Annotated in this window: 94 protein-coding genes, 1 tRNA gene and 1 riboswitch (2 of these 96 running past the window's edge); of the genes, 42 read left to right on the top strand and 53 right to left on the bottom strand. The window is 59.0% G+C overall.

All coding sequences use genetic code 11. The annotated features are described in order from the left end of the window. Nucleotides 1-898: the start of a TonB-dependent receptor gene (locus M017_RS0113155; protein ID WP_031498481.1), read on the bottom strand. Its footprint begins 2,681 nt before the window's first position; 898 of the gene's 3,579 nt are visible here — the first part of the coding sequence; its start codon is at nucleotides 896-898; the stop codon falls past the left edge of the window. 395 nt (nucleotides 899-1,293) lie between these two features. On the opposite strand from M017_RS0113155, the gene M017_RS0113150 reads away from it, so the two are divergent. From M017_RS0113150 to carB, 3 genes are all read left to right on the top strand, one after another. After that, nucleotides 1,294-2,142 carry a hypothetical protein gene (locus tag M017_RS0113150; protein WP_031498480.1) on the top strand — a complete coding sequence of 283 codons (849 nt, stop codon included), beginning with the start codon at nucleotides 1,294-1,296 and terminating at the stop codon, nucleotides 2,140-2,142. Nucleotides 2,143-2,283: 141 nt separating this feature from the next. After that, nucleotides 2,284-3,420: a glutamine-hydrolyzing carbamoyl-phosphate synthase small subunit gene (gene carA / locus M017_RS0113145; protein ID WP_031498479.1), complete on the top strand. Its 1,137-nt coding sequence runs from the start codon at nucleotides 2,284-2,286 to the stop codon at nucleotides 3,418-3,420. 3 nt (nucleotides 3,421-3,423) lie between these two features. Beyond that, nucleotides 3,424-6,648: a carbamoyl-phosphate synthase large subunit gene (carB, locus tag M017_RS0113140; RefSeq protein ID WP_031498478.1), complete on the top strand. Its 3,225-nt coding sequence runs from the start codon at nucleotides 3,424-3,426 to the stop codon at nucleotides 6,646-6,648. A gap of 50 nt (nucleotides 6,649-6,698) precedes the next feature. Here carB and M017_RS0113135 read toward each other — a convergent pair whose 3' ends face one another. Together M017_RS0113135 and M017_RS0113130 are read right to left on the bottom strand one after the other, a co-directional pair. Then, on the bottom strand, nucleotides 6,699-8,555 hold the full coding sequence (locus M017_RS0113135) for a metallophosphoesterase (RefSeq protein ID WP_031498476.1): 1,857 nt from the start codon (nucleotides 8,553-8,555) through the stop codon (nucleotides 6,699-6,701). 9 nt (nucleotides 8,556-8,564) lie between these two features. After that, nucleotides 8,565-10,523: a CotH kinase family protein gene (locus M017_RS0113130; protein ID WP_155121392.1), complete on the bottom strand. Its 1,959-nt coding sequence runs from the start codon at nucleotides 10,521-10,523 to the stop codon at nucleotides 8,565-8,567. Nucleotides 10,524-10,821: 298 nt separating this feature from the next. Here M017_RS0113130 and M017_RS0113125 point away from each other — a divergent pair, with 298 nt between their 5' ends. Continuing rightward, nucleotides 10,822-11,334, top strand: a complete 513-nt coding sequence (locus tag M017_RS0113125) for a hypothetical protein (protein ID WP_031498474.1) — start codon at nucleotides 10,822-10,824, stop codon at nucleotides 11,332-11,334. A 221-nt stretch (nucleotides 11,335-11,555) separates the two neighbouring features. Here the strand turns inward: M017_RS0113125 and M017_RS0113120 are convergent, their stop codons facing one another. Then, entirely contained in the window at nucleotides 11,556-12,377 is an 822-nt protein-coding gene (locus M017_RS0113120; RefSeq protein ID WP_031498473.1) for a hypothetical protein, read from the bottom strand. Nucleotides 12,378-12,422: 45 nt separating this feature from the next. Continuing rightward, a complete protein-coding gene (lpxA, locus tag M017_RS0113115; RefSeq protein ID WP_031498472.1) occupies nucleotides 12,423-13,214 on the bottom strand; it encodes an acyl-ACP--UDP-N-acetylglucosamine O-acyltransferase in 792 nt (263 codons plus the stop codon). Nucleotides 13,215-13,223: 9 nt separating this feature from the next. On the opposite strand from lpxA, the gene lpxD reads away from it, so the two are divergent. Both lpxD and M017_RS0113100 read left to right on the top strand, forming a co-directional pair. Next, entirely contained in the window at nucleotides 13,224-14,225 is a 1,002-nt protein-coding gene (lpxD, locus tag M017_RS0113110; protein ID WP_051670021.1) for a UDP-3-O-(3-hydroxymyristoyl)glucosamine N-acyltransferase, read from the top strand. 602 nt (nucleotides 14,226-14,827) lie between these two features. Then, nucleotides 14,828-16,084: a Gfo/Idh/MocA family protein gene (locus M017_RS0113100; protein WP_031498469.1), complete on the top strand. Its 1,257-nt coding sequence runs from the start codon at nucleotides 14,828-14,830 to the stop codon at nucleotides 16,082-16,084. Nucleotides 16,085-16,428: 344 nt separating this feature from the next. Here M017_RS0113100 and M017_RS26630 read toward each other — a convergent pair whose 3' ends face one another. The 4 genes from M017_RS26630 to M017_RS0113080 are packed head-to-tail and all read right to left on the bottom strand — an operon-like array spanning nucleotide 16,429 to nucleotide 19,533. Beyond that, complete coding sequence (locus tag M017_RS26630) at nucleotides 16,429-16,962, bottom strand: thiamine phosphate synthase (RefSeq protein ID WP_051670019.1); 534 nt, start codon at nucleotides 16,960-16,962, stop codon at nucleotides 16,429-16,431. Then, nucleotides 16,959-18,029 carry an ABC transporter ATP-binding protein gene (locus tag M017_RS0113090; RefSeq protein ID WP_051670017.1) on the bottom strand — a complete coding sequence of 357 codons (1,071 nt, stop codon included), beginning with the start codon at nucleotides 18,027-18,029 and terminating at the stop codon, nucleotides 16,959-16,961. Before M017_RS0113090 ends, M017_RS26630 begins: the two co-directional genes overlap by 4 nt. A gap of 4 nt (nucleotides 18,030-18,033) precedes the next feature. After that, nucleotides 18,034-18,699: a molybdate ABC transporter permease subunit gene (modB, locus tag M017_RS0113085; RefSeq protein WP_031498464.1), complete on the bottom strand. Its 666-nt coding sequence runs from the start codon at nucleotides 18,697-18,699 to the stop codon at nucleotides 18,034-18,036. A 9-nt stretch (nucleotides 18,700-18,708) separates the two neighbouring features. Continuing rightward, nucleotides 18,709-19,533, bottom strand: a complete 825-nt coding sequence (locus M017_RS0113080) for a ThuA domain-containing protein (protein WP_031498463.1) — start codon at nucleotides 19,531-19,533, stop codon at nucleotides 18,709-18,711. A gap of 48 nt (nucleotides 19,534-19,581) precedes the next feature. Here M017_RS0113080 and M017_RS0113075 point away from each other — a divergent pair, with 48 nt between their 5' ends. Both M017_RS0113075 and tolA read left to right on the top strand, forming a co-directional pair. Next, on the top strand, nucleotides 19,582-20,562 hold the full coding sequence (locus M017_RS0113075) for a Gfo/Idh/MocA family protein (RefSeq protein ID WP_238325880.1): 981 nt from the start codon (nucleotides 19,582-19,584) through the stop codon (nucleotides 20,560-20,562). Beyond that, a complete protein-coding gene (gene tolA, locus M017_RS0113070; RefSeq protein WP_031498461.1) occupies nucleotides 20,540-21,574 on the top strand; it encodes a cell envelope integrity protein TolA in 1,035 nt (344 codons plus the stop codon). The genes M017_RS0113075 and tolA overlap by 23 nt, the downstream gene beginning before the upstream one ends. Nucleotides 21,575-21,690: 116 nt before the next feature. Here tolA and M017_RS0113065 read toward each other — a convergent pair whose 3' ends face one another. After that, on the bottom strand, nucleotides 21,691-22,350 hold the full coding sequence (locus tag M017_RS0113065) for a zinc ribbon domain-containing protein (protein ID WP_031498460.1): 660 nt from the start codon (nucleotides 22,348-22,350) through the stop codon (nucleotides 21,691-21,693). 63 nt (nucleotides 22,351-22,413) lie between these two features. Between M017_RS0113065 and M017_RS0113060 the strand changes: the two genes are divergently transcribed. Together M017_RS0113060 and M017_RS0113055 are read left to right on the top strand one after the other, a co-directional pair. Continuing rightward, on the top strand, nucleotides 22,414-23,385 hold the full coding sequence (locus tag M017_RS0113060) for a D-2-hydroxyacid dehydrogenase (protein ID WP_031498459.1): 972 nt from the start codon (nucleotides 22,414-22,416) through the stop codon (nucleotides 23,383-23,385). Next, nucleotides 23,385-24,344, top strand: coding sequence for a threonine ammonia-lyase (locus tag M017_RS0113055; RefSeq protein ID WP_420313852.1), 960 nt, complete (start codon nucleotides 23,385-23,387; stop codon nucleotides 24,342-24,344). The genes M017_RS0113060 and M017_RS0113055 overlap by 1 nt, the downstream gene beginning before the upstream one ends. Here M017_RS0113055 and M017_RS0113050 read toward each other — a convergent pair. Together M017_RS0113050 and M017_RS0113045 are read right to left on the bottom strand one after the other, a co-directional pair. After that, nucleotides 24,341-25,588 (bottom strand): acetyl-CoA hydrolase/transferase family protein, encoded by a 1,248-nt coding sequence (locus tag M017_RS0113050; protein ID WP_031498457.1) that lies wholly within the window; start codon nucleotides 25,586-25,588, stop codon nucleotides 24,341-24,343. The two genes, M017_RS0113055 and M017_RS0113050, sit on opposite strands and share 4 nt — an antisense overlap. Then, nucleotides 25,585-26,505, bottom strand: a complete 921-nt coding sequence (locus tag M017_RS0113045) for an aldose epimerase family protein (protein ID WP_155121391.1) — start codon at nucleotides 26,503-26,505, stop codon at nucleotides 25,585-25,587. The genes M017_RS0113050 and M017_RS0113045 overlap by 4 nt, the downstream gene beginning before the upstream one ends. Nucleotides 26,506-26,523: 18 nt before the next feature. Here M017_RS0113045 and M017_RS0113040 point away from each other — a divergent pair, with 18 nt between their 5' ends. Then, nucleotides 26,524-27,126 (top strand): hypothetical protein, encoded by a 603-nt coding sequence (locus M017_RS0113040; RefSeq protein WP_031498455.1) that lies wholly within the window; start codon nucleotides 26,524-26,526, stop codon nucleotides 27,124-27,126. On the opposite strand, the gene M017_RS0113035 is transcribed toward M017_RS0113040, so the two are convergent. From M017_RS0113035 to M017_RS0113015, 5 genes are all read right to left on the bottom strand, one after another. Continuing rightward, nucleotides 27,102-28,274 carry a pyridoxal phosphate-dependent aminotransferase gene (locus tag M017_RS0113035; protein WP_031498454.1) on the bottom strand — a complete coding sequence of 391 codons (1,173 nt, stop codon included), beginning with the start codon at nucleotides 28,272-28,274 and terminating at the stop codon, nucleotides 27,102-27,104. The genes M017_RS0113040 and M017_RS0113035 overlap by 25 nt on opposite strands. Nucleotide 28,275: 1 nt before the next feature. Further along, entirely contained in the window at nucleotides 28,276-29,694 is a 1,419-nt protein-coding gene (gene purF / locus M017_RS0113030) for an amidophosphoribosyltransferase (RefSeq protein WP_031498451.1), read from the bottom strand. Beyond that, the gene (gene purL, locus M017_RS0113025) at nucleotides 29,687-31,909 is read right to left on the bottom strand and encodes a phosphoribosylformylglycinamidine synthase subunit PurL (RefSeq protein WP_031498450.1); all 2,223 of its coding nucleotides are present in this window, start codon (nucleotides 31,907-31,909) and stop codon (nucleotides 29,687-29,689) included. The genes purF and purL overlap by 8 nt, the downstream gene beginning before the upstream one ends. Next, entirely contained in the window at nucleotides 31,910-32,578 is a 669-nt protein-coding gene (gene purQ / locus M017_RS0113020) for a phosphoribosylformylglycinamidine synthase subunit PurQ (protein ID WP_031498449.1), read from the bottom strand. 81 nt (nucleotides 32,579-32,659) lie between these two features. After that, nucleotides 32,660-32,884, bottom strand: a complete 225-nt coding sequence (locus tag M017_RS0113015) for a hypothetical protein (RefSeq protein ID WP_031498448.1) — start codon at nucleotides 32,882-32,884, stop codon at nucleotides 32,660-32,662. Between the two features lie 54 nt (nucleotides 32,885-32,938). Here M017_RS0113015 and M017_RS27710 point away from each other — a divergent pair, with 54 nt between their 5' ends. Both M017_RS27710 and M017_RS0113005 read left to right on the top strand, forming a co-directional pair. Further along, nucleotides 32,939-33,289: an MmcQ/YjbR family DNA-binding protein gene (locus M017_RS27710; RefSeq protein WP_051670015.1), complete on the top strand. Its 351-nt coding sequence runs from the start codon at nucleotides 32,939-32,941 to the stop codon at nucleotides 33,287-33,289. A 55-nt stretch (nucleotides 33,290-33,344) separates the two neighbouring features. Beyond that, nucleotides 33,345-34,220 carry a DUF72 domain-containing protein gene (locus tag M017_RS0113005; RefSeq protein ID WP_051670013.1) on the top strand — a complete coding sequence of 292 codons (876 nt, stop codon included), beginning with the start codon at nucleotides 33,345-33,347 and terminating at the stop codon, nucleotides 34,218-34,220. Here M017_RS0113005 and M017_RS28730 read toward each other — a convergent pair. From M017_RS28730 to M017_RS0112985, 4 genes are all read right to left on the bottom strand, one after another. Continuing rightward, entirely contained in the window at nucleotides 34,206-34,490 is a 285-nt protein-coding gene (locus M017_RS28730; protein ID WP_031498445.1) for a hypothetical protein, read from the bottom strand. The genes M017_RS0113005 and M017_RS28730 overlap by 15 nt on opposite strands. A gap of 16 nt (nucleotides 34,491-34,506) precedes the next feature. Next, nucleotides 34,507-34,581: transfer RNA gene (locus tag M017_RS0112995), tRNA-Glu, on the bottom strand. Nucleotides 34,582-34,622: 41 nt separating this feature from the next. Then, nucleotides 34,623-35,672: an FRG domain-containing protein gene (locus M017_RS0112990; RefSeq protein ID WP_080507717.1), complete on the bottom strand. Its 1,050-nt coding sequence runs from the start codon at nucleotides 35,670-35,672 to the stop codon at nucleotides 34,623-34,625. Between the two features lie 9 nt (nucleotides 35,673-35,681). Beyond that, nucleotides 35,682-37,019 (bottom strand): arylsulfatase, encoded by a 1,338-nt coding sequence (locus M017_RS0112985; protein ID WP_031498442.1) that lies wholly within the window; start codon nucleotides 37,017-37,019, stop codon nucleotides 35,682-35,684. 82 nt (nucleotides 37,020-37,101) lie between these two features. On the opposite strand from M017_RS0112985, the gene dgoD reads away from it, so the two are divergent. The 5 genes from dgoD to pruA all read left to right on the top strand — a co-directional run bounded on the left by dgoD (nucleotide 37,102) and on the right by pruA (nucleotide 43,490). Next, nucleotides 37,102-38,343, top strand: a complete 1,242-nt coding sequence (gene dgoD, locus M017_RS0112980; protein ID WP_080507715.1) for a galactonate dehydratase — start codon at nucleotides 37,102-37,104, stop codon at nucleotides 38,341-38,343. Nucleotides 38,344-38,409: 66 nt separating this feature from the next. Beyond that, nucleotides 38,410-39,075, top strand: coding sequence for a bifunctional 4-hydroxy-2-oxoglutarate aldolase/2-dehydro-3-deoxy-phosphogluconate aldolase (locus tag M017_RS0112975; RefSeq protein WP_031498438.1), 666 nt, complete (start codon nucleotides 38,410-38,412; stop codon nucleotides 39,073-39,075). Between the two features lie 38 nt (nucleotides 39,076-39,113). Continuing rightward, the gene (locus M017_RS0112970; RefSeq protein ID WP_031498437.1) at nucleotides 39,114-41,657 is read left to right on the top strand and encodes a ComEC/Rec2 family competence protein; all 2,544 of its coding nucleotides are present in this window, start codon (nucleotides 39,114-39,116) and stop codon (nucleotides 41,655-41,657) included. Nucleotides 41,658-41,664: 7 nt separating this feature from the next. Continuing rightward, nucleotides 41,665-41,928, top strand: a complete 264-nt coding sequence (locus M017_RS0112965) for a YtxH domain-containing protein (RefSeq protein ID WP_051670011.1) — start codon at nucleotides 41,665-41,667, stop codon at nucleotides 41,926-41,928. Nucleotides 41,929-41,951: 23 nt separating this feature from the next. Continuing rightward, nucleotides 41,952-43,490, top strand: a complete 1,539-nt coding sequence (pruA, locus tag M017_RS0112960; protein ID WP_031498433.1) for an L-glutamate gamma-semialdehyde dehydrogenase — start codon at nucleotides 41,952-41,954, stop codon at nucleotides 43,488-43,490. 25 nt (nucleotides 43,491-43,515) lie between these two features. Here pruA and M017_RS0112955 read toward each other — a convergent pair whose 3' ends face one another. The 4 genes from M017_RS0112955 to M017_RS0112935 all read right to left on the bottom strand — a co-directional run bounded on the left by M017_RS0112955 (nucleotide 43,516) and on the right by M017_RS0112935 (nucleotide 46,239). Beyond that, nucleotides 43,516-43,827: a DUF5615 family PIN-like protein gene (locus M017_RS0112955; RefSeq protein WP_031498431.1), complete on the bottom strand. Its 312-nt coding sequence runs from the start codon at nucleotides 43,825-43,827 to the stop codon at nucleotides 43,516-43,518. 309 nt (nucleotides 43,828-44,136) lie between these two features. Then, nucleotides 44,137-45,333, bottom strand: a complete 1,197-nt coding sequence (locus M017_RS0112945) for a hypothetical protein (protein ID WP_031498429.1) — start codon at nucleotides 45,331-45,333, stop codon at nucleotides 44,137-44,139. Between the two features lie 442 nt (nucleotides 45,334-45,775). Beyond that, nucleotides 45,776-46,033, bottom strand: coding sequence for a Txe/YoeB family addiction module toxin (locus M017_RS0112940; RefSeq protein ID WP_031498427.1), 258 nt, complete (start codon nucleotides 46,031-46,033; stop codon nucleotides 45,776-45,778). Further along, nucleotides 46,030-46,239, bottom strand: coding sequence for a hypothetical protein (locus tag M017_RS0112935; protein WP_031498426.1), 210 nt, complete (start codon nucleotides 46,237-46,239; stop codon nucleotides 46,030-46,032). Before M017_RS0112935 ends, M017_RS0112940 begins: the two co-directional genes overlap by 4 nt. Before the next feature lie 71 nt (nucleotides 46,240-46,310). On the opposite strand from M017_RS0112935, the gene M017_RS0112930 reads away from it, so the two are divergent. Next, a complete protein-coding gene (locus tag M017_RS0112930) occupies nucleotides 46,311-47,558 on the top strand; it encodes a mandelate racemase/muconate lactonizing enzyme family protein (protein ID WP_238325878.1) in 1,248 nt (415 codons plus the stop codon). Here M017_RS0112930 and M017_RS0112925 read toward each other — a convergent pair. Together M017_RS0112925 and M017_RS0112920 are read right to left on the bottom strand one after the other, a co-directional pair. Further along, nucleotides 47,555-48,943 (bottom strand): DUF1501 domain-containing protein, encoded by a 1,389-nt coding sequence (locus M017_RS0112925; protein ID WP_051670009.1) that lies wholly within the window; start codon nucleotides 48,941-48,943, stop codon nucleotides 47,555-47,557. The two genes, M017_RS0112930 and M017_RS0112925, sit on opposite strands and share 4 nt — an antisense overlap. Beyond that, entirely contained in the window at nucleotides 48,933-51,464 is a 2,532-nt protein-coding gene (locus M017_RS0112920; RefSeq protein WP_031498423.1) for a PSD1 and planctomycete cytochrome C domain-containing protein, read from the bottom strand. The genes M017_RS0112925 and M017_RS0112920 overlap by 11 nt, the downstream gene beginning before the upstream one ends. 30 nt (nucleotides 51,465-51,494) lie before the next feature. Between M017_RS0112920 and M017_RS0112915 the strand changes: the two genes are divergently transcribed. Both M017_RS0112915 and M017_RS0112910 read left to right on the top strand, forming a co-directional pair. Next, the gene (locus tag M017_RS0112915; RefSeq protein WP_031498422.1) at nucleotides 51,495-52,400 is read left to right on the top strand and encodes an amidohydrolase family protein; all 906 of its coding nucleotides are present in this window, start codon (nucleotides 51,495-51,497) and stop codon (nucleotides 52,398-52,400) included. A 42-nt stretch (nucleotides 52,401-52,442) separates the two neighbouring features. Next, the gene (locus tag M017_RS0112910; protein ID WP_031498421.1) at nucleotides 52,443-53,303 is read left to right on the top strand and encodes a dienelactone hydrolase family protein; all 861 of its coding nucleotides are present in this window, start codon (nucleotides 52,443-52,445) and stop codon (nucleotides 53,301-53,303) included. Here the strand turns inward: M017_RS0112910 and M017_RS0112905 are convergent. Further along, nucleotides 53,300-53,719 (bottom strand): OsmC family protein, encoded by a 420-nt coding sequence (locus M017_RS0112905; protein WP_031498419.1) that lies wholly within the window; start codon nucleotides 53,717-53,719, stop codon nucleotides 53,300-53,302. The two genes, M017_RS0112910 and M017_RS0112905, sit on opposite strands and share 4 nt — an antisense overlap. Before the next feature lie 48 nt (nucleotides 53,720-53,767). Here M017_RS0112905 and M017_RS0112900 point away from each other — a divergent pair, with 48 nt between their 5' ends. Genes M017_RS0112900 through M017_RS27705 form a run of 3 tightly spaced genes read left to right on the top strand, consistent with a single transcriptional unit; the run spans nucleotide 53,768 to nucleotide 59,423 of the window. Beyond that, on the top strand, nucleotides 53,768-57,274 hold the full coding sequence (locus tag M017_RS0112900; protein WP_238325877.1) for a TonB-dependent receptor: 3,507 nt from the start codon (nucleotides 53,768-53,770) through the stop codon (nucleotides 57,272-57,274). Nucleotides 57,275-57,282: 8 nt separating this feature from the next. Beyond that, entirely contained in the window at nucleotides 57,283-58,590 is a 1,308-nt protein-coding gene (locus M017_RS0112895) for an amidohydrolase family protein (RefSeq protein WP_080507713.1), read from the top strand. After that, the gene (locus M017_RS27705) at nucleotides 58,587-59,423 is read left to right on the top strand and encodes a TlpA disulfide reductase family protein (RefSeq protein WP_051670004.1); all 837 of its coding nucleotides are present in this window, start codon (nucleotides 58,587-58,589) and stop codon (nucleotides 59,421-59,423) included. Before M017_RS0112895 ends, M017_RS27705 begins: the two co-directional genes overlap by 4 nt. Before the next feature lie 2 nt (nucleotides 59,424-59,425). Here the strand turns inward: M017_RS27705 and M017_RS0112885 are convergent, their stop codons facing one another. Continuing rightward, the gene (locus M017_RS0112885; protein WP_031498414.1) at nucleotides 59,426-60,685 is read right to left on the bottom strand and encodes a helix-turn-helix domain-containing protein; all 1,260 of its coding nucleotides are present in this window, start codon (nucleotides 60,683-60,685) and stop codon (nucleotides 59,426-59,428) included. 106 nt (nucleotides 60,686-60,791) lie between these two features. On the opposite strand from M017_RS0112885, the gene M017_RS0112880 reads away from it, so the two are divergent. Then, nucleotides 60,792-64,286, top strand: coding sequence for a TonB-dependent receptor (locus M017_RS0112880; RefSeq protein WP_035957792.1), 3,495 nt, complete (start codon nucleotides 60,792-60,794; stop codon nucleotides 64,284-64,286). A 28-nt stretch (nucleotides 64,287-64,314) separates the two neighbouring features. Here the strand turns inward: M017_RS0112880 and M017_RS27700 are convergent, their stop codons facing one another. Continuing rightward, a complete protein-coding gene (locus M017_RS27700) occupies nucleotides 64,315-65,118 on the bottom strand; it encodes an alpha/beta hydrolase (RefSeq protein WP_051670002.1) in 804 nt (267 codons plus the stop codon). A 405-nt stretch (nucleotides 65,119-65,523) separates the two neighbouring features. Between M017_RS27700 and M017_RS0112870 the strand changes: the two genes are divergently transcribed. Continuing rightward, a complete protein-coding gene (locus tag M017_RS0112870; protein ID WP_238325876.1) occupies nucleotides 65,524-65,808 on the top strand; it encodes a hypothetical protein in 285 nt (94 codons plus the stop codon). Between the two features lie 42 nt (nucleotides 65,809-65,850). Here M017_RS0112870 and M017_RS0112865 read toward each other — a convergent pair whose 3' ends face one another. Continuing rightward, nucleotides 65,851-67,644, bottom strand: coding sequence for a M2 family metallopeptidase (locus M017_RS0112865; protein WP_031498410.1), 1,794 nt, complete (start codon nucleotides 67,642-67,644; stop codon nucleotides 65,851-65,853). A gap of 112 nt (nucleotides 67,645-67,756) precedes the next feature. Here M017_RS0112865 and M017_RS27695 point away from each other — a divergent pair, with 112 nt between their 5' ends. Next, nucleotides 67,757-72,439, top strand: a complete 4,683-nt coding sequence (locus M017_RS27695) for a putative Ig domain-containing protein (RefSeq protein ID WP_051670000.1) — start codon at nucleotides 67,757-67,759, stop codon at nucleotides 72,437-72,439. Between the two features lie 42 nt (nucleotides 72,440-72,481). Here M017_RS27695 and M017_RS0112855 read toward each other — a convergent pair whose 3' ends face one another. After that, complete coding sequence (locus M017_RS0112855) at nucleotides 72,482-74,050, bottom strand: N-acyl-D-amino-acid deacylase family protein (protein ID WP_031498407.1); 1,569 nt, start codon at nucleotides 74,048-74,050, stop codon at nucleotides 72,482-72,484. A 751-nt stretch (nucleotides 74,051-74,801) separates the two neighbouring features. Here M017_RS0112855 and M017_RS0112845 point away from each other — a divergent pair. Beyond that, complete coding sequence (locus M017_RS0112845) at nucleotides 74,802-75,308, top strand: hypothetical protein (protein ID WP_031498403.1); 507 nt, start codon at nucleotides 74,802-74,804, stop codon at nucleotides 75,306-75,308. Here M017_RS0112845 and M017_RS30430 read toward each other — a convergent pair. The 9 genes from M017_RS30430 to M017_RS0112800 all read right to left on the bottom strand — a co-directional run bounded on the left by M017_RS30430 (nucleotide 75,305) and on the right by M017_RS0112800 (nucleotide 88,640). Further along, nucleotides 75,305-75,433, bottom strand: a complete 129-nt coding sequence (locus tag M017_RS30430; RefSeq protein WP_272945391.1) for a hypothetical protein — start codon at nucleotides 75,431-75,433, stop codon at nucleotides 75,305-75,307. The two genes, M017_RS0112845 and M017_RS30430, sit on opposite strands and share 4 nt — an antisense overlap. A 100-nt stretch (nucleotides 75,434-75,533) precedes the next feature. Then, on the bottom strand, nucleotides 75,534-78,269 hold the full coding sequence (gene ppdK, locus M017_RS0112835; protein ID WP_031498402.1) for a pyruvate, phosphate dikinase: 2,736 nt from the start codon (nucleotides 78,267-78,269) through the stop codon (nucleotides 75,534-75,536). 15 nt (nucleotides 78,270-78,284) lie between these two features. Continuing rightward, the gene (gene glyS / locus M017_RS0112830; RefSeq protein WP_031498401.1) at nucleotides 78,285-80,246 is read right to left on the bottom strand and encodes a glycine--tRNA ligase subunit beta; all 1,962 of its coding nucleotides are present in this window, start codon (nucleotides 80,244-80,246) and stop codon (nucleotides 78,285-78,287) included. Beyond that, nucleotides 80,246-81,133, bottom strand: coding sequence for a glycine--tRNA ligase subunit alpha (locus M017_RS0112825; RefSeq protein ID WP_031498400.1), 888 nt, complete (start codon nucleotides 81,131-81,133; stop codon nucleotides 80,246-80,248). Before M017_RS0112825 ends, glyS begins: the two co-directional genes overlap by 1 nt. Further along, entirely contained in the window at nucleotides 81,130-81,768 is a 639-nt protein-coding gene (gene recO / locus M017_RS0112820; protein ID WP_031498399.1) for a DNA repair protein RecO, read from the bottom strand. The genes M017_RS0112825 and recO overlap by 4 nt, the downstream gene beginning before the upstream one ends. A gap of 76 nt (nucleotides 81,769-81,844) precedes the next feature. Continuing rightward, nucleotides 81,845-84,949, bottom strand: coding sequence for a TonB-dependent receptor (locus tag M017_RS0112815; RefSeq protein WP_080507709.1), 3,105 nt, complete (start codon nucleotides 84,947-84,949; stop codon nucleotides 81,845-81,847). Between the two features lie 265 nt (nucleotides 84,950-85,214). After that, nucleotides 85,215-86,495: a serine--tRNA ligase gene (gene serS / locus M017_RS0112810; protein WP_031498397.1), complete on the bottom strand. Its 1,281-nt coding sequence runs from the start codon at nucleotides 86,493-86,495 to the stop codon at nucleotides 85,215-85,217. Between the two features lie 18 nt (nucleotides 86,496-86,513). Beyond that, entirely contained in the window at nucleotides 86,514-87,455 is a 942-nt protein-coding gene (locus tag M017_RS0112805; protein WP_031498395.1) for a sugar phosphate isomerase/epimerase family protein, read from the bottom strand. Between the two features lie 3 nt (nucleotides 87,456-87,458). Next, nucleotides 87,459-88,640, bottom strand: coding sequence for an AI-2E family transporter (locus tag M017_RS0112800; RefSeq protein ID WP_031498393.1), 1,182 nt, complete (start codon nucleotides 88,638-88,640; stop codon nucleotides 87,459-87,461). A 38-nt stretch (nucleotides 88,641-88,678) separates the two neighbouring features. Between M017_RS0112800 and ruvX the strand changes: the two genes are divergently transcribed. The 3 genes from ruvX to M017_RS0112785 are packed head-to-tail and all read left to right on the top strand — an operon-like array spanning nucleotide 88,679 to nucleotide 90,490. Further along, complete coding sequence (gene ruvX, locus M017_RS0112795; protein WP_031498391.1) at nucleotides 88,679-89,110, top strand: Holliday junction resolvase RuvX; 432 nt, start codon at nucleotides 88,679-88,681, stop codon at nucleotides 89,108-89,110. Further along, the gene (gene mltG, locus M017_RS0112790; RefSeq protein ID WP_031498389.1) at nucleotides 89,107-90,090 is read left to right on the top strand and encodes an endolytic transglycosylase MltG; all 984 of its coding nucleotides are present in this window, start codon (nucleotides 89,107-89,109) and stop codon (nucleotides 90,088-90,090) included. The genes ruvX and mltG overlap by 4 nt, the downstream gene beginning before the upstream one ends. Next, nucleotides 90,074-90,490 (top strand): hypothetical protein, encoded by a 417-nt coding sequence (locus tag M017_RS0112785; protein ID WP_155121388.1) that lies wholly within the window; start codon nucleotides 90,074-90,076, stop codon nucleotides 90,488-90,490. The genes mltG and M017_RS0112785 overlap by 17 nt, the downstream gene beginning before the upstream one ends. Before the next feature lie 52 nt (nucleotides 90,491-90,542). On the opposite strand, the gene M017_RS0112780 is transcribed toward M017_RS0112785, so the two are convergent. Continuing rightward, nucleotides 90,543-90,857 (bottom strand): hypothetical protein, encoded by a 315-nt coding sequence (locus M017_RS0112780; protein WP_031498385.1) that lies wholly within the window; start codon nucleotides 90,855-90,857, stop codon nucleotides 90,543-90,545. 66 nt (nucleotides 90,858-90,923) lie between these two features. Between M017_RS0112780 and aqpZ the strand changes: the two genes are divergently transcribed. The 4 genes from aqpZ (at nucleotide 90,924) to M017_RS0112760 (ending at nucleotide 93,291) form a co-directional block, all read left to right on the top strand. After that, a complete protein-coding gene (gene aqpZ, locus M017_RS0112775) occupies nucleotides 90,924-91,622 on the top strand; it encodes an aquaporin Z (protein ID WP_031498383.1) in 699 nt (232 codons plus the stop codon). Between the two features lie 8 nt (nucleotides 91,623-91,630). Beyond that, nucleotides 91,631-92,095, top strand: a complete 465-nt coding sequence (locus M017_RS0112770; RefSeq protein ID WP_031498380.1) for a hypothetical protein — start codon at nucleotides 91,631-91,633, stop codon at nucleotides 92,093-92,095. 101 nt (nucleotides 92,096-92,196) lie between these two features. Then, the gene (locus tag M017_RS0112765; RefSeq protein WP_031498378.1) at nucleotides 92,197-92,463 is read left to right on the top strand and encodes a hypothetical protein; all 267 of its coding nucleotides are present in this window, start codon (nucleotides 92,197-92,199) and stop codon (nucleotides 92,461-92,463) included. 36 nt (nucleotides 92,464-92,499) lie between these two features. Continuing rightward, nucleotides 92,500-93,291: a PhzF family phenazine biosynthesis protein gene (locus tag M017_RS0112760; protein WP_031498376.1), complete on the top strand. Its 792-nt coding sequence runs from the start codon at nucleotides 92,500-92,502 to the stop codon at nucleotides 93,289-93,291. Here M017_RS0112760 and M017_RS0112755 read toward each other — a convergent pair. After that, nucleotides 93,276-93,770, bottom strand: coding sequence for a DinB family protein (locus M017_RS0112755; protein ID WP_080507708.1), 495 nt, complete (start codon nucleotides 93,768-93,770; stop codon nucleotides 93,276-93,278). The two genes, M017_RS0112760 and M017_RS0112755, sit on opposite strands and share 16 nt — an antisense overlap. Nucleotides 93,771-93,838: 68 nt before the next feature. Here M017_RS0112755 and M017_RS0112750 point away from each other — a divergent pair, with 68 nt between their 5' ends. Next, nucleotides 93,839-94,843, top strand: coding sequence for an alpha/beta hydrolase (locus M017_RS0112750; RefSeq protein ID WP_035957790.1), 1,005 nt, complete (start codon nucleotides 93,839-93,841; stop codon nucleotides 94,841-94,843). Here the strand turns inward: M017_RS0112750 and acs are convergent. Further along, nucleotides 94,840-96,774, bottom strand: coding sequence for an acetate--CoA ligase (acs, locus tag M017_RS0112745; RefSeq protein WP_031498370.1), 1,935 nt, complete (start codon nucleotides 96,772-96,774; stop codon nucleotides 94,840-94,842). The genes M017_RS0112750 and acs overlap by 4 nt on opposite strands. A gap of 52 nt (nucleotides 96,775-96,826) precedes the next feature. Between acs and M017_RS0112740 the strand changes: the two genes are divergently transcribed. Together M017_RS0112740 and thiC are read left to right on the top strand one after the other, a co-directional pair. Beyond that, a complete protein-coding gene (locus tag M017_RS0112740; RefSeq protein ID WP_031498368.1) occupies nucleotides 96,827-98,062 on the top strand; it encodes a sugar phosphate isomerase/epimerase family protein in 1,236 nt (411 codons plus the stop codon). Nucleotides 98,063-98,077: 15 nt separating this feature from the next. Beyond that, a riboswitch (TPP riboswitch) is annotated at nucleotides 98,078-98,206 on the top strand. A 51-nt stretch (nucleotides 98,207-98,257) separates the two neighbouring features. Then, nucleotides 98,258-99,841, top strand: a complete 1,584-nt coding sequence (gene thiC / locus M017_RS0112735; RefSeq protein ID WP_051669998.1) for a phosphomethylpyrimidine synthase ThiC — start codon at nucleotides 98,258-98,260, stop codon at nucleotides 99,839-99,841. Here thiC and M017_RS0112730 read toward each other — a convergent pair. Both M017_RS0112730 and M017_RS0112725 read right to left on the bottom strand, forming a co-directional pair. After that, on the bottom strand, nucleotides 99,838-100,488 hold the full coding sequence (locus M017_RS0112730) for a hypothetical protein (RefSeq protein WP_031498366.1): 651 nt from the start codon (nucleotides 100,486-100,488) through the stop codon (nucleotides 99,838-99,840). The two genes, thiC and M017_RS0112730, sit on opposite strands and share 4 nt — an antisense overlap. A gap of 2 nt (nucleotides 100,489-100,490) precedes the next feature. Next, entirely contained in the window at nucleotides 100,491-100,883 is a 393-nt protein-coding gene (locus tag M017_RS0112725; protein WP_031498365.1) for a (R)-mandelonitrile lyase, read from the bottom strand. 225 nt (nucleotides 100,884-101,108) lie between these two features. Here M017_RS0112725 and M017_RS0112715 point away from each other — a divergent pair, with 225 nt between their 5' ends. Together M017_RS0112715 and M017_RS0112710 are read left to right on the top strand one after the other, a co-directional pair. Then, entirely contained in the window at nucleotides 101,109-101,684 is a 576-nt protein-coding gene (locus tag M017_RS0112715) for an ANTAR domain-containing protein (RefSeq protein WP_031498364.1), read from the top strand. A 20-nt stretch (nucleotides 101,685-101,704) separates the two neighbouring features. Further along, entirely contained in the window at nucleotides 101,705-102,523 is an 819-nt protein-coding gene (locus M017_RS0112710; protein WP_162179913.1) for a PIG-L family deacetylase, read from the top strand. On the opposite strand, the gene M017_RS0112705 is transcribed toward M017_RS0112710, so the two are convergent. Continuing rightward, complete coding sequence (locus M017_RS0112705) at nucleotides 102,501-103,631, bottom strand: glycosyltransferase (protein ID WP_031498362.1); 1,131 nt, start codon at nucleotides 103,629-103,631, stop codon at nucleotides 102,501-102,503. The genes M017_RS0112710 and M017_RS0112705 overlap by 23 nt on opposite strands. A 3-nt stretch (nucleotides 103,632-103,634) precedes the next feature. Further along, nucleotides 103,635-105,575 carry a threonine--tRNA ligase gene (gene thrS, locus M017_RS0112700; RefSeq protein WP_031498360.1) on the bottom strand — a complete coding sequence of 647 codons (1,941 nt, stop codon included), beginning with the start codon at nucleotides 105,573-105,575 and terminating at the stop codon, nucleotides 103,635-103,637. 70 nt (nucleotides 105,576-105,645) lie between these two features. On the opposite strand from thrS, the gene M017_RS0112695 reads away from it, so the two are divergent. Together M017_RS0112695 and M017_RS0112690 are read left to right on the top strand one after the other, a co-directional pair. Next, complete coding sequence (locus M017_RS0112695) at nucleotides 105,646-106,260, top strand: RNA polymerase sigma factor (RefSeq protein WP_031498358.1); 615 nt, start codon at nucleotides 105,646-105,648, stop codon at nucleotides 106,258-106,260. Continuing rightward, nucleotides 106,247-106,498 carry an anti-sigma factor family protein gene (locus tag M017_RS0112690; RefSeq protein ID WP_031498356.1) on the top strand — a complete coding sequence of 84 codons (252 nt, stop codon included), beginning with the start codon at nucleotides 106,247-106,249 and terminating at the stop codon, nucleotides 106,496-106,498. The genes M017_RS0112695 and M017_RS0112690 overlap by 14 nt, the downstream gene beginning before the upstream one ends. Here the strand turns inward: M017_RS0112690 and M017_RS0112685 are convergent. The 5 genes in view from M017_RS0112685 to M017_RS0112665 are tightly spaced (at most 51 nt apart) and all read right to left on the bottom strand, a layout consistent with a single transcriptional unit that may run on beyond the window. Then, on the bottom strand, nucleotides 106,495-107,610 hold the full coding sequence (locus M017_RS0112685) for a mandelate racemase/muconate lactonizing enzyme family protein (RefSeq protein ID WP_031498354.1): 1,116 nt from the start codon (nucleotides 107,608-107,610) through the stop codon (nucleotides 106,495-106,497). The two genes, M017_RS0112690 and M017_RS0112685, sit on opposite strands and share 4 nt — an antisense overlap. Nucleotides 107,611-107,622: 12 nt before the next feature. After that, complete coding sequence (locus M017_RS0112680) at nucleotides 107,623-108,840, bottom strand: efflux RND transporter periplasmic adaptor subunit (RefSeq protein ID WP_051669995.1); 1,218 nt, start codon at nucleotides 108,838-108,840, stop codon at nucleotides 107,623-107,625. A 1-nt stretch (nucleotide 108,841) separates the two neighbouring features. Beyond that, nucleotides 108,842-111,982, bottom strand: coding sequence for an efflux RND transporter permease subunit (locus M017_RS0112675; RefSeq protein ID WP_031498350.1), 3,141 nt, complete (start codon nucleotides 111,980-111,982; stop codon nucleotides 108,842-108,844). 48 nt (nucleotides 111,983-112,030) lie between these two features. Next, the gene (locus M017_RS0112670; RefSeq protein WP_031498349.1) at nucleotides 112,031-114,556 is read right to left on the bottom strand and encodes an ABC transporter permease; all 2,526 of its coding nucleotides are present in this window, start codon (nucleotides 114,554-114,556) and stop codon (nucleotides 112,031-112,033) included. Nucleotides 114,557-114,607: 51 nt separating this feature from the next. After that, nucleotides 114,608-115,343 carry the 3' portion of an amidohydrolase family protein gene (locus M017_RS0112665; protein ID WP_031498347.1) on the bottom strand. 557 nt of this gene lie beyond the right edge of the window, so the window shows 736 of its 1,293 coding nt (coding positions 558-1,293); its start codon lies beyond the right edge, outside the window; the stop codon is at nucleotides 114,608-114,610.

The raw sequence follows: 115,343 nt of genomic DNA, 5'->3' as shown, positions 1-115,343 counted from the left end.
GCCCTTCGTAGTTCGTATAGAAAAACAGCTTGTCTTTCTTGATCGCTCCACCGAGCGAACCGCCAAACTGATTCTGATTGAGAAAAGGCCGGGCCACCCTGCTGGCATTGTTGAACCAGGTATTGGAGGCGAGCGCATTGTTCCGATTGAGCCAGACCAATGCACCGTGATACTGATTGGTGCCGGAAGGCGTCGAGAGATTCACCTGCGCCGCACCGTTCCCCAAAGCTGGACTCGCGTTTGAGGTAATGACCGTCGCCTCGGCCACCTGATCGAGCAACAGCAGGTTCGGCTGAAAATCAAGCGAATTGGTCCGGATATAGTTGTCGTTGATATTGACACCATCGAGAGTGACATTCGCAAAAGAAGGCCGCAAGCCATTGACCACTGTGGGAGTTTTTGCGTTCGACGATACGCCGGCCTGCGTCCTCAGAAGCCCGACCGGGCTCCGGTTCAGAGAAGGCAGCAGCCGCAACTGTGCATTGGTCACCGTCGTCGAAACTTCCGCCGAAGCGGTCTGCACCACCGCCGACTCAGCGGACACTTCGATCGATTCATTGGTCGCTGACAACTCCAGCCTGAAAGGCTTGAGAGGCAGTTCCGTACTGGTATCCACCTTGATGCCGCGCTGCACTTCCTTGCGGAATCCGGTAGCGGAAACAGCAATATCGTAGATCTCAGGACGGATTCCTGCCAACGCGAAATTCCCATCGGCGCCAGAACTTGTCTTTGCCACCGGCGACAATCCTCCGGCCACAAAGAGTTCTACCGCCGCGCCAGGAATCGCAGCCCCGGACGCATCTGTAACCGTGCCCGAAATTCTGCCTGAGGTTTGGGAAAAAATCGAAGTGGCGCAAAGAAATGCGGAAAGGAAAAAGACACCGAAACGAATACTCATGAAATCGTGACCCCCTTGAATTGGCCGTTACCTCAGACTAGCATTGCTAGTCCACTAGACGGTAGTACTAGAGGCCTCGCGTCCTAGTACCAAAACCGCCGCAGCCAAGAGACAACAGGATCAAAATGTGAGGCACGAAGCAAAGTCGATAGGAAGTGCAGACCAGCGATGGTTCAGAACCAGCAACACTATCCTTGGCCGTATCTGTCTGGTCAGATCGACACGCCGACGAGCGGGGCTCCCGGGATCTAAGTACATTTGCATTAGATTCTACGTCTCAGTACTGTGCCTACTAGAGCTTAATTATTGAGCCATCGTCTCTATTCCTAGATCTCAGCGCTGGAACGCCTTCTCACAAACGGCGAGCTCGGACCAGTTCAGCACTGCAATTAACGATGTCCCAGAACCGGCACCTCTCTGCACTCAAAATCCGCACCACCTTCTTTGACTTTGGCACCGAACATGCTCAGCGCCTCTGCATGGGAACGATTTCCTACTCCTCCGCTATGTTTCGAGCCAATCGGACAGAGCTCACCAACCGCGTCACCGCCTCACGAACGTCGAACAACAGCGCTACAGGTCGCCGCACCAGTAGCGTTGAAGAGACTCTGGACGCCAACCCTCCCCAGCGCGCCGATGCAATCGCCGCCACCAACAACAGCGCACGCCGCTATGCAGCTGCTGCCCTGGCGGACGCCACGGCAGTAGCAAGCACCAAAACCGTCGCACAGACCGCAGCCCCCCAGCCGCTGGCCGCGACGGACCCCATGAAGCAGGCCTGGCTCGACGCCAATACCGGCTCCTATGCCAATGTCCTAACTAATAACCTCAACCGCTCTACGCCCTTCAATATCGCTCCGGTGGGAATCCAGTGGACCAATCTCTCCAACGGCAGAAGCGACGGAGCCACACGTGCCGTTGGCAATGTGGATAAACAAGGAGGGCAGGAACTCGCCACCTTGCTCGGCGGAACGCTCGTCGATTCCCCCTTCAGCACCTTCGGAACCCAACAAAAAGACCAATATATCCGGATGCCGAACGGGCAGATGATTGACGCCTCCGTCCTGGCCAACAGCCTGAACGCAGCCCGCACGGCAAAAGATCCTTTCTCCGCCACCCAAAACGTCCTCGACACCTACCGCGCGGAGGCCGCCAGCTATAACCTCAACAATTCCACAAACGCGATTGACAGCGTCACCAAGGGCAACCTCAAAGTGGTGAACGCGAACACGCTGCCCACCTAACAAAAACTTGCCAGGTGGCATTTTCCGGACGTCCCAATCTGAAACGGACGTTTCCAATTCGGGACCGAAAGCTCCGATTCGGTGGATTCCCCCTCGCCATGATAAAATGGTGAAAATCCCCCCAATAAGGAGAACACAAGGTTGAACACTGCCTTGCTCGCCCTGGAAGACGGTTCGGTCTTCGAGGGCAATGCCTTTGGTGCGCCCGTAGACAAAGCGGGTGAAGTGGTTTTCAATACCTCGCTCACCGGATACCAAGAGATCTTCACAGACCCTTCCTACGCGGGGCAGATCGTCGTACTGACGAACCCGCAGATCGGAAATTACGGAACCAACGACGCTGACAATGAAGCGATTCGGCCGTTTTTCGAAGGATTGGTCGTCCGTGAATATTCCCCGCTCGCTAGCAACTGGCGAAGCGACGACGAAGCTGGCGATTTCCTCTCGAAACACGGAATTCCTGGAATCACCGGAATCGATACCCGCGCCCTCGTCCGGAAACTCCGCATGGGCGGGGTAATGCGGGGGGTTCTCTCCTCCACGACACTCGACCCTCGCGTACTGGTCGAGCGTGCCCGCAATGTCCGATCGATGGCCGGCCTCGATCTGGCCACCGTCGTCTCCACTCCCAAGTCCTACCAATGGAATGAGACTGTCACCGGCGTCTCAGAATCAGAAGTCCTGCGCCAGCCCGCCCCTGCCAGCTTCAAAGTTGTCGCCTATGACTTCGGGATGAAGCGCAACATCTTGCGCCGCCTCGCCCATGTCGGCTGCGACCTCACCGTTGTTCCCGCCGGCACCAGCGCCGAAGACGTCCTCGCGCTGAAACCAGACGGCATCTTTCTGTCGAACGGCCCCGGCGACCCTGAACCGCTCGAATTCCAAACCAAGCAAGTCCAGAAGCTGATCGGGAAAGCTCCAATCTTCGGCATCTGTCTTGGCCACCAGGTCATCGGCCTCGCGCTTGGCGGCAAAACCTACAAGCTGAAATTCGGCCACCGTGGCGGCAATCATCCGGTGCTCAACCGCACCACGAACAAAGTCGAGATCACTGCGCAAAACCACGGCTTCTGTGTCGACCCGGACTCGCTCAATCAGAACGAAGTCGACCTCACCCACATCAATCTGAATGACCAGACCCTCGAGGGTCTGCGTCACCGCAACCACCCCCTCTTCTGCGTGCAATACCATCCCGAGGCCGCACCCGGCCCTCACGATTCCCAATACCTCTTCGACGACTTCATCAAGCTGATGAGCGACTGGAAAGGCTCCAAGTAGCAGATGCCCCGTAGAACAGACCTCAAGAAGATCCTCATCGTGGGCTCCGGCCCCATCGTCATCGGCCAGGCCTGCGAGTTTGATTACTCCGGCACCCAGGCCTGTAAGGCTCTTCGCGACGACGGCTTTGAAGTCGTCCTCATCAATTCCAATCCGGCAACAATCATGACCGACCCCGACTTGGCCGACGCCACCTACGTCGAGCCGCTCACCGTCGAGTTCGCCACCGAAGTCATCAAGAAGGAACGCCCCGACGCCCTGCTCTCCACCGTCGGTGGCCAAACCGGCCTCAACCTCGCCATCGCCCTCGCCGAAGCGGGCGTTCTCGAACAATACGGCGTCGAGTTGATCGGCGCCAAGGTCGAAAGCATCAAGAAGGCCGAAGACCGCCTGCTCTTCAAAGACGCAATGCGCAAGATCGGCCTCGATCTGCCCGAATCCCGTCTCATCACCCGCGTCGAAGACGGTCTCGCCTTCGCTCAGGAAATCGGCTATCCGCTCATCCTCCGCCCCAGCTTCACCCTCGGCGGCACCGGCGGCGGCATTGCCTACAACACCGAAGAGCTGATCGAAATTCTCGAGCGCGGCCTCGACCTCTCCCCCGTTCACGAAGTGCTCGCTGAAGAGAGCATGCTCGGCTGGAAAGAGTACGAGATGGAGGTCATCCGCGACCTCGCCGACAACGCCATCATCGTCTGCTCCATCGAAAACTTCGACCCGATGGGCGTCCACACCGGCGACTCGATCACCGTCGCGCCGGCCCAGACCCTCACCGACCGCGAATACCAGATGATGCGCGACGCCTCGCTCGCCTGTCTGCGCGAGATTGGCGTCGACACCGGCGGCTCTAACGTCCAGTTCGCCATCAACCCCGCCAACGGGCGCATGATCATCATCGAGATGAACCCCCGCGTCAGCCGCAGTTCGGCCTTGGCCTCGAAGGCCACCGGCTTCCCGATTGCGAAGATCGCCGCCAAGCTCGCCGTCGGCTACCGTCTCGACGAGCTCAAAAACGACATCACCCGCGTCACCCCAGCCTGCTTTGAGCCCACCATCGACTACGTCGTGGTGAAAATCCCCCGCTGGCAGTTTGAAAAATTCCCTGGCTCCTCCCCTGCCCTCGGTACGCAGATGAAGAGCGTCGGTGAAGTCATGTCGATCGGCCGTACCTTCCGGCAGAGTCTCGGCAAGGCCCTGCGCTCGCTCGAAACGGGCAAGAGCGAGAAGGCAGAAGTCTACGACGAGACGTTGATCCGCCAACGCCTGATCACCCCCAATCCCGACCGGCTCAATTACATCCGCTTCGCCTTCTCCCTCGGATGGACGATCGAGCAAGTCCAGGAACTCACGGCCATCGATCCCTGGTTCCTCCGCCAGGTCAAGGACGTCGTCGACGAAGAACAATCGCTCAAGGGCAAGACCCTGGCGAGCCTCGACGCCCGTACCCTGCGGCAGGTCAAGCGCGACGGCATCTCTGATGCCTACATCGCCAAGGCCACCGGCAGCACCCCGGACGAAGTGCGCGCATACCGTAAAGAAGCCGGAGTCGCCGCCGTCTTCAATCGCGTCGACACCTGCGCCGCCGAATTCGAGAGCTTCACGCCTTATCTCTATTCGAGCTACGAGAGCGAATGCGAAGCCCAGCCCAGCTCGCGCAAGAAGGTCATGATTCTCGGCTCCGGCCCCAACCGTATCGGACAAGGCATCGAGTTCGACTACTGCTGCTGTCACGCCGCTTACGCGCTTGGCGACTTTGACCACGAGAGCATCATGGTCAACTGCAACCCGGAGACCGTCTCAACGGACTACGACACCTCCGACCGCCTCTACTTCGAGCCGCTCACGCTTGAAGAAGTGCTGAACATTTACGATACCGAGAAGCCCGATGGCGCCATCGTCCAGTTCGGCGGCCAAACTCCGCTGAACCTCGCTCTCAGCCTCAAGCGCCACGGTGTCCCGATCATCGGCACCCAGCCTGAGAACATCGACCTCGCCGAAGACCGCAAGCTCTTCGCCAAGCTGCTCGACGATCTCAAAATCCCCTCGCCTGAAAACGGCACGGCCACCAGCGTTGAGGAAGCCTGTGAAGTGGCCCGCCGCATCGGCTACCCGGTGCTCGTGCGCCCCAGCTTCGTGCTCGGCGGCCGCGCCATGGTCATCGCCTACGACGAAGACATGGTCCGCCGCTACATGCAGGAAGCCGTCCACTTCTCGCAGGACCGTCCTGTCCTCATCGATCGCTTCCTTGAAGATGCGCTCGAGGTCGACGTCGATTGCCTCAGCGATAGCAACGACGTGCTGATCGCAGGCATCATGGAGCACATCGAAGAAGCCGGCATCCACTCCGGCGATTCCAGTTGCGTCCTGCCGCCCACCAGTATTGCGCCCGCCGAGCTCAAGACCATCGAAGACTATACCGTCAATCTCGCCCGCGCCTTGCAGGTGGTGGGTCTGATGAACGTCCAGTACGCGATTAAGGATGGCAAGGTCTACGTTATCGAAGTGAATCCGCGTGCCTCGCGCACCGTGCCCTACGTCAGCAAAGCCACCGGCATCGCCCTCCCCAAGGTTGCCGTCGGCCTGATGCTTGGCAAGACTCTCAAGGAACTCTCTAGCCTCACCGGCGGCCGCACCAGCGGCGTCCTAACGGTCTCGAAGTTCTTCGTCAAGAGCCCGGTTCTCCCCTTCCATAAGTTCCCGGGAGTCGATCCGGTGCTTGGTCCAGAGATGCGCTCTACTGGCGAAGTCATGGGCGTCGGCGAAACCTTTGGCGAAGCCTTCGGCAAGGCCCAGCTCAGCGCCGGAATCCCCCTGCCCGCCAGCGGCACCATCTTCATCAGCGTCAACGACCGGCACAAGCCCGACGCCGTTGCCATCGCCAGCAAGCTGAAGGAATTCGGCTTCCAGTTCGTCGCCACACGCGGCACCGCCAACGCCCTCAAGGCCGCCGGCATCCCCTCCAAGGTCATCTATAAGGTGAATGAAGGCCGTCCCAATGCGGTCGATCTCATGAAGACCGGCAGCGTCCAACTGGCAATCTACACCACCATGGGCAGCGTCAGCTTTGGCGATGAGAAGGCCATCCGCCGTGCCGCCATCCAGTACCGTGTCCCTTGCATCACCACCATGTCGGCAGCAAAGGCCGCAGCAGAAGCGATGGTGTCCAAGCAGGACACGCCCGCTCGCGTCTGGAGCCTGCAGGAGATCCACCGGAAAGCATCCGCGTAGATCGTCCGCCCAACCAGAAAGTAGACCCCGGCCCCAACGCCGGGGTCTTTTCAGTTTCCCGCCACAATGGAGATCAGTACCGGATTGCTCTTGGCGCCATCCACTTCCAGTTGCAGCAGCGTCTGCCCCAAGGAGATCGTCTTCGGCAACGGCACAATCACTTCATACAACCCGACAATGCCAGGAAACAGGCCGGCAAAAGTCGGCGTGAGCACCTGGCCATCCACATGAACCAGCACGGGATACAACACCGCCACGGCCGGACTGGGCGCAGGGGCACCCGGAGCCAGTTCTCCCGCCACAGCACCCAATCCTGTCCCCAGCACCAGGATGGTCTCACCGGCCGTCGCAGGCTGATTTGCCGTAACCAGTTGAGCCCCCTGCAACACGGCGAAGATCGCCGGAGCTACAGCCACCACGTCCAGCTCTTTCGTCGAACTTCCGTTTGCCGTATGCACCGTGAGCAATTCCGGCCCCAGCGCATCAAAGGGGAGATGTGCATTAATCTGCTGCGGGGAGACATAACTCAATGGCAAGGAACGCCCTCCGAGCCGGACGCTGGTCCCGTTCAAGGTCGTCTCAGGCAATCCAGCAGCGATTCCTGCGCTCTGCGCCAGATTCTGTCCAAAGATCGCAATCCAGGATCCTCCTGCCACCTTCGTGCTGAAATCACCTCCGTTCGCCACGCTTTGGATGACCGGCACTGGCGCGAGCACTACCTTGTCCAGCTCCGTCCCTGTGATCCCCAGCGCTCTCACCGTCAACCCAACACCGTCCAGATCCACGCGCAAGTAGTTGTGGAGATGCAGCGACACTGCCGTCTCGGACACCTCTCCAATCGGCTGCAGCCATGCCCCGCCCCCACTGCTGTTGATATAGACAGTTCCACCGCCATTCGAAACAGGCTGGCTATTCACCAGAGAGACGGTGCGCTGGTAGCTATGCTCATGCCCATTCAGCACCAGTTGCACTCCGTAGCGGTCTAGAATCGGCACCACCTTCTCCTTGGCGGCGGCACAGATCGGATCATCGAGGTGATACCCGCTCGGATAGGGGGTGTGATGGAAGAAGACAATCTTCCAGAACTTTCCAGTTCCCTTCAGATCCTCTTCCAGCCATTGGAGCATCCTTTCGGAAGCATCCATACGAAGCAGGTTCGAATCGAGCGACACAAAATGGGCGTCGCCCCAATCAAAGGAGTAATAACGGCCCCGATCCTCGGCCGGTCCCCCGTTATCGGGGAATGCATTCACGGCCAGATAAGGAGCCGCACGCTGCGTGTAGTATTCGTGATTTCCGGGCGTCGGAAAGAAAGGCAGGCGGCCCATCAGGGCCCGGTAGGGAGCAAAGTATCGATCGTCAAACTGCGCAAAGGTCCCATTCTCATAGGCAAGATCGCCTGTATGAATCACAAGCGAAATCCCTTGCTCCGCATTCAGGCGGCCCGCTAGTTGCAATTGCTCCGGCGAGCCAGATCCGCTATCTCCCAGCACAAGAAAAGAGAAGCGCCCCGGCCCGGCAGTCATGAAATGGAGCGCTTGGTTATTCGACAAAGACGGACTCAACGGCACATCATTCACCAGCACCATGTACTGATAGTTCACCCCGGGTTGCAGCGCCGTCAGGTCTGCTTCATGTTGATAGAAGACATCCGGCATCCCTGTTTCTTCCGGCGAAAACTCCCGGCTTTTCGCCCTCACCGTCTGGACGCTCCGTCCATCGGTAAAACTCACCGTGGCTACCCCCGGCTCACGGGTCGTCCAAAGGATTGAAGCATGGTCTTGCTGGACATTCTGCAAGTAGGGGCTGCGAACGAGTGTCACCCCAAAAGCAAGCGGGGAGATGCCCAGCGAAGCAAGCAGCGTCACCTGCAGCGCAAAGCAACGAATTCGGTTTTGGATCAGCATTGGGCCTCTCTAACGCGCCCCGGTCAGTTGCACTCCGTGCAGTTTTGAGGATACGCTGGCCCCCACCGATCCGACAGTCCACGACGCCGACTGTCCGCCTTGCGTCAATAGAACCACACGGGGAGCCAGTGGTGCACTCAAACTCGTAGGCGCCATCGCATTCACTTGATACAAGCCGACAAAGCCAGGAGCCAACCCTGAGAACTGAATCGAAAGCGGCGTCGCATCGGCCATCACCTGCGGAGTCAACAACGTGGTCGCCAAAACATCCGTGGGACCCGCCGCGCCAATCGCGACATTCTGATTCAGAATCCCCAACCCCGCCGCATAGATCGACAAGGTCTCCCCAGGCAGCATCGGACGAGCCGAAGAAAGGGTCGTTCCATCCGCATGAATCACTCCCAGAATATCCGGCGTCGCCGCCAGTACAGAGACATCTACGCTATTGCTCAGGTCGTTTCCATTCCACACCACAACATTCGCCGTTCCAAGCGGAACATCAGCAGGAACTTGAAACTGCACCTGAGTCGGGGTCGTTGAGAACAGCGGCGCACGCACGCCATTCACGGCAACAAAAGTGTTCCCCAGCAAACGCACGGGGCCATTCGTGGGCTGCAGGTTGCTTCCCAAATCAAGACCGTTTACCGTGGTCAGTCCGCCGGGCGACACCGCCGCTGTGCCTCCCCAGGCGGCTATCCCTCCTGCGGCAATCTGCGGATCGGCGGGAGTGGCCACATAGCCAGCAGACGCCAGTGAAGACATGACCATCGGATAGCGCCCCGCCACATAGGTATGCAGCCACTGTGCGCCTGTTTCAAAGTCCGTCACACCACAAGGGATCAGGCCATTGGACGTGGCACATTGCTTGTTCGGGTCGTTCACCGCCGCATCATGGATCAGCGCATACTCACGGGTCAGTTCAACATCAGCCCACCCGCCAGTGCCGCCAAACAGCGTTTGAGCCTTGGCCAGCGAATTCAGATACATCGTGCGGTAGCGGGGAATCCCCACCAGGCGCTGCGCCAGCAGATTGATGTTCGATCCGTTCGTGATGCCGAAGAAAATATCGCGATTCGGATCAGAGAAAGTCAGATCCTTATCCCAGGCCAGAAACTGATAGAGAGTTGAATTCTGGAACTGGTAGAGGAAGAAATTGTTCATCCCGACAATGCCGCCACAGATCCCATCCTCCTCAGCGAGAACCGACTCCACGGCAATGTGAGCCAGAAACAATGCGGGATTCATGAATTGCGACAAAGCGCTCGCAAACTGATCATCAGTCAGGCTCGTCGCTGGCTGATTGATCAGTTGCACCAGATTGATCAGATTCGCCAGATCCGGAGCCGCCTGGCTCGTCTTCAGATCGACAAGCGGCGCATAGAGAGTAGGGTCGGTCCCGAGGTTATTAAACTCGTAAACTCCATTCTGCTGCCACTCATAAAGATAGCCACCACTCTCCCCGAAGTTCCGCTGCAGATAGCTCTCATCTTCGTGCTCCACGATGAAGTAGAAACCCAGCAACTGGTTATTGAGATAAACCTGCGCCGGCGCTTCTCGTGGGGCGGGCAAACCCATCTTGCGGAACAGCTTCATCGAGAGCCATTCATGCAGATTGGAAGGGTCCTCATTATTCGCCTTCAGCAGGAAAAAGGTCAACCCCAGAAAGTCCTGTTTTTTCACATACTTCGTGAAGTTCACATCCAGATTCGGCTTCACCGGACTGCGGCTGCCTCCTCCGTGCGACCGGACCCCCACCTGGAGCGACTGCCCGTTCCAGGCAAAGGTCGCAGGGTAGTAAGTATTCAGGGTGTAATTCTGCTGCAGCGTTGCCAAGTCTGCAGGATCCATCGTCAAATGGATCACCTGAATCGTAGAATCATCGAGAAACACATTCGCCTGACTTTGCGTGAGGCCAGAGACAGCGGAGAGAACCATCAGCATCAAAATGGACAACCGGTTGGAATGCACAGGAATTACCCTCTTTCTTTCCTTTGAGCACAGCTACAAGACCTGAGGCGCAACCCCTCTCCAAACGGCTACTCGCCTCGCAATGGGATAGAAGCGGACCTGTACAGGGGGGATGGAAAACAACCCGCTGGCTGGGAGGCAAAAGCGACAGTCACAAGTTTTTCAAAACTAGATCTCCCGTCTTCTCAATCACTTCCCTCCGAAGCAGGCACAAAAGCACCCAGCGATCCCGTATCGTGGAACCGGTGGTGAAGCGCTCGCTTTAACTGCCTGTTAGTTTTATGTGATTGAGGCTTCTATGAGCGAAACCGGAACCGGAATGTTTCCGATCAACGACCTCTACCTCTTCCCGTACTTCCAAACACGGGATGAGTATCTGAAAGCAACTGGCGAGGAGGCTCCTCTCTGGGATTCCTCCAAGCCGGTCAAATGCTGGTTTGATCCTGCCGCCCGCACCACCACCAAGCGCACCATGCTCTACGATGCAGCACTGCTCTACGACAAAAATGGAATGGTGATCGCAGACACAAAGGGCGTTCCCCAACTGGACCAACTCGCACTCCTTAAGGAGGATGCGGCGACGGTCAATATTCTGCCGCGGGAGCGGATGGTCGATTATGGCCCTGGCTCACGGCTCGCACCGATCCCTGTCCCGCTGCGTCCCCTCAAGGACAATGAGGAACTCACCTTTACCTTTGGCAACGTGGTGACCGTAAGAATCAAGGATGCGTACAAGGATACGGTCAACGCTTTCACGGTCGCAGACCGGCAGTTGCTGTCCAAGATCGCGGCCAAACTCGGAGTGGTCTGAGGAACCAGGGGCCGCTCGCCACGGCCCCTAAAATAGATCGCCAGCAGCGCGCAGGCCACGGAGGAAACGCAATCCCGGAACTGCAAATTCATGTATGTCGTGAGTTCCTGAGGATCGAGCACCGCCCGGTAGCGAACTCTCGATGGCACGCAACCGCAACGAACCCAAAACCGAAAAGCGTCTCTCCCCCATCGGGAACACCATGAAAGAGACGGCAGCAGCTATTTCTTCGGGTTGATGTGGACCTTGATGTCGAACGACTTGCCGGTCTGCGCCACACCCAGATGGAACACTTGCAGCACAGCCTCGGCGTCCTTGGCGGGCTTGCCCTTTGGCTGATAGCGAATGGTCAGTATTGCCGATCCACCCCGCGGCACAATCCGCGGATCCAGATCAAACTCTAATTCCTGGCTTCCAGGCGCATCGTGGGTCAGGTTGACACTCCCCGGCAGCCCGTTCTTGACGGTGATCGTCTCTGTTTTGGCTTCGCCCATCACAAAAACAACTTCTGTCCGGTCCGGCAGCACCATCTTCCATAAGGTCTCAATATCAGGACCGCGCATAAACTGGCCGGTCGGCACCAGAGGAGCCTCGCCGCCGCTTTCGTTCGTGTTCATTGTGCCGAAAGGCGTCTGACGGGTTTCATTCTTCGGCTTGAACCAGAACCATTGGCCGTTCTCCAGACGCCACCAGGATTCGAGAGGCTGCTTCACATCCATTGACCCGACGTTCAGGATTGCCGCCTGCGACTCAATCGTGGTTACGACCTTAGCGGCCTTGCCCCCATCGGCATAGAAAATATGATCGACATGAAAACTCTTGATCCGCTTCTTCGGCCAGGCAAAGAATTCGTCCTTCGAATCTTCCGACACGACTTGATCCGCCTGCCGAAACTTTCCGGCAACAAACTGCTCCCAAAAAAAATTCAGCCGCTCCCGCAACTGCGCTTCCTGCGCTGGCGCGATCTTGATGACATCATCGGCAAGCATCGATCCTGCCATCGCGATTCCAAGCACGAACAAACGAACCCAATTTTGCTGCATTCCTCTCCGATCCTAACATTCATGGACGCTTCGGAGCAGTTTCCGTCACGCCGCCGGACGGGCAATTCCGCGCTGGCTCGATCGCACAAACGAAGCCAATTCCGCCCCAATCGGATGCGCAAGCGCCTCCAGACCCGCACAAGCCTCGTCCTTCTTCAGCCCGCTCCGGAACAGCAGCCGGTAGCAGTCCTTCACCACCTGCCGCTCGGCGGCATCAAAACCAGCCCGCCGCAGCCCCACCGTGTTTACGCCCTCAACAGCAACATCGAAATTCGAATACAAGAAAAACGGAGCCAAATCAGAATTCACTCGCGTATTGCCCCCCACCATCACCAGCCGTCCAATCCGCGAATACTGGTGCACCACGACGCCTCCCGACAGAAAAGCCCGATCCCCTACCTCGACATAACCGGCCAGCAGGGTACAGCTCGCCACCACGATGTGGCTTCCCAACTGGCAATCATGCGCGATGTGCCCCGAGGTCATGATGAAGTTGTGATCGCCAATCACCGTACTCGCCTCGGGCTTAGTCGCCCGCGAAATCGTAAAATGCTCGCGAATCTTGTTGTGATTGCCAATCCGCAAATAGCTGCGCTCGCCGCGAAAGTTCTTATCGAGCGGATCAGTCCCCAGCACGGTCGAAGCACTGATTTCATTGCCTTCCCCAAGGCTCGTCCAGCGCTTCAAATACACGTAAGGTTCGAGAATGCAGCGCGGGCCAAGCGTCACATCCTGTTCAATGATGCAGTACTCTCCCACCACGCAACCGGGGCCAATCGTCGCATCGGGATGAATTCTTGCCGTGGGTGCAACCAAAGCACCCGGGTCTATGGGCATAAATAGATTATGCGTGTTCGTGAGTTGGCGGAGAATCTGAAGCTGAGCTTTGAGGGCGATGGAGAAATAGAAATCCTGGGGGCCGCCGAGCTCGAGCGGGCCACGAGCGGCGAACTCTCCTTCGTCGCCGCCCGCAAGTTCTGGCCAATGGCGCAGAGTTCCGCCGCCGGCTGCCTCATCGTCACGATGGATTATCCCAGCGGCGATCGCACGTTGATCCGCGCAAACGAGCCGCGCAGCGCCTTCGCCCACTCGCTCCAGTTGCTCTTCCCGCCCCAAGGCCCCACCGGCATCCATCCGAGCGCTGTTCTTGAAGCCGATGTCGAACTCGGCGCCAACGTCTCAATCGGCGCCCACTGCACCATCGGCAAAGGCGTCAAAATCGGGGACAACAGCATCATCCACCCCCACGTCACCATCTATGCCGGTGTCGAGATCGGAGCCCGCGCGGTGATCCACTCTGGCTGTGTGCTCGGCGCCGATGGCTTCGGCTTCGTGCTGGTGGAGGGCCGCTACCGCAAGTTCCCGCAAGTGGGCCGGGTCCGCATCGGCGACGATGTCGAGATCGGCGCCAACTCCTGCATTGACCGAGCCGCGCTCGGGGTCACCCTCATCGGCAGCGGAGTCAAGATCGACAACCTCGTGCACATCGCCCACAACTGTCAAATTGGCGAAAACGTGGTCATTGCCGCCCAGACCGGTCTCTCAGGTGGCGTCACCGTAGGAGCCGGCGCAATCATCGGCGGGCAGGTGGGCATTGGCGATAAGGCGCGCATCGAAGCAGGCGCTGTATTGGGCTCGGGCTGCGGCGTACTCACCTCAAAGATTGTGCGCGCCGGGCAGCCTGTCTGGGGCACCCCGGCACGGCCGCTTAAAGAATACCTGGAGCAGTTGGCTCTCGTTGCTCGTCTGCCAGAAATGCGGAAAACTCTGCAGTCAATTGCGGAGCGGCAGGAAGAGCAAGCGTCAACTCCAGACAACTCGGATCCGACAGACGCACAATCAAGCTAGCCCCGTTGGCGGCGGCCATGCGCTCCAGACAATCGAGGATCAAGCCAGACCCGGCAGCCGGGCTGCAATCCTCGCCCATCAGGCCAACAGCGGTCACGCGCAACTGCACATCACCGCTAGCAAGCACATCCGTGACAATCGCAACCGGAGCGCCTGGCCTTGCCGCGCCACCCAGCAGGCGGCACACCGCGCTCACCATCTGCGTCGCATGGCGGAAGTCCATCCACACAGGCCCTCCGTCCAGATGGAGGTTGAAGCGATTGCCGAGCGAATCCTGCTGCGTCTGCTCAGAAACATAAGCCCTCAGAATCTGGTCCAGATCCACCGCCTCGGGTGCCGCCGCGCCTGCTTGCGACAACGTCAGCGCATCGCTCAAAATCCACCCGCTCTGTGCCACCAGTTGACGCAAGCGCGTCAGATGTTCAGCCACACGCGGCTCGGCGTTGGGCAGCGCCAACTCGAGGTAATACGCAATCGACTCGATCGTACTCAGTGGTTGGCGCATCTCGTGCGCCAGAGTGTTCAGGAGAATAGTGTTGGAGTGCGGCATCTAGGAAGAATTCAGCTTGTGCCGGGGGAGCTTCCACAGTATACATAACTCAATGACGAGAAGAACCGCGATCTATTTGTCCACTCCGCTATGGGCGCAATCGAGCACCCGCTACCGCACCGCAATCATTGGTGCAGGCTGGTGGGGCAACAACATTCTGCGTTGTGCCATGGAGGCCGGACAGTCTCAAGTTGTGGGCATCTGCGACGTCGATGAAGCCGCTCTCGATGCCACGGAAGCCGAGATGCGCAAGCTCAGTAGCGACACGCCCAGGCGCTACCGCGACTACCGCGAGATGCTCGCCAAAGAGAAGCCGGAGATCTGCATCGTCGCCACCCCAGACCACTGGCACGCCCTCGCCGCCATTGCCGCGATGAAGGCCGGCGCGCATGTCTATGTCGAGAAGCCCATCAGCCACACCCTCAAGGAAGGCAGCGCGATGGTGCGCACCGCCCGTGCCACCCAGCGCATGGTGCAAGTGGGCACCCACCGCCGCATGTCGCCCCATTGCATCTCGGGCATGGAATTCCTCAAGAGCGGCAAGGTCGGCAAGATTGGCATGGTGCGCGCCTTCGTCGGCAGCCCTGGCGGCGCGGGCGTCAAAACACCAGACTCCCCAACGCCGAAGGGTCTCGATTGGGACAGCTGGTGCGGCCCCGCGCCGCTGCGCCCCTTCAACAAAGCGATCCATCCGAAAGGCTTCCGCCAGTTCATGGATTTCGCCAACGGCACCATCGGCGACTGGGGCATCCACTGGTTCGACCAGATGCTCTGGTGGACCGAGGAGAAATACCCGAAGAAGGTCTACGCGACAGGCGGCCGCCTCATCCGTCAGGACTCCACCGACGCCCCCGACACCCTCATCGCCGCCTTTGAATTTGAAGGCTTCCGTGCCGATTGGGAACATCGTCTCTACGCAAACAACAATGCCGAAAAGGCTGCCATCGGCTGCTACTTCTACGGCACCGAAGGCACCTTCCACATGGGCTGGCGTGACGGCTGGACCTTCTACCCCTCAGACCCGAAAAAGCAGAGCATCCACGTCGACCCGAAACTGAACGATCCCGACGGGCAGAACATCAAGGAGCTCTGGCGCGACTTCCTCGATGCGATTCGCGACAAACGGCTGCCCGCCTGCGACATCGAAAAAGGCCATCGTGCAACGGCCATGAGCCTGCTCGCCGTCGCTTCCTGGCGCCACGGACGCAGCCTTGAATGGGATGGGGAGAAAGAAGTGATCCTGCACGACCCGGCGGCAAACAAGTTCCTCGCCCGCGACTACCGCAAAGGCTACGAATACCCGAAGTAAGGGCAACTCCATACAGAACCCAACCGAAGTGGCAAGAGCAGCAAAAGGTGAAGCAATCAACCATTTGAGTGCTCTTGCTGTGACGGACCCGGAACGGCCCATCGATGGAATGGCATCACTGTCACCGAATGATCGCCTAGGCGTAAGGAGCTCGCCTCGACGACAATTCAATTCCCGGCTACCCAGCAACGCTACAGCTCATTCTCGCTTGTACCGTCGGCGTGCGACCGTACATTGCGCTTGTAGTGGAGCAGCGAGACAGCATCACAATGGCGAGGGTAAAGGCGATAGCAGAGCAGATCCACCACAACGCAAGACTTAGACCCGCCTGGCTTGGAGCAAGTCTAAGCCTTGGTGGAGCCAGGCATATCGTTACCAAAATAAGAGATGCCCGCGATGCCGGCGGCTCCTGACTGCCGGCAGGCCGCCTCATTCTGCGCGTTTACGCCGCCCAAGGCGATCACGGGAATCCGCACCGCCCGCACCGCCTCAGCCAGCACTTCGAGACCCAAGGCAGGCCCATAGCCGGGTTTTGACAGGCTCTCGAAAATCGGGCTTAGATACACATAATCCGCGCCCTCCCCCTCGGCCCGCTTCACATCCTCAATCGAATGGCAGGAGACGCCCACCAGCAAGCCATAGCGCTTTGTCAGCCGGTAAGGCGCAATCCGATTTGAAGGCAGATGCACCCCATCAGCGCCCGCAACCAGGCACAGGTCAAAGCGTTCATTGATCAGCAAGGTCCCGGCAAAACTCGCGCGCAGCAACAGGGCCCGCCGCAACACTTCCCTATCGCTCAAACCCTTGGCCCGCAGTTGCACCACGCTCGCGCCTGAAGGCACAGGCCCCAAACCTTCGGTGATGCAATGCCGCGTCAAAGAATCCTCAGCGTCGCGGTGGGAAAGCGCAGCACCCACTCGCGATGATGGCTATTCTCGGCAAATTCCTCGAGCGGCAACTCGACAATCAGCCCGCCGCTAAAGTGCAGCAACGCCGACCGCGCGGTCTCAGAACTGCCTTCGAGCGTCAACACCAGCACGCCCTTCTCTGCCTTGCCCATCTTCGGCGTCACCGCAATCTCATCGCGGCGCACGCACACCGTCACCTGATCGCCCAGCAGGCGGGCCGGATAGTAGGGGCCTTCGAGCTCAATCCCATTCCAGCGCAGCTTGCTCTTGTTGTTGCCGGGGTCCAGCATCTTGATCTCGGCCGGCAGCAGATTGAACATGCCCAGCAGATTCGCAACTCCCGCCGAAGCAGGCTGCGACAGAATGTCACGCGGCAAGCCCACCTGCGCCACGCGCCCGCCCAGCAGCACCACCATCTGGTCGGCCAGCGCAAAGGCCTCATCGAGGTCATGCGTCACCAAGAGCACCGGCACCTTGAACTCATCGCGCACCCGTCCCAGCACCTCATACAATTCAAAGCGCAGCGCCACATCGAGGCCCACCGACGGCTCATCGAGCAACAGGATCTCAGGGTCCACCACAAGCGCTCGAGCGATGGCACAGCGCTGGCGCTGGCCGCCTGAAACCTGGCTCGGCCGGCGGCCCGCAATCTCCACCAGGCGGAAGTCTTCAAGCAACTCACTCACCCGGCGATGCCGCTCGAGCTTCGGCACCGAAGTTGCCGCATACTCGAGGTTCTCGCGCAGACTCATGTGCGGAAACAAGGCAAGGCGCTGGAACAGATAGCCACAGCGCCGCTGTTGCGGCGGCAGAAAGACGCCGGTTGCGACATCGAGCAGCAGACGATCGCGCAGCAGCACGCGCCCGGCATCGGGCTTCCCAAAGCCCGCGATCAAGTCGAGGGTCAGCGACTTTCCTGACCCGCTCGGGCCGAACAAAACCGTGATTCCCGCAGCAGCCGCAAACTGCGCATCCAGTTGGAAACTCGCCGATTCTTGGGCTTCGGGGAATCGTTTCTGCAGTCGGACTTCGAGCATTGTTCTAGGATCGCAGGGCGGGCGGCGCGCTCAAACGATTCGCGATCCAAACCCCGCTAAAACCAATCACCGATACAATCAACACCAGCCACAAAGCGACCGAGTTGCGGCCCGATTCGACGGCTTCATAGATCGCCACAGACAGGGTCTGCGTCTTGCCAGGGATGTTGCCCGCGATCATGATCGTCACGCCAAAATCGCCAAGCGAACGCGCAAATGCAAGCACCGCCGCGGCCGCAATGGCCCGCTGGCACAGCGGCAGAATGACACGCAGGTAGATGTTCCACTCTGCAATCCCCAGACTGCGGGCGGCCTTGATGTAGATCGGATCGACGCTCTCAACAGCGGCGCGCAGGTACTTGGTCAACAGCGGGGCAGAATGAAAGATTGCCGCAATCACAGCGGCCTTCGGCGTAAAGACAATCGGGCTTCCGGTCACCCGTTCCCAAAGCATGCCGAGCCAGCTCTCGCGGCCCAATACGATCAGCAGGTAATAGCCAAGAACGGTGGGCGGCAACACCAGTGGCAGCGTCATCGCAGCGTCCAGCAGCTCTTTGCCGCGAAACTGCAATTCACTCAGCGCCCAGGCACAGGCCAGCGCGATGAGAAGAGAAATGAAGGTCGCGGCAAAAGCAACTTTGAGACTGAGGACTAGGGGCGTGTAGTCCACGGCGCGGCGTTACTTTGCCGGACGGGGACGCGGTGTTGCGTCGCCCTCGGTCAGTTTCAGCGCCCACTTGATCGCCTCGGTATACATCGTCTGGATGTCCGGGCGGTTCAGCGCCTGCTCGTGATGGCCGAAGGTGGAATAGAAGACCCGGCCATTGCCGTAGTTCTTCACCCAGGCCACCGCAAAGTCGCCATCGGTGCGCTTCACATTCTTCGCCTTCAGATCGATCTTCGTCTCATCGAGACGCGCCAGCACACGCACCTTATCGCGGGAGAAGAGCTTGGCCTGGTAGATCTCGTCATAGATCACAAAGGCCTTCGGAAAGTGCGCCATGGCCGGATGGCTGCGGTCTTCGACAATGACCGGCGCGTCAAAGGTATTCCAGGGATGGCTGTCAAAATAGCCGCCGATCATCTCGCCGTACTCAGGCCATTCATAGAAAGTATCGAGCGCGCTGTGCATGCCGATAAAACCCTTGCCCTCGTCCTTGATGAAGCTCATCAAGGAAGCCTTCTGCTCGGCGTCCATCTGCAGTTCGCCGGTGGTGTAAAAGAACACCGCATCGTAATAGTCGAGGTTCTTCTTATTGCCGGTCAACTTCTTCTTGGTGATGAACTCGCAACTGGTCTGGATGTAGGTATCCCAGAGGCCGGTCTTCTTACCAAGATCGTGTACAAGCGCCAGGCCGTCGGAAGTCGCGTCGTGATGAAAGCCACGCGTCTCACCGATCGCGAGGATCTTCTTTTTCTTGGGTTGTGGCTGTGCTGGCATCGACGTCATGTACAGACCGAGGCCAACTAAAAGTGCGGCGGTGCCGCGTAGTAGGAATTTCATTCACCTGACTCCGAAGTGGAATCATAACGCAGATGAAATACTGGTAGTTTGGACATCCACGCAAAAGTCGTTCGAATCGCGGTCGCTGGGGCTGGTGCATTTGGACGCAACCACATCCGGGTTCTCAAGGAACTCCCCGGCGCCGAGCTCACCGGCATCTACGATCTCAATCCGGAACACGCCGCAGCCGTTGCGGCTGAGTTCGGCGTCCGCACCTTCTCGTCGCTCACCGAGCTGGCCCAGAACGCCGAAGCCTGTGTCGTCGCCGTCCCCACCATCGCCCACGCCGAAGTCGGCTGCGCGCTGATGGAAGCCGGGCTCGACATCCTGGTCGAAAAGCCGATTGCGCTCGATATCGCCAGTGGCGCCCGCCTCGTCGAGACCGCACAAAAACAGCAGCGCATCCTCCAGGTGGGCCATCTCGAACGCTTCAACCCCGCCGTCACCGCGCTGGCAAAGGCCGTCACGCTGCCGCTGTTTTTTGAGATCCATCGCCTCAGCATCTTCACCCCGCGCAGCCTCGATGTCGATGTTGTCCTCGACCTGATGATCCACGACATTGAGATCCTGCTCGGCCTCATCGGCAAGCTGCCGGTCTCGATCGAGGCGGCGGGCATCCAGATCCTCAGCGGCAAGGTGGATATCGCCAATGTCCGCATGGCCTTCCCTGGTGGCGTCATCGCGAATCTCACGGCCAGCCGGGCCTCCACCGAGAAGGTGCGAAAAATGCGTGTCTTCCAGCCCGGCGCCTATCTGAGTCTCGACTACTCGAAGCAGGAGCTCTTCGGCATCGAGGTCGGAACACAACAGCAAGTGCGAATCAAGCCCTTTGCCGTGGTCAAAAACGAGCCTTTGCGGCTGGAACTCGAAGCCTTTCTCCACAGTGTCCGCAGCCGCGAGAAACCTAAGGTAGACGGCGAGACGTCGTTACAAGCATTGAAGGTTGCGATGGAAGTGGTTGATAAAATCGAATTACACGCTCGAGTCGTGAGAGAGACCTTGCAGGATGCCGGCTATTCTGCCATCTGATCCCACCAACTCGCCTGTAGAAGAACTCAATCTCATCCGGGATTGGGACGAGGCTTCTCTGCGCCCCAAGCGCAGCATCGCGGCCATCCTGTCGGTGGTCTTCCATCTGGTCTTCTTCGGCCTGATCCTGATGGCGCCCCGCAGCCTCTTTGACAGCCACTACGTCCCGCCGCAGGACGCCCCGCGTGTCGAGCGCAAAGTGATCCCGCTGGTGGCCCCGCGCTTTGAGCTGACGCAGAAGGAAAAGAACAAGGGCCCCATCAAGCAGGAGTTGAATGTCGACGACCTCAACGCGAGCCTGCAGAATCGCCGCGCGCCCAAGACCTACATCCCGCCGCCAACGCCCACGCCGCGCTCAGAACCGCAACAGCAGCCCGTTGAGGCCCCACCGCAGCTACAACCCATTGCGCCCGACACCAGGCAATTGGCACAACTCGGAACCCCACAGTTGCCGCCTCCCGAGATCAGGCCGCAGGAACAGTTGAAGAAAAGTCCGTTTGAGAATGTGGGCCAGGCCGCAGGAGCAAAGAAAGGCCTCGCCGACGGCCGCATTCCCCAGATGCAGCGCCAGAGCATGGAAGACATGGCCCGCCAGTCTGCCGGAGCCTCGCAGGGCACCAGCGGCCAGGTCGTGACCGATCTCCCCTCGCCCGCCAATCCGATGCGGCCGCAGAACCAGATCGGCTCCAGCCTCGAATTGCTCAGCGATCCGCAAGGTGTCGACTTCCGGCCCTACCTCAAACGCATCCTCGCCATTGTCCGCAAGAACTGGTTTGCTGTCATTCCAGAAAGTGCAAACTACGGACGCCGTGGTAAGACGATGATTCAGTTTTCGATCAGCAGAGACGGCCGGGTGCCGAAGCTTGTGATTTCCGGACCCTCTGGCACGGAGGCGCTGGACCGCGCCGCCGTTGCTGGCATCAGCGCGTCCAACCCATTTCCGCCATTGCCTGCGGAGTTCAAGGGCGATGTAGTGCGCTTGCAGTTCGCCTTCTCGTACAACATGCCATGAAAAGCTCGAAACTAATCTTTGCCCTGGGCGGCTATCTGCTCTTCGCCCTCCTGGCCTACTTCACTCTCGATGGAGACATGCGGCTGGCCGTGTGGGTGCTCATGGGCGGCCTGAGCTTAAAGACTCTGGTCGCGTCGGAGAAGCTTCGCGCCCAACATGCCGCCGATGCTGGTGAGCGTCGTGGCCCCGACGAAGTGAACAACCATCGCGAGAATCACTAGGATCGACACCATCACCGGGCTCTCAAACACTTCTCTTACCTTCATCATGTCGGCATCGGAAAGATTCTGTTTGAGCGCCGCTTCCTGCAGCTTTTGAATCTCCCCAGACTCAAGAGCAGGAATGAACGAGATGGTGAAGAGCACCAGGAACAGCGCAAAAATAAAAACGCCGGTGATCCAGCCGAGCCGCGCGCCAGCCACCACCGTCAGCGGTTCGCCGGTACGGCGTTGGTAGAACCAGACGGATAAAGATCCGGCGAAGATCGTCAGCAGCACAATTCCGATAAATGAGGCGCCGCCGCCCCCAAGATTTGCCAGCGGGCCAAAGATTGCCATCGAGATAGCCGCAACGATCAGACCCACTCGAACCGCAGTGCCATTGCTGAAATTGATCTCAGCAGGCGCTGTTTTCAGCTCCACTGCTTCGAGAAGTTGCTCGACCTCTTCCGGAACCGCTTCTTCCTCAGGAATGAGGACCGATGTGGGCGCGCCGCATCGATGACAAAAACGAGCATTCTCAACGAGCTGTGTACCGCAACTGCAAACTTCCGCCACGTCTTCAGTTTAGCAACCAGCGGAGAAGAGCCCGGGCCAAGTTATCCTAGCGATTTAACCCCTATGTCCTCGCTAAAACTCCTCGTGATCGCCGAGCCCGGCGGACGCTACCTCAGTCTGCTCCCCAAATTGGGAGACAAGGTGCAGTATGAAGTCACCAAAGACCCTGCCCGGGTGGAAGAACTCGCTGCCGATGCCGACGTCATCCTCACTGGCATGGGTGCGCCCACGCCGACTGTCAATGCCGCCATCGGCAAGGCGCAAAAACTGCGCTGGCTCCACTCCCTGTCTGCCGGTGTCGATCATCTGATGGCCACCAGCCTCCGGGAATCCCATATCCCGGTTACCAATGCAAAGGGCGCCTATAGCCAGTCACTCGGCGAATATTGCATTGCCGCCATGCTGTTTTTTGCAAAAGATCTGCGCCGCATGTTGAACAGCCAGAAAGCCGGCAAATGGGATGTCTTCGACATCGACATGCTGCAGGGCAAGACACTCGGCATTCTCGGCTACGGTGACATCGGCAAAGCGTCCGCCCGCCGCGCCAAGGCTTTCGGCATGAAGGTGATCGCATTGCGCCGCCGTCCTGAAAAATCCGCGGGCGACGAGTGCGCCGATGAAATCTGGGGCATGGATCGCAAGCAGGAACTCATGGCCGTCAGCGACTATCTCCTCCTTGCGATGCCTGCCACACCCGACACCAAGGGCATTGTCTCCACTGAAGAGCTGAAGGCGATGAAGTCCGATGCGGTCATCATCAATCTCGGACGCGGCAACGCAATCGATGAGCGGGCGCTCATCACAGCCCTGCAGGAGAAGTCGATTCGCGGTGCAGCGCTCGACGTCTTTGAAGTGGAACCGCTCCCCGAAGGCCACGTCTTCTACAGCCTGGACAACATCCTCGTCAGCTTCCACACCGCCGACCACTCGCGCACCTGGCTTGAGGATTCGATGGAGATCTTCCTCGCCAACTTCGATCGCTTTGTGAAGGGCGAAGCACTCCAGAACCTCGTTGACAAGAGCGTAGGCTACTAGTGCAATTGCCATCGCCCACGGCTGCGGACGTCCGGTCCGCAGCCACACGGATTGCGGGTCTGGTCCATCGCACCCCGGTGCTGACTTCCCGCGGACTCAAAGAGCGCAGTGGCCTCGACTGCTTTCTCAAAGCGGAGAATTTCCAACGCACCGGCAGCTTTAAACTGCGTGGGGCTACCAACTTCATCCAGCGCATTCCTGAGGCCGACCGGGCCCGTGGCATCATCGCCTATTCGAGCGGCAACCACGCGCAAGCAGCCGCCTACGCGAGCCGCGCCGCAGGCCTTGCCGCCACCATCGTGATGCCCTCGGATGCCCCGCGCATCAAGATCGCCAATACGCGCGACATGGGTGCGCGTGTCATCACCTACGACCGCCTCACCGAAAACCGCGAAGCCCTGTCCCGGCAGATCGCAGCAGAAACAGGCGCAACCGTGATTCCGCCTTACGATCACCCATGGACGATCGAGGGCCAAGGAACGCTGGCACTGGAGTTGCTGGAAGAAATTCCGAATCTGGATGCGCTACTGGTCTGCGTCGGCGGCGGGGGTATGCTGAGCGGCTGCGCTTTGATCGCCAAGGACATCAACCCTGCCATTCGGGTCTTCGGCGTCGAGCCTGCATTAGCCAACGATCATGCGTTGAGCCTGAAGGCCGGTAAGCCGGTTGAAGTAGCAGGCAGCCAGACCATTGCCGATGGGCTCCGTACTCCGAAACCAGGCGACATCACCTTCCCGATCGTCCAGCGACTGGTTGAAGACATCCTGCTCGTTACCGAGGACGAAATCTATGAGGCGATGCGCTTTGCGCTCACCCGGCTCAAGATTGTCGTTGAACCCAGTGGTGCGGTCTGTATCGCCGCCGCCCTGGCAGGCAAGATTCCGGGCGGGATCAGCCGTGTGGGCCTGGTGGTGAGTGGCGGCAACGTCGATCTCGAACTGCTCGGCAAGCTCGCCTAAGCAATCGAGAGAGACAACTCTTTCTGAAACTTTGGATGTGCAATCGAAACCAGCGCCTCTGCGCGCTGGCGTAGGTTCTTCCCTCGCAAATTCACGGCACCGAACTCCGTCACCACCCACTGCACATCACCGCGTGTGGTCAGCACCGCAGCGCCCGGCTTGAGCTGGGGAACAATCCGCGAGAGGGTCCCACCCTTTGCCGTCGAGGGCAGACAAAGAAACGGCATCCCACCTTCACTCCGCGCCGCACCGCGAATAAAATCCAGTTGCCCGCCAATCCCCGAATGCTGCAAGGGGCCAATCGTATCGGCGCAAACTTGTCCCATCAGATCGATCTCGAGCGCCGCGTTCACCGCGCAAACACGTGGGTTCTGTGCAATCAGCAGCGGATCATTGATCAGCCGCGTCGGATGAAAGGCAAAGAGCGGATTGTCATCGAGAAAGTCCATCAGGCGGCGCGAGCCAATCGCAAAGCCCGCAGACACCTTATTGCGATAAATCTTCTTATCGCGATGGTCCACGGCACCCGATTCGAGAAGCGGCAGGATCGCATCGCTCACCATCTCCGTGTGTACGCTGAGGTGCCGATGATTCGTGAGCAGCACCGCGATGGCATCCGGAATCGCCCCAATCCCAAGCTGCAGCGTTGCCCCGTCGGGAATCAAATTCGCGACATGCTGCGCAATCGCCCGCTGCTCCGGCGTACTCTCCTTTGCATGGCTCTCCGGCAATTCAAACTCACCTTCGACCAAAACGTCGATCTCGCTCCTGTGCAGGAAGCTATCGCCATGCGTACGCGGCAGCCGTGGATTCAGAATCGCGATCACATGCCGCGCCACGCGTGCAGCGCTCAAGGCGACGTCCACGCTGGGCCCCAGGCTCACATAGCCATGCCGGTCAGGAGGCGTGCATTGCAACAGCGCGACATCGATCGGCAAGGTCCCATCAAGAAAGAGTCCTTCGATTTCGCTCAGGAAGACCGGCAGATAATCCGCCCGCCCGCTCTGTACGGCGGGCCGGGCATTCGCACCCACAAACAGCGCATTGTGACGGAAGCTGTCGCCGTGCTTGGGATCGGCATAGGCAAGCGGCCCCAGGGTGAGCAGGTGGATCATCTCCACCCCGCGCAACTCGGCCGCACGCGCCGTCAGCGCATCCAACAAAGGGAACGGAACCGCGCAAGCCTGATGGACAAAGACGCGCTGCTGAGACTGAACAACTGCGACTGCCTGCGCTGCCGTCACGCGCCCGTCTCCTGCAGCGTCAAGCCATAGCGAATCTCCCGGACTCCATGCGCAGGCAGCCACACTGCTGTCGGCGCGCCCCAGAACAGGCCGCGGGTCGCACGGCGGAAGCGATACTCGGGAAACGGACTCGCGCCAAACTCGATGCCCCAGGTGAGCGTCTCACCATTCCAAGGCGCAAACTGCCGGTCACAATTCTCTTCCCAAATCCCCAGCCACGGGAAATCCTGCAGATTCCAGTCATAGCGAAGCTCCAGGCCCAAGCGCGGATTCTCAATCGCCACTGCGCCAGCCGTGAGCAGATGCGCATGGAAGTCTGCACTGCGCATCGCCGTTGGATACACACGATCCTGCCATTCGAACTCTTCCCCATTCGGCTTTGCGCTGCGCAGAATGGGCGCATGCAGGCGGGTGACTCCGCGCTCGACAAAGGGCGGCCCAAGCGTCACATGCTCCTGCCAGGCAATCGAACGGTCAAAGGGCAGCAGATTGCGGACCGTCTCGACGATCGCAACCCGGTTGCCCTCGAGCGCGATCTGGCGTTGCACGTCGAGTTGCGATAACGGGAGATGCGCCTTGAAGTCCTTGTCATAGGCAACAACAGAGGCTTCGCCATGTACCGTATAGCCCGCAGCAGCCTCTTCCTTCGACGGGGGGCCAAACAAATCGACGCACCAATTGTGTCCCATGATGCCCGATAGCAATTTCGACTCCGCATCGCTGCCGTACTCGGGATGCTGTTCCGGCGAATAGGCCGAAGGCTCGATCGTCGGCCAGGGCGGCGTCCACAACGGATTCACCCCACTCGATCGATGTAGCAGTTCGGCAATGTGGCCGCCCTCGGCCAACACCGTCAAACGAAGTTGATCATTCTCCAGTCGATACGCCTTCCGTCCTCGATACGCACAAAGCTCCATTCCCGCTAGGATAACGGTATGACGAAGTTGATCGCGTTGCTGGTTCTATTGGTCGCTGCACCGTTCTGGGAAACGGCTCCAGTGACTGATTGGGACGAACAACAGCTGCTCGATTTCTTCGCGAATTCACCTTGGGCGCAGCCCGCGGAATCCACCGGCGCGGCGGGCGTTCGCGATGGAGTGACCACCTTTCTCGCCACTGCGCTCCCGGTCCAACTAGCGGAAAAAGAGATGAGGCGGCGGCGCATCAAGAAAGTCGCCGGTGTCGAAACAATCGTCGATCCGGCCTGGGACGAATACCAGGAATTCCTTGAGCGTGACGCGGGCAAGTACATCGTGCTCGCCGTTGCGGTCCCCACCTCTTCCACGCAAGCGGCCAATGACATGGCGCTCATGGAAAACCAGAGTTTCCTCCGCGTTGGCAAGCAGAAGATCAAGATGTCCGGCTACTTTCCACCCTCGCCAACGGACCCCTATACGCGCTTCATCTTCCCCAAAGGCGCGGCGGCAGAGGCGAAGGAACTCACCTTCGAACTCTTTATTCCAGGCACCGGAACCCCCTACCGGATGGCGGTCTATCCACGCAAGGGGATGACCTACCGCGGCCGCTTGGAGATGTAGGAAGCCAGCCGCTCCATCGCGGGCTCCAGGACGCTGCGATCGGCTGCATAGCAAATGCGAATGGACCCTTCCCCGCCCTGTCCAAACGCGACGCCCGGCGCAATGCCGACATGCGTTTCGAGCAGACACTGCTTGGCAAACTCGAAGGAATCCGTCAGACCGGCCAGCTTCGGGAACAGATAGAAAGCGCCTTCGGCCTCCGGAATCGACACCCCCGGCAAGTCTTGCAACATCCCCAGGCAATAGTCGCGATTCGCCTTCAATTGCATGCGGATCTGCGATACGAAATCTTCGCCCCATTCGAGCGCCGCCTGCGCCGCTCTTTGCGTAAAACCTGCGGGACAGGACACATGGAATTCATTCAGCTCCGTTGCCCGCTTTACCAGATCGCGACGGCCCGCAATCCACCCCAAGCGCCAACCGGTCATGCAATAGGCCTTCGAAAAGCTCTGCACCACCAGCACCGCATCCTCACGCGTGGCCAGCTTCAAGATGCTCGGCGCAATCGGCACCGTGTAGGTCAGCCGCTCATACACCTCATCGGCCAGCAGCCAAAGGGAATATTTCCGGGCAAAATCGAGCAGCCGCTGCTGCTCCGCGACCGTCGCCACCCAACCAAGAGGATTCGACGGGGAGGTATAAATCAGCAGCTTCGTCTTGGGAGTGAGCGCCGCTTCGAGAGCTTCAAAATCGATCGTGAAACGGCTACCAGCCAGGGGCTGTGCGATCTCTACGGCCTTTGCGCCAATCAAGGAAACAATCGAGGCGCCATTCGGCCAGGCTGGAGTCAACACAAGCGCTTCGTCGCCAGGGTCCACCAGGCAACGGATGCCCACGCTGAGCGCTTGTACGCCAGAGGCGGTCACCAGCAGCTCCGTAGCTGGATCCAGGCTCACACCATGCTTATCTACGTAGTAACGCGCCAGCGCCTCACGCAAGCTCAACAAACCGGCATTGGAGGTGTAGTAAGTGAAGCCATCGCGCACGGCCCGATCAAGCGCCCGCTTGATGAACTCCGGCGTCGGCAGATTCGATTCGCCAAAGTACAACGGATATACGTGCTCCATCGTCATCGCGAGTTCCGCGATGGCACGCACGCGCGAGTAAGGTACGGACGCCGCGATTGGAGCAATCTGCGGCGCGCCCATCCTAGACTCCGATCATCGCCTTGTTGTTGACCAACTCCTCGATGTTAATTAAGTGTGTGGGATAGTTGCCTGTGTAGCAGGCGTAGCAATACTCTTGCTTCGTATCCTCAACAGCCTCACTCAACGCAGACAGGGGAAGATAAGCAACAGAGTCCGCTTCTGTAAAGCGACGAATGCCTTCGAGGGTATTGTTGGCGGCGATCAGTTCGCCTTTGGTGGGAGTGTCGACGCCGTAGAAGCAGGGGGAAATCGTAGGCGGGCAGGAGATACGCAAATGAACTTCTTTTGCACCCGCACTGCGCACCATGCGGACAATTTTGCGTGAGGTGGTTCCACGCACCAGAGAGTCATCCACCAGCACCACACGTTTGCCTTCGAGCAAATGCCGAACCGGGTTCAGTTTCAACTTCACCCCAAAATCGCGAATGGTTTGCGAGGGTTCGATAAAGGTTCGTCCAACGTAGTGGTTCCGGATGAGAGCCTGCCGGTAGGGGATCCCCGACTCGGCAGAAAAACCCAGTGCGGCGGCAACTCCAGAGTCCGGCACCGGAACGACAATGTCGGCGTCGGCCGGACACTGCTGGGCCAACAGACGGCCCATGCGCTCTCGCGAATGCGCGATCGATTTGCCAAAGACCAGCGAATCGGGACGCGCAAAGTAGACATGCTCAAAGACGCAATGCGCCTTCTCCGCAATCGGGGCATAGCGTTGCCGCGTAATGCCTTCCGGCCCGACAATCACCATCTCGCCCGGTTCGACATCAGAAATATAAACCGCGTTGATCAGGTCAAAGGCGCAGGTCTCACTGGCAAATACATAAGCCACCTTGCCCCCGCTCAACTCCAACTGTCCAAAAGCGAGCGGCCGGAAGCCATGCGGATCGCGCGCCACAATGACATGCTTTTCCGCCAGAAACACGAGCGAAAACGCACCTTCCAACTGCAGCAGCGCATCGCGCAATGCGCCCGCCATCGTCTTCTCGCGCGAACGGGCCACCAGGTGCAGAATCACTTCGGTGTCGCTCGTGGCCTGGAAGATCGATCCATCCTGCTCCAGCTCATTGCGCAGATTGATGGCGTTCGTGATGTTGCCATTGTGGGCAACGGCAATCGCGCCCTTGTTGCACATCACGTTGAAGGGTTGGGCGTTCAACTCCACGGTGTCACCGGCCGTCGAATAGCGCGTGTGCCCAATGGCAGACTCACCCTTCAACTCCGCCAGAATCGGGTTTGTAAACACATCGGCGACATGCCCCATCGCCTTGCGGCAGATGATCGTGTCGTTGTGCAAAGAGGCGATCCCAGCGCTCTCCTGGCCCCGATGCTGCAGCGCATAGAGCCCCAGATTCGCTAACTTTGATGCTTCCGGATGCCCATAGATGGCAAACACACCACACTCGTCGTGGAACTTGTCAAACATGCAACGCCTCCTCGAGAGCCTGATCCCAGGTCTTGTATAACCGGTCAATCGCAATTTCAATCGCCGGCTGGCCGGAGATTGAAATTTTCAGTGTGTCCGAAGCCGTCTTGCCAAGGATCACCGCAGGCACATCGTGCCGGGCAGCCACAGCAAGCACTTCCTCTAACTTAGACGTCGCAACCAGCACGCGGGATGGAGCTTCATGGAACAAAGTGAATTCCGGACGCAGTTCCGAAGCAATTTCGACTGCCGCACCCACGCCACCAAAGCTGCATTCCGCAAGAGCCACAGCCAACCCGCCCTCGCCCAGATCATGCGCCGCAGCCGCCAAACCACCCAGCGCAATCTCACGCGCCGCCGACTGCACACGCTTCTCAAACTCCATATCGAGCTTGGGAGGCAGGCCCCAGAGCTGATCAAGAACCTGCTTGGCATACTGCGTCCCACCGAAGTGCGTGAGATCACAGTCGCCCAGGCCCCCGAGCAGCAGCACGTCAAGCCCCGCCGCCGGGAAGGCAGAAGGCACCGGCTTTGCCGTCGGCAGCAAACCGACGATTCCGATCACTGGGGTTGGGAAGATTGATTCGCCCAGCGTCTCGTTGTACAGGCTGACATTGCCGCCCGTAATCGGCGTCTCAAAGAAGCGGCAGGCATCAGACATGCCTTCGATTGCTTCCACCAGTTGCGCCATGATCTCGGGACGTTCCGGGTTGCCGAAGTTCAGGTTGTTCGTCGCAGAAACCGGCTGCGCGCCTACCACCGAAAGGTTGCGGCAGCACTCGGCGACAATCAGCTTGACGCCCTCGCGCGGGTCCAGATAGCAGTAGCGGCCATTGCCGTCGAGCGACATTGCAACCGAGATGCCAGCTTCCTTGATCCGCACAATCGCCGCATCGCCACCGGGGCCTGCGAGCGTATTGGTACGCACCATGTAGTCGTACTGTTCCCAGATCCACTTCTTCGAGCAAAGATCGTTGCTCGCCAGCATTTTGAGCAGGTCGCCTTCGAGGCTCTTCGACTGGAATGCCGGCCCTTCCATCGGCGCGGAACGGAACGGCTTCGTGTAAGGACGATTGTAGAGAGGAGCTTCATCGGCCAGATCGCGATTGCGAATCTCGGCCACGACGACGCCATTGTTGCGCACACGCAACATGCCGTCGTCAGTCACCGTTCCGATCGTTGCGCTCTCAAGCCCCCACTTGTTGAAGACATCGAAGATTTCCTGCTCGCGGCCCTTCTCGGCGACCAGCAGCATACGCTCCTGCGATTCCGAAAGCATGATCTCGTAAGGTGTCATGCCGGTCTCGCGCTGCGGCACATGCTTCAAGTCGAAGTCGATACCGGTTTCGGCGCGTGAACCCATTTCGCTCGTTGAACAGGTCAAGCCCGCCGCGCCCATGTCCTGAATACCGACCACCGCGCCGGTCTTCATCGCCTCGATACAAGCCTCAAGCAGCAACTTCTCCATGAAGGGGTCGCCCACCTGGACGGTGGGACGCTGTTGCTGGCTCGCTTCGGTGAAGACGTCAGAAGCCATGGATGCGCCGGCGATGCCATCGCGGCCAGTACGGCCCCCCACATAGATCACGGGATTGCCAACGCCGGTCGCGCGGCCATAGAAAATCTCATCGTGACGAAAGACACCAAGCGCAAACACGTTCACCAGCGGATTGCCGTCATAGCAAGCCTCAAACGCCGTCTCGCCGCCAATCGTCGGCACGCCAAAGCAGTTACCGTAATGCGAAATGCCCTGCACGACGCCATCGAGAATGCGGCGGTTGCGCGCGCCATTCTCTTTGCTGTCGAGCGGACCAAAGCGAATCGCATCGAGAACGGCAATCGGACGCGCGCCCATCGTGAAGATGTCGCGCAGAATGCCACCGACGCCGGTCGCCGCGCCCTGGAAGGGTTCGATAAAGCTCGGATGGTTGTGCGACTCAATCTTGAAGGCGATCGCATAGCCGCCGCCAATGTCGATGATGCCGGCATTCTCGCCGGGCCCCTGCAGCACGCGCGCACTCTCGGTGGGCAGCTTCTTCAGGTGTACTTTCGAACTCTTGTAGGAGCAGTGCTCGCTCCACATGACGCTGAAGATTCCAAGCTCTGTCAGGTTCGGCTCGCGACCGAGCAATTGAATAATCTTCTCGTATTCACCCTGCGTCAGCTTGTGCTTCTTCAGCAGGGCGTCGAGTGTCGTGGAAGTGGTGTCGGTCATCTAGGTTCGAGCGAATGCAGTCAGGATCGATTGAAAGACTTGGAGCCCGTCGGTGCCGGGCATGAGAGGGTCAGAAACGCGCTCCGGATGCGGCATCATGCCCATCACGTTGCGGCCAGGATTTAAGATGCCGGCGATGTCGCGCATCGAACCGTTCGGGTTGTCCGTATAACGGAACACGACGCGGTCTTCAGCTTCCAGTTCATCGAGCGTCTTGGCATCCGCGGTGTAACAGCCTTCGCCATGCGCGATGGGGATCTGCAACACTTGGCCCTTCTCGAGTGCGTTGGTAAAGGGGGAATTGGTGGTGGCCGTTTCGAGGCCGACAGTCTTGCAGATATACCGCAGACCGGCGTTCCGAACCAGTGCGCCAGGAAGGATATGCGCTTCTGTGAGGATCTGAAACCCATTGCAGAAACCTGCAACGAGCCCGCCATCATCAGCGAACTTCTTGATGGCTCGCATCACAGGAGAAAAGCGGGCGATTGCGCCACACCGCAAATGGTCTCCGTAAGAGAAACCACCTGGGAGAATGACGGCATCGAAGCCACTCAGGTTCTCGCTGTCATGCCAGATAAAATCGGCTTGCTGCCCGAGATTGGAAGTCACGGCGTAAAATGCGTCGTGATCACAATTCGAGCCGGGAAACACTACGACTCCGAATTTCATGTGGGGAAATTCGAGTGTAACAGAAAGGGCCGCTTTTCGAGCGGCCCTGACGGATTGAAACTGTGGATTGGCTTCGAAAAGCTAGGCTGTGGCAGCCTTCTTACGCGCAGCGCGCTTCTTCTCGGCTGGAGGCTGACGATCAGACTTCTTCAGACTCGGCTGAACGATCGACAGTACGAATTTCTTCTCCCCATGTTCGTCAAACTTAATGCGGACGGAATCTTCTGTGCATTCAAGCACTGACCCAAGACCAAACTTGGGATGTTCCACCTGTGCGCTGGTGGCGAACGCTGGTTTTGCTGCCATTGAAAGATCTCCTTTGCAGGATAAACTTCTCTTATTCTAGCAAAAGGTGCGTCTATGTCCAAACGATTGACTCCCCAGGCCCGAATCCGGAGCTATTGCCTCTCCTTCCCGGAGGCAATCGAAGTCGAACAGTTTGGTCATCCCTTCTTCAAATGGCGTGGGAAACCCTTCACTATCCTCAGCGGCACGCAATCCGAGCAGCTCTCAATCAAAGTCGAAAAAGAATTACAGCCGATCTTCCTCGAAGACCCTCGCTTCACCAAAACCGCCTATGTCGGACAACATGGCTGGGTCACTTTGCAGCTGACAGGTCATCTCGATTGGGAAGAAGTCGAGAGCCTGATCGAGGGCAGTTTTCGGTTGGTTTCGTCGAAGAAGCAGAAGGCGAAAATCAAGCGAAAATAACGGTTGACTTCGCTACCTGTTCGCCTTATTCTGAATAAGCGAAGAGGTGGCGAATATGAATCTACCCACAACCGGACCCATCCACTGTGGACCCTCAGGTTGGGCTCACGCCCAATGGCAGGGCGTCTTTTACCCCAACCTGAAGTCAAAGGCCTTTCATCAACTGGAGTTCACTTCCCGCTTCTTCAACAGCGTCGAGCTCAGTTCCAGCTTCTACGGCCCGCTCCGTCCGGAATTGAGCCAATTGTGGTGCCGTCAGGTGCGCGAGAACGCTGAGTTCCAGTTCACCGCGCGGCTTTGGAAAAAACTCACCCATGAGGCTCAAGTGGACGCGAAGGACATCGCCGCATTTCGTGAGGGGATTCGCCCGATTGAAGAAGCTGGAAAGCTCGGCGCGCTCTTGATGCAGTTTCCAAGTTCCTTCCGCTTCACGGCGGAGAATCGCACTCGCTTCATTGAATTGCGCCGCCAGTTGAAGGGCCTGCCACTGGTTGCCGAATTCCGGCACTCCAGCTGGGCCGAGGAAGATGCGCTCGGCACGCTCATCGATTACCACGTCGGCTTCTGCAACATCGACCAGCCCGATCACGCCCGCGCTATGCCGCCCACTTCCTTCCAAACCAGCCCCATCGCCTATGTGCGGCTCACCGGCCGCGCGCTCAGCGGGCCCTACCAATACGACCTGGACGAACTCTCGGAGTGGACCCATCGCATCCGCAAGGCCAGCCGCTATGCCAAGCGTACTTTTGTCGTGATGGCGAATGACCCCGGCGCCCGTAGTCTGGTCAATGCCTTCCAGATGAAGCAGCTTCTCGGGATGAGCGAAGTGCGCGCCCCTTACGAACTCGTGCGCCGCTTTGCCGCGGAGCTCGGCAACATCCGGCTTGACCGTCCGGTCCAGACCGACCTGTTCGGCTCAGTCGCCGCCTAAGATCCCTCGGGCTCTCAACTCGGCTACTAGTTGCGCCACTGCAGGCGTGTGCTCGGTCGCCGCCGGCAACACGATCGCCCATGCAATGTCTTCCCGGAATTCTTTGGTTGTGATCTTCCACTCCGAAGGAATCGGCGGCGACAGCCCCAGCAGATCTTCGGGAGTTAGAAACGTCCAGCGCCGCACCAGCGTGCGCGCCATCTCGACAGAGCATGCGGGACCACGGACCAGAAAATGATCCTCACCGCTGACAATGAGACCGAGTGACAAGTTGGAAGGGGGGATTTGGTAGCGCCAAGGGGAATCGAACCCCTGCTTAAGCCTTGAGAGGGCTCCGTCCTAACCGCTAGACGATGGCGCCACACATTGCGACTTTTCAAGCTTAGCAAAACTGCGGGCGGTTTAGTCAGGAATGAAGTCAAATCGTATCGGCCGTGGCAAAACCTCAATCGGAAGCTGGCTGCTCTCGTCCCACCACTGGCTCCCGGCGCGTGAGGTCAGATGCACTTCGCGTACCGGCTGCTCGCCGCGAAACAACTGCACTGTCATCCGCAGGTCCCGCACATCCTGGATCCGCGCCAGATAGCGATCCTCCTCGCGCGGGCTGTAGCGAATCTCGATCAGATGATTTGGCGAGTAGTAGCGCCGCATCCACGCCGCCAACCCATCCAGCCCCGGAAACATCACCCGCTCGGTGGTATTCGCGATATCCAGCTTGTCGCGCACCTCCCACTTCAACACCGCCGGTACAATGATCTTGCGAAAGATCCCCGGCTGCTCCGCTTCATGCACCTGCAGCCAATCCTCCAACTGCTGCGTCGGGCTCGACATCATCGAAAACAGCGCGGCCTGATTCACCATCCGGTCATCGAGCGAGGGCGGCTCAAAGAAGATCACGCAAGCCTCGCCAGAGGGCAACTCGGACTTCACCCGTTCGTCGTAATCCTCGAGACTCCGCGCATATTGGTCGAGCATATCGGCCGAGAAAAAGACCGCGCCATCGCGCTTCAGAATCAACTTCAGTCCAGGCGGCAAAAAGCGCCGCAGTTTGATGAAGTCGATGCACCAGATCACGCCATCGATCGGAAACAGCTCGGCCTTCGCCGTCATGAAGTGCAGTGCGACATAGGGCGAGAAGGTCCAGTCGAGCAAGCGCGTCGGCAACCCGTGGTGCTGGCCCATGGCCAGCCAGTTCCAATAGGAATCAGACAGCGCCGTTTCCCGTGGATTCGCCAGCCGCGAGGCGTACTTACGGAAGTTCCGTTGCAGATCGTCTTCCACCTGCGCATAGCGTCCGCCCAAGCGGTTCAGCGAAGTCCGCCGGTCATAGCGATAGTCTGGCAAGCCGCGAAACGCATATGGCGAACGGAAGCGCCCATGCGGCTGATACCAGCTCTCCTCGTAGAGACGCTCGTTCAGTTCGCCCCAACTCGAGACGCGGATCTCATTCATGAGTCCATCCTAGCCGTGCGTCGGCCAGTCGGCACTCTCCGTCCGCATCGTCTTCATGAGTTCCCGCAACGAGGCCAACACCGCCGGATGCACCGCAGCGACGTTCTTGGTCTCGCCCAAGTCCGTACTCAGGTCATATAATTCCAAGTCGCCCTGCATCGTCCGCACCGCCTTCCATTGCCCCTGCCGCACGGCCTGCGCAAAGCCCTTCTCATGAAACTCCCAATAGAACGGATCGTGAGTCGCACCGCCCTTACCTTGCCACTGCAACAACATGCTCTTGCCATCGAGACCCTCGGGTGCCGGCACACGGGCCGCCTCGCAAAAGGTCGGCATCACATCCCAGAATGCCCAAGGCTCCGTGCTCCGCCTTCCCGCTGGAATCTGATTCGCCCAAACCGCCATCGCCGGCACCCGAATTCCACCCTCATACAGATCGCGCTTGATCCCCCACAGCGGCCCACGCGAAGCAAAAAATTCCGGATCATGGCCACCCTCTTTGTGCGGCCCATTGTCTGAAGCAAACACGAGCAATGTATTGTCGAGTAACTTCATTTCTTCGAGCTTAGCCACCAGACTGCCAACATACTGATCGAGCTTCGTCACCATCGCCGCAAAGTTCTTCTCGACTTGTGGCCAAGGCTTCGCGCCATACGGCGCATCATTCGGAATCTGCATACCATTGCCTGTGTCGCGCCCCATCTCGTTGTTCGCATGCGGCAGCGTCGAGTTGTAATAGAGAAAAAACGGCTTCGCCGCATTCTGCGCGTCAAGCCAGCGCAGCGCATGCCCATGAATGACATCGGGCGCATAATCCTTACGCTGCGATCCCGTATTGCCCGCTAACTCGAGAATCCCGTCATTGTGTTCGAGGATCTCTGGATAATAGTTATGCGCCTGGAGCTGCGTGAAGTAACCCAGCCACTCCTCCCAACCCTTCTTGGTCGGGTAACCCGGCGTCCCCGGCTGGCCCAGCCCCCACTTGCCAAACATTGCGGTCCGGTAGCCGTTCGATTGCAACACTTCCGGCAACACCAGATCGCCGGCGCGTAACACAGTCTCGTTCTTGCCATTGCCCCGCACCCGCGTATGCCCGGTATGCAGGCCGGTCATCAAACAGCAGCGGCTGGGCGCGCAAACCGTCGACCCCGCATAGGCGGCATCAAACTGCACGCCGCGCTTGGCCAGCGCATCGAGATGCGGCGTCAAAATCTTCTGCTGCCCATAGCAACCAAGATCGCCATAGCCCAGATCGTCGGCCAGTATAAAAACCAGATTCGGCCTGCTGCGCCGCTGTCCGAATGCCGCCCCAGCCCCTGCAGCCAATAGCCATTCCCGTCGAGTCATAGGATTTAGGCTACTCCCTTTTTGCATTGCGACAGAAAAGTGAAATGATGTTCACCAGATCTATTCCGTCTAGGAGAAATTCATGTCGCCTCAATCGCGCCGTCACGCCATTCGCACGGCTTTCGCCTCCATGGTCACAGCCGGTGCCGCCCTGTCGCAGAAGAAGGACGTGCCGGTACCCGCCAAGGACAACCTCAAAATTACCCGCCTCGAAACGATCCTGGTGAAGCCACGCTGGCTCTTCCTCAAGATCCACACCAATGCGGGCATCGTCGGCCTTGGGGAACCGGTAGTGGAGGGCCGCGCGCTCACCGTCGCCGCTGCGGTCAAAGAGATCGAGCCCTACCTCATCGGCAAAGATCCCCGCCCTGTGGCCCACCACTGGCAGGCCATCTACCGCCACGCCTTCTATCGTGGCGGCCCCGTGCTCACCAGCGCGCTCAGCGGCATCGATCAGGCGCTCTGGGACATCAAGGGTAAGGCGCTCGGCGTCCCCGTCTATGAGTTGCTCGGCGGCCCCACCCGCAACAAGGTGCGCGTCTATGCGCATGCCGGTACCCCCGAGGTGATGCGCGCCCAGATGGCCAAGGGCTTCACTGCCTTTAAAACCGGCCCCTCCGGCAGCTACTCCAAGAAATTCCCCGGCGGCAATAACTTCCATCGCTACGTGGAACCGCCCGCCGAAGTCGACTACATCGTCGAGCGTTTCGCGGAACTCCGCAAGGCCGTCGGCGACGGCGCCGACATCGCCATCGACTTCCACGGGCGCGTCAGCCCGGCGCTCGCCCGCGTGCTCATCAAGAAGCTCGAACCCTACAACCCGATGTTCATCGAAGAGCCGATCAACTGCCAGGATCACGACATCATGGCCGACATCGCCCGCGGCACGCACATCCCCATCGCCACCGGCGAACGCGTCTTCACCAAGTGGGGCTTCCGCGAAGTGCTCGAGAAGAAGGCCGCCAGCATCCTGCAGCCCGACATGTGCCACGCCGGCGGCATCACCGAGGTGCGCCTCATTGCCGGTATGGCCGAGGCTTACTATGCCTCGGTTGCGCCGCACAATCCGCTCGGTCCCATCTCGCTTGCTGCCGGAGTGCAACTCTCGGCCGCCATCCCGAACTTCCTCATCCAGGAGCAGGTCTCGCTCGGCGAAGGCTACATCAAGCAGCCGCTCACCGTCAGCAACGGTTATCTGAATCTGCCCACCACGCCCGGTCTCGGCGTCGAGCTCGACGAGAACGCCATGGCCGACAAGATTGGCCACGACTGGCGCAGCCCCGAAACCTACGACGGCTTCGACGGTTCTGTCGTCGATTGGTAGAATCCGCTCCATCCAACAGGCTTCCGGCAACGGGAGCCTGTTTTCCTCGATAAACTATGCCTTGGAATGACCAAGCAACAAATCCTGTCGAACCTCCTCTCCGTCGGCGTCGTCCCTGTCGTGCGCACCGCCACCGCCGAAGCCGCCATCCGCTCCATTGAAGCGCTCTATGAAGGCGGCATCACCACCGCAGAGATCACGATGACCGTTCCCGGTGCGATCAAGGCCCTGGAACAGATCGCAGCGAAGTTTGGCGACAAGATTACCCTCGGCGCAGGCACCGTTCTCGATCCCGAAACCTGCCGCATCTGCATGCTCTCCGGAGCCGAATTTTTCGTCACCCCCAACCTGAACCCGAAGACCATTGAGATGGCCAAGCGCTACTCGAAGGTCATCCTCCCCGGTGCGCTCACGCCCACTGAAGTCTCCCAGGCCTGGGACGCCGGCGCCGACATCGTCAAAGTTTTCCCCTGCGGCAACGTCGGCGGGCCCAAGTACATCAAGGCGCTCAAAGGGCCCTTCCCCCAGATCGAAATGGCCCCCACCGGCGGCGTCAATCTCGACACCACCGCGGACTTTCTCCGCGCCGGCGCCTGCTCGGTGGCCGTCGGTGGCGAACTGATCGATGCCGCCACCATCAAGAGCGGTAAGTACGAAGTCTTCACCGAACGCGCCCGCCAGTACATCGCACTCATCCAGCAGACCCGCGCTGAACTCGCCGCCGCAAAATAGTCTGAGACAACAGTAGGGCAACACGCACTACCCCACTGTTGGATGACTCCCTTTCCAAGCGCTTGCACGAGCCGCTGGTGCCACCGCTTTGCGCGGTCATCAGCGGCATCGTGTTTGCCCGCCTGCTCGGATTCGAAGTCTGGCTCGGCCCGCTCTTAGCCCTAGCCTCGCTCGCCCTCTGGTTCCTCTCCCGCCACGTCCATGCAAAGCTGGCCGCCTTCCTCAGCGGCAACGCGGTGCTGTTCTGGATCGCTGTCTCCAGCACCGCAGCCGCCCAATCAAAACCCACTCCGATTCTTGAAACCGAACCCCGCGAAGTGGTCCTCCTCGCAGGCTGCATCGATTCCCTGCCGCAACGTGAAGCCGACCGTCTCTTCTTCCACTTCGCCGCCACGCCTGAGGCCCGGCTCCGCGTCAGTTACTATCTCAAAGCCAACGAGACACCCCCCGATTGGCAATACGGACAGCGCTTCAAGCTACCGCTGCGCCTCCGTAAAATTCACAACTCCGGCAACCCGGGCAACTTCGACGCCGAACGCTACTTCGCCCACCGGAACATCTACTGGAGCGCAAACGTCGCCCGTGGTTACGAAATCGAAAGCGAAGGCCGCTCCTGTGGCAACGCCTTCCAGGAGTCCATCTACAAAACTCGCTCCTGGCTACTCGCTCGCATCGAAAAGATTGCCGGAGGCGACCGCTACCTCGACGCCATGCTCGCCGCTCTGCTGCTCGGCGACAACGCAAAGCTCGAAGACGCCTGGATCGATCACTACCGCAAAACCGGCACCTACCACGCCATCGTCATCTCGGGCACCCACATCACGGTGCTCGCCGCCGCGCTGTTCTGGGCTCTCCGCCTGCTCAAGCTGCGCAACATGCAAGCCCACGCCGCCTGCGCCATCCTTGCCGTTCTTTATGCGCTCCTCTGCGACCTCAGCGCCCCCGTCGTGCGCGCCGCCGGCGGCTACCTGCTCTATCTGGGCGCCCGGCACTTCTACCGTCGCGGCCGCGTGTTGAATCTCCTGGCCGCCGTCGCCATTCTCTATCTGCTGCTCGACCCGGGCCAGCTCTTTGAGGCCAGCTTCCAACTCTCCTTCCTGGCCGTGCTCACTCTGGCCACACTGGCCGCCCCCTTGATCGAAAACACCACGGCACTCTGGAAACAAGCTCTCTACCATCTCGAAGAGCGCAACTTCGATCGCGCTGAACCTCGTATCGCCGAGCGCCGTTTGGAAATCCGTCTCGCCGTCCACACGCTCAGCCGTCTCCTCCACCTCCCCCAGCGCCGGCTTGAACCACTCGTATCGACACTCGGCACGCTGTTCTTCTCGGGCATCGATCTTGTCATCACCTCCGCCGTCGTGCTGATCGGACTCTGCCTGCCCACGGTACTCTTCTTCCACCGTCTCAGCTTCTCGAGCCTCACGGCCAACCTGCCCGTCGTGCTGCTCCTCACAGCCGCCGTGCCACTGGGCTTCCTCGCCATCCTCACCGGCCCCATCCTCACGCCGCTGCTCCGGTGGCTGCTCTACACCTCGCGCGACGTCGTCGATTGGCACATCTCCTGGGACCACAGTGCGCGCATTCCAGACCCGCCCTTCTGGATCCTGCTCGCCCTCCCCATCACACTCTTTTTCACCACATGGGCAGCACGCCGCTTTCCGAAGTGGGTCGCGGTGCCCGTGTTCGCGTCGTTGTCGCTCTTCGGCTACATCGTGGCCCATCCCTATGCACGCACGCCCGATCTGCGCGCAGGGCTGCTTGAGATCACTGCCATCGATGTCGGCCAGGGCGATTCGATCTTCCTCGCCACACCCGACGGCACAACAGCCTTGCTCGACGCCGGTGGCTCCCGGCTGGCCAAGTTCGACCCCGGCGAATCCACGGTCTCGCCCTATCTGTGGTCACGGCGCATTGCGCAGATCGATACGCTCATTGCCTCGCACGGCGACGCCGACCACATGGGCGGTTTACTCTCCACGCTCGAGAACTTCGCGCCGAAGCAGCTCTGGGTCAGCACCAGCGTCAGCGGCGCACTCTGGCAGAAGCTCAAGGCGCGTGCGGAGGCCAAGCAAGTCCAGATCATCTATCTCGGCACCGGCGACCAGGTCCAGCTCGGCAACCTCGATGTCAAAGTACTCTGGCCTCCACGGGATACGCCGATGGACAGCGCAAACGCCACCTCCCTCGTGCTCCAGCTCGCACACGGAAAGAAGCACTTCCTCCTCACCGGAGATATCGACCAGCGCGTCGAAGCCAACATTCTCGAGAACCCTCAGCTTCGCCGTCTCGACTATCTGAAGGTGGCCCACCACGGCAGTAAAAGCTCCAGTTCAGAAGCGTTTCTCGCCCACACACAACCCGCCATCGCGGTAGTGAGCGCAGGCTATGAAAACCTGTTCCACCACCCGCATCCGAAAGTCGTGGAACGCCTCACCCAGGCGCACAGCTTGCTATTGCGCACCGATCGGCTCGGCCAGATCACGGTCTGGTCCGACGGACAGAAGCTCATGACCGATTCTTATGCGCTCCGTGATCCCTCGACCCTCAACTGGATTCCTTTCTCGCAAGCCGTAGAATGAAAGTGTTATGGCACATGAAACTTCAGACGACGCAATCTGGTTCCTGTCCGGCATCGCTATTGGCGTAACCCTCGGACTCCTCTTCGCTCCCCAATCGGGTGAAGAAACTCGACACAAGATCAAGAAGGCTGCGCGCAAAGGTTCGGATCATCTTCGCGAACGTGGCCAGGGCGTTTACGAAAAGGGCCGCGAGTTGTTTGACCGTGGCCGCGATCTTGCCGACGAAGCCTCCGGGATCTTCGAGCGCGGTCGCGATCTGGTCGACGGCTAGTTGGTTGAAGGAAAGGAAAAGTCATGAACTACGAATCGTTGCCTCCGTTTGCCAACGAGGCGTATCGGGACTTCTCCGAGCCCATCCACCGGGCAGCCATGGAAGCAGCCCTAGCTCAGGCTCGCACTGAGTTAGGGCGCGAATACGATCTCTGGATCGACGGCCGGCCCGAGAAGGGCGGCCCCTACAAGCTGAAGAGTTACAATCCCTCCCGCCCCGCTGAGCTGATCGGCGTCCACCAAAAAGCCAGCGCCGAGCAGGCCAATCGCGCCATCGAAGCCGCCCACACCTACTTTCCCACCTGGAACGCTGTTCCGCCCATCGAGCGCGTAAAACTCCTCTTCCAGGCAGTCGCCATCTTGAAGCGCCGCAAGAGCGAATTCAATGCCTGGATGGTGCTGGAGGCGGGCAAGAGTTGGGCCGAAGCCGAAGCGGACACGGCGGAAGCGATCGACTTCTGCGACTACTACGCCCGCCAGATGCTCCGCCTCGCAACGCCCGGCCCGCTCGTACAGATGCCCGGCGAGGCAGGTCATCTGGTCTATCTCGGACTCGGCGTCGGCGTGATCATTCCGCCCTGGAATTTCCCGCTCGCGATCCTCGTCGGCATGACGGTAGCCGCGCTGGTCACGGGGAACACGGTCGTCATCAAGCCGTCGAGCGAAACACCCACCATCGCCGCCAAGTTCATCGAAGTCCTGCAAGAAGCAGGCTTCCCGCCAAGGTCTTATACCTTCCTCCCCGGCGCGGGTTCGGAAATCGGCGACCTCATCGTCACTCATCCCAAGACTCGCTTCATCTCATTTACCGGCTCGAAAGAAGTCGGGCTCCGCATCAATGAGCTCGCGGCCAAAACGCAACCCGGACAGCGCTGGATCAAGCGTGTCATCGCGGAAATGGGCGGCAAAGACGCGATCATTGTCGATCGCGAAGTCCCCGATATCGACGCCGCAGCAGCGGGAGTCATCTCCTCCGCCTTCGGCTTCCAGGGACAGAAGTGTTCGGCCTGTTCGCGAGTCATCGTCGACGAGTCAATCTACGACCGCTTCGTCGCCAAGCTGAAGCCGCTCGCCGAAGCTTTTCCTCAAGGCCCAGTGATCAGCGCCTCGGCAGAGAAGACGATTCTGAACTACATCGAGATTGGAAAGCAGGAGGGGCGTCTCATCACTGGCGGCGCGAAAAGCACGGAAGAAGGCCACGTCATCCCGCCCACGATCATCGCCGACATCGAGGCGACAGATCGCATCTTCCAGGAAGAGATCTTCGGCCCGGTGCTAGCCGTCACCAAGGCCCGGGACTTCGACCACGCCCTCCAACTCGCGAACGACAGCGAGTACGGACTCACCGGAGCCGTCTACACAAGCAATGAGGAGAAGTTAGAACAGGCTCGCCGCGACTTCTTCGTCGGCAACCTGTATCTGAACCGCAAGTGTACCGGAGCAATGGTCGGAGCCCACCCCTTCGGCGGCTTCAACATGTCCGGCACGGACTCCAAAGCCGGCGGCCCGGACTATCTGCTGCAGTTCCTGCAGGCTAAGTCGATTGCGGAGAAGCAGCTTTAGCCACGGCCAACACCGCATCTACTCGCTACGCGAAGTTGATATTGCCGTTGATGCCGCTCTCTCCAGTTCGCTCGAGCAAACTAAATAACGCCACCTTTTCGTCCGCCCGTGTCCGTCGGCGGATCACGATAATAATGCCGTGATGAGGCAACGATTCTGCAAGCCGTAAAAAGTCGTCCCGGTTGCAGGTCAGTAGAACGCGCCCCGTCTCGTGAGCAAAGTGAAGAACCGGAGAGTCCCAGGGAAGAGTATCTCGAAGCAGGGTGACTTCATGACCGAGTTGCTTGATCAAATAGCTCAGGTCGTCTGGAACGTCGTGATCGAGCAGGACTTTCACTTGAGAATTAGCGAGGTCTGACGAGCAACCAGCAAGTCAATCTGGCCACGGTGGTCCTCATAATAGGCGAGGCACTCGTAGATCTGAGACTTGCTGAGATTTACGATGTAGCGATAGGACTCTGAAGTCAGACCCATATCCGGACAGCAGGGCCCACTGGATCGGGTGTCAACTCACGACGGAGCGATCCATCTGGAAACCGAGTACGGCAAACGCAAACTAAAGGTCCCATTCGATTCCGTCCGGATCGTCTGTGATCCGGATGCTGGCCGTCAGTTCCGGCGGGCGCGTAGACACGGGAACGTTGTACTATTGCATGCTCAATGGGCACGGCCCTGCCGAGAACCACTTAATGCCCAGAGCACCGGAGCGGAAGGCAAGGCAGATGGCGTCGCCGGGTTTGAGCATGTCGTAGAAGTATTGGGTGACTTCGGCGGAACCCACTTCCGGCGCATCCATGTGCGCTTTGTTCAACCGCACCTGGTATCTGATTACCTTGCCTTTTGAGACATACTTCTCACGGAGCAGATAGCGGGTTTGCTGGATATCCGAGGAGTCGGCGAGCGCGTTGATATGAAGGGCAGCACCATAGCCATAAGCAAGAAAGGCGAAGAAAAACGATATGACGGCGGTAAAGCGATGGGCTCGAAGATCCGCATGCGCAGCTTTTTGTGCGGCGAACAGTACGGCTCCGATCAAAAATGCGGCCACGGTTTGTGTGATCCAACCAACCGTTTCGTAGTCCAATATGGCCCGAAGAACAAGAGCAAGCATTGGAAATGCAGCAAGAAGCCAGATGCTTGGTTTCACATCGTTCGGACGCTCGTCAAACTGGATCAACCCACTGGAACGCCACGCCACCAACACAGCCAGCCATGGCGCCAGCAGCAGGAGGACGATCACCAATCTGTACGGCGTTGGACGAAACGTCCCCCAAACAAACAGCACGCCACCCAGAACGTTCAAAACACGTGTTAGCCATTTCACCTGAGCCAAGTGCTGAAAGCGCTCCTGCTCATCACTGCCGAGACTGTCATTGTTGGCAATCTCATTGAGAGCGGATTCCTCGTCTCTCAAGTCCAAGTTATCCAGTTCAGCAAACCACAGGTCAAAATCAGCATCCGTATTGTAGAGCAAGGCAGTGGAGACGATCTTGCCGACGGGCTGCTTCCGCTCCAAGATCAGCGCCCCGTTTGCGGCAACACGCCAACCCGCAATTTCATCGCGCCGCAGGGTGCGAGTAACGGTCAGTTCGTGGATTTCGATGCGGTCGGCAAATAGGACAATCTTCGAGCGCAGCGTAGTCAGGATGAGATACGCGCACAAGGCAATAAAGATCAAACAGATCCCGACCATAAGGTGGATCTGGCTCTTTGTCTCACCCTGATGACCCGCACCAAAATAAAACATCCCCAATACGCTGGGGATCCCGAGCAACAGAGACAGTCCGATGAGGAATACTTTCCATCCTCGCGAAACAAGATAGGTTCTGGGATAGGCGGCCATAATGCAGATTCTCAAGCTTATCTGAGTCTCGTGCGATGGATTCCGTGCATCTGGCGATGCCTCTCCAGAAGTCACCGTCCAGGTAGCGCGCACGGCCCCGTGGCAGACCACTCGATGCCGAGGGCTCCCCGACGAATCGTCCGGCAGACCGCATCCCCGCTTCTGAGTGCGTCATAGAACGAGAAAGAGGAAAGAACCCAAGGCTTGCGATCAAACAGATCCGTACCACAAAGTAGAGATCCTCCCAAGCCCCAGCATCGAAATCGCCAACAGAATAGAAGATCGCCCCTAAGCTTGCGATCCCAACCAACAGGGAAATCCCCATCATGGAGACTTTTCATCTCCGCTGAAGCGGATAGGCCCTGAGATAGCCTTCTATGGTCACAAGCTAATCAGCTTCTCGAAAATTGGGCGAGAGTCTAGCAATTCATCCAAGCGAACCCTAGTAGTGATAGCGACAGGAGAGAATCCGAATCTTGTCTGACAACACCTGATAAATCAGTCGATGCTCCTGATCGATACGTCGCGACCAGCAACCCGCGAGCTCATTCTTCAGCGACTCTGGCTTTCCAATGCCGTTAAATGGATCTCGTTGGGTGTCCCGAACCAGCCGAACAATACGGATCGCTTGAGCCCGATTCTGTTCTGCCCACCATGCCAAGTCGTCGAAGGCATCGGCGTCGAACTCCACACCCCTCACAGGGCCAATTTCGAAACGACGTCGTCAAGCGACACGCCGTTTCCACGTTCCTTTGCGGCCAGCAACCGCTTTCGCATCGTCTCGGACCGCAACAGATACGCAGTCTCCCGCTCCGACTCAATCTCTTTCCAAAGAGCAATCGGGACGATGACCGCCGTGGTTTCACCCGCTTCGTTGGACACGACTTGGATTTCAACTTCAGTCACACCCTCATTCTAGCGCCCGAAGTAAGGGTGAAAAGCAGCGTGACAACGGCCCCTGCGATAGAATCCCCACCATGATCTCGCGTCGTAATTTCCTCGCGGCCTCCGCAGCCGCAGCCGTCCTCCCCCTCCACACCCTCGCCGCCCCGCACAAAGGCAAAGTCAAAATCACCGACATCAAGGTCATGATCGTCCGCGGCACCTGGGACTGGAACCTTGTCAAAATCGAAACCGACGCAGGCATCTCGGGCATTGGTGAAGCCTACTGGGGCCCCGGCGTCAAAGACCTCATCCTCACCCAACTGAAACCTCTCCTCATCGGCGAAGACCCGCTCAACGTCGACCGCCTCTATACCAAGATGCTCATGCGCAGCGCGGGCGCGGGCGCGATCGGCGGCGTCACCGTCACAGCCGCCAGCGGCGTCGAAATCGCACTCTGGGATCTCGCCGGTCGTCTCCTCGACACCCCCGCCGTCAACCTCCTTGGCGGCAAGTTCCGCGACCGCGTGCGCTTCTACCGCACCCACCAAGTCATCAAACCTTACGACGACAAGAGCGCCTACCGCGACTACATCGCCCAAGCCAAAGCCGACAAATTCGGCTTCACCGCTTACAAATTCCAAGGCGACGGCGTCCCCATCGCCGCCGACCCCGACTTCAAGGAAACCGGCCACGACCCCTACCTCCGCAACCTCACCCGCAGGGATCTGCGCCGCATCGCGCAAAGCATGGAGTGGGTTCGCGAATTCCTCGGCCCCGAGCCCGACTTCGCCATCGAAGCCCACTGGCGCTACGACGTCCAGGACGCGATCAACATGGCCAAGGCGATCGAGCCGGTAAACCCGATGTGGATCGAAGACCCGGTTCCTCCCGACAACCCCGAAGCGATGGCCCGCGTCACCCATGCCGTCAACATCCCGGTCTGCACGGGGGAGAATCTCTACGGCCGTCACGGCTTCCGCAAGCTCGTCGAGTTGCAGGCCACCAGCGGTGTCCACATCGACATCCCCAAGTCCGGCGGCCTCCTCGAATCGAAGCGCATCCACGACCACGCCGACCTCTATTACATCTGGACCGCCGCGCACAACCCAGCCAGCCCGCTCGGCACCATCGCCTCGGCGCACGCTGCCGCCTCCATGCGTTCCTTCCGCGTCCATGAACTGGCGAAGTACATCGATTGGTGGCAGGACCTGGTCATCAGCGACGCGCCCATCCTCAAGGACGGCTATCACACCATCACCAACAAGCCCGGCTACGGCGTCGACATCAATCCCGATGTCGCCAAGGCGCACTTAGCGCCCGGCGAAGTCTGGTGGGGCTAAGCAATCACCTCGCGAACCACCTCGCCTGCGACATCCGTCAGCCGGAAGTTCCGGCCACTGTAGCTGTAAGTCAGCGCCGTGTGGTCAATGCCCATCAGGTGTAGGATCGTCGCGTTCAGGTCGTGGTTGTAGCAGCGCTTCTCCACGGCGCGATAGCCGAACTCGTCTGTCGCGCCGTAAGTGATTCCGCCCTTCACGCCCCCGCCTGCCAGCACCACGCTAAAGCCGAGCGAATTGTGATCGCGGCCATTGTGGACCTTCGTAATCGACCCCGTCTCGACGGCCGGCGTCCGGCCAAACTCCGTGCCCAACACAACAAGCGTGTCCTGCAACAAGCCTCGCTGCTTCAAGTCTTCGAGCAGGGAAGCAACGCCCGGGTCCGTCGTCGCCGCCAGTCTCTTGTGCGACTGGATATCTTCATGACTATCCCAAGGCTGGCTGTTGCCAAAGTAAATCTGCACCATCCGTACGCCGCGCTCCACCAAGCGGCGCGCCATCAGACAACTCCGTCCAAAATCACTGTCGCCATAGCGAGCCCGCGTCGCCTCAGACTCCTTACGCACATCAAAGGCATCGGGCGCCTCCGTCTGCATCCGGAACGCAGTCTCCATCGCGGAGATCGACGCCTCCAACTGCGAATCCCCTGCCCGCTTCGCCAGATGTTCCTCATTCAATCGCTTCAATAAATCCAGTTGCCGCCGCTGCGCTTTTGGCTCGGCCTGCGGCTTGATATCGCGAATCAACTCGAAGGGATCGGTCTTATTGTTCTTGAGAAATGTCCCCTGAAACACCGCTGGCAAAAAAGCACTCGACCACAGCGGTGGGCCCACCACAGGCACTCCCGGACACAGCACCACAAAGCCCGGCAGATTCTGATTTTCCGTCCCCAGCCCATACATCAGCCAACTCCCCAGACTCGGTCTACCCGGCTGGATCGCGCCGCAATTGATCATGAACAGCGACGGCTCATGGTTCGGCACATCGGTGTGCATCGAGCGAATCACGCAGCACTCATCCATCAGCGTCCCCAGCCGCGGAAAGATCTCCGACACCTCAGTGCCGCAGGACGACTTGCGCTGGAATGCAAATGGCGACCCCATTAGAGTCCCTGTCGCACGCTCGGTCTTCGGAGCGCCACCCGGCATCGGCTTGCCATCGTACTTCGTCAACATCGGCTTCGGGTCAAAGGTATCCACCTGCGACATGCCACCGTTCAGCACGATGTAGATGATGCGCTTCGCCTTCGCCGGAAAATGCGGAGCCGCCTGCAACGTTCCCGCAAGTCCAAGTGCGCCAAAGCCACCCGCCATGCGCGTCAGCGCTTCCCGCCGCGTCCAGCGACTGCTCACCTCGGCCTGATGAAAATCGAATCCCTTAGTCGACATAGGCAAACTCATTCGTACTCAGCAATACCTGCGCAAACTGCTTCCAGCTTCCGCCACTCTTTCGAAACTCTTTCGCCGCACGCATCTCCGATGCACTCGGCGCACGCTGAAACACGCGCTGATACCCACGATCCAGCCCTCTCTTCTCCAGCAACAAACCTAATCCCTCGGACTCACGCGCCACAATCTCCGAATTCAAGAAGAACAGCTTCTGCAACGGCACATTTGTCACCACACGTTGCTCGCAAGTGACGGACGCACTCGGCAGATCAAACAACGACAAGGTCTCTTCCGCCTGGAAGCGCCCCACCTTTGCATAGAGCGTACGCCGTGCAAATGCGGGACTCAACTCCGCGCTTTCCCCGCCCACCTGACGATCGAGATGCCCGGACGCTGCCAGCAGCGCATCGCGCAAAGGCTCCGCCGCCAGACGCTTCCGGTTCTGCCGCCACCACAAACGATTCTCGCCATCGAGCTTCTCCGCGGCAGCATTCCGATCAGAATTCCGCTGATAGACCTCACTCAGCACAATCTCGCGAATCATCGCCTTCTGATCCATGCGCAGGGCCACAAAGCGTCCCGCCAGATATTCAAGCAATTCCGGATTCCCCGGCCTGTCGCCCACCAGTCCGAAGTTTGAAGGCGTGCGAACAATTCCCTCGCCGAACAAATGCATCCAGATCCGGTTCACCGCAACGCGCGCGGCCAGCGGATGCTTCACAACAGCCTCTGCCAACTCCAACCGGCCACTGCCCTTACGCAGAGGCAACTCCTTGCCGCCACTCAACACCAACGGAAAACGGCGCGGCACCAGATCCCCCGGATCTGTCGGATTCCCACGTACATCGAGAGGCAGATCGATCGGCTCAAACTCCGCGGTCCCATCGACATATCCATACTGCGCCGGCAACGCCGCCTTCCGCTCATCCCGAAGCCGCTTCAATCGCTCATGCTCGGCCCGCGCACTCGCAGGCAGCAGTCGCGCCGTCATCTCCGGCGCAAAGCGCAACGGCGCAGCAGTCTCGAGAAACACCCGGTTGAAGGCCACATAGCGATCCCGATCCAGCGACTTCGACGGCACATCGGCGCCCGGATTGAAGTCCTCGTCACTGCGATATCCAAAGGGCAGGACAATCGTACGCTTCGGCTTCGGAGCCACCTTCATTGCCTCCTCCACCAGCACCCGATTCTCCTCGTCCAGCTTCCGCTTCTCAAATAGGATCGCCAACATGCGCGACTCAAACTCTTGTGCGCTCGCAGCATTGGGCGCAGCAAACCACGCCTTCAAAAACGGATGAAACTCATCCGGCTTCTTCAGATAAGCGGTCCACCGCTTGACCAACTCCTCATCCAGCCCCGCAATCGATCCCCCCAGCGTCGCCAGCAGATAGCGCGACATCACGCGACCATACACTTCACGCAACCCGTCGGCCTGGCGATCGAGAAAGTCCTTCAGTTCCTTCTCTGCCCCATCCAGTTGCTTCTTCTGAGCCTTCCAGGCCTCCGCCACAGCCGCAGACACCAGCGGATACTCCTGATACTTACTGCTCGCAAAGACGCCCGACAGCGCATAGTAGTCTTTCTGGCTCAGTGGATCATACTTGTGGTCATGACACCGCGCGCAAGCCAGCGTCACGCCCAACATCCCGCGACTCACCACGTCCACCCGATCATGCCGCTCATCGGCCCTGGCTTGCGGAGGCTGCGAGATACCGTAATACCAGGGCCCCAACCCCATTAAGCCCGTGCCACCTGGATCGCCCAATAAATCTCCTGCAATCTGAGCCTTTAGAAACCGGTCATAAGGCAGATTGCGATTCACCGCCTGCACCACCCAGTCGCGATAACGCCAGGCATTCGGATAGGGCTTCTTCTCCGTACCGCTAAAATCGTCCTCGCCATAGCGAGCGATATCGAGCCAATGCCGCCCCCACTGCTCGCCATAGTGCGGAGAAGCGAGCAACTCATCCACCAGCCGCGCCGCCCAGTCCGGCCTACGATCTCCAAAGGCCCGGGCAAACTGCTGCTCGGTCGGAGGCAAACCCACCAGATCGAAGTACAGCCGTCGAATCAAAGTCCGTCGATCGGCCGCGGCATTCCCAACCAAGCCCTTCGCAGCCAGGCTCTTCGCCACAATCGAATCGACACTCACGCCATTTGCGACCGGCTTCAACTCCTGCCACGACCAATGCTCGCTGCCAGCGTCCGGCAGCACAGCCCCAGCCGCAACCCAAGCCGCTAAAGCCGCAAGCTCATCTGCTTGCAAAGCCCCACCCGGAGGCATCGCCTTCACCCCATCCCCGCCGCCGCGCACCGCGCGCAGCAGCATCTCGGTAGCAGGCTTCCCAGACTTGCCACCCTTCCGCAATCCTGCTGCCGAATCGAGGCGCAAACCGCCCATCGCGGCCTGCCCATGACAAGCCAGACACTTCGCGGCCAGCACCCGGCGCGCATCGTCCTCAACCCCCGCGCTCCCAGGCGCCGCAAGCAACAAAAACGCGGCTGAAAACACCCACTTCATGTGACACGCAGCATATCATTGCCTGTATCTATGCTCTGGACCAGACGCACTCTCCTGGCAACCCCGCTCGCGCTCGCCGCCCAAGCGAAAGGCCCCCTCGTCGACACGCACATCCACCTCTTCGCCGACGACAAAAAATCCTTCCCCAAGCACCCCAACGGAACCTACACCCCGCCGCCCGCCCCCCTCGAATCCTATGTGAAGTTTGTGAAGCAAGCAGGCATTGCGCACGCCATCATCGTCCACCCCGAACCCTATCAGGACGATCACCGCTATCTCGAATACTGTTTCCGAAACGAACCGTCCAAGGACTTCTTCAAAGGAACCTGTCTCTTCGACGCCTGCCGTGCCGACACGCCGAAGCGCATCGACGACCTCATGCAGCGCTGGCCCGGCCGCATTCGCGCTCTTCGCGTCCACCGCACCAATCTCGAAGCGCTCGAGACCGGCGCCATCCACGATCGCCCTCTCGATTCCCCTCAGATGCTCAAAACCTGGCAAGCCGTCGCCGATCGCGGACTCGCCATCCAGATGCACTTCATCCCTGCCTTCGCCAAACAGATCAACGCTCTCGCAACAAAGGTCCCCAAGGCGCCCGTCATTCTCGATCACCTTGGCCGCAGCGGCATGGGGACAGAAGCGGAATGGCAAGACATCCTCGCCCTCGCCAAACAGCCGCAGACTGTGATGAAGTTCTCAGGAATCAACTACTCCTCCAAGCAGCCTTGGCCCTATCGCGACGTGCAGCCCCGCGTGCGTCAGGCATTCCAAGCCTTCGGCCCAGACCGTATCATATGGGGCGGCCTCGGCATGAACCAGGACGAGTTCCGAAAAGCCAATCAACTCTTCGACGAATTCTTCGCCTTCACCACGGAGGCCAATCGCGACAAGATCCGCGGAGGCAACGCGCTCCGCATCTATGGCTGGAAGTCTTAGGAACTAGAATTGAGATGTTAAAAGTACAGCGAAGGAACCATCATGTGTGATCAGAATCATTTTGAGGACGACCGTCTCGATTTCGAAGCTCGCGGTCTCGTCACTCGACAACAGTTTGGCGCGCTCCTAGGAGCTGGCGTCGCGATGATGCTTCCGGCCGTGGCCAACGCCGCCGCTGTTGCGGAAGCCGACGTCACCATCAAGACTCCCGATGGCGAAGCAGATTGCTACTTCGTCCATCCTTCCAGCGGCAAGGCTCCTGCAGTCCTCATCTGGCCGGACATCTTCGGGCTCCGGCCCGCTTTCCGGCAGATGGGTAGACGACTCGCAGAGTCAGGCTACTCAGTGCTGGTAGTGAACCAGTTCTATCGCACCAAGAAAGCGCCCACCGCGCCCGCCGGCACCGCCACTCCCATCCAAGATCTCCGCCCGATGACGCAGACGCTCAACGAAACCACGCACTTCACCGACGCCAAAGCCTTCATCGCCTGGCTCGACGCCCAGCCGTCGGTTGCCACCAATAAGAAGGTCGGCACCCAGGGCTATTGTATGGGCGGCCCGATCGCCTTCCGTACGGCAGCCGCCGTCCCCGGCCGGGTCGGAGCGGTCGCCTCCTTCCACGGCGGAGGCCTCGTGCGAGACACTCCCGACAGTCCCCATCTCCAGGCAGCCAAGACCAAGGCACAGTTCCTCGTCGCCATTGCCGCCAACGACGACGAGCGAGCACCCACGGAGAAGGACGTCCTGAAAAAGACCTTCGCCGAAGCGAATCTCAACGCCGAAATCGAAGTCTACGCGGCAGCGCACGGCTGGTGCCCACCGGATTCGCGCGTCTACAATGAGCAACTCGCCGAGAAGGCATGGAGCCGTCTGCTCGCACTGTACAGCAAGGCTTTGGTCTAGACCACCAGAGTGCTGTTCACCTTGATTTCGGCCCGAAACAGTTTCGAAACCGGACATCCCTTTTCTGCGGCAGTAACCGCTTCCTGAAACTTCGTTTCATCCGCTCCAGGAATGTTGGCGCTCAAGGTCAGCTCACTCTGAGTAATCGTTAGAGTATTCGGATCGAGAGTAATCACACACTTCGTTTTCAACTCCCGGGCCACCATGCCTCGCTCGCCGAGCTGAGCCGACAGCGCCATCGTAAAGCAGCCAGCATGAGCCGCCGCCAGCAGTTCCTCCGGATTCGTTCCAGGCTCGCCTTCAAAGCGAGTCTTGAACGAGTAAGGAGTCGTCGATAACACGCCACTCCCACTCGTCAGGCTGCCTGTCCCAGCCTTCAAGTCCCCTTGCCAAATCGCCGTCGCGTCCCTTTTCATCTATAATCTCCTCTTGACTTCCCCCTCATCTTACGAAATATTCACATGATGCGTTGGATCGTTCAGTTGCTCATCATTAGTCTGGGTCTTTGCTCTCTCGCCTCCGCCCAGGACGCCAGAGGCACCATCCTCGGAAGGGTCACAGATACAACAGGCGCCAATATAGTCGCCGCTCCCGTTCGTGCCCTCAACCCCTCTACCGGCGTGACCCTCACGGCCACCACAAATGCAGACGGCAATTATCTTCTGCCCTACCTTCTTCCCGGTAAGTACACCGTAACTGTTGAGATGACCGGATTCAAGAAGGCGGTCCAGAATCAGGTGGAAGTCCGCGTCGGCGATCAGGTGGAACTCAACATCGTACTCACGCTCGGCGACGTCAAGGAAACGCTCGAAGTCTCCGCCGCCACGCCCCTGCTCAACACTGCCGATTCCAGTCTGGGCCAAGTTGTCGACGAGCGCCGCATCACGGAACTACCGAGTTTTGCAGGCAACGCCATGGACATGGTGCACCTCGCCCCCGGCACAGTGAATGGCACAAACTTAAGGCTACGCAAAGCTCCATTCAACTCTGCACCCTCTGCGTTTTCAACGGACGGCAGTGGCAACAATCAGAACGAGTTCGCCATCGACGGCATTTCCAATACCTATTCCGATGGCACCGCCCCTCGAGTCGCCTTCTCCCCGCCGCAGTTCTCTCTCAGCGAATTTAAGATCCAAACCACTCCCTATGACGCCTCCTCCGGCCACACCATGGGCAGTGTCGTCAACGTCTCCACCAAAGGCGGCACGAACGACCTCCACGGCGAACTCCATTGGTGGTTCCGCAACAAAGCCTTCGATACCCCCACCATTTTCCAGAACCGTTCCGGCCAGAAGCCTGCTCAATATACAGACAATCGCTACGGCTTCTCCGCTGGCTCGCAGATCGTCATCCCAAAGATCTACAACGGAAAGAACAAAACCTTCTGGTTCTTCGGCTATGAAGGCAATAAGTTCCAGGACCCCTCCAATCAGGCCGTCTCGACAGTCCCCACGGCAAAGGTGCGCAACGGTGATCTTTCGGATTATCTGGCTCTCGGCGCCAACTATCAGGTTTATGATCCGGCAACCACCGTGCGCCAGGCCAACGGCACCTTCACCCGTACCCCCTTCGCAGGCAACTTCATCCCGGCCAGCCGCATCAGCCCCATCTCCCAGGCCATCATGAAAGCCTGGCCGCTCCCGAACCAGAACGGCACCGCCGACTTCCGCAACAACTTCTTCCGTTCTTCCAAGGCACTCGAAAACTACTGGACCACCATCGGCCGCATCGACCATACCTTCTCTGAGAAGCACCGCGTCTTTGTCCGCTGGCAACGTGACTACTGGCAGGAGGACAAGAACCGATTCCTCTCGGCCAACGACAACATCACCGGAGTCATCCTCAACCGCATCAATCGCGGCATTGCCTTTGACGATGTCTATGTCTTCAGCCCCAGCTTCCTCATGAACTTCCGTTACGGCCTCACGCAGCAGGAGTTCCCCGAGCGCCGCGTCTCCAAGGGCTTCGACCTGGCCAGCCTCGGCTTCTCCTCGGCCCTGACCAGTCTGATCCCCAAAGATCTGGCAACCTTCCCACGTGTCAACGTCAATCCCTACACCGTCCTTTCCAACTGGGAATCCGGCGACGGCGTCACCGCTTCTCTCACCCACCACTTCAACCTCAATTTCACGAAACTGATCGGCCAGCACAACATGCATTTCGGAGTCGATTACCGCGTCTATCGTGAGAATCGCAACCGCTACATGAACGATGTGTCCCCCAACCTGAACTTCGATGCGGAATACACCAAGGCCTCCAACACTGCGGGCAACCCGCAACTCGGCGGCGAAATCGCCAGCTTCCTGCTGGGTGTTCCAGCGGGCAACATGAATCGCACCGCATCCTATGCCGAGCAGGATAAGTACTGGGGCTTCTACTTTCAGGATGACTACAAACTCTCCAAGCGTCTCACTCTGAATCTGGGCCTCCGTTACGAGTACGAGACGCCCATGACCGAACGCTTCGATCGCGCCGTTGAGCAGTTTGCCTTCGGCGTCTCCAACCCCATCGAGGCCCAGGCGAAAGCGAACTACGCCAGGAGTCCTTTCCCGGACTTCCCAGTCGATCGCTTCCGCGTGCTCGGTGGCCTTACCTTCGCCAATGTTGGCGGCAACCCAAGAACCTACTACAACGCTCCCAGAACGAATTTCCAGCCCCGCATCGGACTCGCCTACCAACTCACGCCCAAAACAATCCTGAGAGCTGGCTACGGCATCTTCACCGGCTCCATCGGCGTCAACTACACCAACACCGTCCAGACCGGCTTCTCCCAATCGACGCCCATCCGGGCCTCGCTCGACACCGGGCTCACACCCTACGCCACCCTCGCGAATCCTTTCCCCGGCGGCCTGCTGGCACCGGCAGGATCCTCTAACGGACTCCGGACCAATCTTGGACAGGGCATCGAAGTCTTCGATCGAGACCGCAAAGCTCCCTATGCCCAGCGCTGGTCCTTAGGCTTTCAGCGCGAACTGCTGCAGAAGTTCGTTCTCGAGATGTCCTATGTCGGCAACCGCGCGACACGGCTCTCGATCTACCGCGACCTGAATGCGATCCCGAATCAATATCTCTCCACCTCGCCCACTCGTGACGACAAGACGAACGCCTACCTCAACGAGAACGTCGCCAACCCCTTCCAGGGTCTCGATAGCGTGAGTGGGGGCTTCATCACTCGCGGGCAAATCCTCCGTCCCTACCCGCAGTTCACCATCAGCGGCGCAACGCAGTCCAATAACTACTCCATCAACCAACTCCAGCCCATCGGCTATTCCTGGTACCACTCCCTGCAATCTCGTCTCGAACGCCGCTTCGCCCAAGGCTTGACGGTGCAACTCTCGCACACCTGGTCCAAGGCAATGCAAGCGACCGAGTTCCTGAACCCAGGCGACCCCGGCCCCTCCGAGGTGGTCTCTGATTTGAATCGCACCCACGCCTGGCGCGCCTCCGGAATCCTCGAAATCCCCTTCGGCAAAGGCCGTAAGTTTGGTGGCAATGCCAACTGGCTGGTGAACGGCGTCGCCGGCGGCTGGCAATTGAATGGGGTCTGGCAGAATCAATCGGGCGGCCCGCTCGGCTTCGGCAATCGTATCTTCAACGGCGACCTGAAAAAGATTCTCCTCCCGGACGACCAGCGCTCGGTTGATCGCTGGCTCAACTACGACGCAGTCGCCAAAGGGGGCTATGGCTTCGTCGTCCCCTCCGGGTCCCAACTCGTGAACAACGTCCGCACCTTCCCGCTCCGCTTCTCCGGCATCACTGGCCCCGGCCAAAGCCGCTGGGACTTCTCGGCGATCAAGAATTTCCGCCTCGGCGAGCGCTTCGTAACCCAGTTCCGCGCGGAAGTCTTCAATGCGATGAACCACCCGAACCTGGCCAATCCGAACACCGATCCCACCAGCACTTCCTTCGGTGTGATCACCGGCCAGGATAGCCCGCGCTCCTGGCAGTTCGCTCTGAAAATTAGCTTCTAAGGATCTGCATGCGACCAGCATTGCTTCTTTTCCTCGCGGTGAGCGTGGCCTGTTCCCAGGTCACGCTCATCCACGCGGGGCGCGTCCTCGACGTCAAAGCAGGCCGCCACCTCGAACGCTACTCCATCCTGATCGAAGGCGACCGCATTCAGTCCGTCCACCCCACCGCGGGTGAAACGGTCCCACCCAACGCCCGCATCCTCGACTTCACCAACGCCACCGTCCTGCCCGGCCTCATCGACACCCACACCCACCTGCTTCACGAGAACGACTTGCGTTTGGGCTCTGAGGACACTTCCCTGATCGGCGAGATTGCGAAACGTGGTACCACCGCGCGGGCTCTCTTCGGGGTGGCAAAAGCCCGCGAAATGCTGGAAGCAGGCTTCACCTCCGTGCGCGACCTCGGCAACTCCGGCGTCAATGGCGACGTCGCGCTTCGCGACGCCATCGAGGCTGGCTGGTTCCCAGGTCCGCGCATGATGGTTTCCACCCGGGCCATCTCTCTGGTCGGCGGGCAGATCGGACGTCTCCCCATCGAAGGCCAATCTCTCATCAACCAGGAGTACGTCCAGATCAGCGGCGTTGACGAAGCCCGTAAGGCGGTCCGGCAGGCTTTCTACGACGGAGCTGACTGCATCAAGATCATCGCCGACAACGGTGGTCAGATCATGTCGGACGAAGAGCTCAAAGCGATCGTCGACGAAGTCCGCCGTGGCGAAAAACTCGGCTTCGGCAAGCGTCCAGTCGCCGCGCACGCCGTCCCTGATGCGGCTGTCCGCGCCGCCATTGCAGCAGGCGTCGACTCCATCGAACACGGCTACGGTATCTCGCAAGCCAGCTTGCAACTCATGGCCGACAAGAAGATCTACTTCGTGATGACGGAGAGCAACGACGATCCAGAATTTTACGCCTACCTGAATCAGATAAGCTCTTTCTGGAATTCTGGACGCTTGTTGCGAGGCGAGCAACTCGAACACTATAAGGCAGCGAATAAGCAGCGCATCCGCTCCGCCTTCGAACTCGGCGTCCCCGTCGCCTTCGGCTCGGACAGCTACACAAGGCAACCAGGAAAAACGCGTGGCGCAGCCGCGCTGGGCAAACTCTTCGCCTACTCCGAAGCCGGCGTCCCCAACGCCAAAGTCCTACAATCCGCCACCAGCAACGCCGCGAATCTCCTTGGCTGGAATTATCGTCTAGGCGCCCTCGAAAAAGGCCTCCTCGCCGATCTGATCGCCGTCGAAGGCGACCCGCTCACCGACATCCAATCTCTCAAGAACATCCGCCTCGTCATGAAGGGCGGCCAGCAGTACAAATGATCAGACCACTCCTACTCCTCATCGCCACTCTCACCCTGACGGCCCAGAAACCCGAGATCGCCTACACAGGTGAGGAGAAGGTCTACCGCAATGTCATTCGTGGTCTCCGCGATCAACCGGACAACAAGCGCAAAGAACTCACCAAGCGCATGGCTCTCGAGATCCGTGCCCTTCCTCATTCCGACAATCGCGTGCGACTCGCCTCCCTGCTTGCGAATCTGTCGACTGAAGGCGATCTCGGCAATGCTGGCCTGCAGGAAGTTGCTACCACACTGGCGATAGCCCTCGCGGCACAAACGCCCGCCCAACGGCAGAAGGACGACTACGACAGCCTCGCGCAGTTGGTTCACTACGAGGGAGCGACAGTGCCCTTCGATCCAGCGCTCAACAACGCCATCGAACGGCTCAGAACCTTGGACCGCGCTCGCGAGAGCGTCACCTTCACTCTCACCGATCAAAGCGGCAAATCCTGGACCATGGCGGATCTCCGGGGCAAGGTCGTGCTCCTAAACTTCTGGGCCACCTGGTGCCCTCCGTGTCGCAAGGAGATGCCCGATCTCGACTGGCTCCAGAAGAAGTACGCCAGCAAGGGTCTGGTGATCCTTGCGATTTCCGATGAAGAAGAAGCCAAGATACGAAGCTATTTGTCGGACAAGAACTTCAAGTTCCCGATCCTGCGCGATGCGGGGAAAGCCGTCTCCACATATATGGGCATCGAAGCCATACCCAAGTCCTTCTTCTACAATCGCGAAGGCAAACTGGTCGCCCACGCTATCGATATGCGTACCCGCGCACAGTTCCTCAATCTCCTCCGCCGCACCGGTATCGAATAGCGCTACTCCGCGCGATAGCGCACCGCCAGCACCCGCGTATCCCGCGCCGTTCCGGCAATGGCATAAGTCCGCAGCACCACTTCCAATGCATAGGCGCCCACAGGAGCCTCCCGCAGCCCTAACTGCCCCAATAGCTCCCTGGACTGCGCTGGCGAAGCGGCAAACTCAAACGCCGCCTCGGTCCCTTCCATATTCGTCCCCGACAGCGTCAATACCCGATTCCCCGCGCTGACATGGAGACCAATGAGCGCATAAGCCTCCCCGGGGTAACCGTTCTTGGTCACCCGCACATACTCTTTCTCTTCCCCTACCCGCGGCGATCGGTTCACAATGCCTCCCAGATTCCGTTCATGAGAAAAGAACGACTGGAAATTCATATTCGCCTCAAATAGGCTCGCCCACGGATTCGACTTCGGACTCCCCAGAAGAATCACATTGCCCGTTCCCAGGTCCCGCGCCATCAAGTCCCGCGGAAAAGAGAATTTCGGCTGCCAGCGATGCCGTTCCGCCTCCGCTCCAATCCGGCTTGCAGTTACGGTATCCGCAAAGGTCGTGTAAGGCCGTGACACAGACGCCTTAGCCCGGTCGACATAGTCCTGTCCCTTCTCCACGGGCCAGCCCAAACTGTCCGGGTAGCCCGGCTTCAGATAGTCTTCCAGCGGTACATTCCGGCCAAGAAAGCCCTGTAAGAGACCGAAACTGGAATCCGGCACCACCACCCGTGTCGATTGTCCCGGAGTAAAGATACTGGCCAGAATCCAGGAAGCCTCCGGCGCAGCAAATCGGGACTCCCGCCACAGAAGGCAGCAGCCAACCCCCAGAACCAGAATCACGGCAGCCAGAACGGAATGCAGCCGGTTCCAACCACCTTCTCTTGGAACAGCAACCGGATAATCCTCCCGGTTCCGGAACACAGGTACATAGGATCCCTTCGGAATCTCCAGGACAATCGCTTCCTCACGACCCTCGGTGTGGAAATACTCATCCAGTCGCTGCCGCAGTTGCCGGGCATGCACGCGGACAATATTGTCATCGGCCGGACTATAGGTCTGGTCCCGCTCAAAAACAGCACACCCGATCTGGTGCTCCGTCAGCGCCTCTCCAGGATGGAGTAGCGCATGCTCAGAAGCATGAATCAGAAATGCTTTGAGCCGAGTGGCCCGCTGCAGTAACCCTGATGTAACAATACGTTGTACCAGCTCCCATCGCAGGTCCCCAACGAATCGTTCTTCGCTTCGGCGCGCTTCACTTTGAGTAGCCATAACACCTGATTCCTCAATAAGTTAGCAAATGTTTCAACGAGAGTTTACAGGTGAAGTCCTGTGCTTTCCCTTGCGCAGCATATCACAACGCGATAGCGTCACACCTATGCTTCACAATTTCCGATTTGTCTTGCAATCGCTGGTGATACTCACCATGGCGATATCAAGCCTATCCGCACAAACCGCGACCGGAACCCTTGAGGGCCGCGTCACAGATGCGACAGGTGCAGTCGTCCCCGACGCAAAAGTCGTCATTACCGCTGTCAAAACCAATACGAAACAGGAACTCACTACCAATTCCGGAGGGAGTTTCGTCCGGCCTTTTCTCCTTCCTGGCGTCTATCAGGTCAGTGTGGAAAAACAGGGGTTTCGCCGCTATGCAGAAAACAATGTTCAGGTCAGCGTCCAGCAGACCGTATCTCTGGACATCCTACTCACCCTTGGTGATGCCACCACCACCGTCGAAGTGAGCGCTGCCAGTGCGCAGTTATCCCCCTCCTCCTCGACAGTGTCCACGGTCATCGGTAATAAGGCCATCATGGATCTGCCACTCAACGGTCGCAATCCCTTCGCTCTCGCCTCGCTGGTGCCCGGAGTCACACCCGGCGGCGGCTCCACCCCCTGGATCAGCGGCGGCCGCAACTCCTCAAGCGAAATCACCATTGACGGAACTTCGGTAATCCTGCCGGAGAACAACGTCGGCATCAATACCTTGGCTTACACGCCTCCCGTCGACACCGTCCAGGAATTCTCCATCGTCACCAATGCCCTCGCCGCCGAATACGGCCGCACCGGTGGTGGCACCATCAACGTTTCCACCCGCTCCGGTGGCAACGATTGGCACGGCTCCGCTTATGAGTTCCTCCGCAACTCCAAGCTCGATGCAAACAACTTCTTCTCCAATCGAAGCCGCACGCCGCTCGGCGCCTTCCAGCGCAACCAGTTCGGCGGCACCTTCGGTGGTCCCATCAACATTCCAGGGGTGTACAAAGGCAAGGACCGGACCTTCTTCTTCCTCAGCGAACAGAGCACAGTCCAACGCAGCGCCAGCCTGTTCACCACCACGGTGCCCACCACCGCCTGGCTCAATGGCGACTTCTCCAACCTGAAGAACGCCAGTGGACAAGCGATCACCATTTATGACCCCCTCACCGCCACCAACGACGGCACCGGAAACTACCTCCGAACCGCGTTTCCTGGCAATGTCATCCCCACCAGCCGGATGGATCCAGTCGCAGTAAAGGCGAAGGCCTACTACGTCCCCTCCACCCAAGCGCCGAACAATGTCAACACGAACGCGAACAACTTCTTCGGTGCCTCAAAATCACCCTCGAGCAGCCACCAGTTCGACACCCGTGTGGACCACTCCTTCAGCCAGAAGTTCACGATCTTCGGCCGCTTCTCTTACAACATTTCGCAAAGCTCGCCGGTCAACTTCTTCGGCAACCCAGGCACTCCGAGTGGAGACGGCCCCAGCCAAACCACCAACTACAACGCCTCACTCAATGCAAATTACACGTTGAACCCCACCACCATCATCAACTTCAACTACGGCTTCGGACGCTTTAACAATGTCCGCTTCCCCTTCTCCACTGGCTTTGATACAACACAACTCGGCTTCCCGGTCGCCATTCGCAATCAGGCCGCGACCCAGAACCTGGAGTTCCCCCGTTTCGACATCTCTGGGGTCAGTTCCCTCGGACAGGCCACCTTTACAACGCTGCGATTTATCCCCTTCTCCCACGTGTTTGCCGGTTCCGTCACCAAGGTCCTCACCAAGCACACCATCAAGGCGGGAGGCGAATACCGCCAGCTCTTCTTAAACTTCATGCAACTGGGAAACCCCGCTGGCCAGTACACCTTTAACCAAGGCTTCACCCAGCGCAATCCAACCACCAGCGTCGGCACCGAAGGCTTCGGCTTCGCCTCCTTCCTGTTGGGCACCCCCGCAAGTGGTTCCGTCTCCCACGACCCCATCCCGGCCAGCTCTAGCGTCTATTGGGGCGGCTACATCCAGGACGACTACAAGATGACCGCAAAGCTCACCCTGAACATCGGCCTGCGCTATGACGTCGACCTGCCCCGTACCGAACGCTACAACCGTTACAGCTACTTCGACATCTTCGCCCCTTCGCCAATCGCTGGTCTCGTTCCTGGATACCCCAATCTCCGTGGCTCCATGAACTTCGTCAACAATGACCATCGTTACCAGACCAATGCCGATCGCAACAACTTCAGCCCGCGCCTTGGCTTTGCTTACAGACTCGGCGAAAAGACGATCATGCGTGGCGCCTACGCCCTCATGTATGCCGGCTCCATGATGCAGGCCGCCGGTTCCAGCGGCAGCGCTGGCATGGAAGGCTATCGCGGCTCCACCGGCATGCTCCCCACCCTCGATGGCGGACGCACGGTCAACGCCTACCTCGCTAATCCCTACCCCAACGGCTTCAATCTCCCGCTCGGTTCCGTCGACAACCCCCGCGGCGGCGGCCATTATACCAACCTCGGCCTCGGCGTTGGCGAGAGCTTCTTCAACGACTCCCGCAACCCCGTCATCCAGCAGTGGAACTTCAACCTGCAGCATCAGCTCAGCCGCTCTCTCCTCGTCGAAGCGGGTTATCTTGCCTCCAAGGGCAACCACTTGATCGACGGCGAAGGCAACATGACCTACAACCAGCTCCCAGCCAGCTACGGCGACCTCGGAAATGCGCTGAACGATCAGGTGCCGAACCCGTTCTACGGCATCATCACCAACCCGACCTCAGCCTTGAGCCAACCGAATGTTTCGCGCTCGCAGCTCCTGCGGCCTTACCCGCAGTACACGAGCGTCAACGCCTTCCGGAAACCCCAGGCCAACTCGATCTATCACGCCTTTACGGCACGCGTTGAAAAGCGCTACGCCAACGGCTTCGGCTTCCTCGGCAGCTTCACCGCCGGCAAGCTGATCGACGACGCCTCCCAGACCGTCACCTTCCTCGGTCAGGCAGGGAACAAGCAGGACTTCTATAACCGCAAAGCAGAACGTTCCATCTCCGCCCAGGACATCGCCAAGCGCCTCGTCGTGAGCGGCAACTACGATCTGCCCTTCGGCAAGGGCCGGAAGCTCCTCTCCAACATGCACCCCGCGGCAGAAGCCTTGATTGGCGGCTGGCAGATGAACGGAATCCTCACCCTCTCCGGTGGCACTCCTGTTCTGATCACCCAGAACGTCAACAACACTGGCCTCGGTTCCTCCGGGCAGCGTCCCAACAACAACGGCACCACCGGCAACCGCACGGGTCTGAGCCGCGATCAGCAGATCGCCGGCTGGTTCGACACCTCGGTGTTCAGCTTTGCCCCGGCCTTCCGCTTTGGCAACGTGTCGCGCACCTCGCCCGACATCCGCAATCCGGGTCTCAAGACTCTGGACTACTCTCTGTTCAAGAACTTCCGCTTCTTCGAGCGAGCCACGCTCCAGTTCCGGGCGGAAGCCTTTAACCTCACCAACACGGTCAACTTCAGCGCACCCAATGCACAGTTGGGTTCCGGCTCCACCGGCACCATCAACAGCACTGCCGTCTCTCCGCGGCAGGTCCAACTGGCGCTCCGTCTGAGCTTCTAGTTGCAACCCTCTTGGGACGGACCTCTTCTCAGTGGTCCGTCCCAAGAATCCAACGAACCATCTCCCGCTGATATCCCTCCGTCATCTCTCGATTCCCCTCCCAACGTACAATCCCATGCCCCGCCCCTTCCACCGGCAATAGGCGGCACGCGGCTCCCACCGCCTTCATCCTTTCGCACATCGCCTGCGATTGCCCAAACGGCACCAGCGCATCCTGCATCCCATGAATGAAGAGAAACGGCGGCATCCCAGACCGCACAAGCCCAACTGGCGAAAGCTGTTCCAGTCGCGCCAGAATCAACTTCTCAAATGGTGACCCATTCAACTGGCGTCGAATCCCGTCTGGAATAAAATTCGAATTCTTCGCCAAGGCCACCAGATCTGTCGGCGCGTACAAAGCAACAACACCCTTCACCGCCGTCCCCGGCGCGCCTCCCAAAGCCGCCATGGCAGCCAGGTGCCCACCCGCTGATTCCCCAACTAGAAAAATCTGATTCGGATCAATCCGATACTCTGCGGCATGGTGCCGGACATACCGGATCGCCGCCTCCACATCCCCCACTGCCGCCCCAAAATCCAGCGGGCCCGTCGCAAAACGATAGCTGATCGAAAACCACGCGATCCCCGCTTCTGTCAGCGGCTGAAAGAGCGGAGCAACATTCACCCGCCGGTCCCCCCGCACCCAACCGCCACCATGCACCAGAATCGCGGCAGGCGCCAATCGCTCCCCACCCGGTAGCGCTGCATCCAGCTGCAGGCTCACGTCTCCCACGCGCGCATACTCCACGTCGCGCAAATCCTCCCCCTTCGCGTTCACCGCAAAAAAAAGCATAGGCAACAACAGCACTCCCAATCGTAAGAATTCCAATAGCGGCACCCACCCATTCGACGTCTCTGCTTCCACTCGGTTACGGAGCGTCGAAATCTTCTACTACCCCTGGCGGTATAGCATCTAAGAATCCACTTAAATCACCTTAATTCAAACCCTAGTCAGACTAAAATACACTTTAATTAAAGAACCATATGATAATCTTTCGTCAGTCCATGGCGCCGGGGGCCTGAACAGCGCTTCACCATTGACGGAGGTCTAGAAATGAAATTCAGGGGAATCTGCGGTCTCGCCATCAGCACCTTTCTGCTCTTGGCTGCCCTTGGAACTCCAGTTGTACGGGGCAGTACAATTGTGCTCGGTGCCACGGACGACATCCACGCCCTTATGCCCGCCAGAAGCTCGGGAATGCCTCATTTCTCCGCGAGAATTACGCAGTTTTCCCTCTGGGGGGTGTTACCGAAGAGCGGCAATCTGAAGTACATGATCTGGGACGCCTCGAATTCAAACCTCTTGTTCGATCAGATCGTCGCCGCCGCTCCTCTGGCCACAGCCAGCCTGCTCTATTCAGATCCCTTTTCCCTCACTCTGAATGGCGGTAGCACCTATTTCTTCACCGAGATCACCGATTGGGACTTCAGCGATACCGCTTATTTAGAGAAGACTTTCAAAAATCCTAATCAAGATAAGTAAAAGATCCAATAAAGCGATAGGGCGTTCCCCTAAACTCCCCACCTATTCCCAACCAATCGGCTTTCCTTGGTTCTGTTCGTCTAACCACTGCTGGAGTGGGGCGAAATAGTCGACAATTGCCGTCGCGTCCATCTGCGTCTGGCCCGTCAACACTTCGAGGGCACTCGGCCAAGGTCGGCTCAGCCCCATCTGCAACATCGCATTCAAGCGTGAGCCGGCTTCTTTGCTGTCATAAATCGAGCAACGGTTCAACACCGTCGTACAACCTGCCGTCTTCGATAAAGCCCGATGGAATTGGAACTGCAAAATGTCGGCCAGGAAGTAGCGCATGTAGGGAACATTTGCCGCCACATGGTACTTCGCCCCAGGATCGAAATCTTCTGGAGCATTCGCCACTGGGGACGCAATCCCCTGATACTTCTGCCGCAGCGTCCACCAGGCCTCGTTATATTTCTCCGGCGTCACCTGGCCGCTGAACACCTGCCAGCGCCACTGATCGATCATCAAGCCAAAGGGCAGAAACGCCACCTTCTCGAGCGCCTTGTTCAACAGCAGACCGATATCCTTCGAAGCCGCCGGTGCCTGCGGCAACAGGCCAATCTTCACCAGGTACTCCGGCGTTACCGATAATGCGATCGTATCGCCAACCGCCTCATGAAACCCGTCATTCGCACTATCGCGGAACAGAAAGGGTTGCTTGTTGTAGGCACGTTGATAGAAGTTGTGACCCAGCTCATGGTGAACGGTGTTGAAGTCCTCCGCCGTGATATCGATACACATCTTGATCCGCAGATCATCCACATTGTCGACATCCCAGGCGCTCGCATGGCAAACCACTTCGCGATCTCGCGGCTTCACAAACAAGGACCGCTTCCAGAAGGTCTCCGGCAACGGAGCAAAACCCAGCGACTTGAAAAAGGACTCGCCATAGCGCACCATATCGAGCGCATTCGTCTGCCGCGCCACCAGAATCTGCGTCAGGTCATAGCCCGGATCGGCATCCTGCGGCGCCACCAGCGGATAAATATTTGTCCAATCCTGCGCCCAGAGATTCCCCAGCAAATGCGCCGGAATCGGCCCCTTCGCCGGAACGATATCCCCATACTTCTCGCGCAGTTTCCAACGCACATAGGAGTGCAGAGACACATACAGCGGCCGCACCTGCGTCCACAGCCGGTCGAGTTCGCGCGCAAAGGCATCCGGCGCCATATCGTACTTGGACCGCCACATCGCACCCGAATCGGCAAAGCCCAGTTCCTTCGCTCCCTTGTTTGCCAGCGAGACAAAACGCACATAGTCCTTCTTCATCGGACGTGCAATCGTCTGCCAACCCTTCCACACCTCGAGCAGTTCCTTCGGGTCGCGGCTGTTCGCCAGAATCTTCGTAATGGCGGTGATATCGAGACACTTACTTTCGTCCTTGGTATCCCCGGGACAGTACTTGCCCTTGCCATAAATCCCCTCGAGGGAAGCAGCCAAACGAGTCACCTCTTCGCGCTCCTTGGGGTTGTCCGGAGCTGCCAGCGTCAAGCCTAACTTCAACAGCCGCAACTTCCGCGTCATATCCTCGGGCAGCGCAACGGAATCAAAGCGAGTCGCTTTCTTCGCCAACTCGACGGCCAGCGCAATCACCCGTTCATTGGCCAGCGCCGCCAAGGCCTCCGTATCGTCGGTGATGAAATTCGACTGGACCCAGCTCGCCTGGCCCGCTTCATTGCTCAACTGCAGCAAGCGCTTCTCCGCATCGTCAAGAAACACACGCGCCTCAGCAATGCTCGGTTTCGGCTGGCCGGACAAGCCCATTCCGATTGTCAGAAGGAGTACAAAGATTCGCATCACTCTTTGAATATCGCGCAACACCCGGATCTTCGCGCGGCAGAAACATTTCGACGCGAGTGGATTCTACATCTATGAGATGTCAGTAACCTATCGATACCCTATTCTTCTGGTGGCCCTCGCGCTTCTGCATGCAGGCACTGGTACCGCAGCAATTAGCCTCTCCAACACAACGCTTCCCCAGGCAAACGCCGGGCAACCCTACAACACATCTCTCACCGCCACCGGAGGACTGTCGCCCTACACCTACACCATTGGATCGGGCGGCGCGCTCCCGCAAGGACTCAGTCTTGCGGCCAATGGCACAATCAGCGGCACTCCCGCCCTGGCCGGAAGCTACAACATCCCCATCCAGATCACCGATGCGACCCCCACCTCCAACATCGTCACGGTTGCGCTGCAAGTCTCGAGCGCCAGCGGCCTCAGCATCACCACCACCGCCATCCCGGCCGGCAGTGTGGGCGCCTCCTACGACTTCACCTTCTCCGGACAAGGCGGCACGACACCCTACTCGTGGGATCTCCTCTTCGGGAGCGGCGCTCTTCCCAGCGGCATGACTCTTTCCGCTAGCGGTCGTCTCGCTGGAACGCCCACCACTGCGGGCGTTTTCCCCATCGTCGTGCGCTTGACGGACGCGGCCGGACACTCCTACCAATCCGGCTTCACACTTCAGATCAACGCCGCGAATCTCACCATCTCCACCACCTCCCTCGCCGGCGCTCTGGTCAATGTCCCCTACAGCCAGCAGCTCACAGCCTTTGGCGGCATCGCGCCTTACTCCTTCGGTTTGCTTTCGGGCGCCCTGCCTCCTGGCCTCAGCATTTCCTCCACCGGTCTGATCTCGGGCCTGCCCAGCAACGGCGGCACATACAACTTCTTCATTCGCGCCACAGACTCCACGCCCAACCCGATGGCCGCCCAAGCCAGCTTCTCCATCGTCGTGGCAGGCACGGGCCCTCGCATCATCGTCTCCTCCCTCCCCACTGGAACTCTCAGCCAAGCCTATTCCGGCTCACTGATCGCCCAAGGCGGCACCGCACCCTATAGCTTTAGCGTCGTCAACGGAAGCCTTCCTTCCGGACTCACCCTATCAGCGAATGGAGCCATCTCCGGAACGCCCACCGCATCCGGAATCTCCACCGTCACCGTCCGCGTGACCGATGCCGCGGGCCTCACCGCACAGCGGGATCTGATCCTGAACATCAACTCCAGCGCCTTCGCCTTCACAACAACGGCAGTTCCCGGCGGCTTCGTCAATCTCCCCTACAGCACGTCGCTCAGCACCGTATCCGGAACAGCGCCCATCACGTACAGCCTGCTCAGCGGCGCGCTTCCGGCGGGCCTCACCCTCGGAGCCAACGGCGTCATCAGTGGCACTCCCACCACCGTTGCCACCTCCAGCTTCGTCGTCCGTGCCCAAGATGCCACCGGCGCCACAGCCCAGGCCCCGCTCAGCATCCAGATCCAATCCTCCAATCTCTCCATCCTGCAATCCGCGCTGCCCACAGCAACGGTCGCGCAGGCTTACTCCTCGACGCTCACCCCCGTCAATGGAGTAGCTCCTTACACCTTCACGCTCCTCTCGGGTAGCCTGCCTGCCGGACTCGCACTGTCCGCCAACGGCAATATCTCCGGCATCCCCACCACCGCCGGACTCTACCAGATCACCGTCCGGCTAACCGATGCGAATCAAAGCACCGCGACCGCAACCATCAATCTCTATGTCGCCTCCACTGGCCTGAACATCACCACCATCTCCTTGCCCGCATCCCGCGTCGGACAAGCCTACGCGAGCAATCTCTTTGCGAGTGGTGGCTCCCTTCCCTACAATTTCGCCGTCCTCAATGGGTCGCTTCCGGCAGGACTCACCCTCACAGCCTCTGGACTCATCTCCGGCGTCCCGACCACAGCCGGAACTTCGAACTTCACCGTTCGAGTGACCGACAACGCGGGCGTGACAGCGCAGTCCACCTATACGCTGCCAACGAATGCGGCCAATAGCTTCCTGGTGCTTCCAGAGACACTCTCCAGCGCACAGGTCGCCAGGGCTTACGCCGCCACGCTCACCACCATCGGCGGCACAGCTCCCTTCACCTTCGTGCTCAGCAGCGGCGCACTGCCTCCTGGGCTGACCTTGAGCGCCGCGGGCCAGATCTCCGGCACGCCCACCGCCGCAGGCAACTTCGGCTTCGGCATCCAGGTCACGGACGCCAACAACGCGAGCGTCGCCTACAACCAGGCAATCGCCGTCAGTTCCTCCGATCTCACCATCACCACCACCTCCGTCCCGCCTGTCCAGGTGGGCATCAACTACTTCACTGCGTTTACGGGCGCAGGTGGAACCGCACCCTACACCTTCAGTGTTCTGGGTGGTTCCTTGCCTCCGGGCCTCACGCTAAGCGCTGCGGGAGCCGTTTCCGGCACTGCCACCGGCACGGGTTCCTACCCGGTGACCATTCGCATCAGCGACCAGAGCGGCAACACCGCAACCGCAAATTATGTCTTCACCGTCAGCGGCTCAGGCACCTTGCAGATCACCACCACGGCCTTGTCCACCGCCCGCACGAACCAGCCCTACAGCGCATCCATCCTCGCCACCGGCGGACTCCCGCCCTATGTCTTCGACATCACCAGCGGCACCCTCCCCACTGGCCTGAGCCTCGCCGGAAACGGGCTCATCAGTGGCACCCCCACCATCAATGGCACCTCCACCTTCTCGGTCCGGGCCATCGACGGCTTAGGAGCAACCTCGCAAGTCACTTACTCGCTGACCGTCACTTCCTCGTCCCTGTTCATCACCACCAGCGAACTGCCCAGCGGCAGAGTCGATGTGGCTTACTCGCTGAACCTCGCCTCCAGCGGCGGCACCCCCTCTTATTCCTATAGTCTGGTCGGCGGCAGTCTTCCCACGGGAATCACGCTCAACACCGCCGGACACATCTCCGGAATTCCCACCGTCTCCGGCAGCTTCCCGGTGGTCATCCGCGTCGTCGATGGCGTCGGAGCCAATGTTCAGAAGGCCTTCACGTTGAACATCGCCAGCAACGGCCTCGCCTTCACCAACGTCTCGCTGCCCATCGCCTATATCGGGCAGCAGTACCTCGCCACCTTACAGGCTGCCGGTGGCGTTCCTCCTTACACCTTCTCCCTCACCAACGGCAGCGTCCTGCCTTCTGGTCTCACCCTGAATAGCAATGGCCAGATCTCCGGCCTGCCTGAAACCGCCTCAAACAACGTCCTGAGCTTCCGGGTCATCGACGCGGCCGGAGCCACAGCCACGGTCACGCTCACCCTGAACGTCACACAGTCCACGCTCCGCTTCGGCTTTACGGCACTGCCGGACGCAAACACCGGACAAGCCTATTCCTTCACGCCCACAGTCCTTGGAGGCACGGCGCCCTACACCTTCTCCATCGTCGGTGCGCTCCCAGCCGGACTGGTCCTCACGCCTGCCGGTGTGATCTCCGGAACTCCGGAACAACCCGGCACCTTCAACGTCACCCTCCGGGCGCAAGATGCACTCGGAGCCGCTGTCCAGGCCAACTACGCGCTCACCATCTCAGGAACCGGCTTCCGCTTCACCACCACGCTGACACCGCCCACACTGAACCAACCTTATAGCCAGACCCTCAGCACCGCGGGTGGTACAGGCACCATCACCTACTCGCTCACCAGCGGCAGCTTGCCGCCGGGCCTCAGCCTCTCTCCGGCAGGCGTCATCAGCGGAACCCCCACAACAATTGGGTCTTCCACCTTTACGCTGCGCGCCACCGATAGCGCGGGCGCAACAGCCAATGGAAACTTCACCCTGCTGGTCAGCGCTCCCGTCATCACCTTCACCACCAGGATGCTGCACTCCGGCACCATCAATCAGGCCTACAACCAGACCATCGTCGTCAGCGGCGGCACGGCTCCTTATAGCTTCCTCATCAGTGATGGAGCCCTGCCGCCCGGCTTGACCTTATCGAGCGGCGGCACAATTAGTGGTGCGCCCACCGCCACCGGCACCTACGTCTTCACCGTCCGTGCCACGGACGCGCGGGGCTCCACCAATACAGCGGACTTCCTCATTGGAGTCGCAGTGGTCGGCGCACCCAGCATCGCCGCCGTGGTGAACGCGGCCAACTATGCGGACAATGGCGTGTCCCCGGGTGAGATCCTCACGATCTTCGGCTCGAACCTCGGTCCCGCGAATCTCCTGACCTTCACCGTGACCAACAATCGCGTGCCCACCCTCCTCGGCGGCACCCGTATCCTCTTCGACGGCGTTGCCGCTCCGGTCATCTACACTTCTGCCAACCAGGTAGCCGTGGTCGCCCCCTTCTTCATCGCCGATCGGAGCACCGTGCGGATGACGGTCGAATACCAGGGCACTGTATCGGCAGTCCTTCGGCTTCCGGTCCTTCCCGTGAAGCCCGCCGTCTTCACCCTCGATTCGAGTGGAGAGGGTCCGGCGGCAGCGATCAACCAGGATGGCACCGTGAACACGGCCGCCAACCCGGCGCGCAGAGAGACCTACGTCTCGTTGTACCTCACGGGCGGCGGCACCACGAGCCCGCTGCTGGTTGATGGCCTCATCGTCAGCTCGCTCGCAACACTGACGAACTCCGTCGCCGTGAGCATCAACGGAATCCCCGCCACCGTGCAATATGCAGGGAACGCGCCAACCTTGGTGCCAGGCGTCGATCAGATCAACGTGAAACTCCCGGCCGGAACCCGGCCCGGCGCCAACACCATCCAGGTCACCATCGGAACCACCGTCACCACCACCCAGACCACCGTCTTCGTGGAGTAGCGATCCCCCGTGAACACAGAGCCGCTCGCCAGGGCGGCTCTGCTATTTCTTCGCTGGCCCGTACAGCACCCGGCCCGGACGCGCGGCATTCAATTTCCCATCGGCAATCACCGGCGTCCCATTCACAATCACCCACCGGAATCCCACCGCATACTGATGCGGCTTCTCAAAGGTCGCCCGATCCGCGACCGTCGCTGGATCAAAGAGCACCACATCCGCCTTCAAGCCCGGCAGCAGAAAACCGCGATCGAACATCCGCAGACGCACCGCAGGAAGCCCCGACATCTTATGCACCGCATCTTCGAGCGTGATCGTTTTACGTTCGCGCACATAGCGGCCCAGCACCCGGGCAAAGGTCCCATAACTGCGTGGATGCGGCACCCCGGCGCCCAGCGTCGGAATCTCCCCATCCGAGCCAACCATCGTAAACGGATAGCGCAGAATCCGCTCGACGTCCTCTTCCGAGATCGCATGATAAATCGCGGAACATCCGCCCTGGCTCTGCAGCTCGATGGCCGTCTCAGCAGCATTCGCAAAGTTCACCACGCGATTCCTGTCCTTCGTGATCTCCGCCAGGCTCTTCCCATCGAGCGCATGGTCAAAGCCGCAAGAGGCCATCACGACATTCTTCGGGTCCCCGCCGCCGCGGTCAAACTGGATCCGCCGCGCAATCTCTGCCTTGATCTCGGCGCGCCTCTCAGGAGCCGCCAGCCTTTCGAGCAACGCCTTCTGTCCACCTTCTAAAGCCAGTTGGGGGAACATCGCCGCCGTCCCCGTGCTCGAAGCCGTATAAGGATAAGCATCGACGGTCACATCGACGCCGCGCGCCCGCGCCGCCTCAATCAAAGCGAGGCTATCGGTGCTCTTCCCCCAACTCGCAGCGCCAATGATTTTGTGATGGGTCACCTGCGTCGGCAGATGCCCCTCCTCGCCAATGCGAATCGTCTCAGCGACAGCGTCCAGCACCTTGTCGCCCTCACTCCGCATATGAGAGATATGCATGCCGCCATACTCTCCAGCGACCTTCGCCAACTCCACTACCTCTTCCATTGGCGTGAAATTCCCCGGCACATAGAAGAGCCCGGTCGACATCCCAAACGCGCCATCGAGCATGGCCTGTTTGACGATGTCTTTCATCTTCGCGACTTCCCCGGCTGTCGACTTCCGAGCAGCCAGTCCCATCACTTCCTGGCGAATGCTACCCTGTCCCACAAAGCTGGCAAAGTTCAAGCCAAGCGGCGTCTTGCTGAGCCGTTCCAGGAAAGGAGCGAGAGGAAGCGGAGAACTCCCGTCGTTGCCTTCAATGACCGTGGTCACACCCTGGCGCAAATAGTTTTCGGCCTCTGGATGGCGAAAGATCCCGATGCGCGAGTGCGTATGGATATCGATAAAGCCAGGAGCCACCACCAAGCCTTTGGCCTCAATGGTGGTCTTCGCCGCCTTGTCGCGTAGCAACCCAATCGCGGCAATCGAATCGCCGCGAATCCCCAGATCGGCGTAATACCAAAAGCTCCCGGTTCCATCGACAATCTTGCCGCCCCGGATCAGAACATCAAAATCCTGCCCCAGCAGCGCACTGCAAACAAGCAATCCCACAGCGAAAATCCGCATGCCCGTTATTCTAGCGAGCAGGTCCGGTCATCAAAGCATGCGCCTCAAAGGAAGTAGGAAGGGATTCAGTTATGCGTTCGATCAGAGAACAGCTTTTCCAACTCTTCCCGACGCACCTGATCGACAAGCGGATCGATATCCTGAGGCTTCCTTTGTTGTCGTGGAATCCCGTGCGATTTCAGACAGCAGTCGCGTCCGCGCGGATGAAATCATCGTCTTCTCGCCCTGCTGCTGGTGCGCTTTCTGGAACTCCGCTCCCGCTTGAAATGGCACACCAGCCGGTTTATTGCCCTACTGCGACGACAACTCTTTGTCTACCGCGACCTGTTCCGCTTCCTCGATTACCCGTTTGAAGGGCCAGTGAGAATCCGGCAAGACCACTTACCCGCCCAACCCGCTCTCTTCGCCCCCAGCGACCTGCCTCCAGATGACCAACCTCGATTGCAAAAGAAGGAAATCCTGCGCCAACGGCGAATCATTATGCGGGTCCCAAATCCCGCTTCGACTTAATTTGAACAGGTGTAGATCCCGTCAGAGTATCAACGCACGCATGGTGTAAACTATTGATTCTGCTGAGTTGCACCGCATTAACGAGATGAGCTCGCGCGATAGCAAAACACCTGCCCACAAAATTCCCCTGTAAAAAGTTCGTTTCCCGACTTCCCCCTGCTACATTCAAACCGGAGAAGGCTCGCCCCCAAGCGATATCCTTCTCTTTTTCGATTTCCGGCGGAAAAGCAAGGAGAACGACATGGAGACCAAGCAACAAAGCAAAGCCAATCCCGCATCGGACGGCGACCCAAGCCACACATCCCTCGAAGCCCGCCTCCGCGCGGACTGCCAACCCGCTTCCCACCTCGAAGAGGAAGCCTTCCAGCGCTACGCCTGGGCCACCTACCAAGCCACGCAATCCAGAAAAATCGAACAACTCACCGAAGAGCGCTGGCAATCCGATCCCGATAACCCCATCCTCTTCTCACAAATGGAACGAACCCAAAAGATGGCCGCCGCCCAGGAACGCCGGGCCGATCGCGCCCTCAAAGCCCTGTGTCAGCTCCAGAAAGACCGCTTCGCCGCCTACGAAGTCACAGCCGAGCTCGCCCTCATGGGCAGCGATATCGAAATACCCAAAACAATGCCCGCAGCCGAGCTGCGCAACACAAATTTGCACAGAACAAACCCAAATTACCTCGCCCAGTTCCTGCTCTACGATTCCCAGGACCTGCGCAACCCACCCAACTCCCCCAGCAGCAGCTAGGAATCCACCCGTTCCGGCTCGCCATACTCATCATCGATCGCATCTACCCGGTTGCTATGATCCTCTCGCTTCTCCTGCTCCCGCCGGCGCTCGATCACCTCGCGCTCTTCGCGTCCATCACTCATATCTGTCTCCTTTCTCGAATCACACAGAAAAAGGCGGCAAGCCCCAAAGAGCCCACCGCCTTTCTCCCACCAAAACGGATGTTTCCATCCGTTTAACTTGTTACGCCGTGCGGCTTTCCGTCTTCGCACCCTTGGCCAGCGCAGCCTGTGCTGCCGCCAAGCGGGCGATCGGTACACGATACGGCGAGCAGCTCACATAGTTCATGCCGGCGCGGTAGCAGAACGCCACGCTGTCCGGATCACCACCATGCTCGCCGCAGATCCCGATTTCGAGGTCCGGACGGGTCTTGCGGCCCAACTGGATCGCCAATTCGATCAGCTTGCCGACACCCTCTTGATCGAGCGAACCGAACGGATCGGTCTTGAAGATCTTGAGGTTCTCGTAATGAGCGTTGAATTTCGTATAGTCGTCGCGGCTCAAGCCCATCGTCGTCTGCGTCAGATCGTTGGTGCCAAAGCTGAAGAACTCAGCATGCTCGGCAACCGAATCAGCGGTCAGCGCGGCGCGCGGAATCTCGATCATCGTGCCGATGTAGTACTTCAGCTTGGTCAGACCAGCCTTGCCGAGTACTTCCTTGGCAACCGATTCGACAATCGCCTTCTGGTGTTCCAGTTCCTTATAACCACCCACCAGCGGGATCATCACTTCCGGAATGATCTTCTTGCCCTTCTTCGCCACGATGACGGCCGCTTCAAAAATCGCGCGGGCCTGCATCTCGGTGATCTCGGGGTAAGTGATGCCCAGACGGCAACCGCGATGCCCAAGCATCGGGTTCATTTCGTGCAGCTCTTCGACGCGATGCAGAAGCGAAGGAATCGTCTTCTTCAACTCGCCAACCGTGCAGCCGAACTTCGCCGCCATTTCCTTCTTCTCTTTGGCGGTCGCATGCGGCAGCTTCACTTCAGCCACCATCAGTTCCTCGCGCTTCGGCAGGAACTCATGCAGCGGCGGATCGAGCGTACGGATCACCACCGGGAAGCCTTCCATCGCTTCAAACAAACCGGCAAAATCCTTGCGCTGCATCGGCAACAGCTTGGCCAATGCGGCACGGCGGCTCTTCTCATCCGTCGCCAGAATCATCGCCTGCATGAAGGGCAGACGATCTTCAGCAAAGAACATGTGCTCGGTACGGCAGAGGCCAATGCCTTCTGCGCCAAAGTTACGGGCAGCCTTGGCATCCTTCGGAATGTCTGCGTTCGCACGCACACCAAAGTCGCCACGGAACTCATCAGCCCACTTCATGAACTCAGCCAGGAAGCCGCTCTTCGTGCTCGGCTCCACCGTCTTCGACTGGCCGACATAAACGTCACCGGTCGTACCGTCGATCGAGATGAAGTCGCCTTCCTTCACAGTGATCGTCTTATCGCCGACCTTCGCCGTAAAGCGCTTTGCCTTCTCATCGATCGAGATGATCGAGGCGCCGACGATGCAGGGGCGGCCCATGCCGCGAGCAACAACGGCTGCGTGCGAGCTCTTACCGCCGACAGCGGTCAAAATGCCCTTTGCCGCGTCCATACCGGCAATATCGTCAGGAGTGGTTTCTTTGCGAACCAGGATCGCCGGGCCCTTGGCGGCCATGGCCACCGCGCCCTGTGCGCTGAATGCGGCCATACCGACAGCAGCGCCGGGACTGGCTGCGATGCCGCGCGTGATCTTGGTCAGCGTCTTGAGCGAGGCGTTGTCGAATACCGGGTGCAGAAGCTGGTCGAGCTGGCTCGGAGCCACGCGCATCACCGCTTCATCCTTCTCGATCAGGCCTTCCTTCACCATCTCAACCGCAATGCGCACCGCCGCCGGGCCCGTACGCTTGCCGTTGCGGGTCTGGAGCATGTACAGCTTGCCGGATTCAAAGGTGAATTCGAAGTCCTGCATGTCCTTATAGGCCTTCTCGAGGTTCGTCGTGATCTCGCGAAGTTCCTTGTACACCCCAGGCATCACCTTCTTCAGGTCTGCAATTGCCTGCGGCGTACGGATGCCGGCTACGACGTCTTCGCCCTGCGCATTGATCAGGAACTCGCCGTAGAACACGTTCTCGCCGCTGCCAGGGTCACGCGTAAAGCCGACGCCCGTGCCGCAGTCGTCGCCCATATTGCCAAACACCATCGCCTGTACCGTGCAGGCAGTGCCGATTTCGTCCGGAATCTTCTCCATGCGGCGGTAGTAGACGGCCTTATCGTTGTTCCAACTGCGGAAGACGGCATCGCGCGACATGTCGAGCTGCACATGGGCGTCCTGCGGAAAGTCCTTCTTGGTTTCCTTCTTGACCAGCTTCTTGTAGTCTTCGATGATCGCCTTCAGATCGGCGGCGCTCAGATCGGAGTCCACCTTGATCTTGCGCTTCTTCTTCTTCTCATCAAAGATGTGGTCGAAGTGCTCCATCTCGATGCCAAGAGCAACTTCACCAAACATCTGGATGAAGCGGCGGTAGCAATCGTAGGCAAAGCGCTCGTTGTTCGAACGCACGGCCAAACCTTCGGTCGTCTCGTCGTTCAGACCCAGGTTCAGAATCGTGTTCATCATGCCCGGCATCGAGAACTTCGCGCCCGAGCGAACACTCAACAGAAGAGGATCCTTGGCATCACCAAGCTTCTTGCCCATCAGCTTTTCCAGCTTGGCAAGCGCCTGGCCCTGCTCGTCCTGAATCTCCTTCGGAACCTTGTTACCGTTTTGGAAATAGATGTTGCAAACTTCCGTCGCAACCGTAAATCCACCCGGAACCGGCAAGCCGTTTTTACACATCTCGGCGAGGTTTGCACCCTTGCCGCCGAGAAGGTCTTTCATACTCTTATCGCCGTCGGCCGTACCGCCACCGAACGAATAAACATACTTCTTCATGAAGCGTTGGGTCTCCTATGTTTGGGGAACAATTTCAGAGAATTCGGCAATGCCCGAAAACTCCGCTTTAAGGCCAAATAACAATGTTAGCCGATTCGCGCGCACCGCTTGATCGGGGGCGTTCACCAGCACCTTGTCAAAAAACAAATCCACTGCCGGACGCAAGGTTGCCATCCCGGCCAAAACTTCTCCGTAGCTCTTGCCCTTCACCGAGGCAGCCACTGTGCTGAAGGCCGTCCAAAGCGCCTTCTCCGCATCATCGGTAAACAATGCGGGGTCCACGGCCGAGCTCGGAGTAAACTTCGCTTGATCGAGAATATTCTTCATCCGCTTGAAGGCCGCGGCCAACGGTTCAAAGTCTTCCGACGCCCGCACCGTCTTCACTGCTTCCAAACGAATGAGCACATCCTGCAGATCATCGGCGCCCGCCGCCAGCACGGCCGCAACTTCATCGTAGGCGTAGCCACGAATCTCCTGGCAATAATACTTCACCCGCTCCAGCAGGAATTCTTCCAGCTTCTCGACGCCACCAGCCAGAGCCTTCAGGCCCAGATTGAGCTCGCCTTCCACCAGAATCTTCACAATGCCCTGTGCCGCACGGCGCAAGGCGAAAGGATCTTTCGAGCCGGACGGAATCATCCCGATCCGGAAGCAGCCACGCAGCGTGTCGACCTTATCGGCAAGACTCAACAATTGTCCGGCGCGCGTACGGGGAATCGAATCCTCCATGCTCACCGGCTTGTAGTGGTCATAGATCGCATCGCCCACTTCGGCCGACTCGCCCTGCGCCTTCGCATAGAGGCCGCCCACAATGCCCTGCAACTCGGTGAACTCCTTCACCATCTCGCAAGTCAAATCGGTCTTGGCCAACTCGGCCGCGCGCACCGTCGCCGCATCGCCGCCCAATTCCTGCACCAGCGCCATCACCCGTTCGGTCTTGGCATGATAACTGCCAAGTTCCTTCTGGAAGGTCACCACCTTGAGGTCTTCGACACGGGCCGCCAGCGGCTTCTGCTGGTCCACGTCGTAGAAGAAGCGCGCATCGTTAAAGCGGGCACGCAGCACGCGTTCGTTGCCATGCTTGACCAAACCTTCGGGGTCGCTCGCCGTGTTCATGACCGCGACGAACTTCGGCACCAGGCCACCTTCGGGGTCCGCAACGCTGAAGTACTTTTGGTGGAAGCGCATCACCGTCACCAGCACTTCTTCCGGCAGGCTCAGATAGCTGGCAGCAAAGTCGCCCACGATCGGCGTCGGGAACTCAGTGATATAGGTCAGCGTGTGCAGCAGCTTCTCGTCGGCCTTGACGCCGGGCGGTAGCTCCGCCTCGATCTTCGCGCGCCGCTCTTCACCGCGCAGCAGCACAAAGTTGTCACGCAAGGTCTGCTCAAAGTTATCGATGCTCACCGCAACGCGATACTCGCCCAGTTGCCGGTGCCCGGAGGTCTCATTCTTTGTGGCAATGCCATTGATCGAGAACGGTACAACCTCTTCGCCCAGCAGGCACAACAACCAGCGGATCGGACGGATGAAGCGCGCCCCGCCCTTGCCCGGCCACAGCATGGTCTTCGGCCACGGAATGCCGAGGATGATGCCCGGCAAGCTGCCCGAGAAGATCTCGATCGCCGTCTTGCCCTTGACCTTTTTGCGGAACGAATAGTAGGTGCCCTTCGGGGATTCGATCAGTTCGAGATCGGCCACCGCGACGCCGCACTTCTTCGCAAAGCCTTCGACGGCTTGCGGGTTCGCCTGCTTCGGAGGCCCGCTGAGAATCTCTTCGCGGTCTGCCTCGCGCTCGGCAATGCCCCGGCAGCCAATCACCAGACGGCGCGGCGTGGCTTCGGCCATACTCACCCAACCGCTCAATGGCGCAATCAATTCCTGCACCTTGGCCTGGAGTGCGCCGAGCCCCTCCTCGATCATCCAATCCGGAATCTCCTCGACTCCGATCTCGAGCAAAAAGTCCTTGGTCGCCATTACGCTGCCACCTGTCCCTGTTGATCCACCCACATCCCCGCCACTCCGACGGCCAGCTTGCGCACCCGGGCAATCACGCCCACGCGCTCGGTCACACTGATCGCGCCCCGGGCATCGAGCAGGTTAAATAAGTTCGAGCACTTCAGCACCTGGTCATAGGTGGGAAGCACCGGGAAGCGCTGCTTGCCTTCCTCGCTCGCATGATAGAGCCCGATCAATCGCTGACACTCGCCTTCGTGCAGATCAAAGAGCTTCCAGAGCGTCGGCACATCGGCCATCTCAAAGTTGTAAACGCTAAACTGCTGCTCTTCCTTCAGACGCACCTGGCCATACTTGAACTCGTCGGTCCAATCGATGTCGTAGACGCTCTCCTTGTCCTGCAGGAAGGCGCAAAGGCGTTCGAGTCCGTAGGTGATCTCTGCCGGAACCAGATCGAGATCCACACCGCCGCACTGCTGGAAGTAGGTGAACTGGGTGATCTCCATGCCGTCGAGCATCACCTGCCAGCCAATGCCCCAGGCGCCGAGGGTGGGCGATTCCCAGTTGTCCTCTTCAAACTTGATGTCGTGCTTCTTGAGATCGATGCCGATCGCCTCAAGCGAACCGAGATACTGCTCGATCACATCCTCGGGCGTGGGCTTCAAGATCACCTGCAGTTGCGAGTGCTTGTAGAGCCGGTTCGGATTCTCGCCGTAGCGGCCATCGGCCGGGCGGCGGCTGGGTTGCACATAAGCGACGCGGTACTTGTCCGGGCCCAAAACCCGCAAGAAGGTCTCCGGGCACATGGTGCCAGCCCCCACCTCAACGTCATACGGTTCTGTGATGATGCAACCGCGATCCGCCCAATACCGCTTCAGGCGAAAGATCATTTCCTGATAAGTCGTCATGCCAAATCCTCCAGCATCGGCGCGGCCAAGAGGCGCCGTTCCACATGTCCTTCAATCAGCCGCACCACACCGCGCCGCAGATCGACAGCAGTCATGCGGGTCCACTCGCGCGGCGCCATCGCCTCGATGGGAGTCTTTAGAATCTCCATCAGAATGGCGTGGCTCTCTTCGCTCAAGCGCAGCTCCGGCAGGAAGCCACCGAGACGCACCGACCAGACCTCAAAATAGGTCACCGCTTGCCAGATGCCGGCCTCCCCTTGAACCCGGAGAAAGTCGAGCACGCGCGTCATCATCCGGAAGTACCGCTCATTCACTTCCGCCATCGGCAACAGATGGTCACTGATTTCTGCCATTACGTCGAGTGCGACGCCAGTCGAGTACACACGGCTCAATTCAAACTGCGAGTGTTCGAGATCGCATCCGTCGATTCGAACCAAGTCCCGGTTCTCACGCGCAGTGTAATGAATCCGAACCTGACTCAACCGCTGCAACGAACTGCCGAAACCACTCTTCGGCTTCCGTGCACGATTGGCCACGCCTCTCAGTTTTCCCTGGTCGCGAGTAAAGAAGCTGACAATCAAGTCCGCTTCCTTCAAGGGGTAGGTTCGAAGTACGATCGCTTCGCTGACCGCCAATCTCCTAGGCTAACAAAAACAAAGCGGCGCGGCCTTGTTTGAGGCCGCGCCGCTCATCCCGTTCGCTGTTCTCAAGCTAGAACATCAGCTTCAAACCGAAACGAAGTTCCCGAGGAGCCTGGTAGGCCCCCGTCCCGCCCGTGTTGTAGTTTCCCCCAGGCAACCCGTAGCTTGGGTTGTAATACACCGGACCGGCCTTGCTTACGAAGTTCTTCGGATCATAGCCGGAGAAGAAGCCCTTGGGGCTGGCATCAGGTGGGAGCACGACATCCGAGATGGCGCCGTTGCGGTTGTACTGTGTCACGCGGGCAATGACTGCCGCCTGATTCAAGACATTGAGGGCATTGGCGTCGATCCGCAGATTCACTCGCTCGCTGAGTTTGATCGTGTGCGAGATGCTGAAATCGGTCTGCGTCAGGAAAGGCGTACGGCCGAGATCGCCGCGGCCATAAGGGAAGGTGGGCGCCGACAGGTAGATGACCGAGGTCGAATCCGGCGTTCCACTGTAGGCGATCTGGTTCAAGCCAAAGAAGGTACTCCCCAAACGGCTGATCAGATTGTAGCTGCCAAAGGCCTTGAAGGTATGCGTACGGTCTGTGCCGAGTAGGCCGTAGGCATTCTTCTGGCTGCCTGAAGCATCGAAATAGTAGTACGGCAAGTCAAAGGCGCGGCTGACACCTGGATCGGAACGGCCCGATTCATCGGAATTTGCGGCGCCTGAGTAGTTGCCCCAGAGGCGGCTCCAGGTGTAACTCCCCATGACGTTCAGGTTCCGGGTATAGCGACCGTCCAGCCGGAACTCAACTGCATCATACTGGCGCGTGGCCTTCGGGACGAGGAACTCTTTGCCGTTGGGCGTCTTCTGCCCATAGACAGATTTGGTGTCCCGCGTTTGACCAAAACCGGGGTTTCCAATGACATACTGCTCGTTCCCCTCGGCGTCGAGAACACCAATATCCTCGATCGCCCGCAGCAGATCCTTCCGCGCATAGCGAACACTCGCCACCATTCGTTCATTCACTTGCCGCGTCACGGCGACATTGAACTCCCTTGAGGAATAGGGCTTGATCCCCGGATCAATTCCCTCGAGAATGCCATCCGGGTTGATCGGGAGAGCCCGATTGTCGTACTGCGTAATCTTCGGGCCGAGCGCCCCAGGATTCGCCAAGCTCAGCGAGGTGATCGTCGGTGAGTTCAGACGATACACATGAGAGACCCAATAGTCGCCGCCAAAGCTCCCACGAGCCAACTCATACTTCAACACGTCGTAATACATGCCGAAGCTACCGGAAATCTTCCACTTGCCATCTCCAAGTACGTCCCAAGCAACACCGACCCGGGGAGCAATTTTGTCACCCCAGTTGAACTTGATCGGATCCTGTACCTTGATGCCATTCACTTCCGCCTTGTAAGGCGGCAGGAACTCGTTTTCAAAGCGGACTCCCAAGTTCAGAGTGAGATTCCGGCGCAGTTGCCATTGGTCCTGGACATAAAACCCCTGGTTGCGGCTGTGCACGTTCCCGAGGTTGCGAACGCCGTCCTCCCAGATGTAGTATCCATAATCGCCTGTGACTCCAGAGAAACTGCCGCGGCTAAATTTATCACCCCAATAGAGAGTGAAGCGGCCATTCGGATAATAGGTTTCCACGTCGTTTGAAACACGTGCAAACTGATATCCGAACTTGAAGACATGCTGCTGTCCGGCGATCCGGGCAATGTAACTGCTGTCCAGATAAAGATTCTGGCGAGTGGTGATGTCCTTTTTAGTGAGGAGATTACTCGAAATGTTCCGGTAACCATTCGCGCCCGCAAACTGAGCGGGCACCGGCAGCGGCGAGTTTGCCGTTGCGTTCCCGTAAGTGATAAAGGCATCGCCAGGTAACCCATAATTTCCAATTTTGTCATTCTGATACTTATAACCCCAACGAGCACTTGCCAGCCAGTGATTGGTAATGGAATAGTTTGCGCCCACTGTCACGGCCTGGGCCGGTTGATACCCACCGAGTACGCTCTGATCATTGCCAGGAGCAGCAATACGGGTGTCCGGAGAGGGCAGTACGCCTTTCTGGCGGAATGGACTCCAAATCCAAGAGCCATACGCCTGGAGCTTGGAAGTTGGACTCCAGTCCAGCCGATTCAACATGTAATGGCGAATATCCTCCCGGGTAAAGGTACGCGCGCCGCTTGCGTAGGGATTGTTTCGCTCCCGGCGTTCAAACTCCGGCATATAAGCGCTATGGAAGAACAACTGGTTCTTTAGCAGAGGACCGGAGAAATCGTAGCCAGGATAGAAAATTCGATAGATATCCTGCCTGGGTGCAAAGAAGTCCCCAATGTCTGCACTAAGAGGGGACCGTTGCCAGTAGCCACGCGGACGCGGATTGAGCTGATTATTCGTAAACTGCATCTGAACGGCGCCATGAAAAACATTGGATCCACCACTGGTGACCACATTGACGATTCCGCCTGTAGCTCCGCCGAATTCAGCGCCAAAACCAGCACTCTTGATCTGAATTTCCTGAATGAACTCAAGGGGAATCGAGTTTTGCCGGAGAAGAGCTCCTCGTCGAATATCAGAAGTATCTACACCGTCGATGAGGAATCCATTTTCAGATCCGGAGGCTCCGTCAATCTGGAAACCGCCGACGCCAACGCTTCCATTCTTCGGTTCATAGCGAACTCCAGGGGCCACGGAGAGCAGCGTATGAAAGTTGCGCCCCTTCGGAAGGCTGTCGAACGTCGAGGCCGAGATGTTCGTAGTAGTTTGTGAAGAAGTTGGGTCGATGGAGACGGAAGACTCGACAACATCGACAACTTCCGATACCGCGCCGATGCGCAGCGCAGCATTGATCGTAATCGAGGAACCCAGTTTCACCTCAATCGCGTGTTGGGCATAGCGGGAGAAACCATCTCTCGCCACATTGATCGTATAGGTCCCGATAGGGACGCGTACAAAGATGAATCGACCTTGTGAGTCCGATTCAGTCAAAAGCGGTTTCGGTTGACTTGCACTCACCAATTCGATTCGAGCGCTAGCCACCGGGGCGCCCGAAGGGTCAGATACAGTGCCAGAAAGCTGCCCGTAATTTTCCTGAGCCATGAGTGCGGTAGCGCCCATGCAAGCACAAGATACCAGAAAAACCGCGCGGATGCGGTCTCCTATTGCTTTAGAGACTTTCATGTATTTCTCCTCGTCAGAAGTCTCACGACTCCTGATTTTGAGTGGAGGAGGAAAAAACAAATCAAAGATCTTACCGAGAGAGACGGAGGGATTCGACTTGCTTTTCGTTCCCCTTTCCCTGCTTTACCCACTAGTAAGTGGGAAGTTTAGAGGATCTTAGCACAACAGCATGAAAATCTCGCGGGGTGGATTTGCATTCTGCTCAAAAAAAAATGGCGCACTCTCCAAAGAGTGCGCCGGGGATGACAGGAAAAGCTCGAGTTAGTTAACTCAAGAGGCTATTCTTCGTGATGACTTCAGCATTCAAATAAGGCCGAAGCTGTTCGGGGACGAGAATCGAGCCGTCTTTCTGTTGATAGTTTTCGACAATCGCAACCCAGGTGCGGCCGATCGCCAAACCGCTCCCGTTCAAGGTGTGCACGAACTCATTCTTCTTTGCCCCACGAAAGCGGATGCCCGCCCGGCGTGCCTGGAAGGATTCGTAGTTCGAGCAGCTCGAGATTTCCTTATATGCGTTTTGACCCGGAAGCCAAACTTCAATATCAAAAGTCTTCGCGCTGCCAAAGCCCATGTCACCGGTGCAAAGTTCCATCGTGCGGAAGGGGAGACCGAGCTTGCGCAGAATCGTCTCGGCGTCGTTGGTTAAGGAATCCAGTTCTGCGTAGCTGTGATCGGGATGCGCGAACTTGACGAGCTCCACTTTCTGGAACTGATGCTGGCGGATGATGCCGCGGACGTCGCGACCGTGGGAACCGGCTTCGCTGCGGAAGCACGAAGTGTAGGAGCAAAACTTGATCGGGAGTTTTTCTGCATCGACGGTTTCGTCCCGCAGCAGGTTGGTGACGGGAACTTCGGCGGTGGGAGCCAGCCAGTAGTCGGTATCTTCGCACTTGAAGAGGTCTTCGGCAAATTTGGGTAGCTGGCCAGTGCCATACAGGCTTTCGCTGTTGACGAGGTAGGGCGGGAGCGTTTCCGTGTAACCGTGCTCGGCGGTGTGGGTGTCGAGCATGAAATTCATGAGCGCCCGTTCCAGACGAGCTCCGAGACCAAAATAGACGGCAAAACGAGCCCCGGTGATTTTGGCGGCGCGCTCGAAATCGAGAATGCCGAGATCGACCCCCAGGTCCCAGTGCGGCTTCGGCTCGAAATCGAAGGTCCGCGGTGTCCCCTCGCGCCGGATTTCAACGTTGTCCTCAGCGCTATGCCCCTTGGGAACGCTCTCGTGCGGCAGGTTGGGGATACCCTTCAGGAGGTCGCGAAACTCGACATCGAGTTGCTCCGAACTACTTTCGAGTTCCGCAATGCGATCGCCCATGGTGCGCACGCTCGCCTGCAAGTCTGTGGTGTCTTCGCCCGCTTTTTTCCGGGCGCCGATGTCCTTAGACCGATCATTGCGTTCCGCCTTGAGGCGCTCCACTTCCGTGAGTGCCTCGCGGCGGCGGGCGTCAATGGCGCGGAACGCGTCCTGGTCCAATTGGAAGCCCCGGCTGGCCAAACGCTCGGCGGTCTGCTCGAGGTGGGTCCGGAACAATTGCAAGTCGTGCATCGCCTACCAGTTTAAGGGTTAGGTGGCAGCCGGGAAGTAACCCTTGATCTCTTTCATGCAGAGATTTGCTTTTTCGATGAGGGTGCCGTCGAAAACATGAGTCTCGAGACCGATGCAGCCCTTGTAGCCGTCCTTGTTCAGTTGCTTGATGATGGCGGTCCAATCGATCTTGCGCGGACCGAGGACATTGGCCGCCTTCATTTGCACATTTCCCAGCTTCTTCAGCGGCAGCAAATGATAACCATCGGGCCAGACTTTCTCGCCGAAGGCCCAGCAATTGTCCGGATCCCAATTCATGCCGAGAGCCTTGGAGTTCACCTTCAAGGTCATGTCGGCCAGTTCCTTACTGGTGGCGACGTTGCAGCTCGATTCATTCTCAAGCAGCAGAGTGACACCGCCTTTTTCGGCAACTCGGGCGTATTCGCCCAATTCATTTGCGAGGCGGTCCCAGATCTGCGCCGGCTCCGCGGTGCGGAGATAGGCAAAGACACGCAGTTGCGAGACTTCAAGAATATGCGCGGCGCGGATGGCCAGTTCGAGATCCTTCATCCGGGCGGCATACTGCGCGTCCTGACGCGCTTCGCGGGCCGTCTTGGCCTCTGGGCTTTCTGGCTTGGACAGCTTCAATTCCGTACCGGGGAGCCCGAACTTCAAGAGGCCTGTGTTGAGGAAGCTTACTTTTAGATCAGCAGCCTTCAGGTCGGCATGGACCTTTTTGAGACGGTCAGAGTCCATGCGGAAGTAGGTTTCGTTCTTGCGGGACTTGTCCTGGGCACGAGGAGTGTCACGCAGCTCCACCCACTTGAGCCCGTACTGCTTGGCAAAAGCAATTGCGTCGCCTTCACTTCCAGCCACTTCGTCGGTCAGTACTGCGAAGCGTGACCAGTCGAGCCCCTTTGCCTGCAATTCGAGAGAGCTGCCGAGCGCGCCCAGCGTCCAGAGTACTTCACGACGATTCATTGTCTAATCTCCTAATAATTTTCCGTATGGCTTCCAAGCGGCCACGTTATCACAAACAGCTTTGATGCCCGCCACAATCGGCACCGCGAGGACAAGGCCAATGCCCCCCCAGATCAAGCCCCAAAACATCAGCGCAACCGTAACCGCCAACGGATTGAGGTGTACCCTTGCGCCCACGATTTTGGGATAGAGCAGATTCAGGGCAAACAGATGGAGCGTGCCGACGACGCTCGCAATGATCAGATAGGCTCCCAGCTTGGTGAAAAAAGGCAAAGCGGAGAGAAACGGGGGCAATAAAGCGAGAGGCAAGCCAATATAGGGCACGAGGCTGAGGAATCCGCTCAGCGGGCCCACCAGCAAAGGATAGGGGATGCTGATGAAGATAAAAAAGATCGTACTCAGCACCGCAAGGATCACCCCGAGCACGAAGTTGCCAGCCATGTAGGCGCGCGCCATCACCGCAACGCTCTCCATGCTGCGAGAGGCAACAACGCGGTCTGGACCGTCGAACAAACTGAGGAAGGCCCGCTGCATGTGGTCGCTCCAACTCAGCATGAAATAGACGAGGAACGGCACGAAACTGGCCATGAGCGTCACGCTATAAATGGTTTCGAGACGCGAATAGACGAAAGTCAGCAGGGGAGACTGCTCCGGCTGGACGCGGACCTCCACTACCGGCGGCGGGGCATTCGGATCGGTGAGCGGCAGCGGAGCTTTGGCTTTCTTCGTCTTCTTTGCCAGCTCCGGCGGCAGCGCGGGCTCCTGGAGACGCTTCGGCATAAACTGAGCGATGCCCTTTTCTACTTCCCGCACACGCTCGGCACCACCCTCAATCAGTTCTCCGATCTTCTGGCTATAGCCGGGAAGGTCATCGATCAGGCCACTGGCCTGGGTGACCAGCCCAACCCCGACCAGGTAGACCAAAAGCACAAAAATGGTACAGACGACAAAGCTGGCCAAGGCGCGCGGGAGCCTCATTCTCATGAACCAGAGCACAAAGGGTTGGAGGATGAAGGTGATGATGATGGCGCTGATGAGGGTGACAAAAAAGGCGCGGCCGTAGTACAGCATGGCGATCGCGCAGGCAATGGCGATCAGCTTGACTGGGAAACTCGTCGGGGCTGGCCCACGCGAGGAGACCGGTAAGGACTCAACCGGGTCGCTAATTGGAACGGTAACTGACACTCCCTGGCTCGTTATTCCATACTAGAGGAGTCCCTCTGATGGCTCAACTGACCGGCCGCATTCTCGGCCTCGATTTCGGCAAGCGGCGCATTGGACTCGCAATTTCCGACGCGCTCGGATACACTGCGCAGCCCCTTGGAACCTATTCCCGCGTGCGGGTTCGCGAGGATATCGGTTATCTGGCGCAGTTGGCAGAGGAGCGAGGCGTGACGCTCTTCGTATTTGGTGATCCCAAGTACATGTCGGGCGATCAATCGCGGCAGTCGGCCACGATGAAAGAGTTCGCCGAGCGGCTGGGACAGGCCACAAAGATTCCAATTGTTTTCTGGGACGAACGGTTGACGTCCTCGCAGGCCCACCGATTGCTCGATGAGGATGGACTCAGTAGGGAGCAGCGCAAGGGGAAAGTGGATCAGATTGCAGCCGCATTGATCCTGGAAGGCTACATGCATTCGCTGGAGCAGGAATGAGAAAACTGGCTCTTGGAGTTGGCGTGCTGGTTTTGCTGGGAATCGCACTGCTGGTGGCCGTGATGCAGCAAACCACAGGTCCGCTGGATCACGATGTATTTGTCGAAATTCCCCGTGGCGCGTCGACGATGCGCATTGGAGAGCTGCTGGAAAACGCAGGATTGCTGCGCAGCCGGTTGCAGGCCGGCATCTGGAAGTTGCTGCATCCGGGCGCGAAGCTGCAGGCCGGCGAATATCTGTTTCGCAAGGAGACCAGTGCGAATGCGATCTTCGGGAAGATCGCACGGGGAGAGATCTATTATTTTGAGCTGACGATTCCCGAAGGCTCTTCGATTTTTGATATCGGCAGGATTGTCGAAGATCAGAAATTGCTCCCAGCGGAGGAGTTTGTGCAGGCGGCCCGGGATCCGGCGCTGATCCGGGACCTGGATCCGGCAGCACCCAGCCTCGAAGGCTATCTCTACCCCTCCACGTACCGCTTGCCGCACAAGGTCACGGCGCAGATGCTTTGCCTGCGCTTGACGCGCCAGTTCCGGGAGGTCTGGAAATCACTTGGGACAGACAGGGCACCGCACGAGGTTGTCACCTTGGCCAGCCTGGTGGAAAAAGAGTCGGCACAAGCGGATGAGCGTCCGTTGATTGCCGGCCTGTTTACGAACCGCCTGAAGCGCGGCATGAAACTCGAATGCGACCCGACGGTGATCTATGCGGCGCAGCTCGATGGGCGCTATCGGGGCACGATCTACAAGAGCGATCTCGCCAATGATAGCCGGTACAATACATACCGGCATAGCGGGCTGCCTCCTGGCCCGATCGCCAATCCCGGACGGCAGTCCTTACTCGCCACACTGCAACCCGCACCAACCGAGGCGATCTTTTTTGTCGCCGAAGCCGGGGCCACCGGCCGCCATGTCTTCTCCGGTACGCTTGCGGAACATAACCGCGCGGTGGAGGCTTATCGCCGTGGGCAAAAACGTTAAGGCGCGCCTGAGGCAATGGCTCGTGGGGATGGAAGAGGTGAGCCCTGCACAGTTCGCCGCATGGCTCAAGGAAACCGATGCCAGCCCGGCCTATCTTCGGAATCTGCTGCGGCAGAGTTCCGTAAGATTGCATCCGCTCGTCGAGGGCGTGCGGCAAGACAGCCCGCACCAGTTGGAACGGACCTTAAGCAAGTTAGCCAGATTGTATGCCTTGGAGCCTGCAGCAGCGCGAGCTTGCGTTCTCGAATCGAAAGCACACACCCGGCTGGCGAAGCTACGCCAGCCCAATGATCCCTGGAAGACAGAGGTGCTCCTGCATCTCAATACCTGGCTCGAGAATCCGACGATCTATCCGGAGTGGGCACAGTTGCGGAAAAACGAAGAAGCGCGCCAGCGGTAGTACCGCGTGCGCGCTAGAAAAGTAGGATTGGCGCGATGAGAGGCGCCAGGAACTACAGGACTTCGACTTTTTCGACCTTGATCAGATCCCCATCGAGCTTGCCGGTTACCTTGCCCTTGAGGTCTTTGTCTTTGCTGCTTGCCTTCAGCGCAGCCAGTGCTTTTGCGTTGCCAGCTTCATCGAACTTCACAAACTTGCCATCGCTCAGAACGATGCCCAGTCCGCTCTTGGAGCAGCCTTCGAGGCACTGCTTGGTGTGGCTGGCAAGGTCCTTCGATTTGCAGGAAGTATCGACAATGGTGCCGGTCCAGGATTCAGCGAACGCGGCAGCGCTCAGGATCAAACTTACGCTCAAAAACTTCTTCATATTGGGATGAAACCTCTCAGAAACAGAGTATACTCCCAAACGTCTATGGATGAAAGGTCGTGATGGATGTCTGCTCCATTGTCAAAACGATGTGCCGCTGAGTTCTTTGGAACCTTCTGGCTTACCTTCGGAGGTTGCGGCTCTGCGGTGCTTGCCGCAGCATTTCCGAGTCTGGGAATTGGCTTTGCCGGAGTCGCTCTTGCCTTCGGTCTAACGGTTGTCACAATGGCTTTCGCCATTGGACACATCTCCGGCTGTCATTTGAATCCTGCCGTGTCTTTGGGGTTAGTGGTAGGAAAGAGATTTCCGTCGGGAGAGATTTTGCCCTACTGGGCTTCGCAAGTACTAGGAGCCATCGCAGGCGCCGGAATCCTCTATCTGATTGCCAGCGGAAAAGAAGGCTTCAGCCTAGCCGGCGGGTTTGCGTCGAATGGGTACGCGGAACACTCCCCGGGAGGTTATTCACTGGGCTCCGCACTGGTTGCCGAGATTGTCCTGACGATGTTCTTCCTGATTGTGATTCTCGGGTCGACGTCTAAGAAGGCGGCGGCTGGATTTGCGCCGTTGGCCATCGGCTTGTGTCTGACCCTGATTCACTTGATCGGAATTCCAGTTACGAATCTTTCAGTGAATCCGGCTCGGTCCACAGGACCGGCGATCTTTGTGGGTGGGTGGGCGTTAGCGCAACTCTGGTTGTTCTGGGTGGCTCCGCTGATTGGCGCCGGGCTCGGCGGCATCATTTATAACTGGCTCGATAGCGAGTAAGTCTGCCCATGGCGAAGAAAGCTGACTTCAATGCAGAGGAATGGGATCAACTGCGGGAACTTCCATCAATCGCCGGGCTGATGGTGGTGGCCGCAAGCCCGAGCGGCCCGATCGGATTAGTACAGGAATCGTCCGCTGCCGCGACGCGGACTCACAAGGTGCTCGATCATGCCCAGACGGAATTGCTGCAGGCACTTGCTGAAGACCTCAAAGGTAGCCTGCACATGCCGCGGCTTGAGGCCCAGACCTCCGACGAAATCCGATCGCGCGGCTTGGCGGCCTGCCGTGCGGTGGCCACCATTTTACGCAAGGTGAGCCCTGAAGAGGCCGAGGAGTACAAGGGCTGGGTGATGGAACTGGCCCATGGCGTGGCCGAGGCAGCGAAAGAGGGTGGGTTTCTCGGATTTGGGGGCACGCCGGTAACTCCTGAAGAATCAGTAGCCATCGATCAGATTGCGGTGGCGCTTCGCTGATTTTGCAACCCCAACTTGCCAGTTGCGCGTCTGATCCGTATACTCAATTTTCACGCGTAGTTTTCTGACTGCGTAGATGACAAAGACGAAGAGTTTCCTCCATGCTGTTTACGGACCAAACCGATCCTCTCGCACCCCAAAGGGAAGCAGCGATGTTTTACGGTCTCTTCCTGCGAGGCCATGCAGCCGACGATCTGCGGCGAGACATTGATGTTCCCAAAGTGACTCTCGAAAAATGGCTGGGCACACAGAAGTATGCCGAGAACTTTCGAAATAACCTGAAGCGGGTGTATACCTACCGCAAGCAGGTGCTCGCCATCTTCGATGAGTTAGTCATGAACGAACGCAACCGCCAGCGGATTCACTAGAGCCGCTGCCGCAGAGACTGCGCGATAACATGAGACATGGTTCTCACCGCCTATGTTGTCGATGCATTCACCGATCAGCTTTTTCAGGGGAACCCCGCCGCCGTCGTCCCTCTTGAAGGCTGGCTTCCCGATCCATTGCTGCAATCGATCGCAGCCGAGCATAACTTAGCGGAGACAGTCTATTTCCTCTCCGAAGGAGATCGGTACCAGATTCGCTGGTTTACGCCGAAATCGGAAGTTGACCTTTGTGGACATGCGACGCTTGCTTCTGCCTTTGTGCTCAAGACGCTATTGCGGCCGGAGTTGACGCAGGTTGTTTTTGAATCGAAATCAGGGCCGTTGGGGGTGACGATTTCCGGGGATCTTTACACGCTCGACTTCCCTTCCCGGCCACCTGCGCCAGTGCTTGCCGATGAACATCTTCTGGCAGGGTTGCAGCTTCCCCCACAAGAAGTTCTGGCTTCCCGTGATTATTTTGCGGTCTATCGCAGTGAAGACGAGATCCGCCGCCTGCAGCCGGACATGCTGGAACTGAGCCGCATCAAGCGATTCGCAGTGATCGCCACCGCGCCCTCCGAGCAGCCGGGGATCGATTTCGTTTCGCGATTCTTTGCACCCGCACAAGGGGTTCCCGAGGACCCGGTGACCGGATCGGCTCACTCGACGCTGATTCCTTATTGGGCGGCTCGCTTGGGAAAGAGCCGCTTGCGGGCCAAGCAAATCAGCGAGCGCGGCGGCGAGCTCGAGTGCGAATTGGCCGGCGACCGGGTGAAGATCGGCGGCCGCGCGGTGCTCTATTCGAAGAACGAAATCTATATTCCCGGATAAAGAATCAGGTCGGTGCCGATCGTTTCTCCGCCAGTCTGCTTCACAAGCATCATCAACTGACCGCGATGATAGCTGGCGTGGTTGACGACGTGGAGCAGAATCTTATCGATACGCTCGGTGCGGTCTTCGCCCATAAAACTACGCCAGAAGAGTGTTCCGGCCAACCTTGCATCGTCCTGCGCGCGAAGCCAGGCAGCAAAGTTGGCGAGAAGGGTGGGCCATTCGGCCTTGAGCTTTGCGAAATCGAAGACTTCGCCTTCCTGCTTCGCCGGATAATGTGATTCCCCCAGACAGCGGTGATACCAGGCGCGATCGGCCTGGAAGAGGTGCGTCATGGTGCCAAGAATGCCACCGAAGCTGCTGTGGCGATCCTCTGCGATCCGCTCAGGAGGTAGCTTCGCGATGGCTTCCAAAACTCGCAGCGTGGCCCAACGGGAGTAGTCCAGATGGCAGGCAAGCAATTCTTTTTCAATTCGCAAGTTTGTCTCCTTGGGGCCACAGGAGTGGCGTGAAACGGACTCAGTTCACAATTAATCCTATTGGTAGCATGACCCTAACCAAAGCTCCCATCCTCGACCCGGACGTGCGCGTCTTTGTCCAGAAACTGGCTGCCAGCCAGGCACCGCCGATCTACATGCATTCCTATGAAGCGGCGCGCCAAATTCTGGAAGATCTACAGGCAAAGCCACCCAGAACCCGGGCGGTGGCGCGTGTCGATCATGACCTTCCTGTGGGGCCAGGGGGCAAGACGCGAGTGCGCATTTTCCGTCCGGTGGATATCGTGGCGCTTCTGCCGACGGTGATTTACTTTCACGGCGGGGGTTGGGTGATGGGAAGCGCACACACACATGACCATTTGATGGAGGATCTGAGCGAGGAGACGAATGCGGCTGTGGTGTTTGTGGAATATACGCGGTCGCCCGAATCCCAGTTTCCGGGCCCGGTCGAGCAGGCTTATGCGGTGACCAAGTATCTGGCCGAGCATGGCCGCGAGCTGGATCTCTCCCAAGACCGGATCGCCGTGGCGGGGGACAGTGCGGGAGCGAATCTGGCAGCGGTGGTGGCGATTCTGGCCAAAGAGCGGGGCGGACCAAAGATTGCCCAACAGACCCTGTTTTATCCGGTGACCGACGCCAGCATGTCGAGCGAGTCATATCATGAGTTTGCCGAGGGTCCGTGGCTGCAGGCGGCGGGGATGCGTTGGTTTTGGGATGCCTATGCGCCGCGCGAATCCGACCGCCACAGCTATATGGCCTCGCCCTTGCTCGCTTCGCCCAGCCAACTGGAAAAACTTCCGGTGGCGACGATCCTCACCGCTGAAAACGACGTGCTCCGCGATGAAGGCGAAGCTTATGCCCGGAAGATGATGGAGGCAGGCGTGAGAGTGACCGGCGCACGCATGCTCGGGACCATCCATGACTTTGTGATGCTGAACGAACTGAGAGGAAGCGCTCCGACGCAAATGGCCATCGCAATCGCTTCCTCTCATCTCCGCACTGCCCTCGGCAATGAAGCCGATCTGATGGGCAAGCATGTCAAACGCTTTATCTAGCTTTCGTCGTCCTGCTGGGCGGCCAGTTTGGTGATGACGCTAAGGTCTTCGAGGGTGGTGACATCACCGGCTACGGTGTTGTTGGTGACCAGTTCGCGCAGGAGGCGGCGCATGATTTTGCCACTGCGGGTCTTGGGGAGCGCTTCGCTGAAGCGAATCTCTTCGGGACGGGCAAAGGCTCCGATTTCGTGGGCAATCCATTGCCGGAGTTCTTTTGACAGAACATCGTGGTCGTATTCGCCCTTCTTCAATGTGATGAAGCAGCAGACCGCCTGGCCTGTGATTTCGTGTGGCTTCCCCACGACAGCGGCTTCGGCGACGGCCGGATGACGGACGAGCGCGCTTTCCACTTCCATGGTGCTGAGGCGATGGCCAGAGACGTTCAGAACGTCATCGACGCGGCCGAGAACCCAGAAGTAGCCATCCTCATCGCGACGCGCGGCGTCGCCTGTGAAGTACTTGCCGGGCACACGGCTCCAATACTGGTCTTCAAAGCGCTTCGGATCGCCCCAGATCGTGCGCACCATACTTGGCCAGGGCCGGCTGACGATGAGATAGCCTTCTTCATTGGGACCGACGGGCTTGCCATCGAGATTGACCACTTCGGCCATGACACCAGGGATGGGCAAAGTGCCGCTGCCGGGTTTCAAGGGGACCGCGCCAGGCATCGGAGCAATCAGCATCGCACCGGTTTCGGTTTGCCACCAGGTATCGACAATCGGGCAACGTTCCTTGCCAATGACCTTATAGAACCATTCCCAGGCAGCAGGATTGATCGGCTCGCCAACGCTGCCGAGCAGGCGCAGCGAGGATAGATTGTGCGCGTTGGGCAAGTGGTCGCCCTGGCGAATCAGGGCGCGAATCGCGGTGGGTGAGGTGTAGAGAATCGAGACCTTATACTTTTCGACGATGGCCCACCAGCGGTCGAAGCCAGGGGTGTCGGGCGAGCCTTCATAGATCACCTGGGTGGCGCCGAGAGCCATCGGACCGTAGGTGACATAGCTGTGGCCGGTGACCCAGCCGATGTCGGCGGTGCACCAGTAGACGTCGTTCTTCTTGAGGTCAAAGACCCACTCGACGGTCATCGCACATTGCAGCAGATAGCCGCCGGTGGTGTGGAGGATGCCCTTCGGCTTGCCGGTGGTGCCCGAAGTATAGAGAACAAAGAGTGGATGTTCGCTATCGAGCGGGACGGCGGGGCAATGCTCGCTCTGTCCGGCTTCGACGGCCTGCCAGTAGTGGTCGCGGCCGTGGACCATGGGGACAGGAGTCTTGGTGCGCTCGCAAACAACAACGCTGGTGACCGAGGGGCAATCAGCGAGCGCTTCGTCGACGGCAGGCTTCAGTTTGACTTCCTTGCCTTTGCGCCAGCCACCGTCGGCGGTGATGACGAGTTTGGCGCCGAGGTCCTGGATGCGGGCTTTCAGCGCTTCTGCCGAAAAGCCGCCGAAAACGACGCTGTGCGTGATGCCGAGACGGGCGCAGGCGAGCATCGCGATTACGGCCTCGGGAATCATCGGCATGTAGATGATGGCGCGGTCGCCGGTTTCGATGCCGAGGCGCAGCAGTCCATTGGCAAAGCGCGAGACATCTTTGAGCAGTTCACTGTAGGTGATGCGGCGGGAATCGCCCGGCTCGCCTTCGAACAAGAGCGCGACTTTGTCGCCATTGCCTTCGCCAACGTGACGATCGACACAGTTGTAGCAGGCGTTCAGCTTGCCGCCAACGAACCATTTGACGAAGGGGGGCTCCCATTCGAAGACATGGGAGAAGGGCTCCATCCAGTGCAACTTCTCTTTTGCCAATTCGCCCCAAAACTCTTCGGGCTTGTCGGCGGCCTTCTGGTACAGCGCACGATAGGCTTCCATTCCGGAGACGTTTGCCTGTTTCACAAAGTCTGCGGAGGGCGGATAAATATTGGCTTGGCTCATGGCAAAACGTCAATTCTATCAACCTAGCGTGGCGCAGGATAAACTAATCGCGATGCCATTGAACCCTGAACAGCAGCGCGCCCTGGTTAGCCGGCTGACAGCCGCTTGTGGCGGCGCCTATACGCCCGAACAACGACGCAAACATTTCATCACCGGACCGCAGTGGGCAGCCGCCTATGACGGCAACGCGATCTTTCATGCCCCGACGCGGAAGCCGGTCCATTTCGAGACCGTCATCGAGAAGTTCGCCGAGATTGGCATAGGATATTGGACGACGCATGACACCGACGTTCTGCCTTACGATGCCCTGGGCAACGCGAAGCAGGATGAGATTATCGGCCAGATTGGGGCGGCGCTCAAGAAGCATGGCCTGAAGTGCTCGATGGTGACCACCGAGACCTTCCACAATGCCGTGTTTGCCGGGGGACCGGCAGGCGAGCAGCCCGAGGTTCGCAATTACGCGAAGTGGCGTCTCGAGAATACAGTGGGAATCGGCCATGAGCTGGGCGCCTCCTATGTTGTCTATTGGCCTGGTTCACTGGGCTACCAGTTTCAGGGCATTGTCGATGAAGTGCAGAGCCTGAAGTGGTTTGCCGAAGGCATCAATGCAGCTTGCGAGGCGGACATCGCGATTGCGGCCAAGAAGGGCCAGCCGACGATGAAGCATTGCATGGAAGCCAAGCCGTTTGAGCCGCAGGCCGAGATTCTGCTGCCGACTTCGGACGCGATGCTGGCCTGGATTTTCTCCGGGCAACTGACGCATCCGGAGATGGTGGGCTTAAACCCCGAGTATCTGCATGAACTGATGTGGGGCGGCGCGGTGCGCTCGTCTCTCGCTCGCGCGCTGCTGTGCGGCAAGCTGTTCCACTTCGATATCAACGACGGCTATCGTCTGAAGCATGACGTCGATATTGCCGTGGGTTTGGTGAATCCGCTCGATTGGCTCAATGTGTTGGTTCTGCTGCGGACCTATGATTACAACGGCCCGTTCAACCTCGATTTCAAGCCGCCGCGCACGACTTCGAACGACGGGGTGTTCGACATTTCATTCCCGACCGCGGTCGATCGCTTCATCACCCTTTGGGAGATGGCGGGCGAAGTGATGACGGACCCGATTCTGTCCGAGGCATCGAAGGCGCTGAAGGAAGGCGCGGGCGTGGCCGCCGGAGCGGATGCGAACGCCATCTTTGAAGCGAACAAGGAGCTGTGGAGCCTGCACGAACTGATGGCGCACCGGCTGTTCCAGATCCTGGTGGGACAGCACAAGGGACGCATCTTCAGCAGCTAGATCGCGCTACACTCAGAGTCAGCCAAGGGGCGTCCCTCCCGGCGTAAGCCGACACGGACTGAGACACTCGAATACACCAGGAAGAGAGTCCCTTAGAACCTGATCCGGGTCATGCCGGCGTAGGGATTGGCGGCACTGGCCTCTTGTCTATCTGCGCCTCATTTCCTTGATCGGAATGATTTAGGAGGGTTGCGCATGTCGACTACACTCAGCACTTTCAGCTATCCGAATTCGGAAAAGATTCACTTGTCCGGGCTGGTTCATCCCAGCCTTCGGATCGCGATGCGTGAGGTTTCCCTCAACGCTTCTGCGAAAGAGTCACCCCTTAAGATTTATGACACCTCGGGCCCGTGGTCTGATCCGAACTATGACCCGAATCAGGAACTGCCGAAGCTTCGCCAGCTCTGGATCGATGCGCGGCAGCCGATCAACGGCGCTGTGACGCAGATGGCTTATGCCCGGGCCGGCGTGATCACGCCGGAGATGGAATATATCGCGATTCGGGAATCGCTGGGACGTCCGAACTCGATCACTCCTGAGTTTGTGCGCAGCGAAGTGGCTGAAGGCCGCGCCATCATCCCCGCCAACATCAAGCATCCCGAGAGCGAGCCGATGATCATCGGCCGCAATTTCCTGACCAAGATCAACTCGAATATCGGCAACTCGATTGTCACCTCTTCGATCGACGAAGAAGTGGAGAAGCTGCTGTGGAGCATCCGCTGGGGCGCCGACACCGTGATGGACCTGTCGACCGGCGAGGACATTCATGAAACGCGCGAGGCGATCATGCGCCGCAGCCCGGTGCCGATTGGCACGGTGCCGATCTATCAGGCGCTTGAGAAGGTGAATGGCCGCGCAGAGAATCTGACCTATGCGATCTATCGCGAGACGCTGGTGGAGCAGTGCGAGCAGGGCGTCGATTACTTTACGATCCATGCCGGCGTGCGTCTGCGCTATATCCAGTTGACCGCTGGCCGGACGACGGGCATTGTGTCCCGCGGCGGCGCGATCATGGCGAAGTGGTGCCTGCACCATCACAAGGAAAACTTCCTCTACGAGAACTTCGAGGACATCTGCGAGCTGTTGCGCAAGTATGACGTGTCGTTCTCGCTGGGCGATGGCTTGCGTCCCGGTTCGATTGCCGATGCGAACGATGCGGCGCAGTTTGCCGAACTCGAAACGCTTGGCGAGCTGACGACGATCGCCCAGAAGCGCGATTGCCAGGTGATGATCGAAGGCCCCGGCCATGTGCCGATGCACAAGATCAAGGTGAACGTCGAGAAGCAACGCGAGCTTTGCAACGACGCTCCGTTCTATACCCTGGGACCGCTGACCACCGACATCGCGCCCGGCTATGACCACATCACCTCAGCCATTGGCGCGGCGATGATCGGCTGGTATGGCACGGCGATGCTTTGCTATGTGACGCCGAAGGAGCATCTGGGATTGCCGAATCGCGAGGACGTGAAGCAGGGCGTGATCGCTTATAAGATCGCCGCCCATGCTTCGGACTTGGCCAAGGGGCATCCGGCAGCGCAGTTGCGCGACGATGCGCTCTCCCGCGCCCGCTACACCTTCCGTTGGGAAGACCAGTTCAACCTGTCGCTCGACCCTGAGACGGCGAAGGCGTATCACGATGAGACGCTGCCGGCCGATGGAGCCAAGTCAGCGCACTTCTGCTCGATGTGCGGACCAAAGTTCTGCTCGATGGAGCTGACGCAGCAGTTGCCGGGCAGCGAAGCGGAAGCCCCGAAAGAGCAACTCGTCACTCTCGGCTAGGGAGTGCGGGGCGGCGGCTTGCAGGCATCCTGAAAGGGTGTCGGGTCGTAGCTCGGATGTAAGGCTAAGGCGAGCCACTCGTAACAATAGGCGTTGCGAGTGGCGACGTCGAAGCCAAGTTTCTTTCCTTCATGCGGGACGATGCAGATGGGACTATCGCCGGTGCCCGGGTGGCCGGGAGCGCGGAAGACGGTGTGCGCGCGTTCGTGGATGAGGGTGCAGGCCTGATCGATTTCCTTCAGATCGAGATAGATCTTGGTGAAGTGAACGGTGGGGTCGTTGAAGTTGTTGGTGACCCAGGCGGCAAGGATCGGATTGGGGCGCTCTTCGAATTGCTTGGCGAAGAACTGATCGAAACTGTTGCGGAGCTTCTGCAGATTGGCCCGCAATTGTGTCAGGCGCAGTTCGTCCACTTTGTCTTCCGGCTGCAGGTCCGCATTGCAGAGGATGCCAAAGATGTTGCGCAGGGCAGTGCGCGTCTTGTCCACCTGGCGTTGGGCCGCAGAACCGAGCGTGCGCTTGCTCATTTCCGCAATGTGCGGGTTGGTGTAGAGGAGTGCGCGGTCAAGCATCGACTTCGCCTCCGGGATATTGGTGTCTCGAATCAGTTCAAGGAATTCGCCATTGAATCCTAAATACTCTTCCATAACTATCCTCCATAGTCATCGTCCGTAACGAGTTCCAGCCAATCGGCGCCGCTGCCGCCGATGAGCGGTTGTACTGCCAGATGTTGCATTGCACAGTCCGGCGCTGCGCCATGCCAGTGCTTTTCCCCGGCCGCGATGACGACAGTGTCTCCAGCACTGATCGCCCGCACGGGCTCTCCCTCTTTCTGGATGAGTCCTCTTCCAGAACTTACGTAGAGGATTTGCCCACCGGGATGCGTGTGCCAGGCCGTTCTTGCTCCTGGCGAGAAACTCACGCGCACCATCTGCACATCCATGAGTGGAGTTTGCGCTAAAGGCTCCAACCAGACTTCGCCGGTGAAGTAATTGTCAGGCCCGCGTTTGGCCGTTCTTGTCGCCGCAGTGCAGAATTCCACATCGCCAGTATGTCAGATTGTGAATCATTCAATAGTTGATCGAAATAGTATAGATATCTCTTGACCATGCTCGCAAATCATTATATTCTCAATCAAGACACTAGAGATGAGAAAAGCTACCTTGACCCCGAATTGGAAAGTGGATCTCGCAAAACTGATTGGAGCCACCCTCTGGCTCGTCATCACGGTTCTGACCTTGCACCAGCTCTCACTGAGGGGACACTAATGCAGATTGCAGCGGATATTCTCTATCGTGTGAGCAAGTTGCTTGCGCACAGCGCCCTGTTGGAAGAGGCTTTACAGCAGGCGGCGGCCTTAGTGGGTGAGGGAGCCCAGCTCGATCAAGTACGGATCTCGATTGCCGACCCGCAGCGCGGCACGATCAGTACAGGACTCTACCAATCCCCGACGCCAGAGGCCCGGCAGGGTGTGGTGCTCAATCGGGAGTTGCGTGTGGGGCACCAGCGGTTTGGAAATCTGGAACTGGCGTCCAGTAAGCCGGCATTGCGTGCCGTGGAGCTCTTTGAGCTGACCAGTACACTCGAAGGCATTCTGCTGAACTACGCCGTGCTGCTTTCCCGCGCGGCACAGCATCGCCGGCTCCGCGCTTCGCTCCGGATGATGGAAGACGATATTCGGGCCCGGAAGCTGGAGACGCGAGCGCAAAGTCTGCTCGCCAACCGGCTGGGCTATACACAGGCGCAAGCGGCCGCCTGGCTCGAAGAGGAAAGCCGCAAGCAGCGCGTACCCGCGTATGTCGCTGCCGAACGGTTGATTGCCCGCACTCACCGCGCCGCTTAAAAGAAAGGACTGAGATGACCTTGCAGAGTATTTCCGCCCCCGTTGCGATCTATCCCCCACCTCCAACACAGACGTCCGTGTTGCTTGTTACCGCGCACCCGGACGATGAATACTACTGCGCGGCAACGGTCTACCGGCTCGCTCGTGAGATGGGAGGAACGGTCGATCAACTCATCATCACGGACGGAGCGGGAGGCCATCGCTTTGCAGCCTTGGCCGGTCATTTTTATGGACTCGATCTTGCCGAAGGCGGCAAGGATCATCACAAGCTTCCGTCGATCCGCCGGGAAGAATCGCTGCGCGCTGGGAAACTGCTGGGGGTACGGGCAACCGAGTTCCTCGGGCAGCCTGACCCGGGTTATACGCGTTGCGAAAAGGTGGCCTGCAAGTCCTGGCAAGTGAAGACGGTACGGGATCGCATTGCGGACCGGCTGCAAACGCATAGCTATGATTTTGTTTTTGTACTGGCGCCGCGGCCGGAAGAACATGGTCATCATCAGGCGGTGGCGACCTTGGTGCGCGAAGCCATTGCCCTGCAGCCCGTGGATCAGCGTCCAGTGCTGATCGCCGTCGAGCCGGGACATTCGTCGCAACATCCGATTGCGATGTCCGGCAATGCCCTGCCCGCTTATCAGTTCTCGCGCAGCCGCGCCGTCAGCAAGGCGGAGTGCCTGACCTATAGCGTGATTGTGAACTGGCTGATTGCCGAGCACAAGTCGCAGGGACTGTTCCAGTTGGAATCGGGCCGGCACGATGTGGAACGTCTGTGGCTGCTCGATCCCGAGCAGGAAGCACGCAGCCGCGCGCAACGCCTGTTTAGTCTGCTTGAAGCAGCGTAAAGGTGCCATCGGCATGGAGCCGGTAGCTGCAGCCACGCCAGTGGATCGTGTTACCGAAGAAACCGGCCAGCCAGAAGGCGAAGCTGAGCAGATCCTGCAAGGGCAACTGGTAGAAGTAGCGTGGGTGGAAGTTCTCGTTGAGGACGCCGTTTTGCGTCGCGAAGGCGACCGTAAAGCGGAGCATCAATGCAGCACCGAGAAAGCCGAGTTCAAAGCCCGTGAGCGGCCAGACAGCGAGGAAGACCGGCAGCGGATTCGTGAAGAACTGGCCGAGATAGCCCAGGGGGCGCGAGCGGCGCGTCGAACGATTCCAGCGGAGACGATGGGCAAAGTTTGTCGCCATCGATTCGGAACCAATGCGGTGCTCCACCACATAACTGGAGAGGATCGAGTTCCAGCCCTTGGCGGTCACTCGTTGGCCAAGCACGAAGTCTTCGGCCAGGTACTTTTCGAGACCCGCCCAGCCTCCGGCATCGGCAATCGCCTGCTGACGAGCCGCGACCGTTGGCCCCAGGGTGAAGCGCATTCCTTCTAACATCCGGGCAACCAATACGCCAGCGATGAACTCTGTGTTCATGCCAAGCGCTTCGGTTTGGGACCAAGGACTGGGGCCGCCGACGGCACGGTAGGGGCAAGTGGCGACACCGAGCTTGGGGTCTGCCGCGAATTCGGCGGCAATGGTGTCGAGCATCTGTGGCGTGACACGAATGTCCGAGTCGGACATGACCACAACGTCGTAGCGAGCCGCCTCACAGAGCTTTTCGAGACTCCAGACCTTTGCGTTCTGGTAGGGAGAGGAACCGACGATGAGAAGCCGGGAGTCCACCTGAGGAAAGGCCAACTGGAACGTTCTCACCAGCGCTGCAGCCGGATCGTTTTCATCGGCGATAGCGAAGACGAGTTCCCAATCCCCTGCGTAGGACTGGCTGAAGAAGCTGCGCAGATTCTCGTCCAGGCCGAGATCGACACCCTTGAGCGGCTTGAGGATGCTGATGGGAAGAGTGGCCGCCGCGGGAGGCAGCACACTGAGATAACGATACACGGCCACCAGCACCAGGAAGCAGTAAACCACTACTCCCAGTGCCAGCAGCCATAAGACGAGGTTCATCGACTATTCGATCGGAATCTTCGAGCTGTTCTGCTCGCGCAGGAGGGCGATGAATTCGTCGACCGGCTTCGCGCCAAGATCGCCGTGGCGGCGGTTGCGCACCGAAACAGTGCCAGCATCGATTTCACGATCGCCAATGACGAGCATGTAAGGGATCTTCTGGAGTTGCGCTTCGCGGATCTTGAAGTTGACCTTCTCGTTGCGCGTGTCGGTTTCGACCCGGAAGCCTTCCGCGGTAAGCTTGGCGGCCAGCTCTCCGGCGTAGACATTCGCTCGATCGGTGACCGGCAACAGAATCACTTGAGTTGGGGCGAGCCAGACCGGGAAAGCGCCGGCGTAGTGTTCGACCAGAATGCCGAAGAAGCGTTCGACGCTGCCGAACAGTGCACGGTGCACCATGGTGGGCGTGTGCTTGGCGCCATCTTCTGCGATGTAGCTCAGGTTGAAGCGGCGCGGGAGGTTGAAGTCGAACTGGACGGTGGAGAGCTGCCACTTGCGGCCGATGGCGTCGACCAGCTTGACATCGATCTTCGGACCGTAGAAGGCGGCCTCATCAGGGATCACCTTGACGTTCAGACCGAGCTTTTCGACCGCGCTCTTCAGCGCGTTTTCCGCGAGAGCCCATTCTTCCGGCGAGCCGAAGTACTTATCGGATTTACCACCATCCCAGGTGGAGAGTTCCGCTTCGTAGGTTTCAAAGCCGAAGGTACGCAGGGTGTGGAAGGCGAAATCGAGACAGCCGACGACTTCCGCCTCTGCCTGCTCCGGCGTGCAGAAAATATGCGCGTCGTCCTGGCAAAAGCCACGCACGCGCAACAGGCCGTGCAGGGTGCCGGAACGCTCGTAGCGGTACACCGTGCCGAGTTCGCCGAGGCGGACCGGGAGCTCGCGGTAACTGTACTGCTTGTTCGCATAAATCAAAATATGGAACGGGCAGTTCATCGGCTTGAGCTGGTAGGTGGCGTCGTCCAGCTCCATCGGGACAAACATGTTTTCGCCGTAGGTGGCGGCGTGCCCAGAGACTTCCCAGAGTTGGCGGCGGGCCACATGTGGCGTGTAAACCAGATCGTAACCGCGGGCGAGATAGTTCTCACGCATCCAGTCTTCGATCAGCTTGCGGACCTGCGCGCCCTTGGGATGGAAGAAGATCAGGCCGGGGCCGGCGAGTTCCTGGATCGAGATGAGATCGAGTTCACGGCCGAGCTTGCGGTGATCGCGCTTTTTCGCTTCTTCGAGCTGCTTGAGGAATTCGTCGAGCTCTTTCTGGCTGTACCAGGCGGTGCCGTAGATGCGCTGCAGTTGCTGGCGCGTCTCGTCACCCTTCCAGTAGGCTCCGGCGACGCTGAGCAGCTTGAAGGCCTTTAGTTTCTTGGTGGAAGGGACATGCGGGCCACGGCAGAAATCGATGAACCCGGGGCCCATCGTGTACTCGCTGAAGATGTCGTCGGCGCGTTCGGTGATCAGCTCGACTTTCATCGGCTCGTTCATCGCCTCGTACTTGGCGAGGCCTTCGGGCTTGGCGATCAGCTTGCGTTCAAAGGTGAGATCGCGGTCGCGGATCTCTGCCATCTTCTTCTCGATCTTCTCAAGGTCTTCGGGAGTGAAGGGTTCCTTGCGATCGAAGTCGTAATAGAAGCCGTTCTCGATGGGAGGACCGATGGCGAGCTTGGTTTCGGGCCAGAGTTCGAGCACGGCACCGGCGAGCAAGTGGGCAGTCGAGTGCCGGTAGACCTCAAGCGAAGCGGGATCTTTGGTGGTCAGGATGCTGACCGCAGCGTCGCCTTCGAGAGGACGAGTCAGGTCCCAAAGGTTGCCGTCAACCTTGGCAACGATGGCGTCTTCAGCGAGGCGTTTCGAGATGGACTGGGCAATGTCCAGGGGTCGCGTCCCGGCGGGGAACGCTTTCTGGCTCCCGTCAGGTAGCGTTACAAGAACTTCACTCATGGGGTCTTTCGAGGGGTACCCCTCAGTGTAACAGGCGCTATTTTCAGGATGGGCTATAGTGAACGTTAAGATGACTTCCATCGAGCCCCTCAGCGACGAGCAGTTGGTCGAACTTGCCAAAGGCGGGGATGACGGAGCGTTTCCTGAACTCGTAAAGCGATATAGTCGCCGCATCCTTCGCGTCGCGCGCAACATCACAAACAATGACGAGGATGCAGAAGACGTCCTGCAAGAGTCGTTCATGAAGGCCTATACGCATCTGGACGGTTTTCAGGGCAACAGCAAGTTTTACACCTGGCTGGTTCGCATTGCGATGAACGAGGCGCTGATGAAATTGCGGAAACGCAAAACGGGCCGCGTCGTTTCTCTCGATGAAGAACTAGACACCGGTGAGGATACAATGATGCGCGAGATCGCGGTCTGGGAAGGCAATCCGGAAGATCGCTACTCCCAGGATGAACTGCGGGAGATTCTCGATAAAACGATCTCCAGTCTGCCTGAAGGATTTCGAACGGTATTCATGCTGCGCGATGTTGAAGAACTCTCGACTGAGGAAACAGCGGAAACGCTGGGGCTGAGCATTCCGGCGGTAAAAAGCCGCCTGCTGCGGGCCCGGCTGCAGTTGCGGGAAAAACTGACTCGCTTATTTAAGCGCAAGGGAGAAGACGCGTTTGCCTACCTGTAAGGACTTCCTGCGCGAACTCAGCGATTACCTGGACTCGTCCATCGACGCTGAAACCCGTGCAGAGCTCGACCAACACGCCAAAGAGTGCCCCAACTGCTGGGTGGTTCTGGATACAACCAAGAAAACCTTGCAGATCTATAAGGGCTGCGAGCCCCAGGCTGTGCCTGAGGCGCTCGAAAACAAGCTACTCGCCGCCTTGCAGAGGAAGATGGCCGAGAAGAAGTGCAGCGGGCATTAGCCCCGCGCCAGCTTCGCAATCCCATCCCAATTCCACTGCACGCCATAACCGGCTGCCTGTGGAATCTGCAACATCCCCTCGCCATCGAGGCGAAAGGGCTGGGCAAAGACATCCTCAAGGTAGGGTTCCGGCGTCAGATATTCGACCCATCGGGCGTTGCCGGCAGCAGCACAGAGGTGGAGGTCGACAACCAGCCCGACCCCAGTATTCCAGCCGTGCGGGACAACGAGCATGTTGTGATCGTCGGCGTATTGGCCGATGCGATGCTGCTCGGAGAGCCCGCCCACCTTGGTGACATCGGGCTGGAGATAATCCACCGCGTGCCGTTCGATCCAAGGCAAAAAGGTCTGCCGACGGGTTAAGACTTCTCCTGCCGCAATCGGGACCGGCGATTGGCGTGTCAGTTCGACATAGCCGTCGATGTCGTCGGGACGCAGCGCTTCTTCAAACCAGGCGACGTTGTAATCCTTCAACATGCGCGACTTCTCGAGCGCCCACTTGAAGCCGTGCGGCCAGAAAGCATCGCTCGCGCCTGCATCGACCATCAGATGACAGTCGTCGCCAATGGCCGTACGGGCTGCGCGGACGATCGCCTCATCGACACCAGCGGCGCTTCTGCCAAAGGGTCCCCAACCGATTTTGAAGGCGCGAAAGCCGCGTTCCTTTGCAGCCAGTAGACGCTCGCCCATGCGTTCTGGAGCAACCATCAACATCGAGGCGTAGGGCTGGATGCGGTCCCGGTATTTGCCTCCGAGCAGGCGCCAGATGGGTTGCCCAGTAACTTGCCCGAGGAGATCCCAGAGCGCCATATCGATGCCGGAGATGGTGTGTGTGACCGAGCCGCCGCGCCCTTGCCAGAAGGTGTTCTGGTGGAGCATTTCGGTGGTCGCCGCCGGGTCAATCGCGCTTGCGCCGGTGTAGAGCGGCCGCAGCAGATCAAGCGCCGCACTCACCAGCGGCCCGGAGGTATAGACGCTACCGAGACTGCTGAGGCCAGCGTCGGTGCGCACCTCGACAAGCGTTCGCGTCTGCTCAAGCTCTCCGTAGCGGGCGGGCCAATCTTCATACGCCTTGCCGTACAGCGGGATGGCGCGGATGGATTCGATCTTCACCCGAAGATCATACTACTTGCGTGCTGTCGCCTTCACGATGACGCCGTTCTTGACGTCGTCCGAGGGGTTGACGACCAAGCTGTCACCTTCGCTGACGCCGCTAGTGGCTTCCACTTCGGTTCCATAATCGCGGCCAACGGTGATCTTGCTGAAATTCACCTTGTTGCTCTGATCGACAATGGCGACAAAGGTGCCGTCGCTGCGAGTGACGATGGTGTCGCCAGGCACGAGAATCATGCGCCGGGCTTGCGCCGTTTCCATACCCACCTGCACGTACATCCCCGGCAGCAGGGAGTTGTTCTGATTCTGCACATTCACTTCGGTCAACAGCGTGCGGGATTGATTCTCAAGCGCATTCGCATTGCGCGCTACTTTTCCGATGAAGATGCGATTCAGTTCGGGCACGCGGACCGTCGCTTTTTGGCCTACTCGGATATCGACCACATTCGATTGCGGCACGGTGACGAAGACGCGCAGCGTCGAGATGTCGCTCAAGCGGAATAGATCGCGGCCAGCAGCGATGGCAGACGGCGTGATCAGATTGCCCACGGCGCAATTGCGCTGTGTGATGATGCCGGCCCAGGGCGCGGTGACGCGCTTGAAGTCGGTTAATTGTTCGATGCGGGCGACTTCTGCGAGTTGAGCGCGGATCGATTCGTTGGCCGCGCCGAGATTGGCTTCCTGCGCCTTGACGTCGGCCTTGCGGGCGTCGAAGATCGCGGTCTTCTCATCGAGATCGGCCTTGGCGAAGACACCTTCGGCAACGAGTTGCTTCGAGCGGCCAAAGTTGATCTCGGCCAGCTTCACGTTGGCCCGGGCCTGCTCGATGGCAGCTTTCACTTGCTCGGCCGAGGCGCGCAGTTGCTCGAGACGGGCCTTTGCATTGCGCAGCTGCTGGTCGAGCTCGGGAGAATCGATTTCGACGAGGGTGTCGCCCTTCTTAACGACGTCGCCGATGTCCACGTTGCGCGTCTTGATGTAGCCTTCGGCGCGGGCATAGATCGGAGTCTCACCCACGGCCGAGACGTTTCCAGGCAGGGTGAGTTCCGAGGTGGGCGCCGAGAGCTTCACCTTGACGACGGTGACGGCCAGCCGCTCCTCGGCATTCGACTTCGCCTCGGCTTCGATCATCTGGATACGGTTTTGGCGAGGCGCCCATCCCAGGAAAAACACTCCTGCAGCGATGAGCCCCAGTAAGAGAAACACTCCAATCGCTCTCGTCGACTTCACGTTATTCTGTCTCCTCGATCTCGTTCCATACCGGCGCGTTCTTGCGCAAACCACTGTAGACCAACGGAACGATGAACAAGGTCGCTACCGTTGCCAATAACAATCCGCCAATGACCGCGCGGCCTAGAGGCGCGTTCTGCTCGCCGCCTTCTCCGAGTCCAAGCGACATGGGTAACATGCCGATGATCATCGCTGAGGCGGTCATCACGACGGGACGCAGACGCGTGACGCCAGCCTCGAGCGCCGCTTCGCGGCTGTTCAGGCCGCCGGGACGCAGGTCGTTTGCGAAGGTGACCAATAGAATGCTATTGGCTACGCCGACGCCGATGCTCATGATTGCGCCCATCAGGCTGGGCACGTTGAAGGTGGTCTGGGTGACAAAGAGCAGCCAGACGATGCCGCTCAAGCTGCCGGGCAGCGCCGTCAGGATGATGAAGGGATCAAGCCAGCTTTGGAAGTTGACGACCATGAGCATGTAGACGAGCAGGATAGCGAAGAGCAGGCCCAGACCGAGGCGCAGGAAGCTCGAATTCATCGTTTCCACCTGGCCGCGCAGGTCGATGGTGACGCCCTTGGGCAGCTTGGGACGCATGTCCTTGAGGATCGCTTCGACGTGCTTCTGGACGGTGCCAAGATCGCTGTTTTCGACATTCGCAAACACGTTGAAGATGGGCTGCACGTTGTAATGATTGACCACGGCCATGCTGGTGGAGCGATTGACGCTTGCAATGTTGGACAGCAGGCTGGTGTTGCCGCCCCCCGGAGGGGTGATCGGCGTATTCATGATGTCGTCCAGGTTCTCGATCTTGACTTGGGGGGTCTGCGCCGTCACCTGGTAGCTGACGCCATTGGCCGGGTCGAGCCAGAAGTTCGGCTGGGTCTGGCCGCTCGAACTCAGACTGACGAGCAGACTGTTGGCCACGTCGCGCTGCGACAGGCCGAGCACGTCGGCCTTAGCCCGGTCCACGTTCAGTTGGATGTCCGGATAATTCATGACCTGGTGCAGGTGGACGTCCACGGCTCCCGGGATGCGCTTCACTTTGCTTTCAATCTCCCTGGCTACCTTGATGCCAGCAGCACGATTGCGGGTTACCACCTGGATGTCAAAGGGCGCGGGACGGCCAAAATTCAGGATCTGGTTGATCATGTTGGCAGGCTGGAAGAAGAACTCCGCTTCCGGGAACTCCGACTGCAAGCGGCGGCGCAATTGCTGCACATAGACTTTGGTGGCGTTCTGCTGTTCCTTGAGGCTGACCAGGATTTCGCCGTCGAAACGGCCAATCGTTGCTCCGTCCGAATAGGCCAGATTGATGCCGAGCGAAGGCAGGCCGATGTTGTCGAGGATGCTGTCCAACTCGCGGGCAGGAACCACTTGTTTGATGACGCCTTCGACACGGGCAAAGAGCTGCTCTGTCTCCTCAATGCGCGAGCCGACCGGACCGCGGACGTGCAGCCGGAACTGCCCGGCGTCAACTTCGGGGAAGAAGTCTTCGCCCACCTTGGTAGCCAGCCAACCGGAGAATCCGACAAAAACAAAGAAGACCGTGAAGACAACGGCGCGATTGGAGAGCGACCATTCGAGCGCCTCGCCGTAAAGGTCCTTCATCTTCTCAAAGACCACATTGAAGCCTTCGTGCATGCGCCAGATGAGGCCTGATTCCTTGTCGTGAGCAAGCAGGAAGTGCGACATGGTGGGCACGATCGTCCGGCTCAACATATAGCTGGCCATCATCGCGAAGACCACCGCCAGCGCGAGCGGCGTGAAGAGGAATTTCGCCGCACCGGTGAGGAAGATGACCGGGACGAAGACGATGCAGATGGACAGCGTGGAGACGAAGGTGGGGACGGCGATTTGCTGCGCGCCATCAAGAATCGCCCGCACCAGCGGCTTGCCCATGTGGCGGTTGCGATGGATGTTTTCGATTTCAACGGTCGCGTCGTCGACCAGGATGCCAACCGCGAGCGCAAGGCCGCCGAGCGTCATGACGTTCAGCGTCTGCCCGGTGAGGTAGAGGATCGAGATCGAAACCAGAATCGAGAGCGGAATCGAAACGCAAACGATGAGAGTGCTGCGCCAACTGCCGAGGAAGAGCAGGATCATCAAGCCGGTGAGCACCGCGGCAATGATACCTTCGTGAACGACGCCGTCGATGGAGGCGCGGACAAAGAGGCTCTGGTCGAACATGCGGCGCACGTTCATTTCCTTGGGGATGATGCTTTGGAGACGGTCGAGTTCCTTCTGAACGCGTTCAATGATCTCGAGCGTCGAAGAGTTGCCATTTTTGAGGATGGTGAGCAAGGCGCCACGGCTGCCGTTCTGCCGCACGACATTGGTCTGGATCGCGAAGCCGTCGCGGACCTGCGCGACATCGCGCAGATAGACGGCTGCCCCGTTGACGTCCTTGACCGGGATGGAGTTGAGTTCGTGGACCAGCTCAGGGCTCGCATTGAGGCGGACGTTGAATTCGCTGGAGCCGATCTTTGCCGTGCCACTGGGCAGGACGAGGTTCTGGGCATTGACGGCAGTGGAGATATCGACCGCCGAGAGCCGTCGCGCCTGCATCGCGTGGGGATCGAGATCGACCATGATCTGACGGACACGGCCGCCGTAGGGAATTGGAATCGAGGCGCCCTGAACGGTAGCAAGGCCCATGCGGATCTGGGAGTTGGCCAGATCGTAGATGGTCTGCTCGCTCATCGAATTGCTAGAGAGCGCCAACTGCAGAATGGGCACCGTGGCCGCGTTGTAGCGCAGAATAAAGGGCGGAAAAATCCCCGGAGGCAAGACGCGGGTGATGGAATTGGAAATCGCAGTGAGTTGTGCAACCGCAAGGTCGATGCGGACCCCTGGATGGAAGTAGACGCGAATGACGCCATAGCTCGCCATCGACTGGCTTTCGATGTGTTCGACATCGTTGACCGTCGTGGTGATGGCACGCTCAAAGGAGTTGACAACGCGCTTTTCCATGTCGTCGGGGGACATGCCGTTGTAGTTCCAAATCACACTGACAACGGGGATATCAATGTTAGGAAAGATATCCGTCGGCATCGAAACGATCGAGACGGCACCAAGAATTACAATCAGAACCGCCATCACCGCGAAGGTGTACGGGCGGCTGAGCGCCAGCTTTACGATCCACATTTTGGGGGTGTTTTCAGGTTAACATCCCCTTATCGAAAGCCCTTGCACTCACTCGTAGCGCAGCACCTCGATCGGGTTCACTTTGGTGGCCCGGCGTGTCGGCAGCCAGGAGGCCAGGAGCGCTACGAGGATTAGTGAGACAACCGCGAGGACGAAGGTGATCGGATCCATGGCCTCCATCCCGTAGAGCTGCTTCTTCACGTAGGTGGAAAGCAACATGGCCGCAGGCACGCCGACGAGAATACCGCCGGCGATGAGGAAGAGGATCTCTTTCATCACTAGCCCGATCACCGAGCCAGACTCGGCGCCGAGCGCGATGCGAATGCCAATCTCCTTCTGGCGGCGGGAGACGGCCAGCGAGAGGACGCCGTAGAGTCCGATGGCAGCGAGGATAGTGGCTACGATGCCGAAGATGCTGGCGAGGAAGGACAAGAGACGTTCGGTGGAGAGGCTGTTGTCGATCTGATCGGTGAAGCTGCGCATCGAATGGAGCGGCAGTGAGGGGTCCATCTGGCGCACCAGGTTGCGAATGGTTCCGATGGCCTGCGATTCGTCGCCCGCCGTGCGGACATAGGCGACCAGGGAGGGCGGGTGGCTGAGCTGATACATCGGCACGAGCACCTGAATATTGACATCCTCGCGGACATCCATGTATTTCGCATTGGAGAAGACGCCAACAATTTCGATGTCGGTCGGCGTGCCGGGGTCGCCGCCCATACCGAGGTGGTAGCCGATGGGGTTCTTGCCGGCAAAGTAGGTGTCGGCAAACTTCTGGTTGATCATGCAAATCCGCCAGGACGCCCATTTCTGCGAGTCGGGCGGCTCGTTTGTGAAATCGGAATCGCGGAAGTCGCGGCCTTGCAGGATCTTCATGCCCATGGTCTCGACATAGCCCGGCGTGACGGCATCAAAGTAGGGCCCGGGCATTTTGCCGGCGTCGTGCTTGAAGCCCTCGACGGTGACGGTGGAATCCCACTCGTTGCCGTTCATTTTGTCGATGTTGGCGATGCCGACTTTGAGGATGCCCGGGGTGGCTTCGGCACGCTGTTTGAAGTCGCGCATAAACTGTTTTGTCTTCGCGGTATCGTAGCCGCTCAGGGGCGGATTGGCTTGGAAGGTAATCAGGCGGCTGGGCTCGAGGCCGGTGTCGGTGAGCTTCAGATTCTGCAGAGTCCGCACGAAGAGTCCGGCGGCAACGAGAAGCAGGATGGACAAGGCCACCTGAACGCCGACGAGGACTTTACGCACCAGGCCTGAGGAGCCGGTGGACATGCCGCGGCCTTCTTCCTTGAGTGCGGGCGCTGCGTCGGTCTGGCCTGCGTTGTAGGCAGGGAAAAGACCAAACAGGACACCAGTGGCGCAGGCGATTCCAAAAGTGAAGGCCATGACGCGCCAATCGGGAGCCGCGCCAATGCGCAGCGGGGTGGAGCCGGTGGGCAGGAAGGAGAGTAGCAGCGAGTTCAAGGCATAGGCAAGCACCAATCCGCAAATTCCACCGATGCAGCTCAGGACCAGACTCTCCACCAGAAGCGGGCGCATCAGCCGCCAGCGGCTGGCGCCCAGAGCAGCGCGCACGGCGAACTCCTTCCGGCGTCCGGTGGCACGGGCGATCAGAAGATTCGCAACATTGGTGCAGGCGATCAGCAGCACCAGCCCGACGACGCCCATCAGAATCCACAGCGGCTCCGCCATGCGGCGGCGCAAACCAGAGAAGCCATTGGCGGCTGTTTCCACTTCGAGGTTGCCCCGCAGGAAGTTCTGCTTGGAGATATCGGAGGCCTTGGCAAAGGCGGCTTCCTTCACTTCCATCGCCCGCATGTTATGGAATTGCGAGTTCATCTGGGCCTTGGCCTGCGCGATGCTCGTCCCCGGCTTGAGGCGCGCGAAGATCTGCACCCATCGGCTGCGGCGGTCTTCCATCGCATCCCAGCCAGGCGTCATCTCGGCCTTCATCATCATCGGGATGCGGACGCTGACAATGCGGCTGGGATCAAGGCCGAAGAAGCCTGCTTCGCTGACACCGAGGACGGTCATGCGGAAGTTGTTGATCAACAACTCCTTGCCGATGATCGCGGGGTCGCCGGCGAAGCGGTTTTTCCAGTAGTCGTAGCCCAGAACAACGACAGGATGGCCGCTTTTCTTTTTGTCATCGGCGGGCTCGATCAGCCGGCCGAGATGCGCCTTCACTCCAAGCACCTGGAAGTAGTTGCCTGAGATCAGTTCGCCACCTGTACGCTCGGTGCTGCCTTCAAAGGAAACACTGACATCGATCTCACGGCGGCCCATCATTCCGACATGGACAGGCGACTGGTCGCGGAACTCGCGGTACATCGGATAGGAGTTCATCCGCGGTCCAGAGTTGGAGCCGTAATGGGAGCCGGATTGAAAGACCTGGATCAATTCGCCGGGCCGCTCCACAGGCAGGCTCTTCAGAATGACCTGATCGATCAGGCTGAAGATGGCCGAATTCGCTCCAATCCCCAAGGCGAGTGAAGAAACCGCCACAAAGGTGAAAAGTGGGGCGTGCAGCAGCCCACGGAATGCATTGCGGATCTCGTCCAGTATTCCTCGCATGCAAGGGATACGCAGGAAGCGTCCAATCGTTGCCGGGAAAATCAGATTTATTTAGGGACGAGCAGGAGGGTCATGGCGGTAGATGATGCCGTCCTTCATCACGAAGAAGACCTTCTCCGTCTGGCGGATGTCGGCGAGGGGATTGCCCGGCACGGCGACGATATCGGCAATCTTGCCCGCGGTGAGAGTGCCGAGACGGTCCGAGATGCCGAGCAGTTCCGCATCGACGCTGGTGGCCGCCTTCAGCGCATCGATCGGCTTCATGCCGTGCTCCACCAGCAAGCGGAACTCCCCGGCATTGCGTCCGTGTGGATAGACACCGGCATCGGTGCCGAGCGCAATCTTGACGCCCATCGAGATCGCCTTGCGGACGGTGAGATCGATCGAATCGAGCGCTTTTTGTCCTTTACGCACCACCCGCGGATCGAGTTTCCCCCCGGCAATGCCTTCCTTGACGCCTTCATAGGCCATCAGTGTTGGCACATAGTAAGTGCCCTTTTGTAGCATCAGTTGCAGCGCTTCGTCATCGAGAAAAGAGCCGTGCTCGAGAGAATCGATTCCGGCGCGGATGGCACGTTTGGCGCCTTCGGCACCGTGCGCGTGCGCGGCAGCCTTGCGGCCCATCGTATGCGCCTGATCGACGACGGCGTTCATTTCCTCCTGCGTTAGTTGTGGGGAATCGACGTCGTTGTTCAGCGAGAGCACGCCGCCGGTTGCACAGATCTTGATGACATCAGCGCCATACTTGACATTCCAACGGACGGCGGCGCGCAGGGCGTCGGGCCCG

This window comes from Bryobacter aggregatus MPL3 (genome assembly GCF_000702445.1).
Classification (GTDB): Bacteria; Acidobacteriota; Terriglobia; order Bryobacterales; family Bryobacteraceae; genus Bryobacter; species Bryobacter aggregatus.
The sequence above is the reverse complement of the archived record's forward strand: the minus strand, read 5'-3'. Positions and strand labels throughout refer to the sequence as shown.

Excerpts from the sequence above, each read along its gene's own strand:
- M017_RS0112945 (WP_031498429.1), bottom strand. The coding sequence starts at position 45,333 with ATGGCCGCCTATCCCAGAACCTATCTTGTTTCGCGAGGATGGAAAGTA.
- aqpZ (WP_031498383.1), top strand. The coding sequence starts at position 90,924 with ATGTCTGCTCCATTGTCAAAACGATGTGCCGCTGAGTTCTTTGGAACC.
- M017_RS0113100 (WP_031498469.1), top strand. The coding sequence starts at position 14,828 with ATGACGAGAAGAACCGCGATCTATTTGTCCACTCCGCTATGGGCGCAA.
- carB (WP_031498478.1), top strand. The coding sequence starts at position 3,424 with ATGCCCCGTAGAACAGACCTCAAGAAGATCCTCATCGTGGGCTCCGGC.
- M017_RS0113120 (WP_031498473.1), bottom strand. The coding sequence starts at position 12,377 with ATGCAGCAAAATTGGGTTCGTTTGTTCGTGCTTGGAATCGCGATGGCA.
- M017_RS0112750 (WP_035957790.1), top strand. The coding sequence starts at position 93,839 with ATGACCCTAACCAAAGCTCCCATCCTCGACCCGGACGTGCGCGTCTTT.
- M017_RS27710 (WP_051670015.1), top strand. The coding sequence starts at position 32,939 with ATGTCCAAACGATTGACTCCCCAGGCCCGAATCCGGAGCTATTGCCTC.
- M017_RS0113035 (WP_031498454.1), bottom strand. The coding sequence starts at position 28,274 with ATGGGCGCGCCGCAGATTGCTCCAATCGCGGCGTCCGTACCTTACTCG.
- M017_RS0112740 (WP_031498368.1), top strand. The coding sequence starts at position 96,827 with ATGCCATTGAACCCTGAACAGCAGCGCGCCCTGGTTAGCCGGCTGACA.
- M017_RS0112760 (WP_031498376.1), top strand. The coding sequence starts at position 92,500 with ATGGTTCTCACCGCCTATGTTGTCGATGCATTCACCGATCAGCTTTTT.
- M017_RS0112975 (WP_031498438.1), top strand. The coding sequence starts at position 38,410 with ATGACCAAGCAACAAATCCTGTCGAACCTCCTCTCCGTCGGCGTCGTC.
- M017_RS27705 (WP_051670004.1), top strand. The coding sequence starts at position 58,587 with ATGATCAGACCACTCCTACTCCTCATCGCCACTCTCACCCTGACGGCC.
- M017_RS0112695 (WP_031498358.1), top strand. The coding sequence starts at position 105,646 with ATGACTTCCATCGAGCCCCTCAGCGACGAGCAGTTGGTCGAACTTGCC.
- dgoD (WP_080507715.1), top strand. The coding sequence starts at position 37,102 with ATGTCGCCTCAATCGCGCCGTCACGCCATTCGCACGGCTTTCGCCTCC.
- M017_RS0112895 (WP_080507713.1), top strand. The coding sequence starts at position 57,283 with ATGCGACCAGCATTGCTTCTTTTCCTCGCGGTGAGCGTGGCCTGTTCC.
- M017_RS0112925 (WP_051670009.1), bottom strand. The coding sequence starts at position 48,943 with ATGTCGACTAAGGGATTCGATTTTCATCAGGCCGAGGTGAGCAGTCGC.
- ppdK (WP_031498402.1), bottom strand. The coding sequence starts at position 78,269 with ATGAAGAAGTATGTTTATTCGTTCGGTGGCGGTACGGCCGACGGCGAT.
- M017_RS0112865 (WP_031498410.1), bottom strand. The coding sequence starts at position 67,644 with ATGCGAATCTTTGTACTCCTTCTGACAATCGGAATGGGCTTGTCCGGC.
- M017_RS0113045 (WP_155121391.1), bottom strand. The coding sequence starts at position 26,505 with ATGGAGCTTTGTGCGTATCGAGGACGGAAGGCGTATCGACTGGAGAAT.
- M017_RS0112915 (WP_031498422.1), top strand. The coding sequence starts at position 51,495 with ATGCTCTGGACCAGACGCACTCTCCTGGCAACCCCGCTCGCGCTCGCC.
- lpxD (WP_051670021.1), top strand. The coding sequence starts at position 13,224 with ATGCGTGTTCGTGAGTTGGCGGAGAATCTGAAGCTGAGCTTTGAGGGC.
- M017_RS0112885 (WP_031498414.1), bottom strand. The coding sequence starts at position 60,685 with ATGGCTACTCAAAGTGAAGCGCGCCGAAGCGAAGAACGATTCGTTGGG.
- thrS (WP_031498360.1), bottom strand. The coding sequence starts at position 105,575 with ATGAGTGAAGTTCTTGTAACGCTACCTGACGGGAGCCAGAAAGCGTTC.
- M017_RS0113015 (WP_031498448.1), bottom strand. The coding sequence starts at position 32,884 with ATGGCAGCAAAACCAGCGTTCGCCACCAGCGCACAGGTGGAACATCCC.
- M017_RS0113005 (WP_051670013.1), top strand. The coding sequence starts at position 33,345 with ATGAATCTACCCACAACCGGACCCATCCACTGTGGACCCTCAGGTTGG.
- M017_RS0112805 (WP_031498395.1), bottom strand. The coding sequence starts at position 87,455 with ATGAATCGTCGTGAAGTACTCTGGACGCTGGGCGCGCTCGGCAGCTCT.
- serS (WP_031498397.1), bottom strand. The coding sequence starts at position 86,495 with ATGCACGACTTGCAATTGTTCCGGACCCACCTCGAGCAGACCGCCGAG.
- M017_RS0112730 (WP_031498366.1), bottom strand. The coding sequence starts at position 100,488 with ATGGAAGAGTATTTAGGATTCAATGGCGAATTCCTTGAACTGATTCGA.
- M017_RS0112990 (WP_080507717.1), bottom strand. The coding sequence starts at position 35,672 with ATGAATGAGATCCGCGTCTCGAGTTGGGGCGAACTGAACGAGCGTCTC.
- M017_RS0112855 (WP_031498407.1), bottom strand. The coding sequence starts at position 74,050 with ATGCGGATTTTCGCTGTGGGATTGCTTGTTTGCAGTGCGCTGCTGGGG.
- M017_RS0112930 (WP_238325878.1), top strand. The coding sequence starts at position 46,311 with ATGATCTCGCGTCGTAATTTCCTCGCGGCCTCCGCAGCCGCAGCCGTC.
- pruA (WP_031498433.1), top strand. The coding sequence starts at position 41,952 with ATGAACTACGAATCGTTGCCTCCGTTTGCCAACGAGGCGTATCGGGAC.
- tolA (WP_031498461.1), top strand. The coding sequence starts at position 20,540 with ATGCCGGCTATTCTGCCATCTGATCCCACCAACTCGCCTGTAGAAGAA.
- ruvX (WP_031498391.1), top strand. The coding sequence starts at position 88,679 with ATGGCTCAACTGACCGGCCGCATTCTCGGCCTCGATTTCGGCAAGCGG.
- purQ (WP_031498449.1), bottom strand. The coding sequence starts at position 32,578 with ATGAAATTCGGAGTCGTAGTGTTTCCCGGCTCGAATTGTGATCACGAC.
- M017_RS0112675 (WP_031498350.1), bottom strand. The coding sequence starts at position 111,982 with ATGTGGATCGTAAAGCTGGCGCTCAGCCGCCCGTACACCTTCGCGGTG.
- mltG (WP_031498389.1), top strand. The coding sequence starts at position 89,107 with ATGAGAAAACTGGCTCTTGGAGTTGGCGTGCTGGTTTTGCTGGGAATC.
- M017_RS0112815 (WP_080507709.1), bottom strand. The coding sequence starts at position 84,949 with ATGAAAGTCTCTAAAGCAATAGGAGACCGCATCCGCGCGGTTTTTCTG.
- M017_RS0112880 (WP_035957792.1), top strand. The coding sequence starts at position 60,792 with ATGCTTCACAATTTCCGATTTGTCTTGCAATCGCTGGTGATACTCACC.
- M017_RS0112905 (WP_031498419.1), bottom strand. The coding sequence starts at position 53,719 with ATGAAAAGGGACGCGACGGCGATTTGGCAAGGGGACTTGAAGGCTGGG.
- M017_RS0113135 (WP_031498476.1), bottom strand. The coding sequence starts at position 8,555 with ATGCTGATCCAAAACCGAATTCGTTGCTTTGCGCTGCAGGTGACGCTG.
- M017_RS0112985 (WP_031498442.1), bottom strand. The coding sequence starts at position 37,019 with ATGACTCGACGGGAATGGCTATTGGCTGCAGGGGCTGGGGCGGCATTC.
- M017_RS0112845 (WP_031498403.1), top strand. The coding sequence starts at position 74,802 with ATGGAGACCAAGCAACAAAGCAAAGCCAATCCCGCATCGGACGGCGAC.
- M017_RS0113040 (WP_031498455.1), top strand. The coding sequence starts at position 26,524 with ATGACGAAGTTGATCGCGTTGCTGGTTCTATTGGTCGCTGCACCGTTC.
- M017_RS0112965 (WP_051670011.1), top strand. The coding sequence starts at position 41,665 with ATGGCACATGAAACTTCAGACGACGCAATCTGGTTCCTGTCCGGCATC.
- purL (WP_031498450.1), bottom strand. The coding sequence starts at position 31,909 with ATGACCGACACCACTTCCACGACACTCGACGCCCTGCTGAAGAAGCAC.
- M017_RS0113080 (WP_031498463.1), bottom strand. The coding sequence starts at position 19,533 with ATGAAATTCCTACTACGCGGCACCGCCGCACTTTTAGTTGGCCTCGGT.
- M017_RS0112780 (WP_031498385.1), bottom strand. The coding sequence starts at position 90,857 with ATGAAGAAGTTTTTGAGCGTAAGTTTGATCCTGAGCGCTGCCGCGTTC.
- M017_RS0112705 (WP_031498362.1), bottom strand. The coding sequence starts at position 103,631 with ATGAACCTCGTCTTATGGCTGCTGGCACTGGGAGTAGTGGTTTACTGC.
- M017_RS0112765 (WP_031498378.1), top strand. The coding sequence starts at position 92,197 with ATGCTGTTTACGGACCAAACCGATCCTCTCGCACCCCAAAGGGAAGCA.
- M017_RS0112670 (WP_031498349.1), bottom strand. The coding sequence starts at position 114,556 with ATGCGAGGAATACTGGACGAGATCCGCAATGCATTCCGTGGGCTGCTG.
- M017_RS0112900 (WP_238325877.1), top strand. The coding sequence starts at position 53,768 with ATGCGTTGGATCGTTCAGTTGCTCATCATTAGTCTGGGTCTTTGCTCT.
- M017_RS0112920 (WP_031498423.1), bottom strand. The coding sequence starts at position 51,464 with ATGAAGTGGGTGTTTTCAGCCGCGTTTTTGTTGCTTGCGGCGCCTGGG.
- purF (WP_031498451.1), bottom strand. The coding sequence starts at position 29,694 with ATGTTTGACAAGTTCCACGACGAGTGTGGTGTGTTTGCCATCTATGGG.
- M017_RS30430 (WP_272945391.1), bottom strand. The coding sequence starts at position 75,433 with ATGAGTGATGGACGCGAAGAGCGCGAGGTGATCGAGCGCCGGCGGGAG.
- M017_RS0113125 (WP_031498474.1), top strand. The coding sequence starts at position 10,822 with ATGAGCGAAACCGGAACCGGAATGTTTCCGATCAACGACCTCTACCTC.
- M017_RS0112825 (WP_031498400.1), bottom strand. The coding sequence starts at position 81,133 with ATGACGACTTATCAGGAAATGATCTTTCGCCTGAAGCGGTATTGGGCG.
- M017_RS0113150 (WP_031498480.1), top strand. The coding sequence starts at position 1,294 with ATGTCCCAGAACCGGCACCTCTCTGCACTCAAAATCCGCACCACCTTC.
- glyS (WP_031498401.1), bottom strand. The coding sequence starts at position 80,246 with ATGGCGACCAAGGACTTTTTGCTCGAGATCGGAGTCGAGGAGATTCCG.
- acs (WP_031498370.1), bottom strand. The coding sequence starts at position 96,774 with ATGAGCCAAGCCAATATTTATCCGCCCTCCGCAGACTTTGTGAAACAG.
- M017_RS0112715 (WP_031498364.1), top strand. The coding sequence starts at position 101,109 with ATGCAGATTGCAGCGGATATTCTCTATCGTGTGAGCAAGTTGCTTGCG.
- thiC (WP_051669998.1), top strand. The coding sequence starts at position 98,258 with ATGTCGACTACACTCAGCACTTTCAGCTATCCGAATTCGGAAAAGATT.
- lpxA (WP_031498472.1), bottom strand. The coding sequence starts at position 13,214 with ATGCCCATAGACCCGGGTGCTTTGGTTGCACCCACGGCAAGAATTCAT.
- M017_RS0112770 (WP_031498380.1), top strand. The coding sequence starts at position 91,631 with ATGGCGAAGAAAGCTGACTTCAATGCAGAGGAATGGGATCAACTGCGG.
- M017_RS27700 (WP_051670002.1), bottom strand. The coding sequence starts at position 65,118 with ATGCTTTTTTTTGCGGTGAACGCGAAGGGGGAGGATTTGCGCGACGTG.
- M017_RS0113060 (WP_031498459.1), top strand. The coding sequence starts at position 22,414 with ATGTCCTCGCTAAAACTCCTCGTGATCGCCGAGCCCGGCGGACGCTAC.
- M017_RS0113090 (WP_051670017.1), bottom strand. The coding sequence starts at position 18,029 with ATGCTCGAAGTCCGACTGCAGAAACGATTCCCCGAAGCCCAAGAATCG.
- M017_RS0112910 (WP_031498421.1), top strand. The coding sequence starts at position 52,443 with ATGTGTGATCAGAATCATTTTGAGGACGACCGTCTCGATTTCGAAGCT.
- M017_RS0112870 (WP_238325876.1), top strand. The coding sequence starts at position 65,524 with ATGCCTCATTTCTCCGCGAGAATTACGCAGTTTTCCCTCTGGGGGGTG.